Annotated in this window: 111 protein-coding genes, 1 tRNA gene and 3 pseudogenes (2 of these 115 running past the window's edge); 80 read left to right on the top strand and 35 right to left on the bottom strand. The window is 59.4% G+C overall.

Going from position 1 to position 113,527, the window contains the following annotated elements:
• Positions 1–822, top strand: partial view of an NAD-glutamate dehydrogenase gene (locus tag AAIA72_RS01375; RefSeq protein ID WP_369601665.1) — the 3' portion only. Its footprint begins 4,041 nt before the window's first position; only the last 822 of its 4,863 coding nucleotides appear in the window; its start codon lies off the left edge, out of view; it ends in the stop codon at positions 820–822.
• Between the two features lie 8 nt (positions 823–830).
• Positions 831–1,049 (top strand): DUF2835 family protein, encoded by a 219-nt coding sequence (locus tag AAIA72_RS01380; RefSeq protein ID WP_369601666.1) that lies wholly within the window; start codon positions 831–833, stop codon positions 1,047–1,049.
• Positions 1,050–1,064: 15 nt separating this feature from the next.
• On the opposite strand, the gene AAIA72_RS01385 is transcribed toward AAIA72_RS01380, so the two are convergent.
• Genes AAIA72_RS01385 through AAIA72_RS01395 form a run of 3 tightly spaced genes read right to left on the bottom strand, consistent with a single transcriptional unit; the run spans position 1,065 to position 4,030 of the window.
• Positions 1,065–1,766 carry a hypothetical protein gene (locus AAIA72_RS01385; RefSeq protein WP_369601667.1) on the bottom strand — a complete coding sequence of 234 codons (702 nt, stop codon included), beginning with the start codon at positions 1,764–1,766 and terminating at the stop codon, positions 1,065–1,067.
• Complete coding sequence (locus tag AAIA72_RS01390; RefSeq protein WP_369601668.1) at positions 1,750–2,334, bottom strand: lytic transglycosylase domain-containing protein; 585 nt, start codon at positions 2,332–2,334, stop codon at positions 1,750–1,752. The genes AAIA72_RS01385 and AAIA72_RS01390 overlap by 17 nt, the downstream gene beginning before the upstream one ends.
• The gene (locus AAIA72_RS01395) at positions 2,324–4,030 is read right to left on the bottom strand and encodes a proline--tRNA ligase (protein WP_369601669.1); all 1,707 of its coding nucleotides are present in this window, start codon (positions 4,028–4,030) and stop codon (positions 2,324–2,326) included. The genes AAIA72_RS01390 and AAIA72_RS01395 overlap by 11 nt, the downstream gene beginning before the upstream one ends.
• Before the next feature lie 124 nt (positions 4,031–4,154).
• Here AAIA72_RS01395 and AAIA72_RS01400 point away from each other — a divergent pair, with 124 nt between their 5' ends.
• From AAIA72_RS01400 to AAIA72_RS01425, 6 genes are read left to right on the top strand one after another with little or no spacing between them, the layout of a single operon-like run.
• On the top strand, positions 4,155–4,580 hold the full coding sequence (locus AAIA72_RS01400) for a PaaI family thioesterase (protein WP_369601670.1): 426 nt from the start codon (positions 4,155–4,157) through the stop codon (positions 4,578–4,580).
• 60 nt (positions 4,581–4,640) lie between these two features.
• On the top strand, positions 4,641–5,273 hold the full coding sequence (locus AAIA72_RS01405) for a TetR/AcrR family transcriptional regulator (RefSeq protein WP_369601671.1): 633 nt from the start codon (positions 4,641–4,643) through the stop codon (positions 5,271–5,273).
• Between the two features lie 48 nt (positions 5,274–5,321).
• Positions 5,322–6,509 carry an alanine racemase gene (locus AAIA72_RS01410; protein ID WP_369601672.1) on the top strand — a complete coding sequence of 396 codons (1,188 nt, stop codon included), beginning with the start codon at positions 5,322–5,324 and terminating at the stop codon, positions 6,507–6,509.
• Positions 6,510–6,518: 9 nt separating this feature from the next.
• The gene (locus AAIA72_RS01415; protein WP_369601673.1) at positions 6,519–7,937 is read left to right on the top strand and encodes an FAD-dependent oxidoreductase; all 1,419 of its coding nucleotides are present in this window, start codon (positions 6,519–6,521) and stop codon (positions 7,935–7,937) included.
• Positions 7,934–8,341 (top strand): hypothetical protein, encoded by a 408-nt coding sequence (locus AAIA72_RS01420; RefSeq protein WP_369601674.1) that lies wholly within the window; start codon positions 7,934–7,936, stop codon positions 8,339–8,341. The genes AAIA72_RS01415 and AAIA72_RS01420 overlap by 4 nt, the downstream gene beginning before the upstream one ends.
• A 2-nt stretch (positions 8,342–8,343) precedes the next feature.
• Positions 8,344–9,888: an aldehyde dehydrogenase family protein gene (locus AAIA72_RS01425; RefSeq protein ID WP_369601675.1), complete on the top strand. Its 1,545-nt coding sequence runs from the start codon at positions 8,344–8,346 to the stop codon at positions 9,886–9,888.
• Here the strand turns inward: AAIA72_RS01425 and AAIA72_RS01430 are convergent, their stop codons facing one another.
• The 4 genes from AAIA72_RS01430 to AAIA72_RS01445 are packed head-to-tail and all read right to left on the bottom strand — an operon-like array spanning position 9,889 to position 12,548.
• A complete protein-coding gene (locus tag AAIA72_RS01430) occupies positions 9,889–10,476 on the bottom strand; it encodes a hypothetical protein (protein ID WP_369601676.1) in 588 nt (195 codons plus the stop codon).
• Positions 10,477–10,480: 4 nt separating this feature from the next.
• The gene (locus AAIA72_RS01435; protein ID WP_369601677.1) at positions 10,481–11,206 is read right to left on the bottom strand and encodes a substrate-binding periplasmic protein; all 726 of its coding nucleotides are present in this window, start codon (positions 11,204–11,206) and stop codon (positions 10,481–10,483) included.
• A gap of 44 nt (positions 11,207–11,250) precedes the next feature.
• A complete protein-coding gene (locus AAIA72_RS01440) occupies positions 11,251–12,174 on the bottom strand; it encodes a TIGR01777 family oxidoreductase (RefSeq protein WP_369601678.1) in 924 nt (307 codons plus the stop codon).
• Positions 12,171–12,548 (bottom strand): sirohydrochlorin chelatase, encoded by a 378-nt coding sequence (locus AAIA72_RS01445; RefSeq protein ID WP_369601679.1) that lies wholly within the window; start codon positions 12,546–12,548, stop codon positions 12,171–12,173. Before AAIA72_RS01445 ends, AAIA72_RS01440 begins: the two co-directional genes overlap by 4 nt.
• 64 nt (positions 12,549–12,612) lie before the next feature.
• On the opposite strand from AAIA72_RS01445, the gene AAIA72_RS01450 reads away from it, so the two are divergent.
• Together AAIA72_RS01450 and AAIA72_RS01455 are read left to right on the top strand one after the other, a co-directional pair.
• Entirely contained in the window at positions 12,613–13,218 is a 606-nt protein-coding gene (locus AAIA72_RS01450) for a DUF924 family protein (protein WP_369601680.1), read from the top strand.
• A 221-nt stretch (positions 13,219–13,439) separates the two neighbouring features.
• Positions 13,440–14,168 carry a TetR/AcrR family transcriptional regulator gene (locus tag AAIA72_RS01455; protein ID WP_369601681.1) on the top strand — a complete coding sequence of 243 codons (729 nt, stop codon included), beginning with the start codon at positions 13,440–13,442 and terminating at the stop codon, positions 14,166–14,168.
• Here the strand turns inward: AAIA72_RS01455 and AAIA72_RS01460 are convergent.
• A complete protein-coding gene (locus AAIA72_RS01460) occupies positions 14,162–16,168 on the bottom strand; it encodes an EAL domain-containing protein (protein ID WP_369601682.1) in 2,007 nt (668 codons plus the stop codon). The genes AAIA72_RS01455 and AAIA72_RS01460 overlap by 7 nt on opposite strands.
• Positions 16,169–16,354: 186 nt before the next feature.
• Here AAIA72_RS01460 and AAIA72_RS01465 point away from each other — a divergent pair.
• From AAIA72_RS01465 to AAIA72_RS01485, 5 genes are all read left to right on the top strand, one after another.
• Positions 16,355–16,430 (top strand) — tRNA-Gly (locus tag AAIA72_RS01465).
• 88 nt (positions 16,431–16,518) lie between these two features.
• Positions 16,519–17,454 (top strand): chemotaxis protein CheV, encoded by a 936-nt coding sequence (locus AAIA72_RS01470; protein ID WP_369601683.1) that lies wholly within the window; start codon positions 16,519–16,521, stop codon positions 17,452–17,454.
• A 70-nt stretch (positions 17,455–17,524) separates the two neighbouring features.
• Positions 17,525–18,310, top strand: coding sequence for an MOSC domain-containing protein (locus AAIA72_RS01475; protein WP_369601684.1), 786 nt, complete (start codon positions 17,525–17,527; stop codon positions 18,308–18,310).
• Complete coding sequence (locus tag AAIA72_RS01480) at positions 18,311–20,221, top strand: ATP-binding cassette domain-containing protein (RefSeq protein WP_369601685.1); 1,911 nt, start codon at positions 18,311–18,313, stop codon at positions 20,219–20,221.
• Between the two features lie 74 nt (positions 20,222–20,295).
• Positions 20,296–20,979 carry a hypothetical protein gene (locus AAIA72_RS01485; protein ID WP_369601686.1) on the top strand — a complete coding sequence of 228 codons (684 nt, stop codon included), beginning with the start codon at positions 20,296–20,298 and terminating at the stop codon, positions 20,977–20,979.
• A 3-nt stretch (positions 20,980–20,982) separates the two neighbouring features.
• On the opposite strand, the gene AAIA72_RS01490 is transcribed toward AAIA72_RS01485, so the two are convergent.
• Positions 20,983–21,411, bottom strand: a complete 429-nt coding sequence (locus AAIA72_RS01490; RefSeq protein ID WP_369601687.1) for a universal stress protein — start codon at positions 21,409–21,411, stop codon at positions 20,983–20,985.
• 83 nt (positions 21,412–21,494) lie between these two features.
• Between AAIA72_RS01490 and AAIA72_RS01495 the strand changes: the two genes are divergently transcribed.
• Positions 21,495–21,914, top strand: a complete 420-nt coding sequence (locus tag AAIA72_RS01495; RefSeq protein ID WP_369601688.1) for a hypothetical protein — start codon at positions 21,495–21,497, stop codon at positions 21,912–21,914.
• On the opposite strand, the gene AAIA72_RS01500 is transcribed toward AAIA72_RS01495, so the two are convergent.
• Positions 21,880–22,713, bottom strand: a complete 834-nt coding sequence (locus tag AAIA72_RS01500; protein WP_369601689.1) for a hypothetical protein — start codon at positions 22,711–22,713, stop codon at positions 21,880–21,882. The two genes, AAIA72_RS01495 and AAIA72_RS01500, sit on opposite strands and share 35 nt — an antisense overlap.
• 438 nt (positions 22,714–23,151) lie before the next feature.
• Here AAIA72_RS01500 and fadB point away from each other — a divergent pair, with 438 nt between their 5' ends.
• Positions 23,152–25,299: a fatty acid oxidation complex subunit alpha FadB gene (gene fadB / locus AAIA72_RS01505; protein ID WP_369601690.1), complete on the top strand. Its 2,148-nt coding sequence runs from the start codon at positions 23,152–23,154 to the stop codon at positions 25,297–25,299.
• Positions 25,300–25,333: 34 nt separating this feature from the next.
• Complete coding sequence (gene fadA, locus AAIA72_RS01510; RefSeq protein ID WP_369601691.1) at positions 25,334–26,509, top strand: acetyl-CoA C-acyltransferase FadA; 1,176 nt, start codon at positions 25,334–25,336, stop codon at positions 26,507–26,509.
• Positions 26,510–26,654: 145 nt separating this feature from the next.
• On the opposite strand, the gene AAIA72_RS01515 is transcribed toward fadA, so the two are convergent.
• Positions 26,655–27,371 carry a hypothetical protein gene (locus tag AAIA72_RS01515; RefSeq protein WP_369601692.1) on the bottom strand — a complete coding sequence of 239 codons (717 nt, stop codon included), beginning with the start codon at positions 27,369–27,371 and terminating at the stop codon, positions 26,655–26,657.
• Between the two features lie 141 nt (positions 27,372–27,512).
• Between AAIA72_RS01515 and topA the strand changes: the two genes are divergently transcribed.
• A complete protein-coding gene (gene topA / locus AAIA72_RS01520; protein WP_369601693.1) occupies positions 27,513–30,260 on the top strand; it encodes a type I DNA topoisomerase in 2,748 nt (915 codons plus the stop codon).
• On the opposite strand, the gene AAIA72_RS01525 is transcribed toward topA, so the two are convergent.
• Both AAIA72_RS01525 and gltA read right to left on the bottom strand, forming a co-directional pair.
• Entirely contained in the window at positions 30,243–31,133 is an 891-nt protein-coding gene (locus AAIA72_RS01525) for an NAD(P)-dependent oxidoreductase (protein ID WP_369601694.1), read from the bottom strand. The genes topA and AAIA72_RS01525 overlap by 18 nt on opposite strands.
• A 113-nt stretch (positions 31,134–31,246) precedes the next feature.
• The gene (gene gltA / locus AAIA72_RS01530; protein ID WP_369601695.1) at positions 31,247–32,521 is read right to left on the bottom strand and encodes a citrate synthase; all 1,275 of its coding nucleotides are present in this window, start codon (positions 32,519–32,521) and stop codon (positions 31,247–31,249) included.
• A 432-nt stretch (positions 32,522–32,953) separates the two neighbouring features.
• Here gltA and sdhC point away from each other — a divergent pair, with 432 nt between their 5' ends.
• From sdhC to sucD, 9 genes are all read left to right on the top strand, one after another.
• Positions 32,954–33,331: a succinate dehydrogenase, cytochrome b556 subunit gene (sdhC, locus tag AAIA72_RS01535; RefSeq protein WP_369601696.1), complete on the top strand. Its 378-nt coding sequence runs from the start codon at positions 32,954–32,956 to the stop codon at positions 33,329–33,331.
• Positions 33,325–33,672 carry a succinate dehydrogenase, hydrophobic membrane anchor protein gene (gene sdhD, locus AAIA72_RS01540; protein ID WP_369601697.1) on the top strand — a complete coding sequence of 116 codons (348 nt, stop codon included), beginning with the start codon at positions 33,325–33,327 and terminating at the stop codon, positions 33,670–33,672. Before sdhC ends, sdhD begins: the two co-directional genes overlap by 7 nt.
• A complete protein-coding gene (sdhA, locus tag AAIA72_RS01545; protein WP_369601698.1) occupies positions 33,672–35,444 on the top strand; it encodes a succinate dehydrogenase flavoprotein subunit in 1,773 nt (590 codons plus the stop codon). Before sdhD ends, sdhA begins: the two co-directional genes overlap by 1 nt.
• A gap of 24 nt (positions 35,445–35,468) precedes the next feature.
• Positions 35,469–36,197 carry a succinate dehydrogenase iron-sulfur subunit gene (locus AAIA72_RS01550; RefSeq protein ID WP_369602956.1) on the top strand — a complete coding sequence of 243 codons (729 nt, stop codon included), beginning with the start codon at positions 35,469–35,471 and terminating at the stop codon, positions 36,195–36,197.
• Between the two features lie 254 nt (positions 36,198–36,451).
• A complete protein-coding gene (locus AAIA72_RS01555; RefSeq protein WP_369601699.1) occupies positions 36,452–39,298 on the top strand; it encodes a 2-oxoglutarate dehydrogenase E1 component in 2,847 nt (948 codons plus the stop codon).
• Between the two features lie 26 nt (positions 39,299–39,324).
• A complete protein-coding gene (odhB, locus tag AAIA72_RS01560) occupies positions 39,325–40,605 on the top strand; it encodes a 2-oxoglutarate dehydrogenase complex dihydrolipoyllysine-residue succinyltransferase (RefSeq protein ID WP_369601700.1) in 1,281 nt (426 codons plus the stop codon).
• Positions 40,606–40,633: 28 nt separating this feature from the next.
• On the top strand, positions 40,634–42,073 hold the full coding sequence (gene lpdA / locus AAIA72_RS01565) for a dihydrolipoyl dehydrogenase (protein WP_369601701.1): 1,440 nt from the start codon (positions 40,634–40,636) through the stop codon (positions 42,071–42,073).
• Positions 42,074–42,110: 37 nt separating this feature from the next.
• The gene (gene sucC / locus AAIA72_RS01570) at positions 42,111–43,283 is read left to right on the top strand and encodes an ADP-forming succinate--CoA ligase subunit beta (protein ID WP_369601702.1); all 1,173 of its coding nucleotides are present in this window, start codon (positions 42,111–42,113) and stop codon (positions 43,281–43,283) included.
• Complete coding sequence (gene sucD / locus AAIA72_RS01575; RefSeq protein ID WP_369601703.1) at positions 43,280–44,164, top strand: succinate--CoA ligase subunit alpha; 885 nt, start codon at positions 43,280–43,282, stop codon at positions 44,162–44,164. The genes sucC and sucD overlap by 4 nt, the downstream gene beginning before the upstream one ends.
• An 84-nt stretch (positions 44,165–44,248) precedes the next feature.
• On the opposite strand, the gene AAIA72_RS01580 is transcribed toward sucD, so the two are convergent.
• The 5 genes from AAIA72_RS01580 to leuS form a co-directional block, all read right to left on the bottom strand.
• Entirely contained in the window at positions 44,249–44,890 is a 642-nt protein-coding gene (locus tag AAIA72_RS01580; RefSeq protein WP_369601704.1) for an endonuclease, read from the bottom strand.
• Positions 44,891–45,032: 142 nt separating this feature from the next.
• Complete coding sequence (locus AAIA72_RS01585; protein ID WP_369601705.1) at positions 45,033–45,299, bottom strand: hypothetical protein; 267 nt, start codon at positions 45,297–45,299, stop codon at positions 45,033–45,035.
• A 67-nt stretch (positions 45,300–45,366) separates the two neighbouring features.
• Positions 45,367–46,362 carry a DNA polymerase III subunit delta gene (gene holA / locus AAIA72_RS01590; protein WP_369601706.1) on the bottom strand — a complete coding sequence of 332 codons (996 nt, stop codon included), beginning with the start codon at positions 46,360–46,362 and terminating at the stop codon, positions 45,367–45,369.
• Entirely contained in the window at positions 46,352–46,864 is a 513-nt protein-coding gene (gene lptE / locus AAIA72_RS01595; RefSeq protein ID WP_369601707.1) for an LPS assembly lipoprotein LptE, read from the bottom strand. The genes holA and lptE overlap by 11 nt, the downstream gene beginning before the upstream one ends.
• A gap of 39 nt (positions 46,865–46,903) precedes the next feature.
• Entirely contained in the window at positions 46,904–49,495 is a 2,592-nt protein-coding gene (gene leuS / locus AAIA72_RS01600) for a leucine--tRNA ligase (RefSeq protein ID WP_369601708.1), read from the bottom strand.
• Positions 49,496–49,682: 187 nt separating this feature from the next.
• Here leuS and AAIA72_RS01605 point away from each other — a divergent pair, with 187 nt between their 5' ends.
• Positions 49,683–50,216 carry a zinc ribbon-containing protein gene (locus AAIA72_RS01605; RefSeq protein WP_369601709.1) on the top strand — a complete coding sequence of 178 codons (534 nt, stop codon included), beginning with the start codon at positions 49,683–49,685 and terminating at the stop codon, positions 50,214–50,216.
• Here AAIA72_RS01605 and lnt read toward each other — a convergent pair.
• Genes lnt through miaB form a run of 5 tightly spaced genes read right to left on the bottom strand, consistent with a single transcriptional unit; the run spans position 50,198 to position 55,283 of the window.
• A complete protein-coding gene (gene lnt / locus AAIA72_RS01610; protein WP_369601710.1) occupies positions 50,198–51,682 on the bottom strand; it encodes an apolipoprotein N-acyltransferase in 1,485 nt (494 codons plus the stop codon). The genes AAIA72_RS01605 and lnt overlap by 19 nt on opposite strands.
• A complete protein-coding gene (locus tag AAIA72_RS01615) occupies positions 51,682–52,524 on the bottom strand; it encodes an HlyC/CorC family transporter (protein ID WP_369601711.1) in 843 nt (280 codons plus the stop codon). The genes lnt and AAIA72_RS01615 overlap by 1 nt, the downstream gene beginning before the upstream one ends.
• 11 nt (positions 52,525–52,535) lie before the next feature.
• Positions 52,536–52,991, bottom strand: coding sequence for an rRNA maturation RNase YbeY (ybeY, locus tag AAIA72_RS01620; RefSeq protein ID WP_369601712.1), 456 nt, complete (start codon positions 52,989–52,991; stop codon positions 52,536–52,538).
• Entirely contained in the window at positions 52,988–53,956 is a 969-nt protein-coding gene (locus AAIA72_RS01625) for a PhoH family protein (RefSeq protein WP_369601713.1), read from the bottom strand. Before AAIA72_RS01625 ends, ybeY begins: the two co-directional genes overlap by 4 nt.
• Positions 53,943–55,283 (bottom strand): tRNA (N6-isopentenyl adenosine(37)-C2)-methylthiotransferase MiaB, encoded by a 1,341-nt coding sequence (miaB, locus tag AAIA72_RS01630; protein ID WP_369601714.1) that lies wholly within the window; start codon positions 55,281–55,283, stop codon positions 53,943–53,945. Before miaB ends, AAIA72_RS01625 begins: the two co-directional genes overlap by 14 nt.
• 109 nt (positions 55,284–55,392) lie before the next feature.
• Between miaB and AAIA72_RS01635 the strand changes: the two genes are divergently transcribed.
• Positions 55,393–55,734 carry a DUF1820 family protein gene (locus AAIA72_RS01635; RefSeq protein ID WP_369601715.1) on the top strand — a complete coding sequence of 114 codons (342 nt, stop codon included), beginning with the start codon at positions 55,393–55,395 and terminating at the stop codon, positions 55,732–55,734.
• 2 nt (positions 55,735–55,736) lie between these two features.
• On the top strand, positions 55,737–56,411 hold the full coding sequence (gene trmH / locus AAIA72_RS01640) for a tRNA (guanosine(18)-2'-O)-methyltransferase TrmH (protein WP_369601716.1): 675 nt from the start codon (positions 55,737–55,739) through the stop codon (positions 56,409–56,411).
• A 34-nt stretch (positions 56,412–56,445) separates the two neighbouring features.
• Here the strand turns inward: trmH and AAIA72_RS01645 are convergent, their stop codons facing one another.
• Positions 56,446–58,071 (bottom strand): long-chain fatty acid--CoA ligase, encoded by a 1,626-nt coding sequence (locus AAIA72_RS01645; protein ID WP_369601717.1) that lies wholly within the window; start codon positions 58,069–58,071, stop codon positions 56,446–56,448.
• A 132-nt stretch (positions 58,072–58,203) separates the two neighbouring features.
• On the opposite strand from AAIA72_RS01645, the gene AAIA72_RS01650 reads away from it, so the two are divergent.
• Both AAIA72_RS01650 and AAIA72_RS01655 read left to right on the top strand, forming a co-directional pair.
• Positions 58,204–58,374 carry a hypothetical protein gene (locus tag AAIA72_RS01650; protein ID WP_369601718.1) on the top strand — a complete coding sequence of 57 codons (171 nt, stop codon included), beginning with the start codon at positions 58,204–58,206 and terminating at the stop codon, positions 58,372–58,374.
• The gene (locus AAIA72_RS01655) at positions 58,371–60,227 is read left to right on the top strand and encodes a polysaccharide lyase family 7 protein (protein WP_369601719.1); all 1,857 of its coding nucleotides are present in this window, start codon (positions 58,371–58,373) and stop codon (positions 60,225–60,227) included. The genes AAIA72_RS01650 and AAIA72_RS01655 overlap by 4 nt, the downstream gene beginning before the upstream one ends.
• A gap of 18 nt (positions 60,228–60,245) precedes the next feature.
• On the opposite strand, the gene AAIA72_RS01660 is transcribed toward AAIA72_RS01655, so the two are convergent.
• The 4 genes from AAIA72_RS01660 to AAIA72_RS01675 all read right to left on the bottom strand — a co-directional run bounded on the left by AAIA72_RS01660 (position 60,246) and on the right by AAIA72_RS01675 (position 64,409).
• Entirely contained in the window at positions 60,246–61,271 is a 1,026-nt protein-coding gene (locus tag AAIA72_RS01660) for a nucleoid-associated protein (RefSeq protein WP_369601720.1), read from the bottom strand.
• Positions 61,272–61,275: 4 nt separating this feature from the next.
• Positions 61,276–62,913 (bottom strand): sulfate adenylyltransferase subunit CysN, encoded by a 1,638-nt coding sequence (gene cysN / locus AAIA72_RS01665; RefSeq protein ID WP_369601721.1) that lies wholly within the window; start codon positions 62,911–62,913, stop codon positions 61,276–61,278.
• A gap of 33 nt (positions 62,914–62,946) precedes the next feature.
• Positions 62,947–63,855 (bottom strand): sulfate adenylyltransferase subunit CysD, encoded by a 909-nt coding sequence (gene cysD, locus AAIA72_RS01670; protein ID WP_369601722.1) that lies wholly within the window; start codon positions 63,853–63,855, stop codon positions 62,947–62,949.
• Between the two features lie 140 nt (positions 63,856–63,995).
• On the bottom strand, positions 63,996–64,409 hold the full coding sequence (locus tag AAIA72_RS01675; protein WP_369601723.1) for a PilZ domain-containing protein: 414 nt from the start codon (positions 64,407–64,409) through the stop codon (positions 63,996–63,998).
• A gap of 266 nt (positions 64,410–64,675) precedes the next feature.
• Between AAIA72_RS01675 and AAIA72_RS01680 the strand changes: the two genes are divergently transcribed.
• Together AAIA72_RS01680 and rimO are read left to right on the top strand one after the other, a co-directional pair.
• Entirely contained in the window at positions 64,676–65,500 is an 825-nt protein-coding gene (locus AAIA72_RS01680) for a methylated-DNA--[protein]-cysteine S-methyltransferase (RefSeq protein WP_369601724.1), read from the top strand.
• Between the two features lie 46 nt (positions 65,501–65,546).
• Positions 65,547–66,866, top strand: a complete 1,320-nt coding sequence (gene rimO / locus AAIA72_RS01685; RefSeq protein ID WP_369601725.1) for a 30S ribosomal protein S12 methylthiotransferase RimO — start codon at positions 65,547–65,549, stop codon at positions 66,864–66,866.
• Here rimO and AAIA72_RS01690 read toward each other — a convergent pair.
• The 5 genes from AAIA72_RS01690 to AAIA72_RS01710 all read right to left on the bottom strand — a co-directional run bounded on the left by AAIA72_RS01690 (position 66,863) and on the right by AAIA72_RS01710 (position 71,042).
• Positions 66,863–67,150, bottom strand: coding sequence for a hypothetical protein (locus AAIA72_RS01690; RefSeq protein ID WP_369601726.1), 288 nt, complete (start codon positions 67,148–67,150; stop codon positions 66,863–66,865). The genes rimO and AAIA72_RS01690 overlap by 4 nt on opposite strands.
• Before the next feature lie 74 nt (positions 67,151–67,224).
• Positions 67,225–68,670, bottom strand: a complete 1,446-nt coding sequence (gene gatB / locus AAIA72_RS01695; protein ID WP_369601727.1) for an Asp-tRNA(Asn)/Glu-tRNA(Gln) amidotransferase subunit GatB — start codon at positions 68,668–68,670, stop codon at positions 67,225–67,227.
• A 2-nt stretch (positions 68,671–68,672) separates the two neighbouring features.
• Positions 68,673–70,136, bottom strand: a complete 1,464-nt coding sequence (gene gatA, locus AAIA72_RS01700; protein ID WP_369601728.1) for an Asp-tRNA(Asn)/Glu-tRNA(Gln) amidotransferase subunit GatA — start codon at positions 70,134–70,136, stop codon at positions 68,673–68,675.
• Between the two features lie 8 nt (positions 70,137–70,144).
• Positions 70,145–70,432: an Asp-tRNA(Asn)/Glu-tRNA(Gln) amidotransferase subunit GatC gene (gene gatC / locus AAIA72_RS01705; protein ID WP_369601729.1), complete on the bottom strand. Its 288-nt coding sequence runs from the start codon at positions 70,430–70,432 to the stop codon at positions 70,145–70,147.
• A 178-nt stretch (positions 70,433–70,610) separates the two neighbouring features.
• A complete protein-coding gene (locus AAIA72_RS01710) occupies positions 70,611–71,042 on the bottom strand; it encodes a hypothetical protein (protein WP_369601730.1) in 432 nt (143 codons plus the stop codon).
• A gap of 291 nt (positions 71,043–71,333) precedes the next feature.
• Here AAIA72_RS01710 and AAIA72_RS01715 point away from each other — a divergent pair, with 291 nt between their 5' ends.
• The 40 genes and pseudogenes from AAIA72_RS01715 to AAIA72_RS01910 all read left to right on the top strand — a co-directional run bounded on the left by AAIA72_RS01715 (position 71,334) and on the right by AAIA72_RS01910 (position 109,106).
• Positions 71,334–71,573, top strand: a complete 240-nt coding sequence (locus AAIA72_RS01715) for an OadG family protein (RefSeq protein WP_369601731.1) — start codon at positions 71,334–71,336, stop codon at positions 71,571–71,573.
• 31 nt (positions 71,574–71,604) lie between these two features.
• Positions 71,605–73,410: a sodium-extruding oxaloacetate decarboxylase subunit alpha gene (gene oadA / locus AAIA72_RS01720; protein ID WP_369601732.1), complete on the top strand. Its 1,806-nt coding sequence runs from the start codon at positions 71,605–71,607 to the stop codon at positions 73,408–73,410.
• A gap of 9 nt (positions 73,411–73,419) precedes the next feature.
• Entirely contained in the window at positions 73,420–74,754 is a 1,335-nt protein-coding gene (locus tag AAIA72_RS01725) for a sodium ion-translocating decarboxylase subunit beta (RefSeq protein ID WP_369601733.1), read from the top strand.
• A 13-nt stretch (positions 74,755–74,767) separates the two neighbouring features.
• Positions 74,768–75,067, top strand: a complete 300-nt coding sequence (locus AAIA72_RS01730) for a hypothetical protein (protein WP_369601734.1) — start codon at positions 74,768–74,770, stop codon at positions 75,065–75,067.
• Between the two features lie 153 nt (positions 75,068–75,220).
• The gene (locus AAIA72_RS01735) at positions 75,221–76,660 is read left to right on the top strand and encodes a sigma-54 dependent transcriptional regulator (RefSeq protein ID WP_369601735.1); all 1,440 of its coding nucleotides are present in this window, start codon (positions 75,221–75,223) and stop codon (positions 76,658–76,660) included.
• 223 nt (positions 76,661–76,883) lie between these two features.
• Positions 76,884–78,101, top strand: a complete 1,218-nt coding sequence (locus AAIA72_RS01740; protein WP_369601736.1) for a PAS domain-containing sensor histidine kinase — start codon at positions 76,884–76,886, stop codon at positions 78,099–78,101.
• Positions 78,098–79,545 (top strand): annotated as a pseudogene (locus tag AAIA72_RS01745) (sigma-54-dependent transcriptional regulator). The gene AAIA72_RS01740 and the pseudogene AAIA72_RS01745 overlap by 4 nt, the downstream one beginning before the upstream one ends.
• A gap of 58 nt (positions 79,546–79,603) precedes the next feature.
• The gene (fliE, locus tag AAIA72_RS01750) at positions 79,604–79,969 is read left to right on the top strand and encodes a flagellar hook-basal body complex protein FliE (RefSeq protein WP_369601737.1); all 366 of its coding nucleotides are present in this window, start codon (positions 79,604–79,606) and stop codon (positions 79,967–79,969) included.
• A 14-nt stretch (positions 79,970–79,983) separates the two neighbouring features.
• On the top strand, positions 79,984–81,711 hold the full coding sequence (gene fliF, locus AAIA72_RS01755) for a flagellar basal-body MS-ring/collar protein FliF (protein WP_369601738.1): 1,728 nt from the start codon (positions 79,984–79,986) through the stop codon (positions 81,709–81,711).
• Positions 81,704–82,710: pseudogene (gene fliG, locus AAIA72_RS01760) on the top strand (flagellar motor switch protein FliG). The gene fliF and the pseudogene fliG overlap by 8 nt, the downstream one beginning before the upstream one ends.
• 9 nt (positions 82,711–82,719) lie before the next feature.
• On the top strand, positions 82,720–83,538 hold the full coding sequence (locus AAIA72_RS01765) for a flagellar assembly protein FliH (protein ID WP_369601739.1): 819 nt from the start codon (positions 82,720–82,722) through the stop codon (positions 83,536–83,538).
• On the top strand, positions 83,519–84,892 hold the full coding sequence (fliI, locus tag AAIA72_RS01770) for a flagellar protein export ATPase FliI (RefSeq protein WP_369601740.1): 1,374 nt from the start codon (positions 83,519–83,521) through the stop codon (positions 84,890–84,892). The genes AAIA72_RS01765 and fliI overlap by 20 nt, the downstream gene beginning before the upstream one ends.
• Positions 84,889–85,329, top strand: a complete 441-nt coding sequence (fliJ, locus tag AAIA72_RS01775) for a flagellar export protein FliJ (RefSeq protein ID WP_369601741.1) — start codon at positions 84,889–84,891, stop codon at positions 85,327–85,329. The genes fliI and fliJ overlap by 4 nt, the downstream gene beginning before the upstream one ends.
• A 72-nt stretch (positions 85,330–85,401) precedes the next feature.
• The gene (locus tag AAIA72_RS01780) at positions 85,402–85,707 is read left to right on the top strand and encodes an STAS domain-containing protein (protein WP_369601742.1); all 306 of its coding nucleotides are present in this window, start codon (positions 85,402–85,404) and stop codon (positions 85,705–85,707) included.
• A gap of 17 nt (positions 85,708–85,724) precedes the next feature.
• Complete coding sequence (locus AAIA72_RS01785; protein ID WP_369601743.1) at positions 85,725–87,431, top strand: SpoIIE family protein phosphatase; 1,707 nt, start codon at positions 85,725–85,727, stop codon at positions 87,429–87,431.
• A gap of 14 nt (positions 87,432–87,445) precedes the next feature.
• Positions 87,446–87,796, top strand: coding sequence for an Hpt domain-containing protein (locus AAIA72_RS01790; RefSeq protein ID WP_369601744.1), 351 nt, complete (start codon positions 87,446–87,448; stop codon positions 87,794–87,796).
• An 89-nt stretch (positions 87,797–87,885) separates the two neighbouring features.
• Positions 87,886–89,055, top strand: coding sequence for a flagellar hook-length control protein FliK (locus tag AAIA72_RS01795; RefSeq protein WP_369601745.1), 1,170 nt, complete (start codon positions 87,886–87,888; stop codon positions 89,053–89,055).
• A gap of 82 nt (positions 89,056–89,137) precedes the next feature.
• Positions 89,138–89,650, top strand: coding sequence for a flagellar basal body-associated FliL family protein (locus tag AAIA72_RS01800; RefSeq protein ID WP_369601746.1), 513 nt, complete (start codon positions 89,138–89,140; stop codon positions 89,648–89,650).
• Between the two features lie 15 nt (positions 89,651–89,665).
• Entirely contained in the window at positions 89,666–90,688 is a 1,023-nt protein-coding gene (fliM, locus tag AAIA72_RS01805) for a flagellar motor switch protein FliM (RefSeq protein ID WP_369601747.1), read from the top strand.
• Complete coding sequence (fliN, locus tag AAIA72_RS01810) at positions 90,652–91,188, top strand: flagellar motor switch protein FliN (protein ID WP_369601748.1); 537 nt, start codon at positions 90,652–90,654, stop codon at positions 91,186–91,188. The genes fliM and fliN overlap by 37 nt, the downstream gene beginning before the upstream one ends.
• A complete protein-coding gene (gene fliO, locus AAIA72_RS01815; protein ID WP_369601749.1) occupies positions 91,181–91,561 on the top strand; it encodes a flagellar biosynthetic protein FliO in 381 nt (126 codons plus the stop codon). The genes fliN and fliO overlap by 8 nt, the downstream gene beginning before the upstream one ends.
• 70 nt (positions 91,562–91,631) lie before the next feature.
• Positions 91,632–92,339, top strand: coding sequence for a flagellar type III secretion system pore protein FliP (gene fliP, locus AAIA72_RS01820; RefSeq protein ID WP_369602957.1), 708 nt, complete (start codon positions 91,632–91,634; stop codon positions 92,337–92,339).
• A gap of 9 nt (positions 92,340–92,348) precedes the next feature.
• The gene (gene fliQ, locus AAIA72_RS01825; RefSeq protein ID WP_369601750.1) at positions 92,349–92,618 is read left to right on the top strand and encodes a flagellar biosynthesis protein FliQ; all 270 of its coding nucleotides are present in this window, start codon (positions 92,349–92,351) and stop codon (positions 92,616–92,618) included.
• Position 92,619: 1 nt separating this feature from the next.
• Entirely contained in the window at positions 92,620–93,399 is a 780-nt protein-coding gene (gene fliR / locus AAIA72_RS01830) for a flagellar biosynthetic protein FliR (protein WP_369601751.1), read from the top strand.
• A 9-nt stretch (positions 93,400–93,408) separates the two neighbouring features.
• Complete coding sequence (gene flhB / locus AAIA72_RS01835; protein WP_369601752.1) at positions 93,409–94,542, top strand: flagellar biosynthesis protein FlhB; 1,134 nt, start codon at positions 93,409–93,411, stop codon at positions 94,540–94,542.
• An 80-nt stretch (positions 94,543–94,622) separates the two neighbouring features.
• A complete protein-coding gene (flhA, locus tag AAIA72_RS01840; protein ID WP_369601753.1) occupies positions 94,623–96,797 on the top strand; it encodes a flagellar biosynthesis protein FlhA in 2,175 nt (724 codons plus the stop codon).
• A gap of 13 nt (positions 96,798–96,810) precedes the next feature.
• Positions 96,811–98,058 (top strand): flagellar biosynthesis protein FlhF, encoded by a 1,248-nt coding sequence (gene flhF / locus AAIA72_RS01845; protein WP_369601754.1) that lies wholly within the window; start codon positions 96,811–96,813, stop codon positions 98,056–98,058.
• Between the two features lie 43 nt (positions 98,059–98,101).
• On the top strand, positions 98,102–98,917 hold the full coding sequence (locus tag AAIA72_RS01850; RefSeq protein ID WP_369601755.1) for a MinD/ParA family protein: 816 nt from the start codon (positions 98,102–98,104) through the stop codon (positions 98,915–98,917).
• Between the two features lie 21 nt (positions 98,918–98,938).
• Positions 98,939–99,670 carry an RNA polymerase sigma factor FliA gene (locus AAIA72_RS01855; RefSeq protein WP_369601756.1) on the top strand — a complete coding sequence of 244 codons (732 nt, stop codon included), beginning with the start codon at positions 98,939–98,941 and terminating at the stop codon, positions 99,668–99,670.
• Between the two features lie 91 nt (positions 99,671–99,761).
• Positions 99,762–100,145 (top strand): chemotaxis response regulator CheY, encoded by a 384-nt coding sequence (cheY, locus tag AAIA72_RS01860; RefSeq protein ID WP_369601757.1) that lies wholly within the window; start codon positions 99,762–99,764, stop codon positions 100,143–100,145.
• Between the two features lie 14 nt (positions 100,146–100,159).
• Complete coding sequence (locus AAIA72_RS01865) at positions 100,160–100,948, top strand: protein phosphatase CheZ (protein WP_369601758.1); 789 nt, start codon at positions 100,160–100,162, stop codon at positions 100,946–100,948.
• 11 nt (positions 100,949–100,959) lie between these two features.
• Positions 100,960–102,312, top strand: a complete 1,353-nt coding sequence (locus tag AAIA72_RS01870) for an Hpt domain-containing protein (protein ID WP_369601759.1) — start codon at positions 100,960–100,962, stop codon at positions 102,310–102,312.
• Positions 102,267–103,499: pseudogene (locus tag AAIA72_RS01875) on the top strand (chemotaxis protein CheA); the annotation flags it as partial. The gene AAIA72_RS01870 and the pseudogene AAIA72_RS01875, both read left to right, overlap by 46 nt.
• Before the next feature lie 17 nt (positions 103,500–103,516).
• Positions 103,517–104,680: a chemotaxis response regulator protein-glutamate methylesterase gene (locus AAIA72_RS01880; protein WP_369601760.1), complete on the top strand. Its 1,164-nt coding sequence runs from the start codon at positions 103,517–103,519 to the stop codon at positions 104,678–104,680.
• A gap of 9 nt (positions 104,681–104,689) precedes the next feature.
• Positions 104,690–105,427 (top strand): flagellar motor protein, encoded by a 738-nt coding sequence (locus tag AAIA72_RS01885; protein ID WP_369601761.1) that lies wholly within the window; start codon positions 104,690–104,692, stop codon positions 105,425–105,427.
• 1 nt (position 105,428) lies between these two features.
• Complete coding sequence (motD, locus tag AAIA72_RS01890) at positions 105,429–106,199, top strand: flagellar motor protein MotD (protein WP_369601762.1); 771 nt, start codon at positions 105,429–105,431, stop codon at positions 106,197–106,199.
• Positions 106,200–106,331: 132 nt separating this feature from the next.
• The gene (locus AAIA72_RS01895) at positions 106,332–107,114 is read left to right on the top strand and encodes a ParA family protein (RefSeq protein WP_369601763.1); all 783 of its coding nucleotides are present in this window, start codon (positions 106,332–106,334) and stop codon (positions 107,112–107,114) included.
• Between the two features lie 9 nt (positions 107,115–107,123).
• Positions 107,124–108,161 (top strand): chemotaxis protein CheW, encoded by a 1,038-nt coding sequence (locus AAIA72_RS01900; RefSeq protein WP_369601764.1) that lies wholly within the window; start codon positions 107,124–107,126, stop codon positions 108,159–108,161.
• A 67-nt stretch (positions 108,162–108,228) separates the two neighbouring features.
• Positions 108,229–108,711, top strand: a complete 483-nt coding sequence (locus AAIA72_RS01905; RefSeq protein WP_369601765.1) for a chemotaxis protein CheW — start codon at positions 108,229–108,231, stop codon at positions 108,709–108,711.
• An 11-nt stretch (positions 108,712–108,722) separates the two neighbouring features.
• Entirely contained in the window at positions 108,723–109,106 is a 384-nt protein-coding gene (locus tag AAIA72_RS01910) for a DUF2802 domain-containing protein (RefSeq protein ID WP_369601766.1), read from the top strand.
• Here AAIA72_RS01910 and AAIA72_RS01915 read toward each other — a convergent pair.
• Both AAIA72_RS01915 and AAIA72_RS01920 read right to left on the bottom strand, forming a co-directional pair.
• On the bottom strand, positions 109,091–109,381 hold the full coding sequence (locus tag AAIA72_RS01915; RefSeq protein WP_369601767.1) for an EscU/YscU/HrcU family type III secretion system export apparatus switch protein: 291 nt from the start codon (positions 109,379–109,381) through the stop codon (positions 109,091–109,093). The genes AAIA72_RS01910 and AAIA72_RS01915 overlap by 16 nt on opposite strands.
• A 2-nt stretch (positions 109,382–109,383) precedes the next feature.
• On the bottom strand, positions 109,384–110,709 hold the full coding sequence (locus AAIA72_RS01920; protein WP_369601768.1) for a hypothetical protein: 1,326 nt from the start codon (positions 110,707–110,709) through the stop codon (positions 109,384–109,386).
• A gap of 149 nt (positions 110,710–110,858) precedes the next feature.
• Between AAIA72_RS01920 and ccmA the strand changes: the two genes are divergently transcribed.
• The 5 genes in view from ccmA to ccmE are tightly spaced (at most 20 nt apart) and all read left to right on the top strand, a layout consistent with a single transcriptional unit that may run on beyond the window.
• Complete coding sequence (gene ccmA, locus AAIA72_RS01925) at positions 110,859–111,491, top strand: cytochrome c biogenesis heme-transporting ATPase CcmA (protein ID WP_369601769.1); 633 nt, start codon at positions 110,859–110,861, stop codon at positions 111,489–111,491.
• A complete protein-coding gene (gene ccmB, locus AAIA72_RS01930) occupies positions 111,488–112,171 on the top strand; it encodes a heme exporter protein CcmB (protein WP_369601770.1) in 684 nt (227 codons plus the stop codon). The genes ccmA and ccmB overlap by 4 nt, the downstream gene beginning before the upstream one ends.
• Positions 112,172–112,191: 20 nt before the next feature.
• The gene (locus AAIA72_RS01935) at positions 112,192–112,956 is read left to right on the top strand and encodes a heme ABC transporter permease (protein WP_369601771.1); all 765 of its coding nucleotides are present in this window, start codon (positions 112,192–112,194) and stop codon (positions 112,954–112,956) included.
• On the top strand, positions 112,946–113,134 hold the full coding sequence (gene ccmD / locus AAIA72_RS01940) for a heme exporter protein CcmD (protein ID WP_369601772.1): 189 nt from the start codon (positions 112,946–112,948) through the stop codon (positions 113,132–113,134). Before AAIA72_RS01935 ends, ccmD begins: the two co-directional genes overlap by 11 nt.
• Positions 113,131–113,527 carry the 5' portion of a cytochrome c maturation protein CcmE gene (gene ccmE / locus AAIA72_RS01945; RefSeq protein WP_369601773.1) on the top strand. 56 nt of this gene lie beyond the right edge of the window, so only the first 397 of its 453 coding nucleotides appear in the window; the start codon lies at positions 113,131–113,133; its stop codon lies beyond the right edge, outside the window. The genes ccmD and ccmE overlap by 4 nt, the downstream gene beginning before the upstream one ends.

Genomic DNA, 113,527 nt, shown 5'->3' on the forward strand with positions numbered 1-113,527 from the left:
ATTACCTTTGTGGAGCGCATGCGTCAGTCCACCGGGGCGACGATGGAGAATATCGTCAAGGCCTATGTCATCGCCCGTGATGTGTTTGATATGGAAAGCATCTGGGCTGAAATTGAGGCCCTGGACTACCAGGTCAGCGCGGAAACCCAGATCCGCATGATGACAGAGCTGATGCGGCTGGTACGGCGCGCCACCCGCTGGTTCCTGCGCAACCGTCGACGCGAACTCAATATCGAGTTGAGCATGGAGAGCTTCCGGGATCATGTGAGGGCCATTGCAGAAGGCTTGCCTGATCTGCTGGCCAGCAATCAGAAAGCCCAGCATGAAGAAAGGCGGCAGTTCCTGTTGGAGAGGGGGGTGCCGGAATCGCTGGCAAATACCATTGCCGGGACCTTGTTCCTGTATTCCGCTCTGGGCATCATTGAAGCCCATGAGGAAAGCCAGAAGGCGCTGGATTATGTGGCGCGCATGTTCTTTACCGTTGGCGAGGTGCTCGACCTCCAGTGGTTCAATGACCAGCTCAACAAGGCCAAACCGGCAACTCATTGGCAGGCACTGGCTCGGGAGAGCTTCAGGGAGGATCTGGACTGGCAGCAGCGCTCACTGACCGTCGGGCTGTTACAGTTGGGTGATGTGCCTGAAGACATTGATGCCCGGTTGGAAGCCTGGACCGAACGTCACGGTGAACTGATTGCACGCTGGCGTGCCATGCTGACCGAGCTGAAAGCCAGCAAACAGCCGGAGATGGCCATGTATTCCGTGGCGCTACGGGAGTTGCTGGATCTGGCTCAGAGCACGGTACACTGCGCAGAGTGCCCCTGATTGCGCCCATGCCATCACTGTACCTGCGCCTGGATCTGAGTGCCGAACAACTGCAGCGCCTGTACCGGGAGCCGGTACAGGTCGTTCGGGCAGTATCCGAAGATGGGCGACGCATCCAGTTTCCCGTGAACGCCATCCGGCCTTATATCCGGCGGGATGGTGTGCACGGGCGGTTTGAACTGGTCTTTGACGAACGCTACAAGCTGGTGGATTTCAGGCCAGCCTGAACCGCATCGGCAGGATCAGAATCTCAGATAGGCCACCAGTCGTCCGCCATCGATCCCTTCTTTGGTATGGTGTGGAACGAGTTGCCATTGCATCTCGCTGAGCATGGGAGCAACGGTGCGCGGTGTGTAGCTGCGCCAGAACCGTGTCAGTGTGTGGGGGTGTGTGCGCAACCTCAGTTCGTTGACCAGGGCACCGGTTACAAACTGTATGGCGCCGTCTTCGGGACGGCCGTCATCCAGGGCGATAACCAGCCCGGCAGCGAAAGAGACGGCCAGTCCGGCCTTTCGGTGTGTATGCGCATAAAGGGCTTCGGTTCTGCCCGCTTCAATCAGCAGGTTCTCTACCTTGGCCAGATTGCGCTCCTTGGGGTACTTCAGTTTACGGGTGGCTGTCTTGAGTCCCTCGGCATAGATGGACTTTTCCAGAAGCATGCCGGCCAGGCCAAGGGCCGAGGTGGTGGCGGAAACCCGCGCATCGTAGCGTGCAGCCTTGTTGTCCGTTGACTCCGCAAAGGCAATGTTACCGAGCATGGAGGCGCCGTAGATGCCCACCCAGGACCATTTCCAGATGGACTCCTTGTGCTGTGCTTCCTCAAAGGCGGCCTTGATGGCAGTTATGGAGCGCCGGGCTTTATCCTTGCTGATCTCAGCATGGAGGACACCTGTCGTGGCGAGAGCGAGGATCAGGCATAACGCCCGGCTAAATATGTTTGACAAACCAGAATTTCTCCCAGGCATTCATCACCTTTTCCGGATACCAGGTCTTTCCGGCACTCCCGTTATAGCGGGCCAGTGCCCGAATCAGGTTGCCTTTCTCCTTCTGGTAATAATGCTTGAGAATGGTCACGCCGTAACGTAAATTTGTCTCAATTTTGAAAAGATTATCCTGCGGACGGCCGATTTCTTCTTTCCAGAAGGGCATGACCTGCATGAGTCCCTGGGCACCGACCGGGGACAGGGCAAATTCATCAAACCGGCTTTCCACATGAATCACCGCCAGAACCAGCTCGGGTGACAGGCCGGCGCGGGTTGCCTCGGCATGCACCAGCCTGAGCAGACGGATGCGCTTCTCCGGATCCCTGACATAACGCTCCAGCCGGGCGGACATGTCCACCAGCCAGACTTCCGCATCAAAGCGATCATTGAAACTGCTCTGGTCGTTCGCGGCCTCCTTGAGCAGGCGTCGCAGCTCAGGGTCCACATCTGGCGCAGGGCCGCTCCAGGTGGCCCCGGCCAGGCAGAGCAGGCAGCCGAGCAGGACTGCCCGCAACAGATCAGGGCGCAAGCAGACGCTCGCGAAGCTGTGCTTCGGCTTCGGCCAGCGGAATGTCCTGACTGCTTTCATCCGTTCGACCCTTGTACTCCAGAGTGCCGGCTTTCAGGCCACGGTCGCTGATCACCACACGGTGCGGGATGCCAATCAGCTCCATGTCGGCGAATTTCACGCCCGGGCGCTCGTTACGATCATCCAGAAGCACATCATAGCCGGCGGCGCGCAGGCGTGCATAGAGCTCTTCGCCCGCTTCGCGAACTGCGTCAGATTTGTGTGCGTTGAGCGTGACAATCACCAGCTGGAAGGGCGCAATGGCCTCCGGCCAGATAATGCCCCGGTCATCATGGTTCTGCTCGATGGTCGCCGCCACGACGCGGCTGACGCCAATGCCGTAGCACCCCATCTGCATGATGACCGACTTGCCGTTTTCATCCAGCACCGCGGCGTTCATGGCACGGCTGTACTTGTCGCCCAGCTTGAAGACATGGCCGACTTCAATCCCCTTTCTGAGCACGAGCACGCCTTTGCCGTCCGGGCTCGGATCGCCCTCCACCACATTGCGGATGTCGGCCACCTCATTCAGCGGCACATCCCGCTCCCAGTTGACGCCGGTCAGGTGGACACCTTCCTTGTTGGCACCACAGACAAAATCGGCCAGTACGGCCGCACTGCGGTCCACCACTGTCCGGATGCTCAGACCCACCGGCCCCAGTGAGCCGGGCGCGCAACCGGTCGCCGCGCGGACGGACTCATCGTCCATGAATTCGGGCTCGTCATTCAGATCCAGCACCTTCTTCAGCTTGACCAGGTTGAGTTCATGATCGCCGCGCAGCACGACCGCCACGGGCTCCCCGTCACAAGAAAGCACGAGCGTCTTGACGGTGCTTTCGACCGGTACTTTCAGGAAGGCACTGACCTCACTGATGGTCTTCTGATCCGGCGTGGCCACCTCCTGCATGGGCTCGGAGGGTGCCGGACGGGATGCCAGCGTGACCGCTTCTGCCAGCTCGATGTTGGCGGCATAGTCGCTTTCCGTGGAGAAGGCGATGATATCCTCGCCGGAATCCGCCAGTACATGGAACTCGTGCGAGGCATTGCCACCGATGCTGCCGGAGTCTGCCGCCACGGCACGGAAGTCCAGCCCCAGACGGCTGAAGATGCGTGTATAGGTGTCATACATGACCTCGTAGGTCTCGTCCAGTGAGGCACTGTCCAGATGGAAGGAATAGGCGTCCTTCATCAGGAATTCCCGTGCACGCATGATACCGAAGCGGGGGCGGCGCTCGTCCCGGAACTTGGTCTGAATCTGGTAGAAATTGGCCGGAAGCTGCTTGTAGCTGCGGATTTCGTTGCGTACAAGATCGGTGATCACTTCCTCATGTGTCGGGCCCACGCAGAATTCCCGGTCATGGCGGTCACGCACACGCAGCAACTCGGCACCGTATTGATTCCAGCGGCCGGACTCCTGCCAGAGTTCCGCCGGCTGGATGGCGGGCATCAGCAGCTCCTGGGCACCGGAGCGATCCATTTCCTCACGCACGATGCGTTCAACCTTGCGCAGGACGCGCAGCCCCAGGGGCAGCCAGTTGTACAGGCCGGAAGCGAGCTTGCGGATCATGCCCGCGCGCAGCATCAGTTGATGACTGATGACTTCTGCATCAGCCGGGGTTTCTCTCAGGGTGGCAATCAGGTACTGACTGGCTCGCATGGTGGGGTATTCTCCGGTAAATTCAGTGATGAGGGTATTTTAGGGAGCGGGGCAGGCAATCACAACCATTGTCGGCCTTGGCAGGCAAGGGCGGATCAGGCATGATTTGCCCCGGAGGCAACCCGTGAATCTGACAGCACAAGATGTTGAGTACATCATCCGGCAGGGTGTACCCCTGGCCGAAACGATCGACCTGCGCGTCGAGCACGTGTCGGCGGAAGGGGCACGGATCCGGATTCCGTTTCGTCCCGCGGGGACACGACCCGGTGGCAGTTTGTCCGGTCCGGTGATCATGGCCGCCGCCGACGCCGCCATGTATGCGGCGATCCTCGGTGTTCTGGGACGTGTCGAAATGGCCGTGACCAGCAATCTCAATATCAATTTTCTGCAAAGGCCCGCACGCCGCGACCTGCTGGCATCGGCGCGGCTGTTGAAGCTGGGGCGCAGGCTGGCCTTTCTGGAAGTGGAACTCGTGACGGAGGACGACGAGACGCTGGTGGCTCATGCGACTGGCAGCTATGCCTTGCCGTCGGAGGCGGGTGGAACGTGATGGGGTTGGCAAAAAGAAAACGTGACATATTGTCATATTAAGGACAGGCGGAGTACACTGATGAAGAGTACGGAGATGAATGCATCTTCCATGGAGCTGGAACAGCGCCGTCAGCCGGTGCAGGAGCGGAGTCGGGAGCGTGTCGAGCGCATTCTGACAGTTGCCGCGAGGCTGATCAGCGAGAAGGGGGTGGATGCCCTGAAAACGTCCGAGATTGCGCGGGAGGCGGGGATCTCCCTGGCGTCACTGTACCGCTACTTTCCCAACAAGGCAGCGGTCATCAAGGCGCTGGCGGAACAGCATATCCGCAAGCTGGATGCCCATCTCAAGGCCTTTGCGGAATCGCTGGACCTGGACAACGGTTTTGATCAGCTGATCGACACCTATGCCCGCTTCTACCGCTCCGAGCCCGGTTACAAGGAAATCTGGTCAGGCGTGGAAGCCATGCCTGAATTGCAGGCGCTGGACCTCGGTGAGCTGTACGACAACGCCCGGGTGGTGTCGGAGGCGGCTCAGGCCCGGTTTCCGGATGTGGACCCGGACCGGCTCTGGCTGATCTGCGTGATGTTGCCGAGGGCATGCGGCGCCGTTTTGCGGCTGGCGATGACCATGTCGGAAGACCAGGCCGCTGTCATGGTGGATGAGCTCAAGCTCATGGTGAAAAGTTATCTGAGGGTGCGGCTGGCACCGTGATCTGTCGCCCGCCCTCGCACACGGGAGTGCAGGAGGGTGGGTGTGCTGATGTCGGAAAATTCCTGGGAGACCTGGGCAGAGGCGGCCGGGGAAGGCTTGCCCGCTGCCGTCCTGGATCTGGACGCTGCCGAAAAGAACATTGAACTTCTGGCCCGACAGGCAGGCAACAAGCCACTGCGGCTCGTGACCAAATCCCTGCGCTGCCGGCCGCTGATCGCTCATCTGCTGGCGTATCTCGGTGACCGCTGCAGTGGTCTGATGGCGTTTCATCCGGAGGAAGCAGCCTGGCTCTCGGAGCAGTTCCGGAGCTCCATTCTGGTCGCCTATCCCTCCACGCAGGTCCACGCCCTGAGCACGGCCCTGGCAGCGGTGCGTCAGGGGGCGGACATCACCTTCATGGTCGATTCGGCCGATCACCTGACCGCGCTGACTCAGGCCATGCGCGGCAACCCGGTGACCGTTCCGGTCGCCATTGATCTCGACATGTCCTCACGCTGGCCGGGGCTGCACTTCGGCGTGCAGCGCTCGCCCATCAGACGTCAGGAAGACCTTGCTGCACTGCTGGACGAAATCCGCAAACGGCCCGGATTCAGGCTGGCAGGTGTCATGGGATATGAGGCGCAGATTGCGGGGCTGCCGGACCGGCGGCCGGATGACCGGCTGCATTCGCTGGCCGTACCCCGGCTCAAGACGCTTTCCCGGCGCCATGTAGCCCGGTGGCGCGCGGAGGCCGTCAGGGTGATCCGCGATGCCGGCTTCAGCCCGGAGTTTGTCAATGGCGGTGGCACGGGGTCCGTGGCCTTCACGGCAGGCTGCCCGGAGGTGACGGAAATTGCCGTGGGCTCGGGCGTCTTCTGTCCGCATCTTTTCGACCATTACCGGGACCTTCCGCTGCGGCCTGCCGCCGGCTTCGTGTTGCCGGTCGATCGCCGGCCCCAGCCCGGTGTCGTCACCTGTTCCGGCGGGGGGTATGTCGCGTCAGGGGCGTGTGATGCGTCCAGACTGCCGAAACCGGTGTGGCCCGAGGGCGTCAGCCTGTTGCCGCTGGAGGGTGCCGGGGAGGTGCAGACACCCGTTCGCCTGCCGGCGGCAGACCTGAACCCGGATCGTGTCGTGTTTCGTCATGCCAAGGCAGGAGAGCTGTGTGAACGGTTCAATCAGCTGCGGGTGCATCGGTCGGGAAAGGTCGTGGCCGGGTGGCCCACCTATCGCGGGGAAGGCCGCTCATTCATCTAGGAGGCGCGAATGGATAAGTTCTGGGACTACATCATCATTGGCTCGGGCGCCGGCGGCAGCGTGCTGGCGGAGCGCTTGGTCCGTGCGGGCGCGCGTTGCCTGATGCTCGAAGCCGGGCAGCGGTATCGCCCGGAAGACTACCCGGCCAACGAGCTGCACGCCAATACCCGGCTGATGTGGCACGGCGGCATGGACATGTCGGAGGATGCGGGGCTGCTGTTCTTGCGCGGCAAGACGCTCGGCGGTGGCACGGTCATCAACCAGGCTCTGCTGGACCGGTTCGATGAGCTGGCCTGGTCCGACTGGCGGGAGCGCAGTGGTATCGACGACTTTTCCGTGGAGGCCATGGCACCGCACTATGAAGCGGTCGAAAGTGAGCTGAGCCTCCAGACCATTCCGGAACAGCACTGGAATGGCAACGCACGCCTGTATGTGGAGGGGTTCGAGGCCTGTGGTTATCGCTGGGCACCGCTGCGCCGGGGGCAGCGCGGATGTTCGCCGGATAACGACTGCATTCAGTGTCTGGGGGGCTGTCGCAGGGCCTCGAAACAAAGCATGGCGGTGACCTTCCTGCCAAGAGCCGAGGCGGCCGGCCTGGAGATCCTGACGGCGTGCCACGTGGACCGGGTGCATCCGGGTCCGCACTATGCCGTGGTGCAGGGCCGCATGCGCGGGCGCCCGCACACCTGGTACGCCCGCAAGGTGGTGCTGGCGGCCGGTGCGCTGGGCACGACGGAGATCCTGTTGCGATCCGGACTGGCGCGCCACCTTCCGGCACTGGGGCAGCACTTCTGGTGCCATCCTCAGTTCATGACCCTGGCCATGATGCGGGACGTGGTGGACGCTCACAAGGGCGCCTTGCAGGCGGTCAAGTCGGATGATCCCCGGTTCCGCCAGCAAGGCTTCAAGCTGGAAAACGTCTTTGCCGGCCCCATTGCCGTGTCCATGCTCAAGGCGGGGTTCGGTCCGGCCCATCAGCGCTTCATGAAGGACTACCGCCACCTGGCCTGTATCGAAGTGGCCGTGCGGGATGTCACACCCGGTACACTGAGACTGGACAATCAATCCCGCCTGCGCATTCACAAGCCGCTGGGTGATCCGGAATGGGCCCGGGCCAGAGCGGGTCAGCAGGCCATCGAGAACATCTTTGAGGCCGTGGGCGCGGAAACCATCGACCATGCTCGCCTGCGTATCGGGCTGCACCTGATGGGCGGGGCCGTCATGGGAACAGATGACCGGACTTCGGTGGTCGCACCGGATGGTCATGTGCACGGCATGCCGAGCCTGATGGTTGCAGATGGCAGTCTGTTTCCATCCGCTCCCGGCATCAACCCGTCACTGACCATCATGGCCATGGCACAGCGCATTGCCGGTATCGAAACAGGCTCCGTGTCGAGCCGGGAACAGGCAGAGGAGGTCAGTGCATGACACCGGTTTCAAACTATCTTCCGGGCCGGGCGCTCAGGACTCTGGAGCGTCTGGGCAACCTGATGTGTCCGGGGGTGGAGGGGATGCCGGCCTTTTCGGCTACGGGCTGTCTCCATGCACTGGACGAGTTGCTGGCCGCAACCCCCGAAGCGGATCGCCGGGATCTGCGGCACCTGCTGCTTGTACTGTCCGTGTGGCCTGACCGGGGGCTGGCCTGGCTGCTGCGTGTGGCAGGCCGGGCGGAGGACGCCTGGTCCCCGTTGCGGCCGCTGCTGCGCCAGCTGGATCTCGGCTTGCGGGGGATTGTGTACAGCCTGTACTACAGCGACCTGGGATATCTGAACCAGTCATCCGGCGTTCATGCCGCCATGGACTACCACATTCACTGTGAACAGGAGCACTGAACATGACGCTTGCAGAAGCCACACAGGGCCGTCCGGCCCGGACCGGGGAGCCGGCCGGCATTGACAAGGGTATGGCCGAACTGCGTCAGGCCGCAGAGGCGCTGGCGGCCGTGCCGCTGGAAATCCGGGCGCATGAGATCGGTAAGATCATTGAAGCGGTGACACGGCAGCGTGACGCGATTGTGGCACAGATTCAGGCGGAAACCGGCAAATCTGCCACCGATGCACTGGTTTCCGAAGTGCTGGGGGCACTGGATTATCTCCACTGGTTGCAGTACCACGCACCGCGCATACTGAAAGACCGCAAGGTCAGAACTCCGTTGTTGCTGCTCGGCAAGCGCAGTGAAATCTGGCATGAACCGCTGGGTGTGGGGCTGGTGATCACGCCCTGGAACTATCCCTTCCATATTGCACTGACCACCGTGGTGACAGCGCTGGTGGCGGGGAACGCTGTGGCCCTGAAGCCTTCGGAATGGACGCCGCTTCGTGGACTGATGGAGTCGGTGGTCGGGGCCAGCCAGGTTTTTGCGCCTGCATTCAGCGTCTTTTACGGGGACGGCAGGGTCGGACAGGCATTGATAGACCAGAAACCGGACCGGGTCTGTTTCACCGGCAGTATCCCCACCGGGCGGGCGATCATGGCTCAGTGCGCGCGTTATGGCATCCCGGTGGAGCTGGAGCTTGGCGGCAAGGACGCGGCCATTGTCACCGAAGACGTGAATGTCGAACGGACGGTGGAGGGCGTGCTGTGGGGCGCGCTCACCAATTCCGGACAGAGCTGTACATCCATTGAACAGCTATACCTGCATGAGCGTGTTGCAGATGAGGTCGTGAACAGACTGAAGGCGCGACTGGGCGAGCTGGTCGTGAACCGGGACAAGGTGGGTGAGGCCGATATTGGCTGGATGACCACATCCTTCCAGGCGGAAAAGGTCTGGCAGCAGTGGGAGGAGGCGGTTGCCCGCGGCGGGGTGGTGCATGCACCGCTCCGGCGGCTGGATGAGTCCGGACAGGTGATGCTGCCCGGATTGATCGAAGTGACGGACCCCGGATGCGCGCTCTGGCAGGAGGAAACCTTTGGTCCCGTCATTGCCTTCCGGCGCTATCGCCAGGACAGTGACGTCATCCGGGCAGTCAATGATCTGCCCTTTGGTCTGAGTGCCAGTGTCTGGTGCCGCGGTCCGAAGCGGGCGCGGGAGCTGGCCCGTGCGCTGAAAGTGGGCGCGGTTTCCATCAACAACGTCATGCTCACCGAGGGGCATCCCGGACTGCCTTTCGGCGGACGCAAGGCCAGCGGTTTCGGCAAGGTGAAGGGGGAGGATGGCTTGCTGGGCTGGGTGAACCGCAAGGCCGTGATGCAGGATGGTCAGCGTGCGGCCTCCGAGCCCAACTGGTTCCCCTATACGCCGGCCAAGTACAGTGCATTTGACCGGTTGATCCAGGCCCTCTTTGGCGAGCACGGATGGCGCCGCTGGTGGGGACTGATCCGTGCGGGATTGGTGCTGGATGCTGCGGTCAGGCAGGGGCGGGCCCGGGCACCTGACTGATTATTCCGATCGGGCACCGGCCACACGGTTCATGCAGCGCTTGAGCAGTGTGGCCGAGTGGTCCAGTGCCGCCAGAGCACCCTTGCCGGCAACCGTATCAATCAGTTCCCGCGCCAGCTCATGATGGGTTTCGGGCAATTGTGGCAGCACATCGTCTGCCGTGGCCCCCATGCGTGCGGCCATGATGATTTCAGTCCGGATGCGGCTCTCCCCGGCACAGACCTGATAACCGTATTCCGCGCTGCCCTTGGGTGGCAGACCAAAGGTCTGGTACACGCGTCTGGCGCAGCGGGCATAGTCCTGATGAATGCTCAGCAGTACTGATTCCGCCCCCTGAGCCGTCATGCGCGCTTCCAGGGTACGGATCACCTGCGGCGTGGACTTGACCGTTTTCGGAAGCACCTCAATCAGGTCATCCGCCGTGGCCCCCTTCATCATGAGCTGAGCGAGCGTAAAGAGCTCGGCCGTGATGAGTCCGCAGGTCTGGAAACTCTGCTCCGGCTCCGGGGACTCCGCCACGGCCGCCTGTCCTGCAAGCAGCAGGGTGAACGTGACCACGAGACTCGGGATACGTAGCCGGAAAGACATGGATTCAGTGTCCTTCCAGTGGCATGATCGCACCATTTTCAATCAGGCGTTCATAGGCTGCGTCGACGCGCCGCAGGATCTCTTCGGCCAGCGGATTTTTCCGGGATATCAGGAAGGCTGCCGTACGCTCCCGTACCGGCACGGAGCGGAGATTGTCCACCGGTTCCTGCTTCAGGACCTCGTAAACCGGATCCGAGTAGTCCAGCAGGTAGTCACCACGACCGATTTTCAGCATTTTCAGTGCCGAGGCGTGGCTCGTTGTCGTGGTCACATTGTAGCCGTTTTCGGGGGTGAGCTTGTAGGCCAGCCCGCCGTAGGTGAAGCCGGTGATCAGGATCAGGCGCTTGCCCTTGAGATCATTGAGGTTTTCCACCGGCGGGGTGGAATCCAGATGCCAGATCTTCAGATGAATCCTGACGGGCCTTGCACGGCTTTCCAGCACGTACCCCTCCAGTGCCGGCACACCTGTGACCCCGGGCCAGAGATCCACCTGACCTTCCTGCAGATAGAGATAAATGCGGGAGATGGGCAGGGCGATGAATTCCGGCGCATAACCGGCTTCAGCCAGCACCTTGCGCGTGATATCCAGAAAGCTGCCGGCGGGCTGTCCCTGCGCGTTCGTGTACTCGAAGGGCGGAAACTCCACATAGGCAACCCGCAAGGGCTCCAGTGCCCAGGTCATGCAGCTCATCAGTCCGACAACACAGCCCAGAAACCAGCGCAAAAGCATTCCTTCTCCCTGTTCAGTTCAGATAAGGTGAACCCGGATACTCATTATAGTTGAACCTTCGCGTTGCCGGTCAGTTGGGGCAGATGGTGTGTGATGGCCTTCTCAATCCCGGTGAACCGGAAGCGGAAACCGGGCAGCCATTCCATGCGCGATGCACGGACCCTCTGACTGGCCAGAAGCAGCTCTGCCAGTTCGCCCATCAGGGTCCGCAACAACCAGGCGGGAACCGGCAGCATGGCCGGGCGCTTCAGTGTTCGCGCCAGGACACGGGTGAAGTCTTCGTTGGTCACGGGATTGGGCGCAACAGCGTTGAAAATGCCCTCGGCCTCATGCGAATCGGTCAGCGCCAGAATGAGGCGAACCAGATCTCCCCGTTCAATCCAGGACATCCACTGAGTCCCTGGGCCCAGACGACCGCCCAGTCCCAGCCGGAAAGGCAGCAGCAGGCGTTTCAGCATGCCGCCGGGCCCCATGACCAGACCGATCCGGACAATGGCCAGCCGCGTCCCCAGTACCCGCACGGGGCGTGCGGCAGACTCCCATTCGCTGCAAAGCCGGGCTGCGAAATCGTGACCTGCCGGTGAGTTCTCGTCCACCCATTCGTCACCGCAATCACCGTAATAGCCAATGGCCGAACCGCTGACCATGACGCGCGGGGCGGTCTGGCGTGTGGCGCACCAGTCCACCAGCGACCGCGTGACGCCGATCCTGCTTTCCCGGAGCACCTGTTTGCGTGCATCGGTCCAGCGCTTGTCGGCAATGCCTTCACCCGCCAGATTGATGACGACTTCCGGGCAGATGTCTCCGAGTTCGCGCCAGTCCCGGAAAGGCTGTGCCTCCGGGTAACGTTGCCTGGCCGCATCCGGCTTGCGCGTCAGCAGCAGGACACGATAGCCCCGCTGCTGCAGGGCGGGGATCAGGGCTTCGCCGATGAATCCGGTTCCTCCGGTGACCAGTGCGGTGTTCATGAGTCTGCACCTTCCTTTTCGATCAGCTTGCCGACAAGTGTCGCCAGAAACCCTGCGAATTCGGGGTGTTCGCCCACAGGGGGCAGCAGACGCAAGGTACACGGAAAACGGGCTTCCAGGTCGGCTATCTGTGCAGGCAGATCTTCGCGCAGATGTTTTCCCTGTGCAAGAAACAATGGCAGGACGGCAAGGTTTTGCTCCCCGGCCTGAACACACGCTTCCACCACGCTTTCAAGTGAAGGCTCGGTGAGTTCCCAGTATGCCAGCTTCACGTCCTTGCGCACATTGCGGATCTCTTCGAGCAAGGCCTCGAAGGGTGCTTTCCATCTTGGGTCCCGGCTGCCGTGCGCCAGGAGAATGACTGACGTGCCCATGTCTGTATGCTTCCGAGTCGTGTTACCCTGAGTGTACCTGTTTTTGCACAGAGGTGTCTGCCCCATGTGGTCGCCCCACGAAATTGTTCATTTCTGGTTCGGTGAGCCGGGCCCGGATGGTTTGCCCGACCCGGCGTACAAGAAAGCCTGGTTCATGCCCACGCGGGCACGGGATGCCGAAATCCGCAAGCGTTTCATGGGCATGCTGACCCTGCTCGAGGAGGGCGGCTTTGACCACTGGCAGGAAACCCCGGAAGGGACATTGGCAGGCATCCTCCTTCTGGATCAGTTCAGCCGCCAGATCTATCGCGGCACTGCGCTGGCCTTCGGTGGTGACCGGATGGCCAGAATGTGGATGCGTCGGGGCCTGGACAGAGCTCAGGACGTGGATCTGATGCTGGTTCAGCGCGCCTTCTTCTACATGCCGCTGCAGCATTCGGAACGGCTGGCGGACCAGCGCGAGGGCGTGGCCTTGTACGAACAACTGGTTCATCTGGCTGAAGGGCCACTGCGCGTCCTGTTGCAGGGATTTCTGGATTCTGCCCGTGAGCATTGTGCAATCATCGAACGGTTCGGACGCTTCCCGCATCGCAACCGGGTGCTGAAACGTCCTTCAACCGATGCGGAACGTGTCTGGCTGGCGGACACCGGAAAGCGCTTTGGTCAGTAAACTTTCGGAAATTTTCGGACGGATTGGTCGGAATGTGCTTAAAAATGACAACCAGTTCACGTTTTTGTGTGATCTGTTGTTATTTTGACCGCCTTCATCTCCAGCCTTCTGGTCTTTTTGGTACAATGATGCCGGACAAGTCGTTCCGGGAAGAAAAACAAGCCACACGTTAAAAAAGTGGCATTCAAATTACCCTGGCAAGGTCAAGTAGGACACGGAACATGGTGGATTCAGAGACTGTGGCGCTTCCACGCATTGAAGAAGCGCTCAACGAGAGTATTCAGTACAAGGGCCGCAAGGCGGCACGGGCCAAGAGTGAGCACCGGCGTCGTCTGATCCTTGAAGCGGCCTTGCGAATTGTGGCCCGTGAGGGCGTTCGCGGGATCAAGCACAGGGCCGTGGCACGGGAAGCAGGAGTACCGCTGGCTTCCACGACCTATTATTTCAAGGACATTGAAGAGCTCATATCGGATGCCTTCAACCTGTTTGCCGAGAAGAGCAAGGCCAAGCTCGAGTTTTTCTACTCCGAACTTAACCGGACCGTCGCCCGCTACGACCTGGACGAGGTGCGCCAGTCGCCCGAGAAACTGCGCCAGCTGGCGGATGACATGATCGAGATGGGCGTGCGCTACCTGGTCGCGCAGGTCAAGTTCAGGAGCGAGGACCTGCTCAGTGAACAGACATTTCTTCTGGAGTCCGTGCGCGATGATCGTCTGAAGGTGCTGGCGCGCACCTACAAGGAAGTCTGGCTTGCGGGACTGGTGGATTTTCTGCGCAAGCTGGGCTCGGAGTCACCCGAGGCCGATGCGGCCATCATCATGGGGACCGTAGCCAACATGGAGTACGAAGGGGCACTCAACGACGGCAACCTCGATCTCGGAAGAGTGAGAGGCATCTGGCGCCAGCTTGTCGAGATGATGCTGGGGCTGCGCAAGCCGCTGGCTCACTGAATCAGGGCAGCGATCCGTTCCAGGGGCATGGCGGCACCATAAAGGTGGCCTTGCCCCAGGAAGCTCGTCTCATGATCCAGAAGCAGGGTTTCAATGTCCTGTGAATGGATGTGTTCAACCACCACATCCAGATCCAGATGGCGCGCCAGATCCAGGGTCAGAAACACCACCTGGCGGTCGAGCGGATTTTCCACCAGTTGCTCCGAGAGGCTGCCATCCAGTTTCAGCGTGTCCACCAGTCCCGCATTCCGCAAGGCGGTCACGGCCGCGAGTGACGAGTATCCGCTTCCGAAATCATCCAGTGCCACCGAGAGATTGGGGTAGGCCTGATAGAGCGTATTGAGCATGTCAAAGCGGTGGAACAGCTCGTACTCGGTAATTTCCAGAATCAGGTTCAGGCCCCGCTGAGCGAAGGTTTGCAGGCAGCACTCGAGAGCTGCCATGACCGCAGGCTGATCCATGGAGTCCGGGAACAGATTGCAACTCACGGCAGAGAGATGTTGCGCAATGTCGTCGGCCTGCTGATGCAGGCTGTGCAGCACGGCGGCATCCAGTAGGGGGCCGAGACCCTGTTCATGAACCGCGTGGATGAAACGTTCCGCTTCAACGAGCTGGCCATCATGGCGGATCCGGGCGAGTGCTTCACAGTATTTCAGCGAACGTCTTTCAGCAGACACCGCCATCACCGGCTGGAAGTGGAGCTGAATGTCATGCGACTCGATGGCTGCCCGGACGGTATTGAGTATCCTTCCTCCTTCTTCCACTTCACAGCGCAGGTTGCGGGTTTCGTCCTCGCTGAACAGTTTGACCGGCATACCCGGGTGGGCGCGCATCAGCTCTCCTGCAAGCATTCGCAGGGCATCGTGATCCATGCCGCTGAGTTGCCGCGTTTCCAGTGCCCGGATATTGAAGCGCGGCGCAAACAGATCATTGAGGTCGTCGTGAGCCGAGTGGGCCGCCTTGCGCAATTGCGCCAGTACCCGCTTGATGTCTTCCTTGTGGGCGTAGCGGTAGAGGATGTGCAGGGAGGAACCGTTTTCCACGACGCCTGCCACCCGGTTTTGTGTCAAGGGTGTTTTCTTGATGGCGCGGTAGATGTTCAGCAAGGCCTGACGCAACATGCTCGGTGATGCGGGCGATTTCTGAATTTCAATGACCACGGTCATGAAGTAGGACAGCTTGTCATCCTGTGTCATCACGTCGGAAAAGAAGCGGAAAAATTGCCCGATGCGATCACTCTGGAAAGCCACATAGGCATCCTTGAGGCGATTCTCCAGGAGCGCATAGAGTTTCTGAAACTCGGAAAGCCCCAACAGGGCATCCGCCAGCTGCCCCTGGGCAAGCGCGTGCTCGAGATGAATGGCCTGATCATGCAGTGCATGGTGCAGGATCAGCAGACCCGACTTGTCGGAGTGATCCAGATGCTGCGTGAGCAGTTGAAACTCAAGCGAATTGAGCCAATCCGAGAACGGGCAGTGGGCCAGGCTGGTGTCCGGCAATCTGGCCTCGTCTTCACAAAGCGACTTGAGGATGGCCTGATACCAATGGCGATGTCGTGTGACGTCCATCTCCCAGTCAATGGTATCCGTTGGTCTGAACAGTTCTCCGGCCACGCGAGCCTGTACTTTCAGTGCGCCGGCCATCAACCCCCTGCGGGCCTCGGTCAGGCGGGTTGTCAGGTCGTCTTCTTTCCGTTCCACCAGGTGGAGTTGGCTGAGACGGGTCAGGTCATCCTGCATTTCGCGGGTTTCATTGATCAGGAGGGAGACCGAGGGCGCGTAGCGTTTCTGCAGGAATTCCCCCCAGGCCGAGAACTGTGCTGCCAAATCGGATACAGGGCCGTCCAGGGCAAACCGGAGTGCTCTGGCCATTTCCCCGGTGGCCTTGTCCGCTTCTTCCACGCTGTTGAACCAGGCCGGCAGTGCAGGGGAGGCCAGCAAACGGGTCAGATGATCCCGGGCCACCTTCAGGCAGGCTGAATCCGTGGAATGGATGGACATGAGGCAACCCCGGCAGAGTATGTATCTTACAGTTTAGTTCATTTAATGAGCGGCCGGGGTTAATTTCCGGTCAAAATGAGCCCGGAATGAAAATTTTTTGAGAAAGGGGCTTGCCAAGTGATAGGGGCCTTCTTATAATTCGCCACCGTTGAAAGGCAGTGATGCTTTGATTTCAACAGGTTGAGAGCGGGAATAGCTCAGTTGGTAGAGCACAACCTTGCCAAGGTTGGGGTCGCGAGTTCGAGTCTCGTTTCCCGCTCCAATTTTTACCTCCTTATTTTCCTCCCTGATTTCGCATAGCTTCCCTTCTGTGCCTATACTTGACCCATGAAATCATACGGGTCTCTGGCATGGCAGATCTTCTCAGCAGTATCGACGCGCGCACCAAACTGGTCGGGGAAAACCGCCTGGAGCTTCTGCTTTTTCGTCTGGCGGGCAGGCAGCTGTATGCCCTCAACGTTTTCAAGATTCAGGAAGTCCTCAAACTGCCGAATCTGACGGCGGTGCCGCACCGGCATCCCCATGTGCTGGGCGTCACGCACATCCGGGATCTGACGGTTCCGGTGATCAACCTGTCCCAGGCCATCAGGCTGACGCCCCTGGATCCCAAAACCTCCGACACCCTCATCGTTTGTGAGTACAACCGGCAGGTGCAGGCCTTTCTGGTGGGCGGCGTCGAGCGCATCGTCAACATGAACTGGGAACAGATTCTGCCGCCACCGCGTGGCGCGGGCAAATATCACTACGTTACGGCGATCACGCACTATAACGACCAGATTGTCGAGATCATCGATGTGGAAAGAGTGCTGGCAGATATTTCGCCGCCTTCTACCGATGTGCCCGCGGAAATTCTGAAAGATGAGATCAAGGCTCAGACTGAAGGCCGGGAGATTCTGCTGGTGGATGACTCCCCGGTGGCGCTCGCCCAGGCAAAGGGCACCCTGTCCCACCTGGGCATCCGTGCCATTACCGCTTCGAATGGGCAGGAAGCACTTTCGCTGCTCAAATCCTGGGCAGACCAGGGTATTCATGTGCCGGAAAAACTGCTGATGGTGATTACCGACGCAGAGATGCCATCCATGGATGGCTACCGGCTGACCACCGAAATCAGGCAGGATCCGCGGCTGAAGGATCTTTATGTCGTACTGCACACGTCGCTCAGTGGCAGCTTCAACAAGGCCATGGTGAAAAAGGTGGGGTGCGACGATTTCCTCTCCAAGTTCAAGCCCGAAGAACTGGTGCTGGCTGTGGAGCAGCGGCTTCAGGCCCGCCGGGAGGCACACTGAACCCGGTGGTCAACTGCCGGGCGAACGGGTACACTTTCCGCCCTGATCAACGGGTTGGAAAAGGCGCTTCATGCTCAGGATTCATTCTTTGTATCTCTATCCGGTCAAGTCCTGTGCGGGCATCCGGGTTTCCCATGTCTGGGCCGGACCGCAGGGCCTGGCCGGTGACCGCCGCTGGATGGTGACCGATTCCACCGGGGCGATGCTGACGGCACGCAAGCACCCCGAACTGCTTCGCGTCCAGCCATTGCCCGATGAATCCGGACTTTGGCTCACGGCGCCCGGGATGCCATCCCTGCATGTTGAGCGTCCCGTTTCCGGCCCGGTGGTCAGCAGCCAGGTCTGGCAGGACGCTGTGGACAAGGCGTGCCTGTCAGAAGCCGGGAGCGAGTGGTTCGGGCGATACCTGGGGCAGGACGTGAAGCTGGTCTGGATACCCCCTGAAAACCTCCGGCCCGTGGATCCGGCCTGGGCGGGAGATGCCTGGACCGGCTTTGCAGACGGGTTTCCGCTTCTGGTGACTCACCAGGCGTCTCTGGAGGACCTTGCCCGGCGGGTCGGCATGGCGCTGGACATGCGGCGATTCCGGCCCAATGTGGTGATCGGGGGCGGCGAGGCCTGGGCCGAAGATGGCTGGAGCACGCTGAGGGCGGGCGAAGTGACCATAGCCCTGAGCAAGCCGTGCAGCCGCTGCGTGATGACCACGCTGGATCCCGACACTCAGGCGAGGCACCCGGAAGTTCTCAGGACGCTGGCGGGATTCCGCAAAACGGAAGCGGGCGTGATATTTGGCAGGAATGCCCTTGTGCGGGCACCGGGCATGCTTTGCGCCGGCATGAGCCTGCGGGAGGAATAAGTGGCACTGATTACACTTCGTGACGCCTGTCTGGCTTACGGGCATCATCCGCTTCTCGATCATGCGGACATGACACTGGAAGCTGGGGAACGCCTCTGTATCGTTGGCCGCAACGGTGCCGGCAAGTCCACCCTGCTGAAAGTCCTGTTGGGCGATGTGCAGCTTGACGGCGGGGAACTGCAGCGGCAGCGGGATCTGAAGGTGGCCATGCTGCCCCAGGCCCTTCTGGATATCCCTGAAAAAACCGTGTATGACGTGGTGGCTGAAGGGTTGGGCGAGCTTGGCGATGCACTGCAGGACTGGCACCACGAGAGCCAGAAAGGGGAGCAGGTGAATCTGGCTCGCCTGGATGCGCTGCAGAAGCGCATCGAACTGGGGGATGGCTGGCGCGTGCATCAGCGCATAGAAAGTATTCTGGATCGTTTCGGACTGGATCCCGATGTCCGGTACGAGGATCTGTCCGGTGGCTGGAAACGGCGTGTGCTGCTGGCGCGGGCCATTCTGCCGGCTCCCGATGTGCTGCTGCTGGATGAGCCCACCAACCATCTGGACGTGGACGCCATTACTTGGCTGGAGGAATGGATGCCGGGATTTGGCGGTGCCGTCGTCTTCATTTCCCATGACAGGGCCTTCCTGGATCGTACCGCCACCCGTATCGTGGAACTGGATCGCGGCAAGCTCTACAGCTGGCCGGCGCCCTATGACGCCTATCTTGAGAAGAAGGCGGAACAGCTGAATGCCGAGGAAAAGGCCCGCGAGCGGTTTGACAAGAAGCTGGCGCAGGAGGAAGCCTGGATCCGGCAGGGCATCAAGGCCCGGCGCACCCGCAATGAAGGTCGTGTCCGCGCGCTCAAGGCCCTCAGAGAGGCCGCACGCCAGCGTATCCAGCGGCAGGGCTCTGCCTCGCTTCAGATTCAGGAGGCCGAGCGCTCCGGCAAGATTGTGGTGGACATGCAACAGGTGACCTTCGGACATGATCCGGATCACCCCCAGGTGCGGGATCTGAACTGGACGCTGATGCGGGGCGACCGGGTGGGTATTCTCGGGCCCAATGGTATCGGCAAGTCCACGCTGATCAAGCTGGTCACCGGCGAACTGCAGCCACAGAGCGGCCACATTCGCCGGGGAACCAAACTGGAAATTTGTTACTTCGACCAGTCGCGTGATCAGATTGATCTCTCGAAATCCATCTGGGACAACGTGGCAGAAGGCAAGGATCACGTCGAAGTAGGCGGGCGGACCCTTCATGTGGCCGGCTACCTGCAATCCTTCCTGTTTGACAGTCAGCGGTTGCGAACCCCTGCCAGTGCCCTGTCCGGCGGAGAAATCAACCGCCTGCTGCTGGCCCGGCTGTTCACACGGCCTTTCAACCTGCTGATCATGGATGAGCCCACCAACGATCTGGATATCGAAACGCTGGAAGTCCTGGAGGATATGCTTACCGCCTATGATGGCACGCTCCTGCTGGTCTCGCACGACCGCGCCTTCCTCGACAATGTGGTCACCAGCACGCTGGTTGCGGAGGGGGACGGGCGCTGGACGGCATACGCCGGCGGCTATTCCGACTGGCTCCTTCAGCGACCGTCCCCGGCCTCAGTGCCTGACAAGCCGCAACGGGACGCGGGGGCTGCGGAAGCGCCCCCGGAATCCGGTACGTCCGCGCCAGAGCGCAGCAAAGGCCAGGGCAAGCTCAGCTACAAACTCAAGCGCGAACTGGAACAGCTGCCTGCAGAGATTGAACGTCTGGAGCGCGAGATCGAAGCGCTTGAGGCCCGGACCCAGTCCCCCGATTTCTACACGGGCGATCATGTGGAAGTGACCCGTACGCTGGAACAGTTGGCCGAGCGGCAGAAAGCGCTGGAAGCCCTCCTGGAGCGATGGATGGAGCTGGAGGACATGTCCCGGGGATAATTTACAAAATTCCACAGCCGTTATGGTATTCACACGCTAGACTGTAGGGTGTTTCCCAGGAGGATCTCAATCAGATGCTGATCGAATACCGATTCGAATTTGAAAGCCGGGAACCCTATGTGTTTGAGGTGGATACCCAGCGACCTGTGGCTACGGAAGAGCACCGCACCCTGCCGGCCTGGACGAGGCTCGGACATTGCCAGTGTGTGAACTGCCCGCTAGGCAAGCAGGAGGGGGCGCGGTGCCCGGCGGCGGTGGATCTGATTGATCTGGTGGACGTCTTCCATGGAGAGCCGGCTTTTCAGAAGGTCAGAGTTGAGGTGACCACCCCACAGCGCGGCTATTTCAAGCGCACCAGCCTTGAGGAAGGCCTGCGCTCCCTCATGGGGCTGGTCATGGCGACTTCAGGCTGCCCCATTCTCGGTCAGCTGCGTCCGCTGGCGCTCCATCACATGCCCTTTGCGTCCGAAGAAGAGTTTATCCTCCGTTCCGTGTCCATGTACCTGCTCAAACAGTACTTTCAACTGCGCGAAAATGGCACGGCTGACTGGCAGCTCAAGGGGCTGATCGAGCTCAACCGACAGCTCCAGCTGGTCAACCAGGCCATGTGGCAGCGCATCCATTCGGCCTGTGAACAGGACTCCAATCTCAAAGCCCTGCTCAGTTTCTTCTCCCTGGCTTCCAGTGTCACCTTTTCCCTGGAGGCGCAGTTGCTGAAGCTGCGTCAGCACTTCCTGCAGGGCGAGCCGCCGGCCTGAGGATCACTTGTCCCTGATGCGGACAGCCAGTACGTCGCATTTGGCGCCGTGCAGCACGCCATTTGCCGTTGAGCCGAGCAAGAGTTGCAGACCGTGACGGCCGTGGCTGCCGACGACAATGAGGCCGACCTCCTTTTCTTCGGCAACCCGGTGAATTTCAGCCTCTGGCCGGCCTACGGTCACAATCAGCTCAGCCTCAAGCGAAAACTCGCGATTGAGTGCCTCCAGTTGTGCGCGGGCATTGTCCTCGATCTGCTTCTGAATGTCTCCGATATCCAGCGGAATATCCCCGCCATAGGCATACGCAATGGGCTCCACCACATGCAGCAGGGTAATGGCCGCACCGGTCTGCTGCTTGAGGTAGGCGGCCTTGGTGGCAACCTGTTTTGACTCATCTGTTGCGTCCACCGCAACAAGAATTCTGGAATACATGGTGTGGCTCCCTTGGTTTTCCGGTTTTCGTACACATAACAATAGTGGCTGATGGCAATGGATCAAGTGAGGCAGGTCAAAGAATGGCATGGTTATGGATTATTGTGGGCGTCGTGTTTATTGTCGGCACCCTGACATGGCTGCTGCCCAGTCCCTGGGAGCGGAAGGTTCAAAAGGTACGATCCCGGGCCATGAAGCAGGGTGTGCATGTCCGCCGCATGTTTTCCAGGGATTTGCCGGAAACATTGCCGGAGGCGGAAGGGCCCTGGTACCTGTACTGGGTCACCTCGGGCAATGCTGACACGCAGGATACGGAATATATACCACCGCCTCCGGATCTGAGTGCTGCGCTGGGTGAACCATCACGACTGCTGGGTGTGCGGGGACCGGGGTACGTGGGTGTGATCTGGAATGAAGAGCCGCCCGAAGAGGCGGCTCTGGAAAGCGTCGTGAACTGGATAAGGTCGCTCAGGCAGACTCCAGAGACGCCAGCATCTCGTTGAAGAGTTCGACAATGCGCCTGGAATAGCGATTGACCACGTAATACACGTTGTTTTCGTTGTAGTTGATGAATGAGCCGCGGATGAAGGCCCACTGTGCCTGAATCCTGTCCAGAGTCTTCTCCAGGTCCGCAGGCAGCTTCATGTTTGTCAGCTTTTCCAGGTTCTTGTCCAGCAGCCTGGCCTGTTCATCCATGGGCTTTTCCGTGTCCGCGCCCTGGAAGATCTGGGAGGCGCTTGAGGCGCTACGGGCGGCGTATTTGGTGGCCATGGATTCCAGCAAGTAAATGGACTGGCGAATCAGCTCCACATTGGCCGGAGGGTTGTAACCGGACTTTTCCTGCACCTCCCGGTATGCCTTTGCGGCCAGTTCGTTCATGTCCACGTTTCGCTGTGCCATGTCACTGACCAGGCGCAAGTCGGGATAACCTTGCTCCACGACATCGTTTACGTTGGTATTGAGTAGCTCTTTGTACTCATGCCACTTGGCGCTCAGCGCTGTCAGTGCATCCTGGATTTCGGTCACCCCTTCGGTGGATTCCAGAGTGTTCATGGCACTGTTCACGGCATTGATCTCTTCGCGCACTTCGGTCAGTGCGAGCTTGTCACCCGGTGCGAGGCTGAAGTTGTAGAAGGCACGAATTGCCTGGTAGCTGTGAACGCGCACCTGGTGAAGGTTATCCGCGATAGGACGGGCCTGTTCGGGTGTCAGCGCCCAGGCCGAAGATGCTCCGAGTACGCAGACCAACAGAAGCGACAGAAAGGCAGCGATAGAACGGCGCAGATCTAAAGTGATGGTCATGTTTTTCTACTCTCTGGATTTGTTTTTGTTGGCAGCTCGGGCAGATACCCCAAGGGACGCAGTCCATAACTGAAGACTAGGCCATAAGGCTTGTTTCGTCAAAGAACTGACGTGCCGATGCAGGCTCTCTGCCGGAAATCCTGAAATCGGGATGTTATCAGTTTTTCCCGTGGTTTCTAAGTGAATTTTGTAAGTCCCTGTAATTCTGCGCATTTGGCATTTTCCATACGGATGATCACGTAAAAAATATGCGGATCTCATTGACAAATTGCTCGAATTTTTCCATGGTGTGCACACCTAATTCAAACGAGCGTATGAATTTTGGTTCAATCATCACTCGGGTTTGACCATGCTCAGGAAAAGGGTCGCACCGCACACGACAGCCCAGGGCGGCTGATCAGGTGCGTCATTCAGTAAAACATGCTTGGAGAACAGTTGATGATTTACGAAGGTAAAGCCATCACGGTCAAAATGCACGAAGACGGCATTGCTGTGCTGAACTTCGATTTACAGGGCGAGTCTGTCAACAAGTTTAACCGCCTGACACTTTCTGAACTGCGTGAAGCCACTGACAAGCTCAAGGCGAGCAAGGACATCAAGGGTCTGGTTGTCACCAGCTCCAAGGAAAGCTTCATCGTTGGTGCAGACATCACCGAATTCCAGGAACTTTTCTCCGGGCCGGAAGAAGAACTGGTGGCCAACAACCTGCAGGCCAACGCCATTTTCAATGACATTGAAGATCTGCCGTTCCCGACCGTGACCGCAATCAACGGTCTGGCCTTGGGTGGTGGTTTCGAGATGTGTCTTGCCACCGATTACCGTGTCATGTCCACCAAGGCCAAGGTCGGATTGCCGGAAGTGAAGCTGGGTATCTTCCCGGGCTTCGGCGGTACCGTACGCCTGTCTCGTCTGATCGGCGCGGACTATGCCATCGAGTGGATCTGCATGGGCAGCGAGAACAAGCCCGAGAAAGCGCTCAAGGAACATGCCGTTGACGCGGTGGTTGAGCCCGAGAAGCTGTTCGACGCGGCAGTTCAGCTGCTGAAGAACGCCATCGAAGGCAAGCTGGACTACAAGGCGCGCCGCGCCGAGAAGACGGGCAAGCTCAAGCTGAACCCCATGGAAAGCATGATGTGCTTTGAAACCGCCAAGGGCTTTGTGGCCGGCCAGGCAGGTCGTCATTACCCGGCACCGGTTGAAGCCATCAAGACCATGCAGAAGCATGCCGGTCTGGCACGCGACAAGGCGATCGAAGTGGAAGCCAAGGGCTTTGCCAAGATGGCCAAGACACCTGTTGCCGGCAACCTCGTTCGCCTGTTCCTGAACGACCAGATCGTGAAGAAGAAGGCCAAGGCATGGGACGACAAGGCGGGTGAAGTCAACCGCGCTGCTGTGCTAGGTGCCGGTATCATGGGTGGCGGCATTGCCTACCAGTCCGCCTACAAGGGTACCCCGATCCTGATGAAGGATATCAACGAGCAGGGGCTCAAGGCCGGTCTGGACGAAGCGAAAAATCTGCTGGCCAAGCGTGTGGCCAAGCGCAAGATGACGCCCGAGCAGATGGCCGATACCCTGAACAACATCGTGCCGACCCTGAGCTACGGTGATTTCGGCAACGTGGATCTGGTGGTTGAAGCTGTTGTCGAGAACCCGAAGGTGAAGGACATTGTCCTCCGCGAAGTGGAAGATGTGGTGCGTGAAGACACCATCCTCACGTCCAACACCTCCACCATCTCCATCAGCCTGCTGGCGAAGAACCTCAAGCGTCCGGAAAACTTCTGTGGTATGCACTTCTTCAACCCGGTTCCGCTGATGCCGCTCGTGGAAGTTATCCGCGGTGAGAAGACCAGTGACCGCGCCATTGCAACCACGGTGGCCTATGCCAAGAAGATGGGCAAGACGCCGATCGTGGTCAACGACTGCCCGGGATTCCTGGTCAACCGTATCCTGTTCCCGTACTTCGGCGGCTTTATCGGCCTGATCCGTGACGGTGCCGACTTCCAGAAAGTTGACAAGGTCATGGAGAAGTTCGGCTGGCCCATGGGCCCGGCTTATCTGCTTGACGTTGTGGGCATGGATACCGCACACCATGCTGGCGGCGTGATGGCCGAAGGCTTCCCGGATCGCATGAAGCATGAAGGGACAACGATCATCGACGTCATGTTCGAAGAGAAGCGTTTTGGTCAGAAGACTGACAAGGGCTTCTACAAGTACGAACTTGACCGCAAGGGCAAGAAGAAGAAGGTCTCTGACGAGACGGCTTACGAGCTGGTCAAGCGTGTACAGAAAGAACAGCGTGATTTCTCTGAAGAGGAAATCATTGAGCGCATGATGGTGCCGCTGTGCATCGAAACCGTTCGCTGCCTGGAAGATGGTATCGTTGAAACCGCTGCAGAAGCAGATATGGGCCTGATCTACGGTATCGGTTTCCCTCCGTTCCGTGGTGGTGCTCTGCGCTATATCGACGAGATCGGCGTGGCGAAGTTCTGCGAAATTGCAGACAAGTATGCCGACCTGGGGCCGCTGTATCAGCCGACCGAGCGTCTGCGTGAAATGGCGAAGAAGGGCGAGACCTTCCACGGTTAACCGCTAACAGAGAATTCCGAACGGAGAGAAGAATATGAGCCTTAATCCAAGAGACGTTGTCGTTGTCGATTGCGTACGTACCCCGATGGGGCGGGCCAAGAACGGCTGCTTCCGTCACGTTCGTGCGGAAGACCTGTCTGCGGCGCTGATCGAGGCACTGTTTGACCGCAACCAGGCCGCCGATCCCAAAGAAGTGGAAGATGTGATCTGGGGCTGCGTCAACCAGACGCTTGAGCAGGGCTTCAACGTGGCCCGCCAGATTTCGCTGATGACCCGTATCCCGGTTACCTCCGGTGCGCAGACCGTGAACCGTCTGTGCGGTTCGGCCATGACTGCCCTGCACACGGCGGCTCAGGCCATCATGACCAACCAGGGTGACGTGTTTGTGGTCGGTGGCGTCGAGCACATGGGCCATGTGCCCATGACCAAGGGCTTCGACCACAACCCGGCTGCATCCAAGTATTCTGCCAAGGCTTCCAACATGATGGGCCTGACCGCAGAGATGCTGGCCAAGATGCATGGTATCAGCCGCCAGATGCAGGATGAGTTCGGCGCCCGTTCTCATCGCCTGGCCTGGAAAGCCACTCAGGAAGGCAAGTTCAAGAACGAGATTGTGCCGATCGTCGGTCATGACGCCAACGGTGTGCCGACCCTGATCGAGCAGGATGAAACCATTCGTCCGGAGACAACCGTTGAGAGTCTGGCTCAGCTGAAGCCGGCATTCGATCCCAAGAACGGTACCGTTACGGCCGGGACATCCTCTCAGCTCACCGACGGTGCTTCAGCCATGCTGGTCATGTCCTATGAGCGCTGCAAGGCGCTGGGCCTGACACCGATTGCCAAGATCCGTGCCATGGCAGTTGCCGGTGTGGATGCCGCGATCATGGGTTACGGTCCCGTGCCGGCGACCCGCAAGGCCCTCAAGCGTGCCGGCCTTTCCGTTGAAGACATCGACTTCTGGGAGCTGAACGAAGCCTTTGCCGCGCAGTCTCTGCCGGTACTGAAGGACCTCAAGCTGCTGGATGTGATGGACGAGAAGGTCAACCTGCACGGTGGTGCCATCGCTCTGGGTCACCCGCTGGGTTGTTCCGGTACCCGTATTTCGACCACGCTGCTGAATGTCATGCAGCAGAATGGCGGAACACTGGGTGTGGCCACCATGTGTATCGGTCTGGGTCAGGGGATTGCGACCGTTTTCGAGCGCGTCTGAACCTGAAGACCCGACAGGGAGCTGCGCTGGCCGCTCCCGATTGCAAGACCCCCTCCAAAGTGAGGGGGTTTTGTTTTTCAGAACAGGCTGACAGATTCGTTGAGATCAGGCGGCCCCGCCAGATGGCTTTCGCGGTACTTCAGCGCTAACCCTGGGGTGCCTCGGTGGACTTCGGGTTCTGATCCGGTAGCTCACCACGTTGCAGCGCCTTGATCTGATCTGAAAGCGTCTTGATCAGCTCCGTCTTGCCGTCAAACTGGTGAGAAGACTTCTGCAGAGCAGATCGCGCATGCTTCAGGTGCATCTCCGCATCACGACGGTTGTCCTCCGCAAGCAGGCGCTCTGCCAGAGCACGGTGACTGTCCACCTGAATCTGAAGCAGCCGCCCCCTGAGATGCGCCACATGAGACTCATAGGTGGCGGCCGGCAGCTTTCCGCGCAGTTTCATGCGCTGCAGCTTGTGGGTGATCTGGTTGAAGACTTGCTGGATACGCTGCAGCTGCTGATCGCTTTCCACAATGGATTCTGTCTTCGGGCTCCAGGTCCCGGTCGCAAGCTGTGACTCACGCTGCATGCAAGACTCGAGCAGTTGCAGAACCTCGCTGTGGTTGGGATCCAGACGCTGCATCTGGCGACACATATCCAGCAGATCCTGGTTCAGGGTTCGGGCAACGTCCGCAGAGGTATCCTTTTCCAACAGAAAGGTGAGCAGCGGTTCCGTTTCGTGGTAGCGCTGGAGCAGCATCCGCAGTTGTTTCTGTTTCTGGAGCAGCATCCGCTCCCGGGTTTTGAGCCAGGCGGCAAACAGTGCACCACCCGTTGCCACGACACCAATGATGATCAGGATCAGAGAGAGAGACATGGACAACCTCTTGCCAGTGACTTCGCAAGTCTCGGACAAAACCAATGGAATCTCAACAGCCTTCGTGTTTTTTCTTGACCCGCGAAAGGGCAGCACTTATATATGGGGCCTGTTTTCTGGAATGCACGGGAAAGTTTGCTCATGGGAAAAGCGCTGGTCATCGTCGAGTCGCCTGCCAAGGCCAAAACGATCAACAAGTATCTGGGCGCAGACTATATCGTCAAATCCAGTGTAGGCCATATTCGGGATTTGCCCACAGGCAGCCGTGGACAGGCCAACCCATCCGCTCGCGCTCAGGAAGCGGCCAAAACCCGCAAGATGTCACCGGAGGAGAAGGCTGCCTACAAAGCCCGGAAGTCGCATGACCAGTTGATACAGCGAATGGGTGTGGATCCGGAGCATGGCTGGAAGGCACATTACGAGATTCTGCCCGGCAAGGAGAAGGTAGTTGAAGAGCTTCGCCGCCTCGCACGGAACGCTGACACCATCTATCTCGCAACCGACCTTGACCGCGAAGGGGAAGCCATTGCCTGGCACCTGCGCGAGGCGATCGGCGGTGATCCGGAGCGCTATCGCCGCGTGGTTTTCAACGAAATTACGCGCAAGGCCATCCAGGAAGCCTTTCAGCATCCGGGCGATCTGGACATGAACCGCGTCAACGCCCAGCAGGCCCGCAGATTTCTGGATCGGGTAGTGGGCTTCATGGTTTCCCCACTGCTCTGGAAGAAAATTGCTCGCGGCCTAAGTGCAGGACGAGTCCAGAGTGTGGCCGTGCGCCTCATTGTGGAGCGCGAGCGTGAAATCCGTGCCTTTGTGCCGGAAGAGTACTGGGAAGTGGACGCGGACCTTGCCAAGGCCGGGGACAAGGCGCGTTTCAAGGTGTCGCGCTATCAGGACAAGCCATTCCGGCCCACCAATGAGGCCGACACCCGCGCATTGGTCGAGCAGCTGAAGCAGCAGTCCTTTGAAGTGGTTCAGCGTGAGGACAAGCCCACGACGTCACGCTCGCCGGCACCTTTCATCACTTCAACCCTGCAGCAGGCTGCCAGCACCCGGCTCGGGTTCAGCGTCAAGAAGACCATGATGCTTGCGCAGCGGCTGTATGAAGCCGGTTACATCACGTACATGCGTACGGACTCCACCAACCTGTCTGCCGAGGCCGTGGAAGCCTGTCGCGCCTATATCGGCAAGAAATTCGGCAATGAATACCTGCCTCCTCAGCCCAAAGTGTATGGTAGTCGTGAAAATGCTCAGGAAGCGCACGAAGCCATCCGGCCCACGGATGTGCGGACCATGCCTTCTGACCTCAAGGGGCTGGAGAAGGATGCTGACCGCTTGTATGAGCTGATATGGCGTCAGTTCGTCGCCTGCCAGATGGCAGACGTCAAGGCCATCAGCACCCAGATTGTGGTGCGTGCCGGAGACTTCGAGCTGAAGACCAAGGGGCGCATCATCACCTTTGACGGCTTCTACAAGGTATTGCCGCCTCCCGGCAAGGATGCGGACAGTCTGCTGCCAGATTTCCAGAAAGGCGACCGCCTCACCTTGCTGGATGTCCTGCCCGCGCAACACTTCACCAAGCCGGCACCGCGTTATTCCGAAGCCGCGCTGGTCAAGGAGCTGGAAAAACGGGGTATCGGCCGGCCGTCCACCTATGCGGCGATCATTTCCACCATTCAGGAGCGGGGTTATGTTTCGCTCCGCAACCGCAGGTTCTATGCGGAAAAGATGGGAGATATCGTGACGGACCGCCTGATCGAGAGCTTCCCGAATCTGATGGATTACAGTTTTACCGCTTCCATGGAAGAGGAGTTGGATGAAATTGCCCAAGGGAAGGAGGACTGGATCCGCGTGCTGGACGCCTTCTATGCAGACTTCTCGAAGAAGCTGGAGAAGGCGGAGCAGGATGAAGGGGGTATGCGGGGCAATATTGCAGTGGAAACCGATATCGCGTGCCCGGATTGTGGCAGGCCGATGCTGATCCGCAATGCGAGCACCGGCGTTTTCCTGGCCTGTTCCGGTTACAGTCTGCCGCCCAAGGAACGCTGCAAGAAAACGCTCAATCTCGTGCCCGGTGAAGAAGCTGTGGCGGTCACCGATGACGATGATGAAAGCGAATCCCGTGCATTGATGGCCAAGCGTCGCTGCAAGAAATGTGGCGCCGCAATGGATGCGTGGCTGATTGATGAAACGCGCAGGCTGCATATCTGCGGTAACAACCCGGATTGCAGCGGATATGAGCTGGAGACAGGCCAGTTCCGCATCAAGGGCTACGACGGCCCGGTGCTTGAGTGCGACAAGTGCGGTGCCAATATGGAGCTGAAGAACGGACGCTTCGGGAAGTATTTTGCCTGTACGGCGGAAGGCTGCGGGAATACGCGCAAGCTGCTTAAAAATGGTGAGCCGGCCCCGCCCAAAATGGATCCGGTGCCCATGCCCGAACTCAAATGTGAGAAGGTTGAGGATACCTACGTTCTGCGAGACGGTGCATCCGGTCTGTTCCTGGCTGCCAGCAAGTTTCCGAAGAACCGCGAAACACGACCGCCCAAGGTAGCCGAATTGATCCCGCACAAGGATGAGATTGATCCCAAGTATCACTACCTGCTGGAGGCACCCGTTGCCGACCCGGAAGGTAATCCCGCTATCATTCGCTTCAGCCGCAAGACCAAGCAGCAGTACGTCATGTCCGAGAAGGATGGCAAGCCCACGGGATGGACTGCGTTTTACGAAGACGGCAAATGGGTAGAGAAGGCCGCCAAATCCGGCGCCGCTGGCGGATCACGCAAGAAGTCTGTGAAAAAGAGGCTGGCAAGACAGCGAAGTGACTTCCGGATGGATCCGTGGCCGATCGCCACGGATCCATCAGGCAGGTCAGTCCTTCGGGTGTAATGCCCGCAGGCGCTGAATGAGCGAGGAGGTGTCCCAGCGACGTCCTCCCATGGCCTCAATGTCTGCGTAGTACTGATCCACCTGGGCCGTCACTGGCAGGGATGCACCCAACTCGCGGGCCTGTTCCAGACAGATGCGCAGGTCCTTGCGCATGAGCTCCACGGCAAAACCGAAATCGAAACGGCCGTCAGCCATGGTGTGCCCGCGATTCTCCATCTGCCAGGATTGAGCGGCGCCCTTCGAGATCACGTCCAGCACCTGGTGAACGTCCAGTCCTGCCGTTTCGGCAAAATGGATGCTCTCTGATAGCGCCTGAAGCAGGCCGCCGATCGCAATCTGGTTGCACATTTTGGTCAGCTGGCCGCTGCCTGAAGGGCCCATCAGGGTGACTGCGCGAGCGTAGTGCGCCAATACCGGCTTGACCCGGTCAAACGCAGCGGGGTCCCCGCCACACATGATGGTCAGCCGTCCGTCTTCCGCGCCTTGCTGTCCCCCGGATACCGGTGCATCGATGAAATGCTTGCCCGCTTCAGCAGCCTCTGCGGCCAACTGGCGTGCCACGGTGGCCGATGCCGTGGTGTGATCCACGATAACCGCATTTTCGGGCAGGGCGCGGATCAGTCCGTTGTCGCCGGAGAATACGGACAGGAGATCTTCGTCCTTGCCGATGCAACTGATGATGAGGTCGCATTCGCGGAGGTCGGCAAGATCTGATGTGGCCGTGCCTCCATAAGTGTCGGCCCAGCGCTTTGCGGTCTCCGGTGTCCGGTTGCAGGCGATGACATTGAAGCCGGCGCGATGAAGGTGGCCGGCCATGGGAAAGCCCATCACGCCGAGTCCAATGAAGCCGATTCGGGAAAATGGTTTGTTCATCGTGTGCACCTCATTTCTGTCAGGCGAATTGACTTCATTGTGCCAGAGTGGTTGGTACGACCCAAGAAAAAGGGCCACCGAAGTGACCCTTTTTATCCCTGAAGCTGGCGCGCTTACTTTTGGGGGTAGTCGCGCTTGTGCTCGCCGGTGTAAAGCTGGCGCGGACGACCAATGCGGTAGGAACCGCTGATCATCTCGTTCCAGTGCGAGTACCAGCCAATGGTGCGTGCCAGTGCGAAGATGACGGTAAACATGGATACCGGAATGCCGATGGCCTGCAGGATGATACCGGAGTAGAAGTCCACATTCGGGTAGAGCTTCTTCTCCACAAAGTACGGATCTTCCAGCGCAATCTGCTCCAGCTTGCGGGCGATGCGGAACAGCGGATCGTCCTCCAGGCCCAGCTCCTTGAGCACCTCGTCACAGGTCTGTTTCATGACCTTGGCACGCGGGTCGAAGTTCTTGTAGACACGGTGACCGAAGCCCATGAGACGGAACGGATCATCCTTGTCCTTGGCACGTGCGATGAACTCGGGAATGCGCGATTCGTCGCCAATTTCGTTGAGCATCTTGAGCACGGCTTCGTTGGCACCGCCATGAGCCGGTCCCCAAAGTGCGGCGATACCGGAAGCGATACAGGCGAACGGATTGGCGCCGGAAGAGCCTGCCAGGCGCACGGTCGAGGTGGAAGCATTCTGCTCGTGATCGGCGTGCAGAATGAAGATCTTGTCCATGGCGCGGGCCAGGACCGGATTCGGCTTGTACTCTTCGGTCGGCGTGCCGAACATCATGTACAGGAAGTTGGATGCATAATCCAAGTCCTTGCGCGGGTACATGAACGGCTGACCCATGGAGTACTTGTAGCACATGGCTGCCAGCGTCGGGATCTTGGCAATCAGGCGGTGTGCCGTGATTTCACGGTCTTCCGGGTTACGGATGTCCAGATGATCGTGGTAGAACGCGGACAGCGCGCCGACCACGCCAACCATGATGGCCATCGGGTGTGCATCCCGGCGGAAACCGGAATAAAACTTGCGCAGCTGCTCATGCACCATGGTGTGGTTCTTGATTGTCTGCTCGAACGCCGCGTACTGGTCGCGGGTCGGCAGTTCGCCGTGCAGGAGCAGGTAACAGGTTTCCAGGTAGGTGGAGTGTTCTGCCAACTGTTCAATGGGGTAGCCACGGTGCAGCAGGATACCATTTTCGCCATCAATGTATGTGATCTTGGATTCGCAGGATGCCGTGGAGACAAATCCCGGGTCATAGGTGAACAGACCTTCCTTGACCAGCCCTCTGACGTCAATGACATCCGGACCCTCGGTGCCGGAGTAGACGGGAAGTTCAATAGTTTTGCCATTGACCGAAAGTGTAGCGGTTTTGTCAGTCATGGAGCTCTCCTGTGTCGTATCAGCTCGTTGGAATTGCGCAGCCCATTGTTCCTGCCTTTTTCACCATGCGTGCCGGGATATGGCGACGCGCTGGCCCCTCATGCACCGCAGGCTGCCTGGTTCATTGTGCGCACATGATACTGATTTAGGCGTCAGGATGTAAGTAGTTTCATCCATGTCAAACGGATGAAATGCAAAGTGTTTATTCTGACGTTTTTGTCCTTTTGTCCGGGCGGGGCTTTTGGATTGCTGCAAAAACCAATGTGCGGCGCGGACTTGGCCACATGTCGTATTTGTAATTCACGCGGTGGGCACCTATAATTCCCGGCGGCTGGCCGGAGTGCCAGGAAAATGTGATGCTTCTCCAGCACTGGTTGCATGCATGTTCATAAACTGCCCGTCCGGGCAATAATAATGCGAGTGTGAAGAGCTGTGAAACGCGATAATCGACCTGTAAATCTGGATCTGACCCAGTTCAGCTTCCCTCTCCCGGCGATTACTTCCATCCTGCACCGGATTACCGGCGTCATCCTTTTGTTTGGCGTGGGCTTTCTCCTGTGGGGGCTGGATCAGTCGCTCGAAAGCGCGCAGTCTTTCGCTGCGCTGAAATCCCTGATGGAAGGCTTTTTTCCCAAGCTGATCCTCTGGGGGATTCTGTCGGCCCTGTTTTACCATCTGGTTGCGGGTTGCAAGCACCTGCTGATGGACATGGGGATTGGTGAAACCCTGGAAGGCGGGCAGACCGGTGCCAAGGTGGTGCTTGCCGTCTCTGTGGTTCTGATTCTGGCAGCAGGAGTATGGGTATGGTAAATCCGGCAACGAATTACGGTAAAAGTGGTGTTCAGGACTGGATCGTCCAGCGTTTGACTGCCGTTATCCTGGCAATCTATACCCTCTTCATTGTGGGGACGCTGGTACTGTCAGGCGAAGTGACCTATGAAGGGTGGAAGGCCCTGTTCGGACTGACCTGGGTGCGCGTGTTCTCGCTGATGGCGTTGCTGTCCATCCTGGCGCATGCCTGGATCGGCTTGTGGACCGTTTCCACAGACTACATCAAGCCGGCAGCACTGCGGTTCCTGTTTCAGGTGTTCTGCGGTGTGTTGCTGTTTGTCTATGTCGTGTGGGGCGTTGAAGTGCTGTGGGGGCTGTGATGACGAATCTGAAAACTCTTTCTTATGACGCGCTGGTAATCGGCGGCGGCGGTGCAGGGCTTCGTGCTGCGCTGCAGCTGACGCAGGCCGGCATCAAGACTGCATGTATCACCAAGGTATTCCCGACCCGTTCTCATACGGTGTCAGCTCAGGGAGGTATCACCTGCGCGATTGCTTCTGCGGATCCCAATGATGACTGGCGCTGGCACATGTATGACACCGTCAAGGGCTCCGACTACATCGGCGACCAGGACGCGATCGAGTACATGTGTTCCGTCGGCCCTCAGGCTGTCTACGAGCTTGAGCACATGGGGCTGCCGTTCTCACGTACCGAATCTGGCCGTATCTACCAGCGTCCCTTCGGTGGTCAGTCCAAGAATTTCGGAAAGGGTGGTCAGGCTGCCCGGACCTGCGCCGCGGCCGACCGTACAGGTCACGCGCTGCTGCATACGCTGTATCAGGCCAACCTGCGCGGCGGCACGACCTTCCTCAATGAGTGGTATGCCATTGATCTGGTGAAAAACCAGAAAGGTGCCGTGGTCGGTGTCATCGCCATGTGCATCGAAACCGGCGAGGTCAACTTCGTTCAGGCCAAGGCGACCGTTCTGGCAACCGGTGGTGCAGGGCGTATCTATGCCTCCACGACGAACGCTCTGATCAACACCGGTGACGGTATGGGCATGGTGCTGCGTGCCGGCTTCCCGCTGCAGGACATGGAAATGGTGCAGTTCCATCCGACGGGCATTCATGGTGCCGGCGTGCTGGTGACCGAAGGCTGTCGTGGTGAGGGTGGCTACCTGATCAATGCCAATGGTGAGCGCTTCATGGAGCGCTATGCGCCCAATGCCAAGGATCTCGCGTCCCGTGACGTGGTTGCCCGCTCCATGATGATGGAAATTCTGGAAGGCCGCGGTTGTGGTCCCAACAAGGATCATGTACTGCTGAAGCTGGATCACCTGGGTGAGGAGACCCTCCATCTGCGCCTGCCCGGCATTTGTGAGCTGTCCAAGACATTCGCGCACGTGGATCCGGTCAAGGAGCCGATCCCGGTTGTGCCCACCTGCCATTACATGATGGGCGGCGTGCCGACCAACATTGGTGGTCAGGCGCTGACGCTGGATGAAAATGGCAATGACAAGGTCATTGATGGCCTGTATGCATGCGGCGAAACTGCCTGTGTGTCTGTTCATGGCGGTAACCGCCTGGGTGGCAACTCCCTCCTGGATCTGGTGGTCTTCGGCCGCGCGGCAGGTCTGCAGATCGAGAAGGTGCTGAAGGAAGGCTATGAGGCGATGGCGCCCTCCGAAAGCGACATCGAAGCGGCCATGGCACGTCTCAATCGCCTTGAAGGTACCAAGGGCGGTGAGTCCGTGGCTGAAGTACGGAAGGATCTGCAGAACACCATGCAGCTCCACTTCGGTGTCTTCCGCGAGGGCGAGAACATGCAGAAGGGTCTGGAGAAGCTGCGTGAAATCGCCGAGCGCGTCAAGAACACGCACCTGGTAGACAAGAGCAAGGCCTTCAACACGGCCCGTATCGAAGCCCTCGAACTGGATAACCTGTTCGCGGTGGCAGAAGCGGTGGCCACTTCTGCCGAGGCGCGCAAGGAAAGTCGTGGTGCCCATGCACGCAATGACTTCCCCGAGCGTGATGACGAAAACTGGCTGAAGCACTCCCTGTTCTTCCCGATCGAGAAGAAGGTGGGCAAGCGGGATGTCAACATGTCTCCGAAGACGGTTGAGCCGTTCCAGCCACAGGCACGTGTCTACTAATTCCAGGGCGAGGTATTCGAGATGTTGAAAGTCAGTGTATATCGTTACAATCCGGATGTGGATGAAGCGCCCTACATGCAGGACATCGAGGTCGAGATCCCGGAAGGCAAGGACCTCATGGTGCTGGACGTGCTGGGCCTGATCAAGGAAAAGGATCCCACTCTGGCCTATCGTCGTTCATGCCGGGAAGGCGTCTGTGGCTCCGACGGCATGAACATGAACGGCAAGAACGGTCTGGCCTGTATCACGGCGTTGTCCGAAGTGGTCAAGAACAACACGCTGGTGCTGCGTCCGCTGCCCGGACTGCCCGTGATCCGCGACTTGGTTGTGGACATGACGCTGTTCTACAAACAGTACGAAAAGATCAAGCCGTATCTGATCAACGATACACCACCGCCGGCCATCGAGCGTCTGCAGTCCATTGAGGACAGGGCAAAGCTGGACGGTCTGTACGAGTGTATCCTGTGCGCATGTTGTTCAACGGCGTGTCCGTCTTTCTGGTGGAACCCCGACAAGTTCGTGGGGCCATCCGGTCTGCTGCAGGCGTACCGGTTCCTGGCTGACAGCCGCGATACCGCTACGGAAGAAAGGCTCTCGGATCTGGATGATCCGTTCAGTGTCTTCCGTTGCCGTGGTATCATGAACTGCGTTGCGGTGTGTCCCAAGGGACTCAACCCCACAAAGGCCATTGGCCATATTCGCAACATGTTGCTGGAGAGAGCGGTTCTGATGACCGCTTTCTTTCAGTACTGAATAAGAAAAAGAACGATAAAAAAGAAGCGGTCACGCTCACTTGTGTTTCGGTCGTTGCTGATTTAGTTGTCGAAAAAAATTAAACAAAATAGCCCCGCTCTTCTATGCTGAATGGTGGGGAGTGGTGCAGCTCCATACGGGTATGCTGACCTGTGTCCTGAAAGGGAGGCGGGCATGGTGCATCAGTATGCGTGGCATGCACCGGTTTGATTTTTATAACGGGCTGGCAGTAACTCCGAAAAAGGCGAGCGAGAATGCAAGAAAGCACCATGGAGCAACTGTGGCGGACGTCCCACCTGTCAGGGGGAAATCTTGCCTATGTTGATGACCTGTATGAACTTTACCTGACAGATCCCAATTCCGTTCCGGACGAGTGGCGCGACTATTTTGATACCCTGCCTGTTCCGGAAGGCCTTCCCTCCAAGGATATCCCGCATCACGTTATCCGTCAGCAGTTTCTCGAAATCAGCCGCAAGCGTGGCACGGGATCCGGTGCCATCAGCCCTGCCGAGAGTGCGGCGGCTGAACATGAACGCAAGCAGGTCAAGGTCCTCCAGCTGATCAATGCCTATCGGGTGCGGGGGCATCAGAAGGCCAGACTTGATCCTCTGGGCCTGATGGAGCGTGAGCACGTTGAGGATCTCGAGCTCGAATACCATGGGCTGACCGCAGCGGATCTGGATACCGAGTTCAATACGGGTCCCTTGTGCTTTGGTGAAGAGCGGCTGCCGCTACGGACCATCATTCAGTATCTTGAGGAAACCTACTGCTCCACCATTGGTGTGGAGTACATGCATATCGTCAATACGGAAGAGCGGCGCTGGATTCAGCAGCGGATGGAAAGCGTTCGTTCTCATCCCCGCTATGACGAAAGCCGCAAGCTCCATACGCTGGAGCGCCTGACCGCAGCCGAAGGCCTTGAGAAGTATCTGGGTTCCCGCTACCCCGGTACCAAGCGATTTGGTCTGGAGGGCGGTGAGAGTCTGATCCCCATGGTGGATGAACTCATCCAGCGTGCGGGTATGGCCGGTGCCAAGGAAATCGTCATTGGCATGGCGCACCGTGGGCGTCTGAACGTCCTCGTCAATACGTTCGGGAAGAACCCCAAAGACCTGTTCGATGAGTTCGAAGGTAAGGTCACACTGAAAGAAGGGGTGGGCGACGTCAAATATCACCAGGGTTTCTCTTCAAATGTCCTGACACCGGGCGGTGAAGTCCATATGGCCTTGGCTTTCAACCCGTCGCACTTGGAAATTGTGTCACCGGTTGTCGAAGGTTCCGTGCGCGCACGTCAGCGTCGTCGTCGTGACGACAATGGTGACAAGGTAGTCCCCATCATCATGCATGGTGATGCGGCCTTTGCCGGCCAAGGCGTGGTCATGGAAACCTTCCAGATGAGCCAGACCCGTGGCTTCAAGACCGGCGGTACCGTGCATATCGTCATCAATAACCAGGTCGGCTTTACCACCAGCAAGCGTGAAGATGCGCGCTCCACGGAGTACTGCACCGACGTGGCCAAGATGGTTCAGGCACCGATCTTCCACGTCAATGGCGACGACCCGGAAGCGGTGGTCTTCGTCACCCAACTGGCACTGGATTTCCGCAACACGTTCAAGAAGGATGTGGTCATTGACCTGTTCTGCTACCGCCGTCGCGGGCACAACGAAGCGGATGAGCCGGCTGCGACCCAGCCGATCATGTATCAGGTCATTCGCAAGCACCCGACCACACGGGAGCTCTATGCTCAGAAGCTGATCAGCGAAGGCCTGATCACACCCGAGCAGGCGAAGCAAATGGAAGAGGAATACCGGGATCTGCTTGATCGCGGAGAGCACGTGGTCAAGAGTCTGGTCAAGGAGCCCAACAAGGAACTCTTTGTCGACTGGACGCCCTATCTGGGACACAAGTGGACGGACAAGGCCAGAACCGGGGTTTCGATCCGCACCATCCAGAAACTGGGCAAGATACTGGATGATCTGCCGGAAGGGCTGGTTGTGCAGCGTCAGGTTGCCAAGATTCTTGAGGATCGGCGCAAGATGACCCAGGGCGCGATGCCCATCAACTGGGGCTATGCTGAAATCATGGCCTATGCAACGCTGATCAACGAAGGCTTTGATGTGCGCATCACCGGTGAGGATGTAGGGCGTGGCACCTTCTCTCATCGTCACGCGGTCATTCACAACCAGAAGGACGGATCGGAATACATCCCGCTCAAGAAGCTGGTGAAGGACGACAAGCCCTCCTTTGAAATCTGGGACTCCCTGCTGTCCGAAATGGGCGTGCTCGGTTTCGAGTACGGCTATGCGACCACCAATCCCAAGGCTCTGGTCATCTGGGAGGCACAGTTCGGTGACTTTGCCAACTGCGCCCAGGTGGTCATTGACCAGTTCATCACCAGTGGCGAGCACAAGTGGGGGCGGCTGTGCGGTCTGACCATGCTGCTGCCGCATGGCTACGAAGGGCAGGGTGCCGAACACTCCTCCGCGCGACTGGAGCGCTTCCTCCAGCTCTGCGCTGACCATAATATTCAGGTCTGTGTCCCGACCACGCCTGCGCAGATTTTCCATCTGTTGCGTCGTCAGATGAAGCGTCCCATCCGCAAGCCGCTGATTGCCCTGACGCCGAAGAGTCTGTTGCGCCACAAGGACGCAGTGTCCACTCTGGAAGACTTGGCGGAAGGTGCATTCCAGACCGTGATTCCGGAAGTGGATCCGAATGTGGATCCGAAGAAGGTGACCCGTCTCATTCTCTGCAGCGGCAAGGTGTATTACGAGCTGGCCGAGAAGCGCCGGCAGGAAGAGCGCTGGGATACTGCAATCGTGCGGATTGAACAGCTTTATCCCTTCCCGGAGCAGGTCCTCGCAGAAGTGATCGGTCAGTATCGCAAGCTGCAGGATGCCGTCTGGTGTCAGGAAGAACCGATGAATCAGGGAGCGTGGTATTGCAGCCAGCATCACATGCGTGCTGTGCTGGCGGAAACGCATCCCAAGCTCTATCTCAAGTATGCGGGACGTCCTGCATCCGCCGCGCCGGCATGTGGCTACCCACATCTCCACGTGGAAGAGCAGACACGTCTGGTAAATGAAGCATTTGAAGTGTAACAGGCCTCAGTGAATAAGGATCAACAATGACCATCGAAATCAAAGCGCCTACCTTTCCCGAGTCCGTTGCTGACGGCGTGGTGGCTACCTGGCACAAGAAGCCGGGTGAGCCGGTGTCCCGTGATGAGCTGCTGGTGGATATCGAAACCGACAAGGTTGTACTGGAAGTTGTCGCCCCCGCAGACGGTACCCTGGAGACCATCCTCAAGGGAGAAGGGGAAACTGTACTGAGCGGTGAAGTCATTGCGACCTTCCGGGAAGGCGCGGTGGCAGCATCTTCAGCTTCAGCTTCAGCTTCAGCGCCTGCGACCGCGGCCGAGACACCGGCAGCGCCTGAAACTGCGGCAGCCGAGCCGGCTGCGGCAGAGCCTGCACCGGTACCTTCAGCAGACGCAGCAGACGTCATCATGTCGCCCGCAGCGCGCAAGCTGGTTGAGGAGAAAGGTCTCAACCCGGCCGTCATCCCGGCAACCGGCAAGGACGGCCGCCTGACCAAGGAAGACGTGCTGGCGTTCATTGAAAAGCAGAGTGCTCAGCCGGCACCGAAGGCTGCGACCCAGTCGGCTGCGTCCGAACCAGCCCAGGTGGCTCTGGGTGCAGAAGGGCGCCCGGAGAAGCGCGTCCCCATGACACGCCTGCGTGCGGCCATTGCCAAGCGTCTCGTTGATGCGCAGCACAATGCAGCCATGCTCACCACCTTCAATGAGGTGAACATGAAGCCGGTCATGGATCTGCGCAAGAAGTACAAGGATCTTTTCGAGAAGCGCCACAACGGCGTGCGGCTGGGCTTCATGTCCTTCTTCGTCAAGGCTGCCTGCGAGGCGCTCAAGCGTTTCCCGGCGGTGAACGCATCCATTGACGGAAACGATATCGTTTACCATGGCTATCAGGATATCGGTGTGGCGGTCTCTACCGACCGCGGACTGGTGGTACCGGTATTGCGGGACGCAGACCAGATGAGTCTGGCGGATATTGAGTCAGGTATTGCTGAATATGGCCGCAAGGCACGTGAAGGCAAGCTGGCGCTGGAAGACATGACCGGCGGCACCTTCACCATTTCCAATGGTGGTGTGTTCGGCTCGTTGCTTTCCACCCCGATTCTGAACCCGCCCCAGACAGCCATTCTGGGCATGCACAAGATTCAGGAGCGCCCGATGGCGGTGAACGGCGAGGTGGTCATTCTGCCCATGATGTATCTGGCGCTGTCGTATGACCATCGCATGATTGATGGCAAGGAAGCGGTACAGTTCCTGGTGACCATCAAGGAACTGATTGAGGATCCGGCACGCTTGTTGCTGGATATCTGAGGATTAACAGTTAACACGGGAACAAACCATGTCCAACAAATTTGATGTAATCGTGATCGGAGCGGGTCCGGGCGGCTATGTGGCCGCCATCCGCGCAGCACAACTGGGACTGAAAACAGCGTGTGTGGAGCGCTGGACATCGGATCAGGGCAAGCCAGTGTATGGTGGTACCTGTCTGAACGTGGGCTGTATTCCCTCAAAGGCATTGCTGGAGTCTTCCCACAAGTTCGAGGAAGCGAAGCACGACTTTGAAATCCACGGTATCGCCACCGGCGACGTGAAGATTGATGTGCCGAAGATGATGGATCGCAAGAATTCCATCGTCAGGAACCTCACGACCGGTATCGGCTCTCTGTTCAAGGCCAATGGGGTGACCTCCATTCATGGTACCGGACGCCTGCTGGCCGGCCGCCAGGTTGAAGTGACCGACAACGACGGCAAGGTGACGGTTTACGAAGCGGAGAATGTCATCATCGCCACCGGTTCACGCCCGGTGGAAATTCCGCCGGCACCGCTGACCGAAGATATTATCGTGGATTCCACCGGAGCACTGGAGTTCAGCGAGGTGCCCAAGCGTCTGGGTATCATCGGGGCCGGTGTGATCGGTCTTGAGCTGGGCAGTGTCTGGGCGCGTCTTGGCAGTGAAGTCACCATTCTGGAGGCTCAGGATGTGTTCCTCGGGATGGTGGATCAGCAGATCGCCAAGGAAGCCCTCAAGCAGTTCACCAAGCAGGGTCTGGACATTCGCCTGAAAACCCGCGTGACGGGCAGCGAAGTCAAGCGTGGCGTGGTCACGGTGAAGTACTCTGACGCCAAGGGCGATCAGGAAATCAAGGTGGACAAGCTGATTGTCGCCGTGGGTCGCCGCCCCAATACGGAAAACCTGCTGGCACCGGACAGTGGCGTCAACCTGGATGAGCGCGGGTTCATCTATGTGGACGATCGTTGCCGGACCGAGGTCCCTGGCGTCTACGCCATTGGTGACGTGGTACGTGGCCCGATGCTGGCACACAAGGCGTCAGAAGAGGGGATCATGGTGGCGGAGCGGATCGCCGGCCACAAGGCGCAGGTCAATTACGACTGCATTCCGGGCGTCATCTATACCGCGCCGGAAATTGCCTGGGTGGGCAAGACTGAAGAAACGCTCAAGGCCGAGGGCGAAGCCTACAAGGTGGGAACCTTCCCGTTCGCGGCCAGCGGCCGTGCCATGGCTGCCAACTCGACCGCAGGCCTGGTGAAAATTATCGCCTCCGAAAAGACTGACAGGATTCTCGGAGTGCACATTATCGGCCCGCAGGCGTCAGAAATGATTGCGCAGGCTGTAATCGCCATGGAATTCGCATCCAGTGCGGAAGACCTGGCCATGACCGTGTTTGCGCATCCGACGCTGTCGGAAGCGGTCCATGAGGCTGCTCTGGCCGTGGATGGCAATGCAATACATATCGCCAACCGCCGCAAGCGCAAATAACTGAATCAGTCAAAAGCTGAGTAAAACGGAAAACGACATGAATCTACACGAATATCAAGCCAAGCAATTGTTTGCAGAATACGGGCTTCCGGTGTCCAAGGGCTATGCCTGCGAAACACCGAAGGAAGCCATGGAAGCCGCCGATCTCATCGGCGGCGACAAGTGGGTCGTCAAGGCCCAAGTGCACGCCGGTGGTCGTGGCAAGGCGGGTGGTGTGAAGCTGGTCTCTTCCAAGGAGGAGATCAAGGCATTTGCGGAAAAATGGCTCGGCAACCGTCTGGTGACCTATCAGACTGACGAGCGTGGTCAGCCGGTCAGCAAGATCCTGGTGGAAGCCTGCACGGATATCGACAAGGAGCTCTATCTTGGTGCGGTGGTGGATCGCTCCAGCCGCCGGGTGGTGTTCATGGCCTCTACCGAGGGTGGCGTGGAAATCGAGAAGGTTGCCGAAGAAACGCCCGAGAAGATCCTCAAGGCCATTGTGGATCCGCTGGTGGGCGCGCAGCCTTATCAGGCACGTGAAATTGCATTCAAGATGGGCCTGGAAGGCAAGCAGGTCAAGCAGTTTGCAGACATTTTCCAGAAGCTGGCCAAGTTGTTCGTGGACTTCGACCTGTCCCTGCTGGAAGTGAATCCGCTGGTGATTACCACTGACGGTGATCTGCACTGTCTGGACGCCAAGATCAACGTGGATGGCAATGCCCTGTATCGTCAGCCGAAGATCCGCGAAATGCACGATCCGTCGCAGGAAGATCCGCGGGAGGCGGAAGCAGCCAAGTGGGATCTCAACTATGTGGCACTGGACGGTAACATCGGCTGCATGGTCAACGGTGCCGGCCTGGCCATGGGCACCATGGACATCGTCAAGCTGCACGGTGGTGAGCCGGCAAACTTCCTTGATGTCGGTGGCGGTGCAACCAAGGAGCGTGTTGCCGAGGCATTCAAGATCATTCTGTCCGACGAGAAGGTGAAGGCCGTTCTGGTCAACATCTTCGGCGGTATTGTCCGCTGTGACCTGATTGCCGACGGAATCATTGCTGCCGTGGAAGAGGTGGGCGTGAAGGTGCCCGTTGTCGTCCGTCTGGAAGGCAATAACGCAGAACTGGGCGCGGAGAAACTGGCCAAGAGCGGTCTGAACATTATCGCTGCCAAGAGCCTGACTGAAGCGGCTCAGGCGGTCGTGAAGGCAGCGGAGGAACACAAGGCATGAGTATTCTGATCAACAAAGAGACCAAGGTTATCTGTCAGGGCTTTACCGGAAGTCAGGGCACTTTCCACTCCGAGCAGGCGATTGCCTACGGTACCCAAATGGTCGGCGGTGTAACGCCGGGCAAGGGTGGACAAACGCACCTGGGGCTGCCGGTGTTCAATACGGTGCGCGATGCGGTGGAAGCTACCGGTGCCGATGCGTCCGTGATCTACGTTCCGGCGCCTTTTTGCAAGGACTCCATCCTGGAGGCGGCCAACGCAGGCATCAAGCTGATCGTCTGTATTACTGAAGGCATCCCGACGCTGGACATGCTGGAAGTGAAGGTCAAGTGTGACGAGCTGGGCGTACGCCTGATCGGGCCGAACTGTCCTGGCGTGATCACACCGGGTGAGTGCAAGATCGGCATCATGCCGGGACACATCCACCTGCCGGGCAAGGTGGGTATCGTTTCACGTTCCGGTACCCTGACTTACGAGGCGGTCAAGCAGACGACGGATGCCGGTTTCGGCCAGTCAACCTGCGTGGGTATCGGTGGCGATCCCATTCCGGGTTCCAACTTTATCGATATCCTGAAGCTCTTCCAGGAGGATCCGCAGACTGAGGCCATCGTGATGATTGGTGAGATCGGTGGTACCGCCGAGGAAGAGGCCGCGGAATTCATCAAGCACAATGTCACCAAGCCCGTGGTGTCCTATATCGCGGGTGTAACGGCACCGGCTGGCAAGCGCATGGGCCACGCTGGCGCTATCATTGCCGGTGGCAAGGGCACGGCGGCCGAGAAGTTTGCGGCGCTGGAAGCGGCAGGGGTGACTACTGTCCGCAGCCTGGCGGATATCGGCAAGGCACTGTCGGAAGCGACCGGTTGGGCCATGAAGAGCTGAACCGTTGTCGGATGACATCCATAAAAAAGCCCGGCGGAACGCCGGGCTTTTCTTGGCCTTTGGCCATGGTGAGCAGAGCGCTTCTCAGTATTCCGATGTCACCATATCCGCCCGGGCGGGGTTGTCGATAAAGGGGTTGGTATTACCCTGCAGTTCCCGGATCATTTCATTGCGTGCCTTTTCCGCTTCATCCGGCGGGTCAAGGCGATTCCAGCGCTGAAGCTGAGGCAGATCTCCCACGAGCGGCAGGTTGTAACGCTCATGCATGTAGAGGATGGCGCGTGCGATATCACCACGAATACGGTTCGGGGGATCCATGATACCAAAAGAACGCTTGAATCCGCACTTGTCCCGCTCAATCTCGGGGCCCAGTTCTTCAAACCGCGCACCACGGCGTTCCAACTCGAAACGTGCCTCGGCAGGTTGCAGGTTATGAAGGTCGGCCGCCATAATGCGGTACTCTTCACTTTCTTTCTGGCACAGCCTCGGCGTAGTACAACCCAGCGCATCGCGCATCCAGCTGTCGGAATAGATATGGCTTTCGGTGATCAGGACACTTTTTCGTTTGAACGGCTTCTGACAATAGAAGGTGACGCCGCCATTGGCGTAGAGCTGGCCCCAGAACTTTTGCTCGATAACCTGATCAGGTGGCGGCGGTGCCTCGGCCAGCACCGGGAGAGATATCAATCCGCAAAGCAGTACAACTGATCTTGCAAACCCTTTCATAACGCACTCATTTAGTTTTTATGATGGTGTGTCGTACCGGATCCCTCCGGCTTTGGTTACAGTATAGCCAATGAATAACGGCCATGAAAGGGCATCAGGGGAAGTGACAGGTGTCCTCCCCTGACCGGTTTTGACGTCAGGCTCAGTCCTTGAGACGCTTTTTCAGATGATCCAGACGCTCTCTCAGCTTTTCTCCGGACTTGCGCAGTGCCTCCAGCGCTTCGGCGCTTTCCTCTTCAAGCTTGTCCAGTTTTTGGGCAACACTGGACTCGAAATGATACCAGTCGTTTTCCCACTCACTCAGGTCGTCTTTCAGTTCCAGTTTGGCGAGATGAGCCTGGACCTTCAGTTCGTCCCACTGGGTCTTGAGATTTTCCTTGAGATTGCGTAGTTCTTCTTTGATGCTCATGGTTCGCCTCCTGCTGTGTATTGTCTTGTCAGCATACCTGAGGGCCCGGAGATCGTGTTGATACAGATCAATCCCGCGACAGGAGCAGGACCGCCTCTTCAAGAGCGGGCCACACAGGCTGCGTATCGGCACCTTTGATGGCGCAGTCAATAATGTGGAGGCTGTTGATGGCTTTTAAAAGGGGGGCAGAGCGCGGGCGCATGGAAAGATAGCGCTTTTTTTTCTGCGGAGGGAGTTTCCAGCCTTTAACGACTTCTTCTGCGGGTTGCCGTTGCTGTCTCGCCCGGGCCAGATCAATCAGTCGCTGGGCTTCCTGATTGAGAGCCCAGAGAATCTGGGCCGGTGCCACGCCTTCGCTTCGCAGTGTGCGAAGAATGGTCAGTGCATGGGCAGCATCCCGGGCAATGATGGCATCCGACAGATCAAAAATGGAGTAGTGACTGCTCTGGACGATATGGCGGCTGACAAAGGGGCCGTCGATTGTGGGACTGTCAGCCAGCAGCGCCAGTTTTTCAATTTCCTGTGCTGCCGCAAGCAGGTTGCCTTCCACGTGGTCGGCCAGTATGCGAGCGGCTTCTGCGGTCGGTTGCAGGCCCTTTTCGTGCATGCGTGCACTGATCCATCCTGGTAGCCGGGAATGGTCGATGGGCCAGACCTGGATGATCCAGCCGTGCGTATCAATGGCCTTGGCCCATTTCTGATTCAGTATCCGGTAGTCATTCTTTTCGGAGGTGAGTAACAGGCAGATGTCATCAGGCAGCCGGTTCGCTGTCTGCTCAAGCAGCGCCTTGCCCTTGGCATCAGGTTGCTGAATCAGAGAGAGTTCGATAATACGCAGATCACCAAAAAGGCTGGGTGCGCTGAGCTGCTCTTCAAGCTGCAGCCAGTCGAAGCCTTTATCGATTGTATAGTACAGGCGTTCGGAAAACCCATTATCACGCCAGTACTTCCGAAAGAGGTCTGCACACTGAAGGCGCTGGTAAGGCTCTTCGCCCATGATCCAGGCAATCCGGGAGGGTTTGCTGGTCAGCAGACCGGATAGCTGGTCGGGCTTAATCCGCATGGTTTGCGGTCGTCAGTTGTCTCAATGCGGAAGCAATGCGGGGTACAAGGCTTTCCGCAAGTTGCTTGTCCAGGCTCCGGCGAATACGTGCCTGCTTGGAATCATTCCCGAGGCCGGATGACTTGTCGTACCGGTATGACTCGCGCCGTGCAAGCCGTCCTTCCAGACGACGTCCGTCTGCAGAATTCAGAACGGCCCAGCTGACGCTGCGGGTGATTTCATTTTCGGCTGCGTCGGCGCTTTGGCTGATGCTGACGGCTCGTACAGTTTCAGCGGGAGCCGCAAGTGTGACGCTGTAGGGGGATGCCGAATCGTCAATCCGGATGCCGGTTGCCTGAAGGCGTTGGGACAGGACAGTGCAGAAATCCTGAGACTGGGCAGCCGGGCAGTCCAGCCGAACTGCCACATCAGGCAGATTTTCCGTCGTCTGGCTGCCCCGAAGGTGGAAACCGCAACCGCCCAGCGCGGCTCCCAGAGTCAGAATGGTGATGAAACGTTTCATGTTGACTGACAGGCGGGTTGCCCCGCCTGGTCCGTTATGTCAGCGTGCTACGATATTGACCAGCTTCCCGGGAACTACGATCACCTTGGCTACGGTCTTGCCTTCCAGGTGGCGCTTGACATTCTGATCTTCCATGGCCAGGCGCTCCAGTTCGTCACGACTGATATCCGCCGGGACGGTCAGTTTGGCCCGCACCTTGCCGCTGACCTGAACCACGATAAGCATGTCGTCCCGCACCAGCGCGCTTTCATCAACCTTGGGCCAGCTGGCGTCTATGACTGCTTCATCGTGACCGAAATCCTGCCAGAGCGCATGACAGATATGCGGTGTGATAGGGGCCAGCAGGAGAATGGTGGTCTCCAGTGCCTCATGGACAGCCGCCCGCACGTCATCACCTTCTGCCTTCGACTGTGTATCGGTGACGGTGTTGATCAGCTCGCGCACTGCGGCAATGGCGGTGTTGAAGGTGTTTCGCCGACTGATGTCGTCAGTCACCTTGGCAATGGTTTCATGGGTCTTGCGGCGCAGGGCGCGGGCCGCGTCACTCAATCTGGCCGGATCCAGTGCGGGCACATCGCCAGCGGCCAGATGATCGTGCATGAGCGTCCACAGGCGCTTGAGGAACCGGTGCGCACCGATGACGCCCTGCTCGGACCATTCCAGTGTCTGCTCGGGCGGTGCGGCGGACATCATGAACAGACGTACGGTGTCGGCGCCGTACTGGTCGATCATTTCCTGCGGATCAACGCCGTTGTTCTTGGACTTGGACATCTTGACCTTGCCACCGATTTCCACCGGTTGGCCATCGGCCTTGAGGCGGGCGGCTACCACGGCGCCCTTGCTGTCCGTTTCCAGCTCCACTTCCTTGATGTTGTAGTAGGTCGTGCGGCCGTCCGCATCGGTCCTGTAGAAGGTGTCGGCCAGCACCATGCCCTGGCAGAGCAGGTTCTTGAAGGGTTCGTCGCTGTCCACCAGACCCTCATCCCGCATCAGCTTGTGGAAAAAGCGCGCGTAGAGCAGGTGCAGGATGGCGTGTTCGATGCCGCCGATATACTGATCCACGGGCAGCCAGTAGTTGGCGGCCTTGGGATCCAGCATGGCATCCGCATGGGGGCTGGCGAAGCGGGCATAGTACCAGGATGACTCCATGAATGTGTCGAACGTGTCCGTTTCCCGCGTGGCCGGCTGGCCCTTCCATGTGGTCTTCGCCCATTCGGGGTCGGCCTTGATGGGGGACTTGACGCCGTCCATCTCCACATCTTCAGGCAGAACCACCGGCAAATCCTCTTCGGGTACAGGGACTTCCGTGCCATCTTCAAGATAGAGCATGGGAATGGGCGCACCCCAGTAGCGCTGTCTGGAGACGCCCCAGTCGCGAAGACGATAGTTGATGGTTCTGCGCCCTTTGCCCATGCTCTGAAGTTTGGATGCAATGGCGTCAAAGGCTTCTTCACTGGTCATGCCGGTGAATTCACCGGAGTTGACCAGGATGCCCTTCGCCGTGTAGGCCTCGGCCTGAACGTCCACTTCTTCCTTCGCGTCACGGGGCGCGATGACCTGCTGGATGGGCAGGCCATACTTGAGTGCGAATTCATGATCCCGGGTGTCGTGTGCCGGTACCGACATGACCGCGCCCGAGCCGTAGTCCATGAGTACAAAGTTGGCGACCCAAACCGGCACCTCCGCTCCCGTGATGGGATGGATGGCCTTCAGGCCTGTGTCCATGCCTTCCTTTTCCATGGTGGCAATGTCCGCCTCGGCCACCTTGACGCGGTTGCAGGCTTCCAGGAAGCGGGTCAGGGCGGGGTTGCCTTCCGCGGCCTTGCGGGCCAGCGGATGCTGAGGTGCCAGGGCGACATAAGTGACACCCATCAGCGTATCCGGACGGGTGGTGTATACCGTCAGGGTCTGGGCGTGATCCTTGACCCCGAATTCGAGCTCGACACCTTCGGACCGGCCGATCCAGTTACGCTGCATCTGCTTGACTTCATCGGGCCAGCCATCCAGTTTGTCCAGATCGGCCAGAAGCTGGTCGGCATAGTCGGTGATCTTCAGGAACCACTGGGGAATCTCGCGGCGTTCGACCGGTGCACCGGAGCGCCAGCCCTTGCCGTCGATAACCTGTTCGTTGGCCAGTACGGTTTCGTCCACCGGGTCCCAGTTGACAACGGACATCTTCTTGTAGACCAGCCCCTTTTCGTACAGGCGGGTAAAGAACCATTGTTCCCACTTGTAGTATTCGGGCTTGCAGGTGGTGACCTCACGGGACCAGTCATACCCGAAACCCAGTTGCTTGAGCTGGCCTTTCATGTATTCGATGTTCTGGTATGTCCAGGTGGCCGGTGCGACACCATGCTTGATGGCGGCGTTTTCAGCCGGCAGGCCGAAGGCATCCCAGCCCATGGGCTGGAGCACATTCTTGCCCTGCATGCGCTGGAAGCGAGAGATCACATCCCCGATGGTGTAATTGCGTACATGGCCCATGTGGAGCTTGCCGCTGGGGTAGGGGAACATGGAGAGACAGTAGAACTTCTCTTTGTCCGGATCTTCTGTGACTTTGAAGCTCTGATTCTCCTCCCAGTACTTCTGGGCGGCTTGTTCAATCGCTTTGGGATGATACGTTGCTTCCATCGTCGTCCTGGCTGTGCCTGTCGGTTAAAAGGGTTGCTTCAGGTCAATCGCCTTCGCGTGAAATCAGGCAATATTTACTGGAAACTGACTTGGGTTATCGCGAAGGGGGCCCATTTTAACCTATAGTGCCAAAGACAGGTAGTCAGACAGCGGGCTTTCCGTGAATTGGATCCTGAGGAGGTGACAGATGGGCGAAAAACGCGCACAGCAAAAGCAGGCCTATGCCCGGGTGCTGAAGCGGCTGGAGGTTCGGCTGGCGGACATGGAAGTGCAGACCTGGGAGACCATCCAGGCGGAAATTGAAGAGGCTGTGGAGCTGGAGCAGCAGGCTTCCGAGCTGACCCGCGAAGAGTGGGGGGTGATCAAGGAATACCTGAAACGTGACCTGAAGGCACTGTACAACTATCTGAAGGAATCAGGGCAGGGCTTCAGGGAGTGGCTGGCGACGGACATGTCGCTGCTGAAGCAGGAGCTGCTTGAATGGGTGGAGAAGGCTGCGGATCCGGCCAAGGTGGAGTGGACGCGTCTGAATCTGCAGCTGCATCACGACGAGACAACATACATTGCCGGAGAGATGGCCATGCCGGGTGTGCTCAAGTGTACCCAGTGCGACAAGCTGATCGTCCTGCCAGTACCCGACCGGATCGAGCCCTGCCATCGCTGTCACGGGGAAGTCTTCCTGCGGGTGATGACGTACTGGCCTCAGGATGAGGATCTGTAACGTCGCTTCAGGGTGCCGGCAATGGCCAGGGAAGCGATGAACATGAGGGGCAGGCTTCCGGTACGGCCGTAGAGGGTCGTACCGCTGCGCAGGGCGGCGGTGCCCCGTGATACCCCCCCTTGTGCGGGTGCGACGGGGTCGAGTACCTCTCCGTCCGGCGTAATGATGCCGGTATGGCCCCGGTTGGCAGCGCGCAGCAGTGTCTTGTCCTGTTCCACCGCACGCATGCGGGCGATCTGCATGTGCTGGGCCGGCCCGGCAAACAGGCCGAACCAGGCGTCGTTGCTTACTGTCACCAGTAATTGTGCGTCGCGGCTGCGGTGGGCAACAAAGTCCGGATAGACAATTTCGTAACAGATGAATGTGGCTACGGGGATGCCCTGCGCCTGTTGCAGGGGCTGGTCCGGTGATCCGGCCTGCATGTCCGACATGGGCAGATCAAAGAAGGCAATCAGGCCACGAAGCAGTCCCGCCAGCGGGACGTATTCACCGAACGGAACCAGTTTCTGCTTGCGATACGTCCCCGAGCCAAGGCCTTGCCAGATGAAGCCATTGTAGTAAATGCGCCGGCCTTCCTGCGTTTCAGGGAGCAGAATACCGTAACCCAGAGCAGTGCGGGTTTGTCGTGCCTGGGCATCCAGTTGTCTGAAAAAACCGGCATCCTGCTGATAGAACAGGGGCAGGGCGGTTTCCGGCCAGAGGATCAGATCCGCATCCCAGTGAGGGGTGCTGAGGGTGATGTACTGTCGGATAATCTGATCCCGGTAGGCCGGATCCCATTTGATATTCTGGGGAATGGCGGTCTGAACCACGGCCACGTCCAGTGTGCCGGTGGGGGTCGTGCGGAAGGTGGTCTGACCGAGCACGGCGAGGATGACGGCAGCGGCCAAGGTGCCGGTCAGGGCCAGTGCGGCGGGTCTGGTGCGCGTTGAATACAGTTCGTACAGCTGAGCCCCGGCCAGCATGACGAGGCCCGACAGGCCGTAGACACCCGTCCAGCGGGCTGCCGGTGCGAGCGGGCTGTCCACCCATCCGGTTCCGATGTAGAGCCAGGGGAAGCCACTGAGCAGGCCGCTGCGAATCCATTCCCACAGTATCCAGGTTGCCGCAAAGGTCAGGGGCGTCAGGCTCTTGCGCCGGGCAAGCCAGCCCAGGCAGAGCCATTGCCCGGCTGTGAACAGGGCCAGGCTGGCAGCAAAAAGTGCGGTCAGCAGTGTGGCCAGCCAGACCGGTGCGTAGCCGAATTCATGGATGCTGATCCAGACCCAGTTGACATTGGCCCCAAAGAGCCCGAGACCGACCAGCCAGCCTTCCAGGGCATCCCGGCGAGGTGATGTGCCCGGGCGCAAACCCCAGAGTGCAGCGGCCAGCGGCAGGGCCAGCCACCATTGGTAGAAGGGTGCAAAGGTCAGACCGAGGGCGGCGCCACTGCATGTCAGCAGCGTGAGTCGTTGCCATGTGCGCATCAGTCGACCCGTCGCACTTCCAGCAGCCGGACGGAGCGGTTGTCTGCGTTGAGCACCGTGAACTGGAAGCCGCCGAAGGTGACGCTTTCGCCTCTGGCAGGCATGCGACCGAAATGTTTCAGCACCAGTCCGCCAATGGTGTCGAATTCCTCTTCATCCAGCGAGCTGTCAAAATATTCGTTGAAGTCTTCCACTTCAGTCAGCGCCTTGACGATCCAGGTGCCTTCGGCAGTGGGCGTGATCATGGATTCTTCATCTTCCACGTCGTGTTCGTCTTCAATATCGCCCACGATTTCTTCCAGTACGTCCTCGATGGTGACCAGACCACTGACACCGCCGTACTCATCTACCACGATGGCCATATGATTGCGGTTGCTCTTGAATTCGTTGAGGAGCTGGATGAGGCGCTTGCTTTCCGGGATGAACCAGGCCGGGCGCAGGACATCCAGAACCTTGGTGCGGGTCAGGGTGTTGCTGAGCACCAGAGGCAGCAGGTCCTTGACCAGGAGAATGCCTTCCACTTCGTCCAGACTGTCACCGATTACCGGGTAGCGGGAGTGAGCCGAGGAGAGTATCTCCGGCAGCCAGTCTTCCGGATTGTCTTCACTGGATATGGTGATCATCTGGGGGCGGGGGATCATGATTTCCCGCACCTGCATCTCCGTGACATTCAGAGCTCGCTCCATGAGTGACAGGGTGTCCTGATCCAGAACCTCCCGCTTGCATGCCGTGCGGAGCAAATCAACGATATCCTGCTTGCTGTCGGGGGCGGACGAGAAGGCGTCGGTGAGCCGGTCAAGCCAGCTGCGTGAATTTTCGGGTCTCGAATGGTCGTCGCTCATGCGATCTGCGGTTACCTGTCCTGATAGGGGTCGGGAATGTTCAGCCTTGCAAGCAGCTGACGTTCCAAGTTTTCCATAATTTCGGCGTCTTCATCAAGTACATGATCATGGCCCTGCAGGTGCAGCATGCCGTGAATGACCATGTGTGCCCAGTGATGCATGAGCGGCTTGTTCTGTTCCGCCGCTTCACTGGCGATGACCTCGGCACAGAGAATGATGTCACCGAGCAGGGGCAGGGTGACGCCGGGTGGATTCTCGAAAGGAAAGGACAGGACGTTGGTCGGCCGGTCCTTGCCCCGGTAGTCCCGGTTCAGAGCCCGGATTTCTTCGGGATCCACCACGCGCAGCGTCACTTCGGCGCCTTCCGGCGCATCCGGACAGGCGGTTTCGGCCCAGAGCCGGAAACTTGCCTCGTCGGGCAGATCCGGCGCTTCCGTGGCAAGCTGGAGGTCAACAATGAGGGTCATGAGGTGGCCTCGAAGGCATCATAGGCTTCAACAATGCGCTGCACCAGCGGGTGCCGGACAACGTCGTGACTGGCAAACCGGGTGATGCCGATGCCCTTGACGTTCTCCAGTACGCTGAGTGCATGCGTGAGTCCGGAAGGGACACCGCGCGGCAGGTCGATCTGAGAGGTGTCGCCGGTGATCACTGCCGTGGATCCGAAACCGATACGGGTCAGAAACATCTTCATCTGCTCGCGAGTGGTGTTCTGGCTTTCATCCAGCAACACGAACGCGTGATTGAGGGTGCGGCCACGCATGAAGGCCAGCGGCGCGATTTCGATCAGCCCCTTGTCGAGCATGCGCCCCACCTGCTCGAATCCCAGCATGTCATAGAGCGCGTCATACAATGGCCTGAGATAGGGGTCCACCTTCTGAGCCAGATCTCCGGGAAGAAACCCCAGTTTCTCGCCGGCTTCCACCGCCGGACGTACAAGCAGGATACGCTTGACTTCATCCTTCATGAGTGCCTGAACGGCACAGGCCACCGCCAGATAAGTCTTGCCGGTGCCGGCAGGGCCCACTCCGAAGTTGATGTCATGCTGAAGGATGGAGCGCACGTAGCGGGTCTGATTGCCGCCCCGGGGCTTGATCTTGAGCTTTGGCGTGACGATCAGTGGGGTCCCGTCTCCGGAACCGGTGCCGGGCTCGTCCGCGCCGGTTTCATTGATGAAGAGGTGAACCGTATCGCCGCTGATTTCGCCAGCCTCCGTTTCCCGGTAGAGGTGCCGAAGAATGTCCTGTGCCAGCTCGGCCTGGTCGCCACGAATCCGGAACAGGTGGCCCCGGTTGCTGATGTGAACTTTCAGCCGCTGTTCCAGAATGCGCAGGTGGCTGTCGTGGGGGCCGGCCAGCGCAAGGAGCCGCCGCGGATCTGCCGGCTCCAGCTGAAACTGCAGATCCCGGGTGCCCGGATCAGTGTTTGACATCGTCAATCCGTTCTCCGCGCAGGGAATTGGGGAAGGCTGCGGTGATGCGCACATCCACGAAGTGGCCGATGATGCTGTGATCGGTCGATGCGAAGTTGACCACCCGGTTGTTTTCCGTGCGCGCCTGCAGCTCGTCGGGATTCTTCTTGGACGGGCCGGTCACCAGCACCCGTTCCACCTGACCCACCATGCGGCGGCTGATCTGCTGGGCCTGCTGCTGAATGCGCTGCTGGAGAATGGCCAGGCGTTCCTTCTTGACCGCTTCGGGAACCGTGTCCTCTATCTCCGCTGCCGGGGTTCCGGGGCGCTTGCTGTAGATGAAACTGAATGAGGTGTCGAAGCCCACCTCGGCAATCAGGTTCATGGTGTCCTCGAAATCTTCGTCCGTTTCTCCCGGGAAGCCGACGATGAAGTCGGAGGACAGGGAAATACCGGGCCGGGCCGCCTTGATGCGTTCGATCTTTTCCAGATACTCCTCGCGCGTATGGCCGCGTTTCATGGCCGCCAGAATCCGGTTGGAGCCGCTCTGAACCGGCAGGTGGAGGTGGCTGACCAGCTCGGGCACCCGGGTATAGACCTCGATCAGGCTGTCCGTGAACTCTACCGGATGGGAGGTGGTGAACCGGATCCGGTCAATGCCGTCAATTTCGGCGACATGGGTGATGAGCTCGGCCAGGTCTGCGGTGTCCCCGTCCCAGGTTTCGCCACGGTAGGCATTTACGTTCTGACCCAGCAGGTTGATTTCACGAACGCCCTGAACGGCGAGGTGACGGACTTCATCCAGAATGTCTTCCACCGGACGGGATACTTCTTCACCCCGGGTATAAGGTACGACGCAGAAGGTGCAGTACTTGCTGCAGCCCTCCATGACCGAAACAAAGGCCGTGGCCCCGTCACTGCTGGGCATGGGCAGGTTGTCGAATTTTTCGATTTCGGGGAAGCTGATGTCCACCACGGGAATGCGGTTCTTTTTCGTGGCATCCACGAACTGGGGCAGCCGGTGCAGGGTCTGCGGGCCGAACACCATGTCCACAAAGGGTGCGCGCTCACGGATGGCATCGCCTTCCTGACTGGCCACGCAGCCGCCGACACCGATGACCAGGTCCGGCTTCCTGGACTTGAGCTCTTTCCAGCGACCCAGCTGATGAAACACCTTTTCCTGCGCCTTTTCCCGGATGGAGCAGGTGTTGAGCAGCAGAATGTCCGCTTCATCCGGATTGTCCGTCAGCTCGACGTCATGGCTGACCTTGAGCAGGTCGGCCATGCGGGCAGAGTCGTACTCGTTCATCTGACAGCCGTGAGTTTTGATGTACAGCTTCTGTTTCATGCCAGGTCATGAGCTCCCGAATATACCAGACCGCACATTATAGACGCTTTCGCTCTGACCGTCACTGCAGCCTGTGTTAAACTGTCGCGTCTTTTGTACAGCAGTAAGTATGGGCAGTATTCTCATGACCTCCTCGAATTCCGGAAAGATTTACCGCATTGTCTATATCAACCATGCGGAAGTGTTTGAAATGTACGCGTCGAGCATCTGTCAGAGTGACCTTTGGGGATTTATCGAGGTGGAAGGCTGGATGTTTGGCGAGCGCAGTCAGGTACTGGTGGATCCGGGAGAGGAAAAGCTCAAGGGCGTGTTCGAGGGTGTGAAGCGCTCCTGGATTCCGGTCAATGCGATCGTGCGTATCGATGAGGTGTCACAGCGCGGGTCCGTTCGGGTGTCCGACGCCAGGGTCAGCAACATCACGCCCTTTCCCAAACCGCCGGTGAAGGGGTAGACATGACGCCGGAACGCTACGCCAGGATTGTCGGTGTGCTGGATCGCCGGCAGCCGGATCTGACGGTCATCGCTGACCGTGTGCATAAACCTCATAACATTTCGGCCATTGTCAGAACCTGTGACGCCGTGGGGGTGGGGCATGTGCATGTGGTCTGGCCGGAGGATGACAAGGACTTTCGCGTGTTGCGCAGGCAGGCGAAGGGAAGTCAGCAATGGGTGGAAGTGCACGAATACAATCGTGTCACAGAGGTGGCTGACAGGCTCCATGCCCGTGGCTTCACCCTTGTGGCCGCACACTTCAGTGAGCGAGCCGTGGATTACCGGACGCTGGACTGGACACAGCCCATGGCATTGATGCTGGGACAGGAAAAGGACGGCATTACGGAAGAAGCCGCTGCCGTGGCGGATGTGCATGCCATCATTCCGATGATGGGCATGGTGGCGTCCTATAACGTCTCGGTTGCGGCGGCGATCATGCTGGCCGAAGCCCAGCGACAACGGGAGCTGGCCGGATTGTATGCCCGGCGTCGCCTGCCTGATGAGGAATACGAGCGACTCCGCTTTCGCTGGTGTCATCCCTTGGTGGCCAGAATGTGCGATGAGCGCGGGATACCCTATCCCGGGCTTGATGAGCAGGGTAACATCGTGGATCGGGAAAGTCTGCGTATCGGTTGAAGGACGAAGCCAGCGGCTTCGTCCTGGCAGTGGATCAGCCCTGATCTGAAATCAGGATGTCCTGATACTGTTCCCGAAGTGCCCGCTTGAGCAGCTTGCCGGTGGGCGTGTGTGGCAGCTCGTCCACAAAGAGGATCTTGTCCGGAAGTTGCCAGCGTGCAATGTGCTGGCCCAGCCAGTCTTTCAGTTCCTCCCCGGAAACTGCTTGTCCGGGCTTGGTGACGACCAGCATGACCGGGCGCTCGTCCCATTTCGGATGGGGAACCCCGATGACGGCACACTCTGCCACCGCCGGATGGCCCATGGCCTGATTTTCCAGGTCAATGGAGCTGATCCATTCGCCACCGGATTTGATCACGTCCTTGGCCCGGTCAACGATCTGCATGAGCCCGTTTTCATCAATGGTTGCCACATCACCGGTATCAAACCAGCCATCCTTCCAGGCACTCCGGTCATCATGCTTGTAGTAGCTTTGGGCCACCCAGGGGCCGCGCACCAGAAGACGTCCCCAGGCCTTGCCGTCATGGGGCAATGGGGCGCCCTGGTCATCCACTATCTTCATTTCAACCCCGAACACAGGGCGGCCCTGCTTGCACTGAAGGGCGTAACGTTCGGCTTTTGACAACTGGTTCATGAGCCGACTGCGGCTGTTGACGGTGCCCACCGGTGACATTTCCGTCATGCCCCAGGCGTGAATGACAAAGGCATCATGTTTTTCGTCAAAGTCCCTGATCATGGACAGTGGCGCCGCCGAGCCGCCGACGACCACGTCACGCACGGGTGTCAGGGTCAGGTTGTGCTGATCACAGTACTGCAGCAGCCCCAGCCAGACGGTGGGAACACCCAGCAGCATGTCGACCTGCTCGCCATCAATCAGTTCATAAAGCGACGCGCCATCCATGCCTGGTCCGGGTAGCACCAGTTTGGCGCCGGCCATGGTGGCGGAGTAGGGCACGCCCCAGGCATTGACGTGAAACATGGGGACGACCGGCAGGATGGTCCGGTCATTGCCGATGTTCAGCACATCCCGGGAGGCACTGGCCCAGGCATGCAGTACGGTGGAGCGGTGACTGTAAAGCACGCCTTTGGGGTGGCCGGTGGTGCCGGAGGTATAGCAGAGCGCGGCGGCCTGATCTTCGTGGAGTTCGGGCCAGACAAGCTGATCATCTTCTGCGGCCAGCAGTTCTTCGTAACTGAGTACGTCAAGCGGGGTGTCGGGAATGGCCTCTGCCGGAGCCAGTACGATGATGTGTTCAAGCGTCCCGAGCTGATCCTTCAGTGCTTCCACCAGCGGGAGGAACTGAAGATCCACGCAAAGGATACGATCCTCGGCATGGTTGATGATATAGGCAATCTGCTCAGGGAAAAGGCGCGGGTTGATGGTGTGCAGGATCGCGCCGAGACCGGACACGGCATAGTAGAGTTCATAATGGCGGTGGGTGTTCCAGGCCAGAGTGGCCACCCGGTCATCTGTGGCAATATTCAGCCGGCGAAGGGCATTCGCTGCCTGACGCGACCGCCTTGCGGCATCGCGGTAGGTGTAGCGGTGAATGCCGCCCTCCGGTTTCCGGCTGACGATCTCGCCCTGATGATGAAACTGCTCTGCATGCTGCAGGATAGACGAAACGGTCAGGGGGCGACCCATCATGAGTCCGTGCATGGTGATACTCCTCGATCTGTTGTTCTTTTTTTGGTGGTCATGCGCTACGTTAGCGTGTCCGTTTTCAAAAGTCACCCGCTTTCCGCACACGATTTTTCAGGCCAAAAAAGGTCAAAAACAGGTGGATTGTGAATGTGGTCTCAATTGGCGCGTGGTGGTGACCGCGGCGCTTCTCCCGGTGCCCTGATAGGCTGGCCACGTTTCCGTGTGGCGCGCATGGCGGCTGAAGAAGCAGTACCACCGGGCGTGCGCGTGACCGGAAACCGTACAAACCATAAAAAAGATAAGGACAAGGAAACATGAGATCACGATTGACAAGCTGCATGACCCTCAGCGCATTGATGCTGGGTTTGAGTTCACCTGGCTGGGCCCTGACATCGGTTTCGGCCAGCAGCAATGACGGGAACGCTCCCGAAAATGTGCTGGACGGCAATCTGAACACGCGTTGGTCCGCCAAGGGCGATGGCCAGTGGATTCTGTTCGATCTGGGCAAGACCCTGACGGTGGATGACCTGGACATTGCCTTCTACAAGGGTGACCAGCGTACAGCGTACTTTGACATTGAGGTTTCTTCGGACAAGAAAAGCTGGAAAAAGCTGTACAGCGGAATGAGTCAGCGCACGACAGCATTGCAGAATTTCAACGTGAGGGATACTTCGGCGCGGTATGTGCGGATTGTCGGGCACGGCAATTCCGCCAACACCTGGAACAGCCTGACGGAGGTGGTGATCCATACCTTGGGTGGATCGTCCTCCGGCGGTGGCAGCAGCGGTGGAAGTGGTAGCTCCGGCGGAAGCAATGGCGGTAGCAGCGCGGGAGGAAGCACCGGTAGTAGTGTGATCTGGAAGGAAACCTTCAGCCAGGCTTCCGGTACACAGAGTACCAGCAAGTGGACTGTGGACGACAGGTACCTGAAATCCAGCGGCCAGTTTGAAGTGAGCGGCGGTGTACTCAAGGCGCGCAATACCGGTGGGGAAGTCGTCTGGCAGAGCAAGCCCATTGATATATCAGGAATGTCGGGCGTAATGGTATCGGCGGATATTGCCGGAGCAGGCAATCTGGATGCACCGGACTATGTATCGCTGGGATACCGGATCGATGGCGGCAGCCTGAAACGGTTTGCCACACGCAACGACGATCTCAAGCCGGAAACGGTCACGGTAAAGGGGCTGAAGGGCAGTCGGCTGGAACTGTTTGCGTTCTTCAGGACCAGCGCTTCGGATGAATCCTACACGCTGGATAATGTGGTGGTCTCTGGTACAGGTAGCAGTGGAGGCAGTTTCGGATCTTCGGGCGGTGGTGCCTCATCTGGCGGTGACAATGGTTCCGCCGGTGGTGCGGTGGGCAATCTGAATCCGGCACTGCCGCCGGGCCGCAACTTTGATCTGAGCCAGTGGAAGATCACTTTCCCTGACGCGTCCGAGAAACCGGTGGAATGGCTGGTGGATGGTGGTACCAAGTCGGGCTGGTTCTATACGGACCCCGTGACGGGCGGTATGGTCTTCCGCTGTCCCAACCGCGGTGCCAGGACCAGCAGCAAGACCAAGTATTCGCGTACAGAGCTGCGGGAGATGCTCAGGGGAACCAACGATTCCATTCCGACTGAAGGCGTGACGGGCAACAACTGGGTGCTGTCCACCTCATCCTCCAGCGCCATCCGCAATGCGGGCGGAATTGATGGTGAAATGTCTGCCATGCTCAGTGTGGATCATGTCTCCACCACCGGTGAGCGCAAGATGGTGGGGCGGGTGATTGTGGGACAGATTCACGCCTCGGAGGACGAGCCCTTCAAGCTCTATTACCGCAAGTTGCCGGAGCACAAGAAAGGTTCTGTGTACTTTGCCTATGAGAAGAAGGGTGGTTCCGACGTGATCTATACCCTGATTGGCAGCCCGGATGATGATGCGTCCGAGCCGAGGGACGGGATCGCGCTGGGAGAAGTCTGGGCCTATGAAGTACGTGTGGTGGGCCGTGACATGACCGTGACCGTTACCCGCGCCGATGGCCGGCGGTACAGCAAGACCATCACTATCGAGTCGGCGTACAACAATGACTGGCTGTACTTCAAGGCCGGTGTCTATAACCAGAATAATGGTGGAGATACCGGAGATTACGTCCAGGCCACGTTCTATTCACTTGAGCATCGCCATAACTGATGGCATGGGACCGGCCTTTCAGGCCGGTCCTTCTTCCGCGCTGTCCCCGGACTGCCTGAGCCATCGGCTCAGCTGCACCTTGAGGGTCTTGGGAATGTCGAGTATTTCCAGCCGGTCACTTTCGGCATTGTAGACCACGGCCTGATTGATGGCTTCCGAGGAGAAAGACAGGCTCAGTGCCTTGGTTCTGCCGCTGAAGCGTACCAGTTGCTTGAGCTTTCGGCTGTCCGGATAAAGGGTATCCCCCAAACCCGGTTCAAGTGTGCGCAGGCAGCTGACAAAAGCTTCGGGAGCCTGTTCATCCACGGCACTGGCCAATTCATCCAGGTTGACGGGTAATCCGGCCTTTTCCTGTTCTTCACAGTACGTCACTGCCTTCTTGTGCGCTTCGGCGGCCTTGTGGCTCTCCAGGGGCGCAGTGTACCGCGTCAGGGATTCCAGCAGCGTGCTGGTGTCGCGAGCCGTATCCACGCCTGTTGTGAAGCCCAGTATGCTCAGACAGGCATCGGCGATCTTCTTTCTGCCCCGATGGGCATATACCGAGACCGCATCCGGCGCAGACTTCGTCAGCCTGTCCAGATCGAAGCGACATCCCAGCGTTATCTCGGCAGGATCCAGGTGCTCGGCAGGGGCCAGGGACAGGTCATCCTGAACCTGAAAGGTGACGCTGCTTTCCACCAGAAACAGATAGAGGCTGACCTCGTTGCCCAGCTCCTGAACATACCAGAGCACATAGCTGGTGGTTTCGGCCTGTATGGGTGTCAGGGCTTCGGCAAAGTCACCGGCAACCTTCAGGGTCAGGGTGGGCAGGCTGAGCTTGCCTTCCTGCCAGTCCTTCAGCAAAGCAGGAAAGGTCGCCCCCTGATCACCTGTCAGGCGACCGATGGCCTTGCCGGGCTTGGCGTTGAACAGTCGCCTCAGTGTGTGAAACAGGGCCTCACTGTCGGCGCCCCGGATACTGTGATCCGGTTTGCCGTCCAGTGAACATTCGGATTCCTCGCCGGGTTTGCGGAGGACTTGCAGGGTTGCATCAGTAATCGCCATGGACTCAGAGTATCTGCTGATGGCGCAGAATGCCAGTCGCGGTTTCCACAGCTTTCATGACGCTGTCTTCGCTTTCGGCCGTCACATCGGCAATCGGGTTTTCCACCTGGCTTTGGGTGATGACGACCAGTCCGGCTGCCAGAAGCAGGTTGAGTGCTTCCGCAGAGACTTCCGGTGCATAGAGCGCTTCCACGCCGCGCTCGAACAGGAAGCGTTCAAGCGTCTGACCCGCGGTCTCGGCCCAGGTACCGGAAACACGCACTACGGCACTGTCATGACCGTGACGTGCACGCCGCTCCGCTGTACTGACCGGTTCGGAGGCTGTCGTGGACAGCTCGGGCGCCGCTTCGATGATCATGCCCGCACCAATGGTGACGTTGGTCAGGCGGTCGATGAGGATGAAGGCGCCGGTTGTCCGGTTGCGGTTATAGGGATCGAACGCCAGCGGCTGGTTGACCGTCAGTTCCACGATGCCGATATCGTTCATGTCGAGCCGGTCGGTCTTTTCCCGTTCGAGCGTGTTGATGTCGATGCGCTCGTCCAGGCGCGTTACGGTGGCGGACGACAGGGTTGTCGTATGCTTGATGTAGTACTGGCGACCTTCCGTCAGCGGTGTGTCGGTCATCCACACGACATGCGCCCGGATCCGGTTGGATACCAGGGGCACGTTGTCGGGCTTGACGAGCATTTCGCCCCGGCTGATATCGATTTCATCCGTCAGCGTCAGGGTGATGGCCTGATCGGCAAAGGCCTCTTCCAGTTCGCCGTCAAAGGTCACGATGGACTTGACGGTGCTCTGCTGGCGTGACGGCAGTACCATGACGCGATCGCCCTTGCGGATCACGCCGGACGCGATTGTGCCGCAATAGCCGCGGAAATCCAGGTTGGGGCGGTTGACGTACTGGACCGGCAGGCGGAAGTCGCTGAAGTTGCGGTCACTGCTGATTTCCACCGTATTGAGGATGGTCATCAGCGGCTGCCCGGCATACCAGGGCATGTTTTCGGACAGGGTGACCACGTTGTCCCCTTCCAGAGCGGAGATGGGCACAAAGCGAAGATCCTTGACATTCAGGCTGCGGGCAAACGCCAGGTAGTCGTCACGGATTTCGTTGTAACGTGCTTCGCTGTAGTCCACCAGATCCATCTTGTTGATGGCCACCACGATGTGGCGGATACCCAGCAGGCTGGCAATGAACGTGTGGCGCTTGGTCTGGCGCAGAACACCATGTCGTGCATCCACCAGGATGATGGCCAGCTGGGCCGTGGAGGCTCCGGTGGCCATGTTGCGGGTGTACTGCTCGTGCCCCGGCGTGTCGGCAATGATGAACTTGCGCTCGCTGGTGGAGAAATAGCGGTAGGCCACGTCAATGGTGATGCCCTGTTCGCGCTCGGCCGCCAGGCCATCCACCAGCAGTGAAAAATCGATCTTGCCGCCTGCGGCGCCGCGGCTGGCGCTGTCCTTGCGGATGGCTTCCAGCTGGTCTTCGTAGATCATCTTGGAATCGTGCAGGAGGCGTCCAATGAGCGTGCTCTTGCCATCGTCCACACTGCCGCAGGTAAGCAGCCGCAGCATCTCCTTGTTTTCATGCTGCTTGAGGTATTCTTGAATATCTGTGCGTGCCAGGGTTGCGTCGTGCGACATAATCGTACTCGTTATCCGGATTCAGTGGTGAGGTCAGAAGTAGCCTTCGCGTTTCTTCTGTTCCATGGAAGCGGCCTGGTCGTGATCGATCAGCCGGCCCTGTCTTTCCGAGCTGGTGGTCAGGAGCATCTCCTGAATGATCTCGGGCAGGGTGGTGGCCGTGGACTCGATGGCCGCCGTCAGCGGATAGCAGCCGAGGGTGCGGAAGCGGACGCTTTTCATCATCGGTGTTTCGCCTTCGCGAAGGGGCATGCGGTCATCGTCCACCATGATGAGCTGGCCGTCCCGCTCGACCACGGGGCGCTCCTTGGCAAAATACAGGGGCACGATGTCGATGTTTTCCAGATAGATGTACTGCCAGATGTCCAGTTCGGTCCAATTGCTCAGCGGGAACACGCGGATGCTCTCGCCCTTGCGGATCTTGCCGTTGTACAGGTTCCACAGCTCCGGACGCTGGTTCTTGGGGTCCCAGCGATGGTGCTCGTCGCGGAAGGAGTAGACGCGCTCCTTGGCCCGGCTCTTCTCTTCATCCCGCCGTGCACCGCCGAAGGCGGCATCAAAGCGGTACTTGTTCAGTGCCTGCTTGAGTGCTTCGGTCTTCATGATATCCGTATGCTTGGCGCTGCCGTGCGTGAACGGGTTGACGCCCTGGCGCAGGCCTTCCTCATTGATGTGAATGATGAGATCCAGGCCATACTTGCGGGCGGTTTCGTCCCTGAACTGAATCATCTCGCGGAATTTCCAGGTGGTATCCACATGCAGCAGGGGAAACGGCGGCTTGGCCGGGTAGAAGGCCTTGCGCGCCAGATGCAGCATGACCGAGGAGTCCTTGCCGATGGAGTAGAGCATCACCGGCCGTTCGAACTCGGCGGCCACTTCACGGATGATGTGGATGCTTTCGGCTTCCAGCTGTTTGAGATGAGTCAGGTTATACTGGGACATGCGGTATCCGCGCTCCTTGGGCAATGGTACAGGCTGGTGACACTATACCAAATCAGGCGGAATTATAAGAAGTGATCTTTTTAGATCATTTTGCTATTCAAATATGAACTTTGTGCGTCGCGGGGCGGAAAGGCGCCGTGTTAACCGGGTTTGTGCTCGGCAATGAATTGTTCCAGTCTCATCCGGTCGACGACCGACAGGGATTCAAAATGGAGTCCCACGTGAAAACGGTCCCGTGCGAGCCTGCGGGTATGGACGATATGACATTCTGCGTGCAGTGGCACGGCACCCTCTGTGCTCAGGTTGATCGGGAAGGTTGTGGATACACAGACGGGATCAAGCGGGGCGAACAGGGCCTCGCGCTGACGGCGGGGAATGAGAATTTCCAGTGTTTCCCGGTCACAGGCGATCATGAGTCCCTGCCGGGACAGATTGACCAGCTCGCACGTCCGCGTGTCACCCCCGGAGGTGCTGAGGGTGACGGGGGCTGTGGCTTCTACCCTGAGGTGGTGCCTCAGGTTCCGTTCCGTTATCGGGATTTCTGCTGTGGCCATGGTATCAATGTCTTGGCGTGTACTTTGTTTATTTTACATCCAGAATAAGGCGAAAGCACGGAAAAAAACCGGAACTTGTCATCATTTTTTACGCATTCCGGCAAGCTTTTGTAGTGATTTTGTTACCGGGCGAGCCTTCGGTGACAATGCACAAGAATCGGGTGGCGCTCAGTCAGGGTCTGTCGCAGGATGAGTGATCTGTCCGGAAACGGATACTGCCGTGCAGGGGAGGTGATCAGTTGGAAGCCGGTCGGCATTATGAGTTGGTGGAGCATGCAATTGGCTGGTTGATGGCACATCAGCGGGAGCAGCCGGAACTGGATGATCTGGCAAGGGCACTCAACGTGAGTCCCTGGCATCTGCAGAAAGTGTTCACGGCCTGGGCGGGTATATCGCCAAAGAAGTTTCTTCAGTATGTCACCCGCACGCATGCCCTGAATTGCCTGAGGCGCTCAGCGACCGTGCTTGAAGCCGCGCTGGAAAGTGGTCTTTCCGGTCCGGGGCGGCTGCATGATCTGATGGTGACCTGTGAGGCGCTGACACCGGGCGAAATACGCAGTGGCGGGCGGGGCGTGACCTTGTATCACGGGGTGGCGCCGTCTCTGTTCGGGGAGGTGTTTGTGGCCTGGACGGAGCGGGGGATTTGCCGACTGGCCTTTGTGCCGGAGGGTGCCGATGCCGAGCGTCAGGCGCTGGCAGAGGACTGGCCCGAAGCACGAATAGTGGAGGCGACGGATGCGGCAGTCCGCCGGGTTGAGACCATTTTTTCGGGAGCGGCCGGGGAGGTACGGGTGCTGCTGCGAGGTTCTCCGTTCCAGGTCAAGGTCTGGGAAGCGCTCCTGAGCGTGCCGCCGGGCCACTGGTTCACCTATCAGCAACTGGCGGCGCTGGCCGGTGTGCCTGGTGCCAGCCGGGCAGTGGGATCTGTACTGGCGCGCAATCCGCTGGGGGTGCTGATTCCCTGCCACCGGGTCATCCGCGCTACCGGTGTGGTGGGGCAGTACCGCTGGGGAACGTCACGAAAGGTGGCACTGCATATCTGGGAGGCCGAAAGGTACGGGGTGGATACGGATGGCGTGGATCGGTGCTGAAACGGTATAATGCCCGGCTTGTCATGTTAAACAGGGTAGGGTCGCCATGAGTGGATCGCGCAGTCCGCGTATCGGAATGGTCAGTCTGGGATGTCCGAAGAATTCCGTGGATTCGGAGCGGATACTGACCCAGCTGCGTGCTGAAGGTTACGAACTCACCGGCAGCTATGAGGATGCGGAGCTGGTCATCGTCAATACCTGTGGCTTTATTGATGCGGCGGTTGAGGAGTCACTGGAGGCCATCGGGGAGGCGCTGGCCGAAAACGGCAAGGTGCTGGTGACGGGCTGCCTGGGCGTCAAGGAAGATACCATTCGTGAAATCCACCCGGGTGTGCTGGCCGTGACCGGTCCGCATGCCTACGAGGCGGTGATGGAGCAGGTGCATGCCCATGTGCCGCCCGCGCATGATCCGTTCATGGACCTGGTGCCGCCCCAGGGTGTCCGCCTCACACCGAGGCATTATGCCTACCTGAAAATCTCGGAAGGCTGCAATCACCGCTGCACATTCTGCATTATCCCGTCCATGCGCGGGGACCTGGTGAGCCGTCCCGTGGGTGAAGTGCTGGACGAGGCGGAGCGTCTGGTGCAGAGCGGCGTGAAGGAACTGCTGGTCATCTCTCAGGATACCAGCGCCTACGGTGTGGACCTGAGGTACCGCACGGGATTCTGGCAGGGCAGGCCGGTGAAGACCCGGATGCTGGATCTGTGCCGTGAACTCGGCAAGCTGGGAGCCTGGGTGCGGCTGCATTACGTGTATCCCTATCCGCACGTGGATGATGTGATTCCGCTCATGGCTGAAGGCCTGATCCTGCCCTATCTGGACATCCCCTTCCAGCATGCCAGCCCAGAAGTCCTGAAACGCATGAAACGTCCGGCCCATACGGAAAACACGCTGGCCCGCATCCGTGCCTGGCGCGAGGTGTGCCCGGATATCACGTTGCGTTCGACCTTCATTGTCGGATTCCCGGGCGAAACCGAAGCGGATTTTCAGATGCTGCTCGATTTTCTGGAGGAGGCCCGGCTGGATCGGGTGGGCTGCTTTGCCTACTCGGATGTGGAGGGCGCGGCCGCCAATGCATTGCCGGATCAGGTGCCCGAGGAGGTCAAGCAGGAGCGGCTGGCCCGTTTCATGGAAGTTCAGCAGCGCATCAGTGCGGAGAAACTTGCTGACAAGATCGGCAGGGAGATGAGCGTGCTGGTGGATGGTGCCGATGAGGATGGGCTGGTTGCACGCAGTCCTGCGGATGCACCGGAAATTGACGGCAATGTTTACGTGGAAGGTTTCTTCGATGCCCGCCCGGGTGATCTGATTACCGTCAGGATCGTTGATTCCGGCGATTACGACCTGTTTGCCGAGGTGGTTTAAAGCATCCGGTGCTTTTTCAGGTACCAGAGGGAAAGGGGCATCTCAAGGCAGACATAGGTGAGCAGCGTGAAGCCCAGCCATCCGAGGTGAAGGCCCAGGAAACTGAAGGTGATGTCATGGCCCCGGAACAGGCTACCCGACACCAGCACAGAGCACAGGGAAGCCAGCATGTCCGAATACAGCAGCCTGTGCAGATCCTGGCCGGCCATGCGGGGAAAAACGAACAGATAACCGATCAGGAGGACGGTCAGGTTCAGGGTCACAACGAGGGCTTCTGGTGACATGGCAAAGTGTCTGAAAAGGATCTTGTGCACTGGGCACCGGGCCGATCCGGAAACGGGTACGGCCCGGGTTGGCGTCAGCCCTCCAGTTTGTCCCGCAACACCTGGTTGACGAGCTGGGGATTGGCCTTGCCGCGGGAGGCCTTCATGACCTGACCGACAAAGAATCCGATCAGCTTGCCACGCTTGGTATCGTCTGCGGCCCGATACTGTTCCACCTGGGCAGCATTGGCCGCAATGACCTCGTCCACAATCTTTTCGATGGCACCGGTGTCGGTGACCTGCCTGAGGCCGCGCTTTTCGATGATCTCGTCGGCACTGCCTTCTCCGGCCCACATGGCTTCAAAGACATCCTGGGCAATCTTGCCCGAGATGGTGTTATCGCGGATGCGTGCCAGCAGTTGACCCAGCGCCTCGGCCGATACCGGACAGCGCCCGATCTCGAGGTCGTTCTGATTGAGGAATTTCGCCACTTCGCCCATGACCCAGTTTGCAGCCAGTCTGGGGTCTCCTGCCACCTCGGCTGCCTTTTCGAAGTAGTCGGCCTGTGCCCGGCTGCTGGCGAGGATGCTGGCGTCGGTGGCGCTCAGTCCGTACTGTTCCTGGAAGCGTGACTGTTTGGCTTCCGGCAGCTCGGGCAGGGTGACGCGAATGGCCTCGATGTAGTCGTCATCAATTTCCACCGGCAGCAGATCAGGGTCCGGGAAGTAACGGTAATCGTTCGCGAATTCCTTGCTGCGCATGGAACGGGTCTCGTCACGTTCCGAGTCGTAGAGGCGGGTTTCCTGAACGATCTTGCCGCCGTCCTCCAATATTTCGATCTGACGTTCAATCTCGTAGTTGATCGCCTTTTCCACGAAGCGGAAGGAGTTGACGTTCTTGATTTCGGTGCGTGTACCCAGTTCTGTCTGGCCCTTGGGGCGGACAGACACGTTGCAGTCGCAACGCATGGAGCCCTGGGACATGTCGCCGTCGGAGATGCCGAGGTAGGTCACGATGGCATGCAGCTTGCGCAGGTAGGCCACCGCTTCCCTGGCGCTGCGCAGATCCGGTTCGGAGACAATTTCCAGAAGCGGTGTGCCGGCCCGGTTGAGGTCAATGCCGGTCATGCCGTGGAAGTCCTCGTGAAGCGACTTGCCCGCATCTTCCTCAAGGTGGGCACGGGTGACGCCGATGCGCTTGGTTTCGGCATTCTCAAGGGTAATGTCGATATGGCCATGCTCCACGATGGGGTGATCCAGCTGGCTGATCTGGTAGCCCTTGGGCAGATCCGGGTAGAAGTAGTTCTTGCGGTCGAACACGGAGACCCTGTTGATGGTGGCATCAATGGCCAGACCGAATCTGACGGCCATTTCCAGCGCCTTGCCGTTGAATACCGGCAGCATCCCCGGCATGCCCAGGTCGATGGCGCAGGCCTGGGTATTGGGTTCGGCGCCGAACGCGGTGGGCGCTCCGGAGAAGATTTTGCTCTCGGTGGCCAGCTGAACGTGAACTTCCAGCCCGATAACGGCTTCCCACTGCATGATCAGGCTCCTCTCGTTTCGGGTTGACGGGTGTGCCAATCGGTTTCCTGCTGAAACCGGTGGGCCAGATTGAGCAGGCGTGACTCCTCGAAGTGAGGTGCAATCAGCTGGACGCCTACCGGCAGGCCGTCGGCAAAACCACATGGCATGGACAGCGCCGGCAGACCCGCCAGGCTGACCGGGATGGTGAACAGGTCTTCCTGATACATCTTGACCGGATCGTCCGTCTTTTCGCCCAGCCGGAAGGCAACGTCCGGCGTGGTGGGGCAGAAGAGGGCGTCAACGCTTTCAAATGCCTTGAGGAAGTCATCCCGGATCAGACGACGGATCTGCTGAGCCTTGCGGTAATAGGCATCGTAGTAGCCAGCGCTGAGGGCATAGGTGCCGACCAGGATTCGCCGCTTGACTTCATCACCAAACCCTTCGGCCCGGCTTCGGGTATAGAGGTCGTCCAGGTTGGCCGGGTTTTCACAGCGGTGGCCGAATCGGACGCCGTCATAGCGTGCCAGGTTGGCTGATGCCTCGGCCGGCGCGATCACGTAGTAGGCCGGCACGGCCAGATGAGTATGCGGCAGGCTGACTTCTTCGAACCGGGCGCCCAGGCCTTCAAAGACCTTGCGGGCCTCTTCCAGTGCGGCGGCAATGCGCGGATCCGGTCCGTCAGCAAAGTATTCTTTGGGAATGCCGATCACGCGGCCTTCCAGAGTGTTGTTCAGTTCGGCGGTAAAATCGGGAACCGGCTCGGCGGAACTTGTGGAGTCCCATTCATCCAGGCCACACATGTGATTGAGCAGCAGGGCGTTGTCCTCTGCCGTGCGAGCCATGGGACCGGCCTGATCCAGGCTGGAGGCAAAGGCAATGATGCCGCGGCGCGAAACCCGGCCATAGGTGGGCTTGAGACCGGTAATGCCACAGAATGCGGCAGGCTGCCGGATGGAGCCGCCCGTATCCGTGCCCAGTGCCGCAGGGGCCAGTCCGGCAGCGACTGCTGCAGCGGAACCGCCGGAGCTGCCGCCGGGAACGCGTTCCGTATCCCAGGGATTGCGGGCTGGGCCAAAGGCGCTGGATTCGTTGGAGGATCCCATGGCGAATTCATCCATGTTGGTCTTGCCCAGGCACACCGCACCGGCATCCGCGAGACGCTGGGTCACCGTGGATTCGTAGGGGGGCACGAAGTTTCCGAGCATGCGGGAACAGGCCGTTGTTTTCAGGCCTCGGGTACAGAAGATGTCCTTGTAGGCAATCGGTGCGCCGGCCAGGGGCAGCATTTCGCCGCGCGCACGACGCTCGTCCGCTTCGCGTGCCCGGGCCAGTGTCCAGTCTTCGTCCACGGTCACGTAGCTGTTGAGCGGGCCATCCTGTTCCCGGATGGCCGCAAGATAGGCCTGTGCCAGAGCTTCCGATGTGAAGGTGCCGGCATTCAGACCCTCAATAATCTGTTTCAGTGTCAGGTTGCGTACGTCCATCTTCCACCTCACTCGATGACTTTGGGGACAAGGAAGAGGCCGTTTTCGGTGGCCGGTGCATTTTTCAGCAGCGCTTCCCGCTGATTGGATTCGGTGACCCGGTCTTCTCTCAGGCGTTGCCGGGCTTCGATGGGGTGGGCAAGCGGCTCGATGCCGGTGGTGTCCACCTGTTGCATCTGGTCAACGAAGTCCAGGATGCGATCCATGTCCTGCAGGACCCGGTCGGCCTGGGCAGGATCAATGCTGAGGCGGGCAAGATAGGCGATCTTGTCCAGATCGGTTTTGTCAATGGCCACGCTGTGCTCCTTTGACCGTGGTGTGGTCTGAAACCTGTTCTTGTCAGATATGCGGATAGCGGCGACGAAACAGCCGTGGCCGGTCATTGTACGGAGGCGGGGAGTGGCTTTCCAGTCCTGCCACAAAAAAGCCGCCCGAAGGCGGCCCGTCAGACGAAAGGCGGTGGATGCCGCAAGGTCAGCTTGCCTTTTTGATGTACACCAGCGGAGTTTCGCCGGAGACATCCAGGTAGAACTCGTAAACACCGTCTTCGGCGGGGGTAAAACGGAAGTTTTCAAATACGGAGGCGCAGTTGGCCTTGACCTTCTTGCCGATCTCCACCACCTTGTCCTCTTCGGTCAGATAGCCGCAGTTGGTGCCCGAAGTCCAGCCGGCATCACCGAACTTGAATTCGTATGGCTGGCCGTCTGCCTTGAGTTCGGCACGGGCCACGTAGACATCATCGCCGGCCTTCTGAACCTTGTATTCGGGCAGTGCATCCCACCAGGCGAACTGGCCGCGCAGATACATGATTTCACTGAGGTCACGCTTGCCGCTGCCGGTCGTGGCGCAGCCGGTCAGCAGCAGCGTGGCGGTGATGAGAGAAAGAATAGTCAGACGCGCTTTCATCGGGGGTCTCCATGTCTGGTTATTGTATGGTCAGCGTCAACCTTACGCTCTGTGCGGCGTGTGCGCATCCACTCGGACCATTCTGGCGGGGGCGTAGGAGGGGGTAGGAGAATTCCGGCATGTCCTCCCGTGAAAACGGATGAGCAGAGCGCTTTTTCCTGAAGCCGGCAAAAACGGATCCGGGCATTTGCGTACGTGATATCCGACAGGTAAAATCCGTCAGATTTTGCCCGGTTCAGGACAGGGATATCCCCGGGCCGCGGTTACCCGAACTGAAGACAGGACACAGAAATGGATACCATATTCGAACCGGCACTGGTGTTGATGGTCGCGGGCATGGGCTTCGTCTTTATCTTTCTGACGATGCTTGTCGGCGTGACACATGCCATGTCGCGCATTGTGAACCGGTTCTTTCCCGATCCGGATCCCGTGCCGGCCAAAGCCGCCGTGCCGAAGCCCGCAGAGGATCCCAACCTGCCTGTGGTGATCGCCGCAGCAGTCAAGGCCTATCGCTCACGTCATCCCAAGTGAGTGCGCAATCTACCTTTACAAAGGGTTCATCATGACAGAGACAACACGCAAACTGGGTATCACGGATGTCGTTTTGCGCGACGCACACCAATCTCTGCTTGCGACGCGCATGCGGCTCGATGACATGCTGCCGGTGGCGGAAAAGCTGGATCAGATCGGATACTGGTCGGTCGAGTCCTGGGGCGGGGCCACCTTTGATGCCTGTATCCGTTATCTGGGCGAGGATCCCTGGGTCCGCATCCGCGAGATCAAGAAGGCCATGCCCAAGACACCGCAGCAGATGCTGCTGCGCGGCCAGAATCTGCTGGGCTACCGGCACTATGCGGATGATGTGGTACGTCGTTTCGTGGAACGGGCCGCAGCCAACGGGGTTGACGTCTTCCGCGTCTTTGATGCGATGAATGACGTGCGCAACATGAAAACCGCCATTCAGGCCGTCATTGATGCGGGCAAGCATGCCCAGGGGACGCTGAGTTATACGGCCAGCCCGGTGCATACGGTGGAGACCTGGGTGAATCTGGCCAAGGAGATTGAAGATCTGGGCGCCCACTCCATTGCCATCAAGGACATGGCCGGCCTGCTCAAGCCCTATGAGGCTTATGAACTGGTATCTCGCCTGAAGGCCGAGACCGATCTGCGGGTGCACCTGCATTGCCACGCCACGACCGGACTGGCAACGACAACCCTGTTCAAGGCCATCGAGGCGGGCATTGACAATGTGGACACTGCCATTTCTTCCATGAGCATGACCTATGGCCACCCGGCGACGGAAAGTATTGTGGCCATGCTGGAGGGAACGGACCGGGATACGGGCCTGGACATCCGGGCACTGGAAGAAATTGCAGCGTATTTCCGTGAAGTCCGGAAAAAATATGCGAAATTCGAAGGTGCACTGCGTGGCGTGGATTCCCGCATTCTGGTCGCGCAGGTTCCGGGCGGCATGCTCACCAACATGGAAAATCAACTGCGGGAGCAGGGCGCGACCGACAAGCTGGACGAGGTGCTGAAGGAAATTCCGCGGGTGCGGGAAGACCTGGGTTTCATTCCGCTGGTGACACCCACCTCCCAGATCGTGGGTACCCAGGCGGTGCTCAACGTGCTTTCCGGCGAACGCTACAAGGTGATTGCCAAGGAAACCGCAGCCATTCTCAAGGGTGAATACGGGAAGGCCCCCGCACCGTTCAATGCCGGGCTTCAGGCGCGTGTGCTGGAAGGGGGGGAACCCATCACCTGTCGGCCCGCCGATCTGCTGGAAGATGAGATGGACCGGCTGACGACCGAACTGCGGACGCTGGCAAAGGAGAAGGGTATCCGGCTGGCCGATGCGGAAGTGGACGATGTGCTGACTTATGCCTTGTTTCCCCAGGTTGGACTGCGTTTTCTCGAAAACCGGGGCAACCCGGATGCATTCGAGCCCGTGCCCGGCAGCGAGCCGGAACCCGAGACAGCGGTGACGTCTTCCGGCGGGGCAACGGCCCGGGCCGGCGGTGCCGAGGTGTATACCATTCGTGTGAACGGGCAGAGCTATGTGGTCGAAGTGTCCGAAGGCGGTGACATCGCCTCGGCCACACCGGTTGGCGACGGCCCGTCTGCGCCCAAGGTTTCGGTGCCTGCCAGCGCCACAGGTGAGGTGATCCGCGCGCCGCTGGCAGGCAATATCATGAAGGTCTGTGTTTCCGCGGGAGACACGGTTCAGGAGGGAGATGTGCTGGTCATTCTGGAAGCCATGAAGATGGAAACGGAAGTCCGTGCGCATTGTGCAGGCCGTGTTGTCAGCACCAGCGTGAGTGCGGGTGACAGCGTTGCGGTCGGCGATCCCCTGATCACACTGGGCTGAGGAGCGGACATGGAGTTCAGTCAGGCGTTGGACCTGTTTACCCAGTCGGGCCTGGCCCAACTGGTGCCGGGGCAGCTGATCATGATCGCAATCTGTCTGTTGCTGCTCTATCTTGCCATTGGCAAGGGGTTTGAACCCCTGTTGCTGGTGCCCATCGCCTTTGGTGGCATTCTGGCCAACATACCCGGTGCCGGGCTGGCCGCCTCGGCGGTGGAAAATGCCATCCGTCACGCCTCTCCGGAGGTGTTGCGGGCACTGGCGGATGCGCTGCACGTGGCGCTGACGCCGGACATGTTAGCCGGCGCTGCCGAAGCAGCGCGCGATGCGCTGTATCAGGCCTACAGAGGGGCAAGTTACAGCACCCTGGATGCGGCCACGCTGATCGCCCGGGACGCGGGGTATTCGGGCGGCATGCTCCACGACTTCGCCCAGGTGGCCATAGCGACCGAGGCGGCACCGCTGATCATCTTCATGGGCGTGGGGGCCATGACCGATTTCGGACCGTTGCTGGCCAATCCCCGGACGCTGCTGCTGGGGGCAGCCGCTCAGTTCGGCATTTTCGGTACCGTGCTGGGGGCCGCGGCGCTGGATGCACTCGGTATCCTGGATTTCACGATTCAGGAGGCGGCAGCGATCGGCATCATCGGTGGTGCAGATGGTCCGACTTCCATCTATACCGCCAATATCCTCGCGCCGCATCTGCTCGGGGCCATTGCCGTGTCTGCCTATTCCTACATGGCATTGGTGCCGATGATTCAGCCGCCGATCATGCGGGCCCTGACCACCAAGGCCGAACGCCAGATCCGCATGGAACAGCTGCGGGTGGTCTCGCGCAAGGAAAAGATCGTCTTTCCGATTGCGGTGCTGCTTTTGGTGGCGCTGTTTCTTCCCGATGCGGCGCCGCTGCTGGGCATGTTCTGCTTCGGCAACCTGATGCGTGAATGCGGTGTCGTGGATCGTCTGTCCGATACGGCTCAGAATGCACTGATCAACATCACGACAATCTTTCTGGGATTGAGCGTTGGCAGCAAGTTGTCCTCGGACACCTTTCTGGATCTGACCACGCTGGGCATTCTCGTGCTGGGCATGATCGCATTCGGAATGGGCACCGCTGCCGGTGTGCTGATGGCGAAACTGATGAACCTGGTCAGCAAGCACAAGGTCAATCCGCTGATTGGTTCGGCCGGTGTTTCCGCTGTGCCGATGGCGGCCCGGGTGTCCAACAAGGTCGGGCTGGAAGCCAATCCCCAGAACTTCCTGCTGATGCATGCGATGGGGCCCAATGTGGCCGGGGTGATCGGATCTGCCATTGCTGCCGGGGTCATGATATCCTTTTTGTCCTGAGCAGGAGGTGGACATGTGGCAGGCACTTGAAGCATTGGTTGCAGAACTGGAATCCGTGGATGACGGGACTTCGGGTGACCGCCTGGTGTCACTGGACGAGCAGGTCCGCTTTCTGCTCGAGTCGTCCCGGGAAACGCTGAGGCAGGATCCGGAACGGGCTGGCGCCTTGCTGGCCCGGCTGCAGGCCGAATACCGCCGTATTCTCGGGCTGCTTGAAAAGGCACAGGCAGAAAACGAGGCACAACGCATCCGCGCACAGCAAACCCGGCGTGCGCTGAAGGCCTATCTCGATACCCACAAGCCCACATTCTGACAATGTCGTCACGGGTTGGGTGACGAAATTTTGAACACATCTTCCCGCTATTCAGCCTGAAAATTTCTTTCGTCATTTATTTGACAGATTTCAGGTCGGCGTCTAGAACTTTCTTATCGTATTCCGTGTTTCCGGAACAGGTAGTGAAGTTGGATGACGAACGAAGATGTAATATTGGTCGTTAGTGATGATCCGGTGATTCGTCAGGAGCTGGAGACCATCATTCGTTTTCTGGATGAGCCGGTGATTGCTGTATCCACGCAGGATTGGCAGTCCGCTGCCGGCGAGAGTATCGCCAACGGTGGTCTCCGGTGCATGATTCTGGATGCCGATGGGCCGACAGAGATCATCCCGGCTTTGCGTGCCATGGATGCCAGTGTGCCGGTGCTGTTGCTGGGCGACACGAATGTGGATGACCTGGATGAAGAGGATCGCAGGCGTATCATTGCCCGGTTGCAGCGCCCGCTGAGTTACACGAAATTCAACGACAGTCTCTACCGGGCTCAGATTTTCAGGGAACATCACAGCCAGGACCGGGTGCGTGCCCAACAGCGGGAGTTGCAGCTGTTCCGTTCTCTCGTCGGAACCAGCCGAGCCATTTGCCGGGTCCGGGAGCTGATGGCCCAGGTTGCGGACAAGGAAGTGAGCGTTCTCATTACCGGTGAGTCCGGCACGGGCAAGGAGGTGGTCGCCCGGAACCTTCACTACAATTCCCATCGCCGCAACAAGCCGTTCGTGCCGGTGAACTGTGGCGCCATCCCGGCCGAGTTGCTGGAAAGTGAGCTGTTCGGCCATGAGAAGGGGGCCTTTACCGGTGCCATTTCCACGCGGGTCGGGCGCTTTGAGCTGGCACAGGGCGGCACGCTGTTCCTGGACGAAATCGGAGACATGCCGCTACACATGCAGGTGAAAATTCTTCGTGTCCTGCAGGAGCGAACCTTTGAGCGTGTCGGCAGCAACAAGACCCAGCAGGCGGATGTCCGGATCATTGCAGCGACGCACAAGAATCTGGAAGAGATGATTGAGAAGGGAGAGTTCCGGGAGGACCTCTACTATCGCCTGAATGTGTTTCCCATCGAAATGCCGGCGCTGCGTGAACGGGTTGAGGATATTCCGCTTCTGCTCAACGAGCTGGTGAGCCGCATGGAAAAGGAAAAGCGGGGTTCGCTGCGCTTCAATTCAGCCGCCATTCTGAGCCTGTGCCGTCACGACTGGCCGGGCAACGTCCGCGAGCTGGCGAACCTGGTGGAGCGTCTGGCCATCATGCACCCCTATGGTGTGATCGGCGTGCATGAACTGCCGCCGAAGTTCCGCCATGTGGATGATCTGGATGAAGAACGCCCCGAGGCCCTTGAGGCGCTGAAACAGCAGGGTGTGCCGGGTGGCTTGCCGGGTCTGGATGCGCCGGCGATGCTGCCCGTGAACGGTCTGGATCTCAAGGAGTACCTGGCCAACCTTGAGAAAACACTGATCCGGCAGGCGCTGGAGGATGCCGGAGGGGTCGTGGCACGTGCCGCCGAAAAGCTCCACATCCGGCGAACGACGCTGGTGGAAAAGCTCAAGAAATATCAGATCACGGCAGACGCCGACTGAGCAGAATAGTCCAGTTTGTACTGGGCCCGGGGACCTGTTGTCTGCCGGGCCTTTTTCTTTCTGCCTTTTCCGGGGGCGACCCGGTGTGTCGGGATTTTGGCAGGTTTGTTTTCCGGGTTGCTGTGTGTGGTTGGTAACCTTCAGATTAAAAAGAAAAAAACGCTCCTGGCATTATTTTTGTTTGAGAGTCATCAAACAACAACAGCGTGTCAGGGGGAATGTCATGGCGAATGCAGCCGTGGAGACAGCACAGTTTCAGGTTCGCGCCGGGGGGGATGTCGCGCGAACCCTGCGCATGTTTGACGCCTTGTCTCAGCACATTCGTGAAGCGTACCAGGATCTGGAAGGCCAGGTCACCCGCCTGACGGGTGAACTGAGCGTGATCTCGGAGCGCCGGCAGCGCGAGCTGGAGGAGAAGGAAAAACTGGCCAACCAGCTTTCCACACTGTTGCGCGTGCTGCCTGCAGCTGTGGTGGTTCTGGATTCGCGCGGCAATGTCCAGTTGGCCAATCCGGCGGCGGTGGATCTGCTCGGCGAGCCCCTGGAAGGCGAGCGCTGGATTCATGTGATCGACCGCTGTTTTGCGCCGCAGGATGATGATGGCCACGAAGTCTCGCTGAAGGACGGCCGCAAGGTCGGTATCCGGATCAGTCCGCTGGAATCCGGTCAGGGACAGCTCATTCTGATCAACGATCTGACCGAGACGCGACGCCTGCAGGCAGAGCTTGCGCGCCATGAGCGTCTGAAGGCCATGGGGCGCATGGTGGCATCGCTGGCTCATCAGGTGCGGACACCCTTGTCTGCGGCCATGCTCTACGCCGGCCATCTCGAAAAGCCGGACCTGGATCCGGACAAGCGGCTTCAGATGGCCGGCAAGCTCAAGCGCCGTTTGCGGCATCTGGAAGAACAGGTGCGGGACATGCTGGTGTTTGCCCGCGGTGAAACCCGTGTGGCCGAGTTCGTCGCGGTTGCGGAACTGATGTCGGGGCTTCGGCAGCTGGCTGAAGGACTGGATCTCAGGGCGACTGTCCATTGGCAGATCCGGGGGGATGATCAGGCCACGGTCACCTGCAATCGCGAAACGTTGCTGGGGGCCTTGCTCAATCTCATCAAGAATGCAGACGATGCCTGTGGCAAGCGCCCCGGTGCACGGATTGATGTCAACGCGCGGGTGCAGGATGGGAGTGTGCAGTTTCTCGTTGAGGATAACGGCACCGGGTTTTCCGAGGCGGAGCGTGCCCGCCTGCTGGAGGCTTTCTATACCACGAAGCCGCAGGGTACCGGGCTGGGACTGGCAGTGGTTCTGTCCGTCGTGCAGGCCCATCGCGGGGTCTTTGATATCTGGTCGGAGGGCAAGGGAAAGGGCGCAGTGGCAGCCGTCACCCTGCCGCTCTGCAGGCCTGCTGAATCACACCGGAACATGACTGGAGACGAGGCATGAGCAAATCCGTTGTACTGATCGTTGAGGACGATGAGGGGCTGCTGGACGCCCTGACCGAAACGCTGGATATGGCAGGTTTTCACTACATTGGCGTGGGATCCGCAGAAGAGGCTTGGGACGTGCTGGCGCAGCATCGGGTGGATCTGGTGGTCAGTGATATCAACATGCCCGGCAAGAGTGGCTTTGAGCTGTTGTCCGATGTGCGAAAACAGTACCCGGGCATTCCGGTCGTCCTGATGACGGCTTATGCCCAGATTTCCCAGGCCGTGTCTGCCATGCAGCAGGGGGCGGCGGACTATCTGGTCAAACCCTTTGACCCCGAGCAATTGTGCGATGTAGTGGGGCGTCACCTCGGGCGCTCTTCGGCGTCTGCCGTGGTGAAAGGGCCGGTTGCGGTGGATCCGGCCAGTCGTCGGATTTTTGACATGGCCCGCAAGGTCGCGGCTACCGATTCCACGGTACTGATCTGTGGCGAGAGTGGTACCGGCAAGGAGGTCCTGGCCCGTTACATCCATGATCACTCTGCACGCCGCGCCAAACCCTTTGTGGCGATCAACTGTGCGGCCATACCGGAAAACATGCTGGAAGCCATTCTCTTCGGTCATGAAAAAGGGGCCTTTACCGGCGCCTATCAGAGCAGCCCGGGCAAGTTCGAACAGGCGAACGGCGGCACGCTGCTCCTGGACGAAATTTCCGAAATGGAGCTTGGCTTGCAGGCCAAGCTGCTCCGTGTCCTGCAGGAACGGGAAGTGGAACGGATCGGCGGCCGCAAGGCCATCAAGCTGGATGTCCGTGTGCTGGCAACCACCAACCGTGACCTGCGCGAGCATGTGCAGTCCGGACGTTTTCGTGAGGATCTGTTCTACCGTCTGAGTGTGTTTCCCCTGGCATGGATGCCCCTTCGGGAGCGGCGTGGCGACATTCTGCCTTTGGCGGAACATTTGCTGGCCACGCATGTGAGCAAGATGGGACTGGGATCGGTCACCCTTGACGAATCGGCCCGGAATGCCCTTTACCAGCATGACTGGCCGGGCAATGTGCGCGAACTGGACAATGCCATCCAGCGGGCACTGATCCTGCAGCAGGGCGGTGTGATCCGGGCGCAGGATCTGGTACTCGACTTCGGAATGACCCTGGCTGGCGGTCAGGGGGGGCAGCCGAGGCGATGCCGGCCATGAACATGGCTTCGCCCGATCTGGTCGAGCCAGTCTCCCCGGCAAACCTGGATTCGGGGCTGGCCGAAGAGGGCGGCGATGGCAGTGTTCTGGGCAGTGAGGTCAGGCAGCGCGAGTTTCAGATCATTCTCGATGCACTGCGCCGCGAGGGGGGGCGTCGCAACCGGGTCGCCGAGAAGCTGGGGATCTCACCCCGCACCCTGCGCTACAAGCTTGCGCGCATGCGGGAATGTGGCATTGATGTGGATGCGCACCTGGCGGGTGTGTGATCTGGCACGTGGATTGCTGAAAGGTATTCATGAGTCAAATCCCTGACGGAGACCAAAAATGACGACGCGTGTGGATGTTAACGATGTACTGGCACAGATTCGTGCTGCACGTGCGCGTATCCAGCGTCCGGCACAGGCTGAGCAGGCTGTACGGTCGACCGTGGTGCCACCTGCGGCCGGTGATGCCAGAGCCGCTGAGAAGCCGGGCTTTGCCCAGATGCTGCAGCAGGCGGTGAACCAGGTGGACAGTGTGCAGAAGAATGCATCCAGTCTGGCCACGGCTTATGAGAAAGGGGATCCGAACGTGGACCTGACTCAGGTCATGATTGCCAGTCAGAAGGCTTCCGTGGCATTCCAGGCCATGACACAGGTGCGCAACCGTGTTGTTCAGGCCTATGAAGACATCATGAAGATGCCGATTTGATGGAGAGTTAGCGCATGGCTTCAGTTCCGGCTGAGATCCCTACCGCAGACAACCTCCCGCTGGCCGGTGGTGCCGGAGGCGGTGACGGTGACGCGGAGACCCCCCGCAGTGATCTGGTGATGGGTTTCAACAAGTTGTCCATCATGCGGCAGGTGGCCCTGATGATCGGTCTCGCGGCCAGTATTGCCATGGGCATTGCCATCATCCTCTGGGCACAGCAGCCGGACTATCAACCGGTTTTTTCCGATCTGCGCGGTTATGATCCCACTGAAATTGCGGACATTCTCAATCAGGCGGATGTGAAGTTCCGCATGGATCCCAAGACCGGTGCCTTGCTGGTGGCGTCGGAGGACGTCCACCGGGCGCGTCTGAAGCTTGCTGCCGCGGGTGTCACCGAGGACAAGACCGTTGGTTTCGAACTGCTGGATCAGGCGCCGGGACTGGGCACCAGCCAGTTCATGGAGTCGGCCCGTTATCGACGCAGTCTGGAAGGCGAACTGGCAAGAACCATTGCTAGTCTGCGCAACGTCAAGAGTGCGCGGGTGCATCTTGCCATTCCCAAGAGTAGCGTTTTTGTCCGTGATCGCCGCAAACCCTCGGCTTCTGTCCTGGTGAATCTGATGGGGCGAGGCACGCTTTCCGAAGAACAGGTGGCGGCGATCGTCAACCTCGTGGCGGGGAGTGTGCCGGAGCTGGACAAAAGCGACGTGACCGTTGTGGACCAGCGCGGCAATCTGCTGTCACGCAAGGACATCAACAGTGATGACCTGCGCCGTGCCCGGGAATTCGAATATGCGCGCAAGCTTGAGGAGGTGCTGTCCGAGCGTGTCGGCAGCATTCTGGAGCCCATTGTGGGGCCCGGACGCTATCGCGCTGAAGTGTCGGCTGACATTGACTTCACCACCATTGAGCGGGCGGAAGAGCTCTATGGGCCGGATCAGAAGATTGTCCGCAGCGAAAAGGAACTGGATGAACAGCGCGTGGCCGGTGACACGGGGGGAATTCCCGGCGCGCTGTCGAACCAGCCACCCGGCCAGGCAACGGTACCGGAGCAGGCCAATGGTGCAAATGGTACTGCAGGGGCGGAGGTCAAGGATCTGCGCAAGGAGCGGGTACGCAACTATGAGGTGGACCGGACGCTCAGCTACATCAAGAAGGGACAGGGCGATATTCGCCGGCTGACCGTGGCAGTCGTGGTGGATGATATCCGCAAGGTGGACGCTGACGGTAATGTGACCTATGAGCCCTGGCCCAAGGAGGAATTGGAGCGTCTCACCCTGCTGGTGCGGAATGCGGTAGGCTATTCGGCTGCCCGGGGCGACAGCGTCAACGTAATCAATAGTCCATTTGTCATGGAGCAGCAGGAGGACATTCCTGATCTGCCCATCTGGCAGCAGGCCTGGTTCCTGCAGCTGGTGAAGTGGGGTGTGGCCCTGATTGCGGTGATCGTGCTGGTCTTTGGTCTGATCCGGCCGACCCTTAAAAATCTGAGCAGCGGTGGTGCGGAAGAGCGTGAACTGGCCCTGGCGGCAGATGATGACGGACTTGCAGAGCTGGAGAAACTGACCGAGACTGAAGAGGGTGAAGAAGGTGGAATCGGGCTGAGTACCGATGATGAATTCATGCTGCCGGGTGCTTCGGCCAGCTATGAGAAGAAACTGAATGCCCTCAAGAGCCTGATCGCAGAAGATCCGGGCCGGGTAGCCAACGTATTGCGCCAGTGGATCATGTCCGATGACTGATGGTGAAAAGAAACCTGCCAAGAAAATAGGCCGCCTGGATGCTGCGGCCATTCTTCTGTTGTCCCTGGGGGAAGCTGACGCGGCCCAGCTCCTCAAGCATATGGGACCGAAGGAAGTGCAGCGTGTGGGTGCGCGTATGGCGCAACTGGAGAACGTGCTGCAGGAAGACGTGGAGCAAGTCACCGATGAAATTCTCGAGGCGGTGGGCGGTCAGACGGGCATTGGCGTGGGGGCAGATGACTATATCCGTAACCTGTTGACTCAAGCGCTGGGAGAGGAGAAGGCGGCCGGCCTGATTGATCGTATCCTCATGGGGGGAACACCACGGGCCTGGATACCCTCAAATGGATGGAGCCGCGCGCAGTTGCTGATCTCATCCGCTATGAACATCCGCAGATTCAGGCCATCGTGATTTCCTATCTGGATGCGGACCAGGCATCGGAAGTGCTGTCCAACTTTGATCCCAAGGTGCAGCTGGACATCGTCATGCGGATCTCCGCGCTGGAAACCGTGCAGCCCCAGGCACTCAAGGAACTGAATGATATTTTGGAAAAACAGTTCTCCAGTGGTGCTACTTCACAGTCCACCAAGTTGGGTGGGGTCAAGCGGGCTGCCGAGATCATGAACTTCATGGATCCGCAACTGATGGAATCCATCAAGGAAGTGGACGCGGATCTGGCGACCCAGATCGAAGATCTGATGTTTGTGTTCGACAACCTCAAGGATGTGGACGACCGGGGTATTCAGACGCTGCTGCGCGAGGTGGGTTCCGATACCCTGATTCTGGCCCTCAAGGGCGCGGACGAAGAGCTGCAGGAAAAGATTTTCCGCAACATGTCCAAGCGGGCAGCCGAGTTGCTGCGGGACGATCTGGAGGCCAAGGGACCGGTGCGGGTCAGCGAGGTGGAAGCCGCGCAGAAGGAAATCCTGGCCATTGCCCGCCGTCTTGCCGATGCCGGCGAAATCGTGCTGGGTGGCTCCGGCGAAGACATGCTGTGAGGTTGAGCCATGAGTGACAAGGACCGGATTCCCGCCGAACAGCTGACTGCCTGGGAGCGCTGGGAACTGCCTGTCATGAACGAGCAGGGGGAGACCCGGGAGGCCGAGGAGTCGGTCAGACCGCCCACTGCGGCCGAGCTGGAGGCTATCCGTGAGGCGGCGCGGGAAGAAGGTTTCCAGAGCGGCTATCAGGCCGGCCATGCGGAAGGCCTGTCACAGGGGCGGCGCGAGGGGCATGCGGAAGGCTATGCTGCGGGAATGGAGCAGGGCCGCGAGGAAGGGCGTGCCCAGGCGTATGCAAAGCATGAAGCGGAACTGCAGGCACGGTTGCGGACGCTGAGCGGACTGATCTCGTCTCTGGAAAAGCCGCTGGCCGATCAGCAGGAAACCCTGGAGCAGACGCTGGTGCAGCTCGTGCTGGCTGTTTGCCGGGCGGTCATCTTCAGGGAGCTTCAGCTGGCTCCGGAAGCACTGGGTCAGGTGGTTCATGAAGCGCTGGCTGCACTGCCGGCCGATGAAGAGTGGCGCGTGGTCCTGCACCCCGAGGACGCGGCCCTGCTGCGTGAGTCCGGATTCGAGCCGGTCGGACAGATGACCGAGGATGCCGGACTGACTCGTGGGGGATGCCGGGTCCAGACACGTAATACGCTGGTGGACTACACGCTGGAACGGCGCTTTCAGAAAACCGTGCAGGCCATGCTGAGCCGGGCAACGGCCCGGCATGAAGACGCCGGGGGCCATCAACCGGACTATGCGCCTGCGCTGGATGATCTGAGCAATCTGCACACGGATGTCCTGGAGGCACCGGATGAGCCAGAGCCTGAGTGACCGGCTGGCGCGCTACGCCCGCGCCGTGCCCAGGCATCCGGAGCCGGAAGTGATCGGCCGGCTTTCAAGGGTGGTGGGGCTGACGCTGGAGGCGGTGGGTTGTCCGATGACCATGGGGGAGCGGTGCCTGATTGAAGCCGGGCCTGACCGTTGGGTGGAGGCCGAGGTCGTGGGCTTTCAGGAGCAGCGCATGTACCTGATGCCGTTGTCCACGGTTGAAGGTCTGCGGCCCGGCGCGCGGGTTCAGCGACTACAGCATGCACATCAGATTCCGGTGGGCTGGAGCCTGCTCGGCCGTGTACTCAATGGTGCGGGTGAACCCCTGGATGGCAAGGGCCCGATCGTGGCCGAAGATCATGTCGATCTGATTGGTGAGCCGATCAATCCGCTCAGCCGCGCCCCTATCCGTAATCCCCTGGATGTGGGCATCCGCGCCATCAATGCGCTGCTGACCGTCGGTTCGGGGCAGCGTATCGGTCTGTTCGCGGGCAGTGGTGTGGGCAAGAGCATGCTGATGGGCATGATGACCCGGTTTACCACGGCAGACATTACGGTGGTAGGGCTGGTGGGTGAACGTGGCCGGGAAGTGAAGGAGTTTATTGATGACATCCTTGGCGAAGAGGGCCTGAAACGCTCGGTGGTGATCGCTTCGCCAGCCGATGAGTCGCCACTGATGCGGTTGCGTGCGGCGGTACTGACGACGCGTATTGCGGAGTATTTTCGTGATCAGGGCAAACAGGTTCTGCTGCTCATGGATTCGCTGACCCGCTATGCACAGGCTCAGCGCGAGATTGCCCTGGCCGTGGGCGAGCCGCCGGCCACCAAGGGTTATCCTCCCAGCGTGTTTGCCCGTCTGCCCGCACTGGTGGAACGGGCCGGCAACGGACGTCCGGGTGGCGGTTCCATCACCGCATTTTACACGGTGCTGACCGAAGGGGATGACCAGCAGGACCCGATTGCCGATGCGGCACGAGCCATTCTGGACGGGCATGTGGTCCTGTCACGGGCATTGGCCGAGGAGGGGCATTACCCGGCCATTGACGTGGAAGCCTCCATCAGCCGTGTGATGCCGCAGGTTACGTCGGCGGATCACCTGGCGCTGGCCCAGCGCTTCAAGCAGCTCTATGCCCGCTATCAGCAGGCGCGGGATCTCATTTCCGTGGGCGCCTACGTGAAGGGTGCAGACCCGGATACGGATGAGGCCATTGCCCGCATGCCCCACATGAAACGCTTTCTCAGGCAGGGACTGCACGAGGCAGCCCCCTTCGAAGCCAGTGTGTCGGCCCTGGAGCAGGTGCTCGGGAAGGGTGGCCCGGCTCAGGGTAACGCACAGCAGGGGAGTGACAACGATTGAAGTCCCGCTCGGAAAGACTGGCACTGGTTCAGTCAGTACGTGCCCGCGAGGAAGAGGCCGTTCGCAAGCGCCTGGCTCAGCTTCAGGGACAGTTGCAGGAAGCGCAGGCCACGCTGTCCGCCCTGGAGCAGTATGCACAGGAATACCAGCAGCAACTGACCCGTGGCGGTGCCACACAGATTCATGTGCTGCAGCAGGTTCAGCTCTTCCTTGCGCGCCTGGATGATGCCTGTGCTCAGCAACGGCAGTTGATTGAGAAGCTTGAGGTTCAGGTGCAGCGTGTCAGGCTCGAATGGCAGCAGGCACATCAGAAGAGCGAACGCATGGCCGATCTGGTGGCACGGGCCCGCACCGAGGAAGAAACCGCCCGGGAGAAGCGTTTGCAGGGTCAGCTTGACGACATGGCAGCCAGAAATTTCTGGCAAAAAATCAAATGAATGCTGGCAATTTTTTCAAAGTCGTCTAATCATTATGTAGGATGCAACTAACTGTTATTAGTGGAGGAAAGCATGTCCATCACGTCGAGCCGCTCCAATGACAACCGGACGCTCACCATCAGGGTGCAGGGCCGCTTTGATTTCAGCTCTCATCAGGACTTTCGGGATGCTTACGAGAATGGCGGTGAGGATGTGGCCGAGTTTGTCATCGACATGAGCGAGACCACCTATCTCGACAGCTCCGCGCTGGGAATGCTTCTCCTGCTGCGGGATTATGCCGGTGGCGATGACGCCCGGATCCGCATCATCAACTGCAACAATGATGTCAGGAAGATTCTGACCATCTCCAACTTCGAGCAGCTCTTCACTATCGAATGAACTCAGGAGGCCCTGCCATGGCCGGCCCCATCCGTGTCCTGATCGCGGATGACAATCAGTCGGACAGGATGATTCTCTCGCGGATTGTGGAGAAGCAGGGCCACACCGTCGAAACCGCCGTGAATGGACGCGATGCGGTGGAAAAATTTCAGGCGTTCGGTCCCGATATCGTGTTGCTGGACGCCATCATGCCGGAAATGGACGGTTTCGAAGCCGCCCGACAGATCAAGGCCCTCGCGGGTGAAGATCTTGTGCCCATCATCTTCCTCACGTCTCTCTCGGATGTGGATTCACTGGTCAAATGTCTCGAAGCCGGCGGGGACGACTTCCTGTCCAAACCCTACAACCGGGTGATTCTGGAAGCCAAGATCAATGCCTTCTACCGCATGCGGACCATGAACCACCAGTTGCTGGCCCAGCGGGATCAGATTGCGGAACACAACCGCCACATGCTCCGGGAGCAACAGGTCGCGCGCAACGTCTTTGACAATGTGGCACACATGGGATGCCTGGGGGCCCGGAATATCCGCCACCTGTTGTCCCCCCTTTCGGTCTTCAACGGGGATGTGCTGCTGGCCTGCCAGCGACCATCCGGCGGCATGCATGTTCTGCTGGGAGACTTTACCGGACACGGATTGCCGGCGGCCATCGGGGCCATGCCGCTGGCCGAAATATTTTACGGCATGACAGTCAAGGGTTTCGCCCTGCAGGACATTCTCCGCGAGATCAACCAGAAGCTGAAAAAGATTCTCCCCGTGGGCTTCTTCTGTTGCGCCTGCATGGCAGAGCTCAACTTTGACCAGAAAAGCGTGGAAATCTGGATCGGTGGACTGCCGGACTGTGTGCTGATTCAGTCCGGACGGGTGATCCGGATTCCCTCCAATCACCTGCCGCTGGGTGTATTGAAGCCCGAGCAATTTCAGGCGAATACCTGGCGTTTTGAGATGAGTGACGGGGACCGGCTGTACATGTGGTCGGATGGCATTCTTGAGGCGGCCAATCCCCGGGGCGAGATGTTCGGCGATGAGCGGCTGATGTCACTCATCAGCGGAAATGCGGCGTCAGACACCCTGTTTGACACGATTCTGGACAAGGTGTTCGAGTTTGTGGGTACCCATGACCAGCAGGATGATCTTACGCTGGTCGAGGTGACCATGATGCCGGAAGATCAGTTGGGCATCGGGGAGGCTCACCTGGTACGCAGTGCACTCAAGGGGCCGCGCACCTGGGATTTCAGCTACCGGGTGGAAGGCGACACGCTGAGAGATTTCAATCCCATTCCCCTGTTGCTCCATGTCATCATGGAGGTGCCGGAACTGCGCCCCTACAATGGCCAGATTTACACCATCCTGACCGAGCTTTACAGCAACGCGCTCGAACACGGTATTCTGGGGCTGTCGTCGGATCTCAAGACCACACCGGACGGCTTTGCGCGGTACTACAAAGAACGTGAAGCCCGCCTCAGGCATCTGGACGGGCACGCCATCGAGTTTTCCTTTTCCCACCGCATGCGCGGTGTGGGGGGTGTCCTCAGCCTGACCATGAAGGATACGGGCTCCGGGTTTGACGTCACGCAGGTCAATAATACAGTACCTGCGGCCAACCGCTTCTCCGGACGGGGTATCCCCCTGTTGCGCAGTCTTTGCCGCAAGCTGGTATATTCCGAAGGCGGCACGCGTGTGGATGCAGAATTTGTCTGGCCGGATGGCCGGCGTGAGAATTGAACGGGAGACCGAGCATGCATGATGACCTGAGTCACGTGGACAGCGGTGCACTGGCCGAATTGCGTGAAGTCATGGAAGAAGAGTTTGATATTCTGATCGACACGTTTCTGGACGATTCCGTGGATCGCATGCAACAGATCCGTGAGGCGCTGGCATCGGGTGATCCGGTGGCCTACAGCCGGGCGTGCCACAGCTTCAAGGGAAGCGCAACCAATATGGGATTGCCCCGGCTGGCCGCGCTCTGTCGCGAAGGCGAGGAAGACGGGCGAGCCGGGAAGATGGAACGGGCGGCAATGATTACCGATGCCATCGAGGATGAACTGGCTGCTGTCCGGCAAGAACTGGCCGCTCAGAAGTCTGGTTGAGCTGTCGGGCCCCTGTGAACGCCGGCTTTTGAAAAATTGGTCTGATTCCTGCTTGGTCATTGCAGGTTCATACTCAGGCAGGACAGACCATGACTCCGGATATCCTCACCAACTTTTCGTCTGAACCCGCACGCGCGACAGCGCGCGCTAATGACCAGCCCACTACTCAGAAGGATGGCGGATTCCGCAAGACGCTCGAGGCGGAGGATCGCGAGACGGTCAGCGAGAAGCGTCGGGCGGAGCAGGATGCCGAACCGACGAAGAAAACTCAGAATAATGTGCAAACCGATGCTGAGCAGCGGGTGACTCGTTCGGATCAGGTGGATTCGGGAGGTGCTCATCAAGACGAGACATCTGCCGGTATGACGCCGGAGGAAACCGCCCCGTCATCCCCCGTTGCACTGTTCGCACCACTTCCGCTGCCGGCTGATCTTCAGGCCAATGCGGCCCTACCTGCGGCAGACAGATTGCCGCCCGGCATGAGCGATGCGCTGGAAGCACTTGGCCTGCAACCTCTCCCCGATGCCTCCGGCACGACGGTGCCCCTTGAGCCCGGTTCTGCATCCGGCGCCCAAAGTGGGGGTGCCGCGGCGGCTGAACTGATATCCGGGGCGCTGATGACGCTTCGGCAGATGATGTCCGGTCAGACCGGTGACAAGACGGCCGTTTCGGCGCTACGTGACAGCGTGTTCAGTCAGGATATGCTTTCCGCGCTCTCCCAAGGGGATGGTCCTGAGCTCAAGACCGTGACTCAGGCAGTTCAGAATGCGGTTCAGATGGCACAACGCCAGGACTCTGCTACCACACCGGTATGGGTATCGCAACTACCGGCTCAGGCGGGAACGGAGGCTTGGCAACACCAGTTGGGCGAGAAGATCCTCTGGCTGGTTGGGCAGAAGCTCCATGAAGCACGCATTCACTTGAATCCTGCCGACCTGGGCCCCATCGACATCCAGATCCAGATTCACAAGGATCAGGCTCAGATCCAGATGCATGCCACCCAGGCACTGACCCGGGATATGCTGGATGCGGCTGCATGGCGGTTACGTGAAACGCTGGCAGGGCAGGGGCTGAACCTTTCCGGCTTTGATGTCAGTGACCAGCCTGCCTGGCAGCAATCCGAGCGTGAGCCTGGCCAGCCTTCCGGCGGAGGAGGTGCTGATACAGACCTTGCGCTGGAGACCGTGGAGGATCTCACCGAGAGACCTGTGATGATGCGGGTGACGGATATCCCCGGTCTGGTGGACACTTATGCCTGAGCAGGAATGCAGAGCGGGCAAAATTCCTCTGGATGGTCTAAACTCTTGAAATCGGGTTGAAACAATCGATTACAGGTGATCAATGGCTGAGAAAGAAGCTCCTGAGGCGACGGAAGAGGGTGAAGGCAAGTCCGGCAGCAAGAAAATGCTCATCATCATACTGGTGGTGGTTATCCTGGCTGCAGGTGGTGGTGTGGGTGTGGCCTGGTTCCTGCTTTCGGGAGACAAGTCTGCCGAAGCGGACAAACCGGCCGAGCCCGCAGCGCCAGTTCACAAACCGGCGCTCTATTTCAATATCAAGCCGCCCATTGTGGTGGCCTTTGATGGCAACAAAGGTACGCGCTATCTTCAGGTGTCCATCAGTGTGATGGGGCGCGACAAGGAGGCGATTGATGGGGTGGAGCTGCACTTGCCGGTGATCCGGAACCGGCTTATCAACGCCATCGGTTCCAAGGATTTCGCCAGTCTCATGACTCCTGAAGCCAAGGAGGCGTTGAGGCAGGAGTGCAAGGACATCATCAACCAGGTGCTCAACGACGAACAGGTGGCCGGCAGCATTGAAGAGGTGCTGTTTACCAATCTGGTCATGCAGTGAGAGTGAGGTAAGGCTGTGCAGGACCTGCTGTCCCAGGACGAAATCGATGCCCTCTTGCATGGCGTCGATGAAGGTGACATCGAGACGGAAGACACGTCCGATGCCACCGGCGTCAAAACCTATGACCTGACCAGTCAGGACCGGATCGTCCGTGGGCGCATGCCCACACTGGAGATGATCAACGAGCGCTTTGCCCGTTACACCCGCATCAGCCTGTTCAATCTCCTGCGACGCAATGCCGATGTGGCATCGGGTGGTGTGCAGATACTCAAGTTCGGCGAGTATGTGCATACCCTCTATGTGCCCACCAGCCTCAATCTGGTCAAAATGAGGCCGTTGCGCGGCACGGCGCTCTTCATTCTGGATGCCAAGCTGGTCTTCAAGCTGGTGGACAACTTTTTCGGCGGGGACGGGCGTCACGCCAAGATCGAGGGGCGGGAGTTCACGCCCACGGAAATCCGCATCGTACAGATGGTGCTGGAACAGGTTTTCGTTGACATGAAGGAAGCCTGGAATGCGGTCATGAAAGTGGACTTCGAGTACATCAACTCGGAAGTCAACCCGGCCATGGCCAATATTGTCAGCCCCAGTGAAGTGGTGGTGGTCAGCACCTTCCATATCGAGCTGGACGGTGGCGGAGGGGATCTGCAACTGGCCCTGCCGTACTCCATGATCGAGCCCATCCGTGAAGTGCTGGATGCGGGCGTCCAGTCCGATGTCGATGAAGTGGATGAACGCTGGATCCAGTCGCTGCAGCAGGACATTCTGGACGCTCAGGTACCCATCAATGCCACGGTGGCGAAACGCAAGATCAAGTTGCGGGATGTGGCAAAGCTCAAGGCAGGTGACGTCATTCCTGTGGACTTGCCGGAAACCGTCGTCCTGACCGCCAATGGCGTACCGATTTATCATGCAAGACTGGGCCAGATGAACGGGAATCTGGCGCTGAAGATTGAACGCAAGTTTGAACGGCCGGGGCCAGCCTCGGCGAAGGGGGTAGAATGGCTGAAGATGAAAGCACCGGTAAAAACGGAGTAGATGGCGGGGCGCCGGAAAAGGAAGTCGATATCAATGGCGACGAAGCGCTGGCCGACGAATGGGCCGCTGCACTGGAAGAACAGGAATCGACGGAAGGCGAGGCCAACGTTGGCGAGGCCAACGTTGAGGATGAGTGGGCCGCTGCCATGGCCGAAGCGCAGGCGGCAGAGGGCAAGGTATCTCCTGCGCCGCTGGAAGATTTCGACGGTGCGGATGTGCCGCCACCGCCGGGCGCGCCGGATCTGGATGTCATTCTGGACATTCCCGTCACCATTTCCATGGAGGTGGGAAATACCCAGATTCCCATCCGCAACCTGCTGCAGCTCAACCAGGGTTCGGTGATCGAACTGGACCGTCTGGCGGGCGAGCCGCTGGATGTACTCGTCAACGGGACGCTGATCGCGCATGGCGAGGTGGTGATGGTCAATGAGAAGTTCGGCATCCGTCTGACGGATGTCATCAGTCCCTCAGAGCGCATCAAGAAACTGCGCAATGGATAGCGGTACGGTCATCCTTCAGGTGGTGCTGTCCCTGCTGCTGGTGCTGGCAGCAGTCTGGGGCAGCGTCTGGCTCATGAAGCGGCTCAATGGCGTCGCCGGCCGGGCCAGTGGGGCGCTGAAGATCGAAGCGGTCCTGCCGGTGGGACAGCGGGAGCGCCTGGTCGTGGTCAGGGCAGGGGAGGAATACCTGCTGGTGGGCGTCACACCGTCTTCCATCAACCTGATCAAGTCCCTGGGCACGCACTTTGAAACCCCGGCTGGTGCGGCTTCTGGCGCATCTGATTCAGAATTTGCACGCAAATTGCAGAGTCTTCTCGTCCGTGACAAAAAACTGACGGGAAGCGATGAGACACCTCCAGAGAACACCGCCTGAAAAACTTTCCGGGCCCCGTGGCCACGGTCGTGGTGCAGCGCGTATCGGCCTGGCCATCCTCCTCATTGGCATGACCGGCCTGGCCTGGTCCGCACCTGACGGGCTCTCCGCCGTCAGGGTGGTGACCCAGCCGGACGGCTCGCAGGAATACACGGTCACGCTCCAGATTCTGGCGCTGATGACCGCCATCACCTTCATTCCTGCAGCGCTCATGATGATGACCGCCTTTACCCGGATCATCATCGTCTTTGCCATTCTGCGTCAGGCCCTCGGGCTTCAGCAGACCCCCTCCAACCAGATTCTGGTCGGCCTGGCCCTCTTCCTGACTTTCTTCATCATGGCGCCGGTCTTTGACAAGGTGAATGAGGAGGCCCTGCAGCCTTACCTCAACGAGGAAATGATCTTTCAGGACGCGGTCAGGAAAGCTGCGGAACCCTTCCGGGCCTTCATGCTCAAGCAGACCCGGGAGGATGACCTGAACCTGTTCATCCGGCTGGCGGGTGACGAGGGCAAGTACGAAAGCCCGGATCAGGCGCCCTTCACCATACTGATGCCGGCCTTCGTAACCAGTGAACTCAAGACTGCATTTCAGATCGGCTTCATCCTGTTCATTCCCTTCCTGGTCATCGACATGGTGGTGGCCAGTGTCCTGATGGCCATGGGGATGATGATGCTCTCGCCCATCATCATTTCGCTGCCATTCAAGATCATGCTGTTTGTGCTCGTGGACGGCTGGGCGCTCATCATGGGCACGCTGGCCGCCAGCTTCGGACTCTAGGAGGCTGTCATGACGCCGGAAGTGGTACTGGATCTGTTTCGCGAGGCGCTCTATCTGATCGTCATCATGGTTTCGGTGATCATCGGGCCCTCTCTGGCGGTGGGATTGCTGGTGAGCATCTTTCAGGCCGCCACGCAGATCAACGAACAGACGCTGAGCTTTCTGCCGCGCCTGCTGGTCACGCTTGTGGTGCTTATCCTGGCCGGGCCCTGGTTGCTGACCCGGCTGCTGGATTTCACCCAGACCCTGATTCAGAACATTCCCTGGGTGATAGGCTGACATGATCGAGCTGACGGACAGCCAGATCGGGGCCTGGGTCGGACAGATTCTCTGGCCCCTGTTCAGGATTGCCAGCTTCCTGATGGTCATGCCCGTGGTGGGGACGCAGATCGTACCGCCCCGTGTCCGGCTGGTGCTGGCCATCCTGCTGACCTCCGTCGTGGCCCCCCAGGTTCAGCAGGTTCCGGCGGTGGATCCGCTTTCCCTGTCCGCCTTCACCATCGTGTTGCAACAGGTGCTCATTGGTGTGGCACTGGGATTTGTGCTGGTGATCCTGTTCCAGTTGTTTGCTGTGGCCGGGCAGGCTATCGCCATGCAGATGGGGCTGGGCTTTGCGTCCATGGTGGATCCGGCCAACGGGATTTCCGTCGCGGCCCTGGGGCAGTTCTACCTGATGCTGGTGACGCTGCTGTTTCTGGCCATGAACGGTCATCTGGTGGCCTTTACGGTGATCGCGGAGAGCTTTGATGTTCTGCCCATCAGTGAAAACGGAATCAGTCCTGCCGGGTGGGGGCTGATCGTCTCGCGCATGAGCTGGCTGTTTGCGGGGGCGCTGATGATTGCCCTGCCGGCCGTGACGGCGCTGCTGCTGGTCAACGTGGCCTTTGGTGTCATGACCCGGGCCGCCCCTCAGATGAACATCTTTTCCATCGGTTTCCCGGTTTCCGTGGTGCTCGGGCTGTTGTTCTTCTGGATCGGTACGGCGGATTTTCTGCCCCATTTCAATGCCCTGACGGAGGACACCCTCCGCTTCATGCAGACAGTGCTGGATACACCCTAGGAGCATGACATGGCCGAGACGGACAGCAGTCAGGAAAAAACCGAACAACCGACCCCGCGAAAACTGGAGAAGGCCCGCGAGGAGGGTCAGATTCCGCGTTCGCGGGAGCTCAATACCATGGCAGTGCTGCTGGCCGGGGCCGCCGGCTTCTTTTTCTTCCGGAATGTGATCGGGGACGGCATGGCGCGCCTGTTCCGCGGCAATTTCAGCCTGGGGCGCGACGATGTGCTCGATCCGGCGACGATGATCCGTCAGTTGCACGACTCTTTTCTGGACGCTCTGCTGACCTTTCTGCCCCTGCTGGTGATGCTCTGGATTGTCGCCATCCTGTCATCCATCGGGGTGGGGGGGCTGTTGTTCAGCAGCAAGGCGCTCATGCCCAAGTTCAGCCGCCTCAATCCGCTGGAAGGACTCAAGCGCATGTTTTCGGTCAAGTCCGTGGTTGAGCTGGTCAAGGCTATCCTCAAGACGGTGGTGGTCGGTGGCGTGGCCTGGCTGGTGCTGATGAATGTGCTGGATGACCTGCTGGCCATCAGTGCGCAGTCGCTCAGGCCGGGAATCGCCAGCGCCCTGTCCATTCTGGCATGGAGCTTTCTGTTTCTGGCGGCTTCTCTGGTGCTGATTGCGCTCATTGATGTGCCGTTCCAGATGTACGATCACCAGAAGAATCTGCGCATGACCAAGCAGGAGATCAAGGACGAATTCAAGGAAACCGAGGGCAAGCCCGAGGTCAAGCGGCGGATCCGTGAACTGCAGATGGAGATGGCCCAGCGTCGCATGCTGGAAGAAGTGCCGAAGGCAGATGTGGTCATCACCAACCCGACTCACTATTCGGTGGCCCTGAAATATGATCCCGACAGTGACGGGGCGCCGATTGTCGTTGCCAAGGGCGTGGATTTCATGGCTCTGAAAATCCGCGAGATCGCCAGGGCGCACGGGGTGGAACAGGTGGAGGCGCCCCCGCTCGCCCGGGCCGTCTATTACCACACTGAAGTGGATGAAGAAATTCCTGCCGGGCTCTATGTGGCCGTTGCACAGGTGCTGGCCTATGTGTTCCGCCTGCGTGAGTATCGCAAGGGGCGCGGTGAGCGTCCGCAACCCATACGCGATGTGCCCATCCCGGACGATCTGCGCCACGACTGAACTGGCCTGATCTTTGCAGAAATCAGTCAGGGGTTCCGTCATTGACGGGAATTCGACAGTGACTGATTGAAGAGAGGCGCATGGCGAACAGTGCAGCACTGAACACCGTCAGAAGTCTGGCGCAGGGGAACCTGGGGATTCCTCTGCTGCTCATGGCTCTGCTGGGCATGATGACGCTGCCCGTTCCGCCCTTCATGCTGGACGTGCTGTTCACCTTCAACATTGCACTCTCTCTGGTCATCCTGCTTGTCTGCGTTTATGCGCTGCGTCCGCTGGACTTCGCCATTTTTCCGACGGTGCTGCTCGTGGCGACCCTGCTAAGGCTGGCACTCAACGTGGCTTCCACGCGTGTGGTGCTGCTCCGGGGGCATGAGGGCGAGGATGCCGCCGGCAAGGTGATTCAATCCTTCGGAGAGGTGGTCATTGGCGGCAACTATGCCGTTGGCCTGGTCGTCTTTGCGATTCTGATGATCATCAACTTCGTCGTGGTCACCAAGGGCGCCGGTCGTGTTTCGGAGGTCAGCGCCCGGTTTACCCTGGATGCCATGCCGGGCAAGCAAATGGCCATTGATGCGGACCTCAACGCGGGGCTGATTGATCAGGAAGAAGCCAAACGCCGTCGGGCGGAAGTGGCCGCCGAGGCCGATTTCTACGGGGCCATGGATGGTGCATCCAAGTTCGTGCGTGGCGATGCGGTGGCGGGCCTGCTGATCCTGGCCATCAACCTGATCGGCGGCCTGTCCATCGGCGTCATGCAGCATGACCTGGCCTTTGCCGATGCGGTTCAGAAGTATGCCCTGCTGACCATCGGTGACGGTCTGGTGGCGCAGATACCCTCCCTCCTGCTGTCCACGGCTGCGGCCATCATGGTGACGCGCGTGTCGACCCAGCAGGACATGTCCCATCAGGTCGTGGATCAGATGATCCGTTCACCCAGAGCGCTGGCCGTGGCTTCGGCCATCCTGGCCATCATGGGACTGATTCCGGGCATGCCCCATCTGGCATTTTTGTCCCTGGCTCTGGCCACCGGTGTGCTGGCGTGGTGGTTCAGTCAGCGTGCACGCACGCCTGAGGCGGTGGAAGAGGGCAAGGGGCCTGCTCCCCGGGCAGGCGGCGGAGGCGGGGTGCCGCCTGCAGGCCCGGCAGGCCCTGCGCTGGAAGGCGGATCAACCGAGGCGTTGCCACAAGGCGCACCGGCAGGAGAGCTGGGCTGGGATGATGTGGCCAACGTGGATCTGGTGGGGCTGGAAGTGGGCTACCGGCTGATTCCGCTGGTGGACAAGAGTCAGGGTGGCCAGCTGCTCGGTCGGATCAAGGGTGTACGCAAGAAGCTGTCTCAGGAGTTGGGCTTTCTCATGCCTTCCGTGCACATCCGGGACAACCTGGATCTGGTACCCAACGGATACCGTATCACGCTCATGGGGGTGCCGGTTGCAGAGGCTGAAATTCATCCGGATCGGGAAATGGCCATCAATCCCGGCCAGGTTTTCGGGCAGCTGGACGGTATTCCGGGCAAGGATCCGGCATTCGGACTGGAAGCGGTGTGGATTGATCCTTCTCTTCGGGAGCAGGCCCAGACCCTGGGCTATACCGTTGTGGATGCCAGCACTGTTGTCGCCACGCACCTGAATCAGGTCCTGCTCCGGCATGCGCATGAGTTGCTGGGGCACGAGGAAGTCCAGCAATGGCTGGAACAGCTCAGTCGCAAATCGCCCAAGCTGGCGGAAGAACTGGTGCCGAACACCGTCAGTATCAGCCAGTTACTGAAGGTACTTCAGAATCTGCTCAAGGAAGACGTACCCATCCGGGATATGCGGACCATTGCCGAGGCCATCGTCAATGCCGAAACCAAGAACCCGGATACGGACACCCTCACGGCTGCCGTGCGCGTCGCCCTGCGACGCCTGATTGTCCAGCGCATCTGCGGTAACGATCCGGAACTTCCGGTGATCACCCTGGATCCGAAGCTCGAGCAGATCCTGATGAAGTCCATGCAGCAGGCACAGCAGGGGGGCGCCACCGAAATGGGGCTGATTCTGGAGCCCGGTCTGATGGAAAAACTGCAGCGCTCGCTCAGCGAAGCGGTGCAAAAGCAGGAAATGATGGGCAAGCCGGCGGTGCTGCTGGTTTCCAACGTGCTGCGTCAGGCCATGGCGCGCTTCGTGAGCATGGTGGTGGAGCGCCTGCATGTCCTGTCATATCAGGAAATTCCCGACAACAAGCAGATTACCATTGTAGCGACCATTTCCGAGTAGGAGGGGAGTGATCATGAACGTGAAGCGATACATAGCACCCAATATGCAGGAAGCGCTCAAGCGTGTGCGTGAGGAACTGGGCGCCGATGCCATGATCCTCTCCACCCGAAAAGTTCCGGAAGGCATGGAAGTGGTCTGCGCACTGGATTACAACCCGGAACAGGCCCACCAGGAGGCGCCGGTCTCTGCACCCCGGCCGGATGCCGAGGTGGCCCGGCGTCATGCGACCCGCCGGGCCCTGCTGGATGAAGAGCTGGAGCGGGCGCGTCAGCGTATTCAAAAGATTCAGGCAGGCGGTGAGCCGGAGGTTGTCGCCAGGCGTGAAGACGCGGCAAAAGAGGTCGGTGTTCCTGCTGGCGGAGATGCCGCGAAGCCAGACGGGCTGGTGAGTGAGGCGCTGGCCGCCATGCAGGCCGAGATTGCAGCACTTAAGGTACTGTTGTCGGAATCAGCAGAACGCCCGGTTCGTGATCCTGTGGACATGCGATTGACCGGGCTCGGGTTGACGGAAGAACTCAGCAGCCGGATTGTCAGGAATCTGCCGGCAGGTGACGAAGAGGCACGCTGGCAACTGGCCCTCAAGGCGCTTGCCGCCATGGTGCCGGTCATGGACCTGGATGAATCCGAACGGCCTTGTGCCCTGGCACTGGTCGGGCCCACAGGGGCAGGAAAAACCACCACGATTGCCAAGCTGGCGGCCAGATGGATTCAGCTGCATGGACGAGAGGGGCTGGCCCTGGTAACCACGGATTGCTACCGTGTGGGTGCCGCATCCCAGCTCCTGACGTTGGGGAAATTGCTTCGTGTACCGGTTCATGTTGTACCGGAAAACGGTTCCCTGAAAGCGGTTCTGGACAGTCTGGCGGATCACCGGCGGGTTCTGATCGATACGGCCGGGCTGACATCCCGGGATCCCAATGGCGAACGTCAGGTCAGATCGCTGCAATCATGCGGGCGGCGTGTCAAAAAAATTCTTGTATTGTCTGCAGTTAGCCAGGCACAAGTCATGAAATCCAACTATCATTACTATAAAATGCTCGGGCTGTCCGGTTGCGTCATCACAAAACTGGATGAAGCCTGTGCACTGGGGCAGGCTTTGGGGTTGAGTATACAGGAACAGTTGCCCATTGCCTGCTACACTGACGGTCAACACATCGCGCGGGATCTTCATCCGGCCACGGGGCAAAGTCTGGTTGCACGGGCAGTGACGCTGGACAGACAGGATTCCCCACACACCGCCCGGGCCGGGCTGGTGGGCTGAGCCGGGAAGGCGCTGAACATGATGTATAGGAGCAGTGTCGAACATGAGTAAACCTCACCCGGTACAGGTTATTGCCGTCACCGGTGGCAAGGGGGGCGTTGGCAAGAGCAACGTTTCCGTCAATCTCGCCCTGGCATTGAGCAGTCTGGGCAGGCGAGTCGTGGTGCTGGATGCCGACCTTGGGCTGGCCAACATTGACGTTTTGCTGGGATTGACCGCAAAACGCAACATCAATGACGTGCTCAGCGGCGAATGTTCGCTGCGGGAAATTCTGGTGGATGGCCCTGGTGGCATCAGAATTGTACCGGCATCATCCGGTACCCAGCACCTGACGCATCTGTCACCGCTTGAGCATGCCGGGCTCATCAGCGCCTTCAGCGAGATCAGTGATGATCTGGATGTGCTGATCATCGATACCGCAGCAGGCATCTCGGAAACGGTCATGGCCTTCGTGCGGGCCGCGCAGGAAGTGCTCATGGTCGTGACCGACGAGCCTACTTCCATCACGGATGCCTACGCCCAGATCAAGCTGCTCAACCGGGATTACGGGTTGCACCGCTTCCGCATTCTGCCCAACATGGTTCGCTCGGAACAGGATGCACGGCTGCTGTTCACCAAACTGTCCAAGGTGACCGAGCGTTTCCTGGATGTTGCGCTGCAGTATGTGGGGTTCATTCCCTACGATGATGTGGTGAAGAAGGCGGTCCAGCGTCAGCGGGCCGTCTTTGAGGCCTACCCCCGGGCCAAGGCATCCCTGGCATTCCGGGAGCTGGCGAAAAAGGTGGATGCCTGGCCGTTGCCGAGTGCACCACGCGGGCACCTTGAATTTTTCATTGAGCGATTGGTTCAGGCCAGTTGACAGTTAACGGTAGCAGAGTTCATGGCCTCAACGGGTGTAGCCATGTATAGCGAATCCAGGACACAGCGTGCGGAAGCGCTCGTGCACCAGTATGCACCGCTGGTCAAGCGTATTGCGCTGCATCTGAAGGGACGCCTGCCGCCGAGTGTACAGCTTGATGACCTCATTCAGTCCGGCATGCTGGGCCTGCTCGAAGCGGCGCGCAAGTACGAGGCACAGCGTGGTGCTTCGTTCGAGACCTATGCATCGATCCGGATCCGTGGCGCCATGATCGACGAAATCCGCCGCGGAGACTGGGTGCCGCGCTCTGTGCACCGCAATGCACGTCGTATCGCTGAAGCCATTCATGCCATCGAGAGCCGAACAGGTCAGGATGCTCAGGATGCGGATGTCGCGAGAGAGCTTGGCATCAGTCTGGAAGAGTATCATGCCAGCCTCCGTGATGCCTTGAGCGGACATCTGATCAGCCTGGATGAGCTGACGGCAGATTCGGATGCCGGAATTGAAGACGCCGACCGGATGCCTCAGCCCCAGGATGAAGTACAGAAACAGCAATTTGCCAGCCGGCTGGCGGAGGAAATCGGCAGATTGCCGGAGCGTGAGCGCCTCGTGCTGGCCCTTTATTACGATGAAGAGCTGAACCTCAGGGAAATCGGCGAAGTGCTGGGGGTCAGCGAATCCCGCGTCAGTCAGATTCACAGCCAGGCTGCCCTGCGTCTGCGCGCGCGACTGGCAGACTGGATGATAAAATAGCGATCAGTCAAAAAACTGGATACTCCCCGACAAGCGTCTAGACTTGGTAACTAGACGGAAACTCAATCCAACGTCACCACCGGAGGTTACATTGGACAAGAATATGAAAATTCTCGTTGTTGATGACTTTTCAACAATGAGGCGGATTATCAAGAACCTGTTGCGGGATCTTGGATTCACAAATGTGGAAGAGGCCGATGACGGCAACACGGCCCTGCCCATGCTCAAGACCGGCAAGTTCGATTTTCTGATCACCGACTGGAACATGCCCGGCATGACCGGCATCGACCTGCTCAGGGCCGTGAGAGCAGATCCCAATCTCAAGACGCTGCCGGTCCTGATGGTGACGGCGGAGGCCAAGCGCGACCAGATCGTGGCTGCAGCGCAGGCCGGGGTCAACGGCTATGTGGTCAAGCCGTTCACGGCTGCCGTGCTCAAGGAAAAGATCGAAAAAATCTTTGAACGTTTGGGCTGAAAGGGGCCAGCAGCATGACTGATGAAAAGCAGGGTGTTCCGGCCACTGATACCTCCGAGTTCGAGATGCAGATGAGTCAGCAGGCCGAGGAATTGCTGTCGCATATCCAGAAGGGGGATTTTGCGGCAGCGGTTCAGGTTATCGGTGCGCTGAACGAGACGCGCGACAAGACGCTGTATCGTGAGGTCGGCCGGCTGACCCGTACGCTGCACGACTCCATCCGCAACTTTCACATTGACGCGGGAACCAAGGCGCAGCGGGAAGAGATGTCGAAGATTGCCGATGCCTCCGACCGCCTGGCCTACGTGGTGGACATGACCAACAAGGCCGCCAACAAGACGCTGGATCTGGTGGAAGCGGCCATGCCCATTGCCTCGGAGCTCAAGAACGAGGCCCACGATCTGCGGCAGGAGTGGGAGCGCCTGCGGCGCAAGGAAATGACACCGGACGAATTCCGCGAACTCTACAAGCGAATCGACCGGTTTCTCGCCGACCTGGAAGGCAAGAGTGACCAGGTCTATGGTTATCTTTCAGACATCCTCATGGCACAGGACTTCCAGGACCTGACCGGCCAGGTGATTCAGAAAGTGACGGATCTGGTTCGTCAGGTGGAGGACAATCTGGTCAAGCTGGTGGCAATGGCTGGCAAGGTGGACAAGATCACCGGCATCCGTCATGAGTTCGAAGAGAAGGAAAAGGACGATTCCGAAGGCCACGGGCCTCAGATCAAGGCCGCCGAAATGGACGATGTGGTCAGCGGCCAGGACGATGTGGACGATCTGCTCTCCAGTCTGGGTTTTTGAAGGGGTAAACTATGGCGTTTGATGCGGATGAAGAAATTCTCCAGGATTTTCTGGTGGAAGCCGGAGAAATACTGGAGCAGCTTCAGGAACAGCTGGTGGAACTGGAGCAGAATCCGGATGATGCGGAACTTCTGAATGCCATCTTTCGTGGATTTCACACGGTCAAGGGTGGTGCAGGGTTTCTGCAGCTGGATAACCTTGTGGACTGCTGTCACAAGGCCGAAAACGTCTTCGATATTCTCCGCAACCGCCAGCGCCGCGTCACGCCGGAACTGATGGATGTCGTGCTGCAGGCACTGGACACCGTCAATGAAATGTTCGACCAGGTCAAGATGCGGGAGGAGCCTTCTCCGGCCGACCCTGAACTGATCGCCGCACTGGAGCGCCTGGGGGTGCCGGAAGCGGATGATGAAAGCGCCGAGGCGGAGGAGGCAGCGGTATCCGATGAAGCCCCTGCCGAGGTCACACCCCGGACAGATGACACCGGAAATCAGGAAGTGGGCCTGAGTGACGGGGATATTGAGCTGTTCGTGGAGGCACTTGATGAGGCACCCGCGGCGGACAGCCCGTCCAATGCCCAAGCGTCTGACAGTGATGAAATTACTGATGACGAATTTGAGGCCCTGCTGGATCAGCTGCATGGCCCCGGTACATTCAAGGGGGCTCCCACAGAGCCGCCGGTGCCCCCCCAATCTGACGGGGGCGCAACAGGGGCTGAGAGCGACGAAATCACCGATGATGAATTTGAAGCGCTGTTGGACCAGTTGCACGGCCCGGGCAAATTCGTTGCAGACAAGGTGGCCGGTGATACCGGTAATTCCATGGCCTCACAAGCGACGCCTGCGCCTGAAGCGCCTGCAGCGACATCGTCAGGTGGTGCAGAGGGCTCGGATGACCTGATTGATGATGATGAGTTTGAAGCCCTGCTGGATCAGCTTCATGGGCCGGGAAAATTCGTTCCTGACAAAGTGGCGCCCGCGGAGGGTGCCGCTACCGGTGGTCCGGTCAGTTCTCAGGCCAGCACTGCGCCAGGATCGGAATCTGTTGCGAACGCAAAGGAGAGCAGCGCACCCCCTGCAACCGGGAAGCCGGACAGTCAGCCAGCAACTCAGGGTGGTACCGGGAAGGCGGCGGTAAAGCCGGCTGCACAGAAACCGGCTGCTACAAGCACTGCGGCGGGTGGGGCAGCGGCTCGTACACCCAAGGACAAAGTCACCCCGCCGGCGGCTGCATCGGGATCAGGGGGGCTGGTAAACCTCCGGCTTCCAAGCCCCCTGCAAAAGGCGCGGCCGGCGCGAAGGACGCGGGCATCGCCACGGAAACGACCGTGCGTGTCGACACCAAGCGTCTGGACGACATCATGAACATGGTCGGTGAGCTGGTACTGGTCCGTAACCGGCTCATGCGCCTGGGTGAAGAGCTGGGCGACGAGGCCATGCAGAAGGCCGTGTCCAACCTTGATGTGGTGACCAGTGACCTGCAGTCCGCGGTCATGCAGACGCGCATGCAGCCTATCAAGAAAGTCTTTGGCCGCTTCCCCCGGGTTGTCAGGGATCTTGCCCGCAACCTGAAAAAGGAAGTCAATCTGGTGTTGCGCGGTGAAGACACGGACCTGGACAAAAACCTGGTCGAAGCCTTGTCTGATCCATTGGTTCACCTGGTTCGGAACGCGGTGGATCATGGCATCGAGGCACCTGATGTCCGTGAGGCCAAGGGCAAGCCCCGAGTCGGGCGTGTGGTCCTGTCGGCGGAGCAGGAGGGGGATCACATCTTGCTGTCCATCGAAGATGATGGGGCAGGCATGGATCCCAACGTACTGAGGCGCAAGGCGGTCGAGAAGGGGCTTTATGATGAGGATGCGGCCGAAAGGCTGTCTGACACGGAAGCCTTCAACCTGATCTTCGCACCGGGCTTTTCCACCAAGACCGAAATTTCGGATGTATCAGGTCGTGGTGTGGGCATGGATGTGGTCAAGACCAAGATCACCCAGCTCAATGGCTCCCTGAACATCGACTCGGAACTGGGCAAGGGCACCCGTATCAGCATCAAGGTCCCGCTGACGCTTGCGATCATGCCTACACTCATGGTCATGCTGGAAAATCAGGCCTTTGCCTTTCCGCTGGTCAATGTGGTGGAAATTTTCCATCTGGATCTCACCAAGACCAATATTGTCGACGGTCAGGAATGTATTGTTGTCCGTGAGCATGTGTTTCCGCTGTTCCACATCAAGCGCTGGCTGGTGAAGGGCGCGAAAAACCAGCGTCCGCCACGCAGTGCCCATGTGGTGATCGTGGCCGTGGGCACCAAGCGGGTCGGTTTTGTGGTGGATCAGCTGGTCGGGCAGGAGGAAGTGGTGATCAAGCCGCTGGGCAAGATGCTGCACGGTACGCCCGGCATGGCCGGCGCCACCATCACCGGTGATGGCCGGATCGCCCTGATCCTCGACATTCCGAGCCTGATCGCCCATTACGCCAAGTCCAGCAAGATTTTCGGCAGAAACGGGTTGCGGCCGCGCATCTATGATGAAGATGATGAGGCCATGACGGCCTGACAGAAACAGGAGGACAGGTGTCCATCAAGGTACTGGTCGTAGACGACTCCGGTTTCTTCCGGCGTCGGATTGTTGAAATCCTCAACGGCGTGCCGGGCATTACCGTCGTGGGCACGGCCAGCAATGGCCGGGAGGCCATAGAGCAGGCCAGGGCGCTGAAGCCTGACGTGATTACCATGGATTACGAAATGCCATTGATGGACGGTATTTCTGCGGTCCGTGCCATCATGCAGGAGCAGCCCACACCGGTCCTGATGTTTTCCTCCCTGACCCATGAAGGTGCCCGGGTCACGCTGGACGCGCTGGAAGCGGGTGCCATCGACTACCTGCCCAAACAGTTTGAAGACATCGCCCGGGATAATCAGGGCATTCAGAAAACACTCGCCGACAAGATCCGTGCGGTGGCGCGGGCGCGTTACCGCCTCCGGTCCCCGTCCGGTCCGGCTGCGCCCGCAACCACCGACCGGCAAGCCAGACAGGCGACAGGGGCACGTCCCACTACAGCGACCCAACGGACCACCCGGCCGCAGGGAGCCAAGGATTCTCCCGAGCGCGTGGCTGTCCGAAAGACGCCGGCAGCGTCGTCCACGGGCAAGAAGACAGCAAGGCAGTCCTTTGCCCTGGTCGCCATCGGTACTTCCACAGGTGGGCCGGTTGCCCTCCAGAATGTCCTGACCCCCTTGCCGGCCAACTTCCCGGCACCCATTGTCCTGGTTCAGCACATGCCGGCATCCTTCACGCCGGCGTTTGCGGAAAGGCTGAACCGCTTGTGCAAGATTCAGGTCAAGCAGGCGGAACATGGCGAACAGCTCAGGGCTGGCGTGGCCTATCTCGCGCCGGGTGGTTTGCAGATGATGATCGAACGCTCAGGGTCGCACGGCAAGATCGTCATCAGGGACGGGGGCGATCGCCTCCATTACAAACCCTGCGTGGACGTTACCTTCGGCTCAATCGCCCGGGCCTATCCGGGCAAGGCGCTGGGCATCATTCTCACCGGTATGGGCGCTGACGGCAAGGATGGCTGTCGCCTGATGAAACAGACAGGGTGCCCCATCTGGGCTCAGGACGAAGAAACCAGCGTGATTTACGGTATGCCCATGGCGGTGGCCAAGGCGGGCCTGACAGACGAAATCCTGCCCCTGGATCAGATCGCCCAACGGCTTGTGGAAACGGTTGCCTGATCGATGGACATGCTCAGCCTTATCGGCATTCTGATTGGTCTGATGGCCGTCTTGGGCGGCAATCTGGTCGAAGGCGGACAACTGGGGGCGTTGGTCAATCTGCCGGCGGCACTCATTGTTCTCGGCGGTACCTTCGGTGCCATTCTGCTGCAAACCCCGCTCCCCACCTTCCTCCGGGCGTGGCGCAATTTTATCTGGGTGTTCGTGCCGCCGTATGTCAGTCTGGCAGACGGGATCGAGAAAATCGTCAACTGGAGCCAGATCGCCCGGAAGGAAGGCCTGCTGGGGCTGGAAGCCATTGCGGACAACGAGCTGGATCCCTTCGCCCAGAAAGGTCTGTACCTGCTGATCGACGGCGCCGAATCCGAAGTCATCCGCTCCATACTGGAACTGGATGTACAGAGCCGGGAACAGCGGGATCTGGCCGCCTGCAAGGTCTTTGAAGGCATGGGCGGCTATGCGCCCACCATGGGCATTCTCGGCGCCGTCCTGGGGCTGATCACCGTCATGCGACATCTGGAAGACCCAGCCATGCTGGGGCCCGGTATCGCCACGGCCTTTGTGGCCACCGTTTATGGTGTCGGGTTTGCCAACCTCTTCCTCTTTCCCGTGGCCAACAAGATCAAGGCCCAGGTGCATGCCATGGCACAGTACCGCGAAATGCTCATTGAAGGCATTATCGGTATCTCCGAAGGGGAGAACCCCAAAGCCATCGAACTGAAGCTCAAGAGCTTCATGGAAGGTTGACATGCGCAGACGCCGGATGCAGGAAGAGCCAGAGAACCACGAACGCTGGCTGGTCTCATACGCCGATTTCATCACGCTGCTCTTCGCCTTCTTTGTGGTCATGTACTCCGTGTCTTCCGTCAACGAAGGCAAGTACAAGGTCCTTTCCGAGACACTGGAAGGCGTCTTTCAGGCCACCCAGAAGAGCATGAAACCGGTTCAGGTGGGGCAGACCAGTGCCGCACCAGAACAATCCGAAGTGCCGGTGGTGGAACCCTTTCCCACGCCGGATACAGGTGGGGATGCCCAGGATGCACGCCGTCGCCTGAAAGCCATGGCCGACCAGTTTTACGCGCAGATGGAAGCGCTTATCAGTGATGGCCTGATCTCCCTCAACGAGTCGGATGACTGGCTGGAAATCACGCTTCAGAACAAGGTGCTGTTCGGCAGCGGAGACGCCATTCCCAGGGACGAAGCCTTCCCGTTGATTGATCGGGTGGCAGCCATCCTCAAGCCGTACCCCAACGCCATTCTGGTCGAAGGCTTCACGGACAACCAGCCCATCCGCAGCCGTTTCTACCCCTCCAACTGGGAGCTTTCGGCGGCACGGGCGGCCGCGGTTGTCCGGCTTCTTGTTCTCGATGGCATTGACCCTCAGAGACTGGCTGCCGTGGGTTACGGTGAACAGCATCCCGTCGCCCGTAATGACACGCCTGAAGGCCGCCAGCGAAACCGGCGTGTGGTTCTGCTGGTGTCCAAGGCCAATTCGTCACGGCTGGCGTTACGCCACTGAAAGACGGCATACTATGTGCTTGATCTCTGTCTGCAACGGGTTTTGCCCGTGTTGACGGGTGCCGGACGGCAGGGCATTGCCCGCCTGACGGCCTGACGAGACAGATGGCGGAAAAAGGGTGCCGGACTGATCATGCGAATCTGGGCGATTGCCAATCAGAAAGGGGGCGTGGGGAAGACCACCACTGCCGTTGCGCTGGCCGGAGAACTGGCCCGCAAGGGCAAACGGGTGCTGCTTGTGGATCTGGATCCGCAGGGCTCCATGACCTCCTACTTCAGATATGATCCGGACGCCATGCCCAACAGTGTCTACGACCTGTTCATGCACAAGGGGAAAGTCCCCGCCGATCTGCCCGCCCAGCTTCTCGTGGAAACCGGACATCCGAACGTCCAGCTGATGCCGGCCTCGACGGCCCAGGCCACGCTCGAGCGGCGCATGATTGGCGTGGAAGGCATGGGCCTGATTGTCTCCAGGGCGCTGGCGCATCTCTGGGATGATTTTGATTATGCCCTGCTGGACAACACCCCCGTGCTCGGCGTGCTGCTGATCAATGCCCTGGCTGCCAGCCAGCATTTGCTGATTCCCGTCCAGACGGAATTTCTGGCCCTCAAGGGGCTCGAACGCATGCTGCACACGCTGGGCATGGTCATGAAAAGCCAGCGCAAGACGCTGGGGTTTACCATCATCCCCACCATGTTTGACCGGCGCACCCAGGCCTCCATCCAGAGTCTTGCCGCCCTGCGCCGGCAGCACGGTGAGCACGTGTGGCGTTTTGCGGTACCGGTGGATACCAAGTTCCGGGATGCCTCGCGCCGGGGGATCTTCCCGCAGGCGCTGGATGACCAGACCCACGGGGTCCGGGCCTATCGCCACTTGCTCAGGGATCTGGAGCAGCAACTGGGTCTGGACGGGTAGGGGCGCGGCATGAGCAGTACCGGCCGAAAGAAGGTGGATGAAGCCATCCTGGATTACCTCTCCGATCTGTTGACGCCCCTCGCCGATGACAGGGAGGCGGTCCGGGATGGCGCATCCGACATGGGCGCCCCCACGGGCCCGGAACCGGAATCCGGCATACGGACTCGGAAAAGTGACGGATCTGCGTCCGGCCGATCGCCAACAGCCCGGGAGGTTTCTTCGCCGTCTGCCGCGGCCACCCGTGCGGCGTCACGGCCCCCGCAGCCCGCACGGGTTGCTCTGGCGGAAAAACCCCGCCTGCGTCCGAAACTTGACGTGCGGCTCAGTGTGGCCGTGCCCGACGAAGCGCCTGCCTCGGCAGCCGCACCGGCAGCCCCTGCACCGCTGCAGGAATCCCCCCGGGGCAGGACCCGGGCAGATCAGAAGACACCGTCCTGCCCGGAGACTGGCTCACCCGCGGCCGAACCGCCTGAGACCGGCCGCGCGGAACCGGATAAACCGGAACCTGATCAGCGTGTTCAGGCCCCCCGGCAGCGGGAAGCCGGCGAGGGTGCAGCGCCCGGTTCTACCTATCCCGCCTGGGCAGGTGAGCGCTTTGACGTGCTGCTCTTCGAAGTGGCCGGACTCAAACTCGCCGTACCCCTGGTCACCCTGGGCAACATTCATCCGTTGGATCGGGCGCTCACGCACCTGTTCGGCATGCCGGACTGGTTCATGGGCATCCTGCCCAATGGTGAGGTGAATATCAAGGTTGTGGATACGGCCCTCTGGGTCATGCCCGAGAAATACGACCCGGCCATGCGTGAAAGTGTCCGCTTTGTGGTCACCCTTCACGGAACGGAGTGGGGGCTGGCCTGTCATGTGATTCACCGTTCCATCAGCCTGAACCGGGATGAGGTCAAATGGCGCGTCAACCGGGCCAAACGCCCCTGGCTGGCCGGGACTGTCGTCCGCCATATGTGTGCCCTGCTGGACGTGGAAGCCCTGGCCGGGCTGCTTCGTTCCGAAGAGTCGGGACAACGGCCTGACGGCGCCCGGAAAAAATGAAGTGGCACAGTTTTCGCCTTGATCTATAGTAAGTATCAAACATCGGAAATTTGACGGGAGACGCACAATGGCATCCAACACATCCGGCGGGCGCGCAGACGATCCCATTCTGCAGTATGTGACCTTCAAGCTGGATCACGAGACCTACGGCATCAATGTGATGCAGATTCAGGAGGTGCTGCGCTACACCGAGATTGCCCCGGTTCCGGGCGCACCGGACTACGTTCTGGGCATCATCAACCTGCGTGGCAACGTGGTGACGGTGATCGACACCCGCAAGCGCTTTGGTCTGGACGAAGCCGAGGTCACCGACCATACCCGGATCGTGGTGCTGGAGCTGGGATCGCATGTCGTCGGCATCCTGGTGGACTCGGTGGCGGAAGTGGTCTACCTGCGCCAGTCCGAGATTGAAACTGCGCCCAATGTGGGCAATGATGAGAGCGCCAAGTTCATTCAGGGTGTCTGCAACAAGAATGGCGAGCTGATCATCCTGGTCGAGTTCGAGAAAATGCTCTCGGATGAAGAGTGGGCTGAAGTGGATTCCCTCTAGGAGGTACAACCATGCAACCGGATTGGCTTGTTCCCGCGCTGGGTATACTGAGCCTCGTCGCCGTCCCGGCGCTGGGTATGGCATTGCATCTCTGGCGCAGGCTCACGCTCGTTTCCGTGAAAATGGAGCAGCTGGAGCGTGACCTCGGGGTCGAGCGGGAAGCCACCCAGGCCATGGGCAGGAGACTGCTGATGATGGAAAAGCGGTTTGCCGCCTTGCAGCGCAAGCACCGTGAGCTGGAGGCGGAGGACGCGCAGCGCGTCTCCTACAACGAAGCGGTACGCCTGCTGCAGATGGGGGCCAGCATTGACGAGCTGGTGGAAACCTGCGGACTGTCCCGTGCCGAGGCCGAACTGATCTCGGTCCTGCAGCGAACCGATCACCTCTCCGACTGAGGCGGCTCCCAGCCGTCGGGGCTGCGTCCTTTCAGTACCCAGGCAAAGGCGATGACCTCCGCGATGGCCCGGTAAAGGCCGGCCGGAATGTCATCGCCGAGTTCCAGGTGCATCAGACTTCTGACCAGCTCGGCATCCTCGTAGATCGGCACACCATGTTTCCGTGCGATCTCGACGATCTGTCTGGCCAGGTCATCTTCTCCCTTGCCGGTGAGCTTCGGGGCGGTCTTGCCGTTGTAGTAGAGCGCCAGGGCCCGGTCAGTCTTGTCCGTCATCGTCAGACTCGCGTGTCAATATATTGACGTCGTATGCCGGTCTCTTCACGGGGAGGCTGGCCTTCCTGTGCCGAGATCTCGCCCACGGCCAGTCCCCAGCGCCTGAGCCCGGCTTCCAGCATGGGTTGCTGTGCCTGCAGCTTGTCCAGTGTGGACCGGTCAGGTACCCAGAAGCGGGCGGAAACCCGACCATCGCAATAAAGCACGCAGGCGTGCAGGGCCTGCTCCTGTCCCCAGGGGAACGCCAGATTGACCTGCCATTGCAGTGCGGGCCGGCCTTTCGGTCCCTTGTCGACCGGCTTCCTCTGCACGCGCATCGACAGGGTCTCAGCCCGGCCATCCACCTGATAGGGGAGTTCGATGATCCAGACGGGGGGAGGCGGAGGCGCGTCAGAGTCCGGTGGCGGTCCCGGCAGACTGTTGAGCTGATTGACATGAACCCGGGTCAGCATGCGCGCCAGTATCTGCAGCCACTGGCCCACGTCCGGTTTTGCCTGCTGCGCCTCGGCATGGCCCGGTTTCGTTCCGGCAGACCGGGGCAGCAGAAGCGCCAGCACTTCATCGGGCAGATCGGGGGCGGGGCCGGCCCGGAACAGGTTGGCGAACGTCTCCGGGGAGAGGTTCAGCGTGCGCGCCAGGGTGACCAGTGTATCCATCAGCCGCAGCTTGAATGTGTCAGGCAGAACATCCCCCTTACCGATGCTGGCTTCGGTCCACAGACCGGCGTACTGCATGGCTGCCGGCAGGCTGTCCGGGCGGGTCAGACTGGTCAGCGAGGGCAAGGAACCCATCAGCTGTTGCCACGCACCCCGAATGAGCGGTGACTGGCCCGGCAAGCTGCCCCGGGCCGGGTCGGCCAGGGTGCCGGCCCGGGAGAGCAAACTGCCGAGCGGTTGCTGCACGGGCAGCCAGCGCTTCAGTGCGCTGGTCAATACAGCCGCCTTGAGTGAGTCGAGTGTCTGGCGCGGTACATCAGGGGGTGCCGGCTCCAGACGCCAGCCTCCGGCATCACCCTGCAGCAGGCGGATCAGTGCGCCGCTGCGAAGCCAGGCAGCAGTCCGGGCATCGGTGCCGGGCAGCGTGATGGTGAGCGCATGTTGTTCGCCCTGCAGGGTCAGCATCAGGGCGGGAGGGGAATCCGCGGCGGCGACGCCGGGCGTCCTGACAGGCTGGATATCGCGGACCAGAAAGACACCGGCGCGCACTTCCGCCACCGTCTGCAGGGCGGCTTGCCTGGCTTCGGCAATCGTTTCTGCCGCGGGGAGGGGTGCCGGCGTCCCTGGCAGCAGCTGGCGTATGGCCTGGGCCGAAACCTGTATCGTGGGCATAGCCTTACAATCTGTTCATATAGGGGTAGTTAATGAAACTTAATGAGGTATGTCAAGAACATCGACAAATGAGGTGATAGCATATTGCCAAACGCGGCGGTGTACGGATAATCCCCGCCACGGTAACGAACGGGTCAGGCAGGTTGCGTGTGTCAGAAGTGATGCTGGAAGTCAGAAATCTGGGCTGTGAGCGGGACTTTCGGGTGCTGTTCCGGCAACTCAGCTTTACCGTGAGGAGTGGCGATGTGGTCCAGGTGGAAGGCCCCAACGGCTCCGGCAAGACCACGCTGCTGCGCATGCTGGCCGGCATGCTGCCTGTCCACGAAGGTGAGATTTACTGGCAGGGGGAGCCGATGGAGCGGGTTCGTCCCATGTTCTACGAGTCCCTGCTGTACCTGGGCCACAAGACCGGCGTCAAGGACAGTCTCACCCCCTGGGAGAACCTGCGCAGCTGGGCGGCCCTGAGGCATCCCGTCAGCGACGACGCCCTCATGGAAGCGCTGGCACGGGTGGGACTGGCAGGTTTCGAGCATACGCCCGCGCACAGCCTCTCCGCCGGTCAGCAGCGCCGGATCGCCCTGGCGCGCCTGTTTGTCTCCCGGGCCCCGCTGTGGATTCTGGATGAGCCCTTCACGGCCATCGACAAGAAGGGGGTCGCCGAACTGGAAGACCTGATGATTCAGCGTGGCCGGGAAGGCATGGCTGTACTGATGACCACCCATCATGCCCCCCGCATTGACGGTGAGCTTCGCAAGGTGACCCTGGGGAGGGCGCAGGCATGAATGCATCGGTGTCTGCGGCCTTTGCCGCTCAGTTGCGCCGGGATCTGCTGCTGAGCTTCCGGCGTCGTCAGGATCTGGCCAATCCGCTGATTTTTTTCGTGATTGTGGTCAGCCTGTTTCCGCTGGGCGTAACGCCGGACAAGGCCTTCCTCTCCCAGGCGGCAGCCGGAGTGATCTGGGTGGCGGCGTTGCTGGCCACGCTGCTGTCTCTGGACGGCCTGTTCAGGGCAGACTATGAAGATGGTGCACTGGAACAGATGGTCATTGCCCCCCAGCCGCTGTTCATGATTGTCCTCGCCAAGACACTGGCGCACTGGCTGGTGACGGGGCTGCCGCTCCTGCTGCTCTCGCCGGTGCTGAGCATCATGATGTATCTGCCCGGGGATGCCATCGGTGTCCTGATGCTGTCCCTGCTGGTGGGGACACCGGTACTCAGCCTGGTGGGCGCCATCGGTGCGGCCCTGACCGTCGGTCTGAGGGTGGGTGGCGTATTGGTATCCCTGCTGGTTCTGCCCCTGTATATTCCGGTGCTGATCTTTGGCACGGGTACCGTGCAGATGGCAATCAATGGTCAGCCCTGGAGCGGACACATGGCCCTGATGCTGGCCTTTCTGGCACTGGCTGTCGGGCTGGCGCCCATTGCCGCATCGGCGGCACTCCGGATCAGCGTGTCAAACTGAACAGAAGGTAAAGACAGACGATGTGGCAACGTTTCAAAGCCTGGTTTCACAAGTGGGCCTCGCCCAGGTGGTTTTTTGACATGTCCGCCCGATGGATGCCCTGGCTCAAGGGTCTCGCTGCCCTGTGCCTGGTAACCGGCACCATCTGGGGACTGGCCTTTGCACCGGCGGACTATCAGCAGGGCAACAGTTTTCGCATCATTTATCTGCATGTGCCGGCAGCCATTCTGGCCCAGTCCGTCTTCATGATGATGGCCGTGGCCGGTTTCATCAACCTGGTCTGGCGGATCAAGCTGGCGGATATTGCGCTGAAGGCGGCGGCACCGGTGGGCGCCTGGCTCTGCTTTCTGGCCCTGTTTACCGGTGCAGTCTGGGGCAAGCCCACCTGGGGAACCTGGTGGGTATGGGATGCCAGACTGACCTCCATGCTTATCCTGCTGTTCCTGTACTTTGCCGTCATGGCCCTGCACGGTGCCTTTTCGGACATGGAGACCGGTGGCCGGGCCGCATCCGTCATGGCCGTGGTGGGAACGATCAATATACCCATCATCAAGTTTTCGGTGGAATGGTGGAACACGCTTCACCAGCCCGCCACCTTCAAGCTCACGGAGAAACCTGCCATGCCGCCCGAGATGTGGGTGCCCCTGCTCATCATGGTGATCGGGTTCTATGCCTGGTTTGGTTACGTCCTGTTTCAGCGCATGCGCAACGAGGTGCTCATCCGTGAACAGCGGACACGATGGGTACGCGATCTGGTTCAGAAGGAGGCAGCACATGGCCTTTGAATCCCTCTCCCAGTTTTTCGCCATGGGCGGCCACGGCCTGTATGTCTGGCTGTCCTACGGCGTCGGGCTGGTGGTTCTGATCATCAACTGGAAATTGCCGGGTCTGCGCCGCAGGCAGGTTGTCCGTGAAATTTCGCAACGTATTCGTCGGGAAAACGCACAAGAGGGTCGCTCATGAATCCGAAACGCAAACAGCGCATGCTGATCATACTCTTCATCCTGGGAGGCGTTGGCATTGCCATCGGGCTGGCGCTGTATGCCCTCAGCCAGAACATCAATCTGTTCTATTCGCCCAGCCAGATCGCGGCCGGCGAAGCGCCGGAGGATACCCTGATCCGTGTCGGTGGCATGGTCGTGGAGGGCAGCGTGAAACGTGCGCCGGATTCCCTCAAGGTGCAGTTCGATGTCACCGATTACAAGCACACGGTGACCATCCGCTATGAAGGCATCCTGCCGGATCTCTTCCGTGAGGGGCAGGGTATTGTGGCCATGGGACGTTTGCGTGATGACGGTGTGATCGAAGCGCAGGAAGTCCTGGCCAAGCACGATGAAAAATACATGCCTCCCGAAG

It is taken from the genome of Thermohahella caldifontis, assembly GCF_041153465.1.
Classification (GTDB): Bacteria; Pseudomonadota; Gammaproteobacteria; order Pseudomonadales; family Oleiphilaceae; genus Thermohahella; species Thermohahella caldifontis.

Coding starts and splice junctions, on each gene's coding strand:
- AAIA72_RS01380 (WP_369601666.1), top strand. CDS start 831: ATGCCATCACTGTACCTGCGCCTGGATCTGAGTGCCGAACAACTGCAG.
- AAIA72_RS01395 (WP_369601669.1), bottom strand. CDS start 4,030: ATGCGAGCCAGTCAGTACCTGATTGCCACCCTGAGAGAAACCCCGGCT.
- AAIA72_RS01405 (WP_369601671.1), top strand. CDS start 4,641: ATGAAGAGTACGGAGATGAATGCATCTTCCATGGAGCTGGAACAGCGC.
- AAIA72_RS01410 (WP_369601672.1), top strand. CDS start 5,322: ATGTCGGAAAATTCCTGGGAGACCTGGGCAGAGGCGGCCGGGGAAGGC.
- AAIA72_RS01415 (WP_369601673.1), top strand. CDS start 6,519: ATGGATAAGTTCTGGGACTACATCATCATTGGCTCGGGCGCCGGCGGC.
- AAIA72_RS01420 (WP_369601674.1), top strand. CDS start 7,934: ATGACACCGGTTTCAAACTATCTTCCGGGCCGGGCGCTCAGGACTCTG.
- AAIA72_RS01425 (WP_369601675.1), top strand. CDS start 8,344: ATGACGCTTGCAGAAGCCACACAGGGCCGTCCGGCCCGGACCGGGGAG.
- AAIA72_RS01430 (WP_369601676.1), bottom strand. CDS start 10,476: ATGTCTTTCCGGCTACGTATCCCGAGTCTCGTGGTCACGTTCACCCTG.
- AAIA72_RS01435 (WP_369601677.1), bottom strand. CDS start 11,206: ATGCTTTTGCGCTGGTTTCTGGGCTGTGTTGTCGGACTGATGAGCTGC.
- AAIA72_RS01440 (WP_369601678.1), bottom strand. CDS start 12,174: ATGAACACCGCACTGGTCACCGGAGGAACCGGATTCATCGGCGAAGCC.
- AAIA72_RS01445 (WP_369601679.1), bottom strand. CDS start 12,548: ATGGGCACGTCAGTCATTCTCCTGGCGCACGGCAGCCGGGACCCAAGA.
- AAIA72_RS01450 (WP_369601680.1), top strand. CDS start 12,613: ATGTGGTCGCCCCACGAAATTGTTCATTTCTGGTTCGGTGAGCCGGGC.
- AAIA72_RS01455 (WP_369601681.1), top strand. CDS start 13,440: ATGGTGGATTCAGAGACTGTGGCGCTTCCACGCATTGAAGAAGCGCTC.
- AAIA72_RS01460 (WP_369601682.1), bottom strand. CDS start 16,168: ATGTCCATCCATTCCACGGATTCAGCCTGCCTGAAGGTGGCCCGGGAT.
- AAIA72_RS01470 (WP_369601683.1), top strand. CDS start 16,519: ATGGCAGATCTTCTCAGCAGTATCGACGCGCGCACCAAACTGGTCGGG.
- AAIA72_RS01475 (WP_369601684.1), top strand. CDS start 17,525: ATGCTCAGGATTCATTCTTTGTATCTCTATCCGGTCAAGTCCTGTGCG.
- AAIA72_RS01485 (WP_369601686.1), top strand. CDS start 20,296: ATGCTGATCGAATACCGATTCGAATTTGAAAGCCGGGAACCCTATGTG.
- AAIA72_RS01490 (WP_369601687.1), bottom strand. CDS start 21,411: ATGTATTCCAGAATTCTTGTTGCGGTGGACGCAACAGATGAGTCAAAA.
- AAIA72_RS01495 (WP_369601688.1), top strand. CDS start 21,495: ATGGCATGGTTATGGATTATTGTGGGCGTCGTGTTTATTGTCGGCACC.
- AAIA72_RS01500 (WP_369601689.1), bottom strand. CDS start 22,713: ATGACCATCACTTTAGATCTGCGCCGTTCTATCGCTGCCTTTCTGTCG.
- fadB (WP_369601690.1), top strand. CDS start 23,152: ATGATTTACGAAGGTAAAGCCATCACGGTCAAAATGCACGAAGACGGC.
- fadA (WP_369601691.1), top strand. CDS start 25,334: ATGAGCCTTAATCCAAGAGACGTTGTCGTTGTCGATTGCGTACGTACC.
- AAIA72_RS01515 (WP_369601692.1), bottom strand. CDS start 27,371: ATGTCTCTCTCTCTGATCCTGATCATCATTGGTGTCGTGGCAACGGGT.
- topA (WP_369601693.1), top strand. CDS start 27,513: ATGGGAAAAGCGCTGGTCATCGTCGAGTCGCCTGCCAAGGCCAAAACG.
- AAIA72_RS01525 (WP_369601694.1), bottom strand. CDS start 31,133: ATGAACAAACCATTTTCCCGAATCGGCTTCATTGGACTCGGCGTGATG.
- gltA (WP_369601695.1), bottom strand. CDS start 32,521: ATGACTGACAAAACCGCTACACTTTCGGTCAATGGCAAAACTATTGAA.
- sdhD (WP_369601697.1), top strand. CDS start 33,325: ATGGTAAATCCGGCAACGAATTACGGTAAAAGTGGTGTTCAGGACTGG.
- sdhA (WP_369601698.1), top strand. CDS start 33,672: ATGACGAATCTGAAAACTCTTTCTTATGACGCGCTGGTAATCGGCGGC.
- AAIA72_RS01555 (WP_369601699.1), top strand. CDS start 36,452: ATGCAAGAAAGCACCATGGAGCAACTGTGGCGGACGTCCCACCTGTCA.
- odhB (WP_369601700.1), top strand. CDS start 39,325: ATGACCATCGAAATCAAAGCGCCTACCTTTCCCGAGTCCGTTGCTGAC.
- lpdA (WP_369601701.1), top strand. CDS start 40,634: ATGTCCAACAAATTTGATGTAATCGTGATCGGAGCGGGTCCGGGCGGC.
- sucC (WP_369601702.1), top strand. CDS start 42,111: ATGAATCTACACGAATATCAAGCCAAGCAATTGTTTGCAGAATACGGG.
- sucD (WP_369601703.1), top strand. CDS start 43,280: ATGAGTATTCTGATCAACAAAGAGACCAAGGTTATCTGTCAGGGCTTT.
- AAIA72_RS01580 (WP_369601704.1), bottom strand. CDS start 44,890: ATGAAAGGGTTTGCAAGATCAGTTGTACTGCTTTGCGGATTGATATCT.
- AAIA72_RS01585 (WP_369601705.1), bottom strand. CDS start 45,299: ATGAGCATCAAAGAAGAACTACGCAATCTCAAGGAAAATCTCAAGACC.
- holA (WP_369601706.1), bottom strand. CDS start 46,362: ATGCGGATTAAGCCCGACCAGCTATCCGGTCTGCTGACCAGCAAACCC.
- lptE (WP_369601707.1), bottom strand. CDS start 46,864: ATGAAACGTTTCATCACCATTCTGACTCTGGGAGCCGCGCTGGGCGGT.
- leuS (WP_369601708.1), bottom strand. CDS start 49,495: ATGGAAGCAACGTATCATCCCAAAGCGATTGAACAAGCCGCCCAGAAG.
- AAIA72_RS01605 (WP_369601709.1), top strand. CDS start 49,683: ATGGGCGAAAAACGCGCACAGCAAAAGCAGGCCTATGCCCGGGTGCTG.
- lnt (WP_369601710.1), bottom strand. CDS start 51,682: ATGCGCACATGGCAACGACTCACGCTGCTGACATGCAGTGGCGCCGCC.
- AAIA72_RS01615 (WP_369601711.1), bottom strand. CDS start 52,524: ATGAGCGACGACCATTCGAGACCCGAAAATTCACGCAGCTGGCTTGAC.
- ybeY (WP_369601712.1), bottom strand. CDS start 52,991: ATGACCCTCATTGTTGACCTCCAGCTTGCCACGGAAGCGCCGGATCTG.
- AAIA72_RS01625 (WP_369601713.1), bottom strand. CDS start 53,956: ATGTCAAACACTGATCCGGGCACCCGGGATCTGCAGTTTCAGCTGGAG.
- miaB (WP_369601714.1), bottom strand. CDS start 55,283: ATGAAACAGAAGCTGTACATCAAAACTCACGGCTGTCAGATGAACGAG.
- AAIA72_RS01635 (WP_369601715.1), top strand. CDS start 55,393: ATGGGCAGTATTCTCATGACCTCCTCGAATTCCGGAAAGATTTACCGC.
- trmH (WP_369601716.1), top strand. CDS start 55,737: ATGACGCCGGAACGCTACGCCAGGATTGTCGGTGTGCTGGATCGCCGG.
- AAIA72_RS01645 (WP_369601717.1), bottom strand. CDS start 58,071: ATGCACGGACTCATGATGGGTCGCCCCCTGACCGTTTCGTCTATCCTG.
- AAIA72_RS01650 (WP_369601718.1), top strand. CDS start 58,204: ATGTGGTCTCAATTGGCGCGTGGTGGTGACCGCGGCGCTTCTCCCGGT.
- AAIA72_RS01655 (WP_369601719.1), top strand. CDS start 58,371: ATGAGATCACGATTGACAAGCTGCATGACCCTCAGCGCATTGATGCTG.
- AAIA72_RS01660 (WP_369601720.1), bottom strand. CDS start 61,271: ATGGCGATTACTGATGCAACCCTGCAAGTCCTCCGCAAACCCGGCGAG.
- cysN (WP_369601721.1), bottom strand. CDS start 62,913: ATGTCGCACGACGCAACCCTGGCACGCACAGATATTCAAGAATACCTC.
- cysD (WP_369601722.1), bottom strand. CDS start 63,855: ATGTCCCAGTATAACCTGACTCATCTCAAACAGCTGGAAGCCGAAAGC.
- AAIA72_RS01675 (WP_369601723.1), bottom strand. CDS start 64,409: ATGGCCACAGCAGAAATCCCGATAACGGAACGGAACCTGAGGCACCAC.
- rimO (WP_369601725.1), top strand. CDS start 65,547: ATGAGTGGATCGCGCAGTCCGCGTATCGGAATGGTCAGTCTGGGATGT.
- AAIA72_RS01690 (WP_369601726.1), bottom strand. CDS start 67,150: ATGTCACCAGAAGCCCTCGTTGTGACCCTGAACCTGACCGTCCTCCTG.
- gatB (WP_369601727.1), bottom strand. CDS start 68,670: ATGCAGTGGGAAGCCGTTATCGGGCTGGAAGTTCACGTTCAGCTGGCC.
- gatA (WP_369601728.1), bottom strand. CDS start 70,136: ATGGACGTACGCAACCTGACACTGAAACAGATTATTGAGGGTCTGAAT.
- AAIA72_RS01710 (WP_369601730.1), bottom strand. CDS start 71,042: ATGAAAGCGCGTCTGACTATTCTTTCTCTCATCACCGCCACGCTGCTG.
- AAIA72_RS01715 (WP_369601731.1), top strand. CDS start 71,334: ATGGATACCATATTCGAACCGGCACTGGTGTTGATGGTCGCGGGCATG.
- oadA (WP_369601732.1), top strand. CDS start 71,605: ATGACAGAGACAACACGCAAACTGGGTATCACGGATGTCGTTTTGCGC.
- AAIA72_RS01725 (WP_369601733.1), top strand. CDS start 73,420: ATGGAGTTCAGTCAGGCGTTGGACCTGTTTACCCAGTCGGGCCTGGCC.
- AAIA72_RS01730 (WP_369601734.1), top strand. CDS start 74,768: ATGTGGCAGGCACTTGAAGCATTGGTTGCAGAACTGGAATCCGTGGAT.
- AAIA72_RS01735 (WP_369601735.1), top strand. CDS start 75,221: ATGACGAACGAAGATGTAATATTGGTCGTTAGTGATGATCCGGTGATT.
- AAIA72_RS01740 (WP_369601736.1), top strand. CDS start 76,884: ATGGCGAATGCAGCCGTGGAGACAGCACAGTTTCAGGTTCGCGCCGGG.
- fliE (WP_369601737.1), top strand. CDS start 79,604: ATGACGACGCGTGTGGATGTTAACGATGTACTGGCACAGATTCGTGCT.
- fliF (WP_369601738.1), top strand. CDS start 79,984: ATGGCTTCAGTTCCGGCTGAGATCCCTACCGCAGACAACCTCCCGCTG.
- AAIA72_RS01765 (WP_369601739.1), top strand. CDS start 82,720: ATGAGTGACAAGGACCGGATTCCCGCCGAACAGCTGACTGCCTGGGAG.
- fliI (WP_369601740.1), top strand. CDS start 83,519: ATGAGCCAGAGCCTGAGTGACCGGCTGGCGCGCTACGCCCGCGCCGTG.
- AAIA72_RS01780 (WP_369601742.1), top strand. CDS start 85,402: ATGTCCATCACGTCGAGCCGCTCCAATGACAACCGGACGCTCACCATC.
- AAIA72_RS01785 (WP_369601743.1), top strand. CDS start 85,725: ATGGCCGGCCCCATCCGTGTCCTGATCGCGGATGACAATCAGTCGGAC.
- AAIA72_RS01790 (WP_369601744.1), top strand. CDS start 87,446: ATGCATGATGACCTGAGTCACGTGGACAGCGGTGCACTGGCCGAATTG.
- AAIA72_RS01795 (WP_369601745.1), top strand. CDS start 87,886: ATGACTCCGGATATCCTCACCAACTTTTCGTCTGAACCCGCACGCGCG.
- AAIA72_RS01800 (WP_369601746.1), top strand. CDS start 89,138: ATGGCTGAGAAAGAAGCTCCTGAGGCGACGGAAGAGGGTGAAGGCAAG.
- fliN (WP_369601748.1), top strand. CDS start 90,652: ATGGCTGAAGATGAAAGCACCGGTAAAAACGGAGTAGATGGCGGGGCG.
- fliO (WP_369601749.1), top strand. CDS start 91,181: ATGGATAGCGGTACGGTCATCCTTCAGGTGGTGCTGTCCCTGCTGCTG.
- fliP (WP_369602957.1), top strand. CDS start 91,632: ATGACCGGCCTGGCCTGGTCCGCACCTGACGGGCTCTCCGCCGTCAGG.
- fliQ (WP_369601750.1), top strand. CDS start 92,349: ATGACGCCGGAAGTGGTACTGGATCTGTTTCGCGAGGCGCTCTATCTG.
- fliR (WP_369601751.1), top strand. CDS start 92,620: ATGATCGAGCTGACGGACAGCCAGATCGGGGCCTGGGTCGGACAGATT.
- flhB (WP_369601752.1), top strand. CDS start 93,409: ATGGCCGAGACGGACAGCAGTCAGGAAAAAACCGAACAACCGACCCCG.
- flhA (WP_369601753.1), top strand. CDS start 94,623: ATGGCGAACAGTGCAGCACTGAACACCGTCAGAAGTCTGGCGCAGGGG.
- flhF (WP_369601754.1), top strand. CDS start 96,811: ATGAACGTGAAGCGATACATAGCACCCAATATGCAGGAAGCGCTCAAG.
- AAIA72_RS01850 (WP_369601755.1), top strand. CDS start 98,102: ATGAGTAAACCTCACCCGGTACAGGTTATTGCCGTCACCGGTGGCAAG.
- AAIA72_RS01855 (WP_369601756.1), top strand. CDS start 98,939: ATGGCCTCAACGGGTGTAGCCATGTATAGCGAATCCAGGACACAGCGT.
- AAIA72_RS01865 (WP_369601758.1), top strand. CDS start 100,160: ATGACTGATGAAAAGCAGGGTGTTCCGGCCACTGATACCTCCGAGTTC.
- AAIA72_RS01870 (WP_369601759.1), top strand. CDS start 100,960: ATGGCGTTTGATGCGGATGAAGAAATTCTCCAGGATTTTCTGGTGGAA.
- AAIA72_RS01885 (WP_369601761.1), top strand. CDS start 104,690: ATGCTCAGCCTTATCGGCATTCTGATTGGTCTGATGGCCGTCTTGGGC.
- motD (WP_369601762.1), top strand. CDS start 105,429: ATGCGCAGACGCCGGATGCAGGAAGAGCCAGAGAACCACGAACGCTGG.
- AAIA72_RS01895 (WP_369601763.1), top strand. CDS start 106,332: ATGCGAATCTGGGCGATTGCCAATCAGAAAGGGGGCGTGGGGAAGACC.
- AAIA72_RS01900 (WP_369601764.1), top strand. CDS start 107,124: ATGAGCAGTACCGGCCGAAAGAAGGTGGATGAAGCCATCCTGGATTAC.
- AAIA72_RS01905 (WP_369601765.1), top strand. CDS start 108,229: ATGGCATCCAACACATCCGGCGGGCGCGCAGACGATCCCATTCTGCAG.
- AAIA72_RS01910 (WP_369601766.1), top strand. CDS start 108,723: ATGCAACCGGATTGGCTTGTTCCCGCGCTGGGTATACTGAGCCTCGTC.
- AAIA72_RS01915 (WP_369601767.1), bottom strand. CDS start 109,381: ATGACGGACAAGACTGACCGGGCCCTGGCGCTCTACTACAACGGCAAG.
- AAIA72_RS01920 (WP_369601768.1), bottom strand. CDS start 110,709: ATGCCCACGATACAGGTTTCGGCCCAGGCCATACGCCAGCTGCTGCCA.
- ccmB (WP_369601770.1), top strand. CDS start 111,488: ATGAATGCATCGGTGTCTGCGGCCTTTGCCGCTCAGTTGCGCCGGGAT.
- AAIA72_RS01935 (WP_369601771.1), top strand. CDS start 112,192: ATGTGGCAACGTTTCAAAGCCTGGTTTCACAAGTGGGCCTCGCCCAGG.
- ccmD (WP_369601772.1), top strand. CDS start 112,946: ATGGCCTTTGAATCCCTCTCCCAGTTTTTCGCCATGGGCGGCCACGGC.